This window comes from Devosia sp. P2_G7 (assembly GCF_056403495.1).
The window spans coordinates 1-109578 of the sequence record NZ_JBFUFI010000014.1 but is presented as its reverse complement, the minus strand read 5'-3'; the positions used below and the strand labels follow the sequence as shown (position 1 = coordinate 109578).

118 protein-coding genes, 2 tRNA genes and 1 pseudogene (1 of these 121 only partly in view) are annotated in these 109578 nt (G+C 65.7%); 56 read left to right on the top strand and 65 right to left on the bottom strand.

Annotated features, from left to right (window positions below; translation table 11 throughout):
- The 4 genes and pseudogenes from AC1DWU_RS20440 to AC1DWU_RS20425 all read right to left on the bottom strand — a co-directional run.
- Positions 1–382, bottom strand: a pseudogene (locus AC1DWU_RS20440) (carbon-nitrogen hydrolase family protein) (it extends 382 nt beyond the left edge of the window).
- A 125-nt stretch (positions 383–507) separates the two neighbouring features.
- Positions 508–1191 carry a response regulator transcription factor gene (locus AC1DWU_RS20435; RefSeq protein WP_477151851.1) on the bottom strand — a complete coding sequence of 228 codons (684 nt, stop codon included), beginning with the start codon at positions 1189–1191 and terminating at the stop codon, positions 508–510.
- A 252-nt stretch (positions 1192–1443) separates the two neighbouring features.
- A complete protein-coding gene (gene chrA / locus AC1DWU_RS20430; RefSeq protein ID WP_477151850.1) occupies positions 1444–2811 on the bottom strand; it encodes a chromate efflux transporter in 1368 nt (455 codons plus the stop codon).
- 57 nt (positions 2812–2868) lie between these two features.
- Positions 2869–3546, bottom strand: coding sequence for a YggS family pyridoxal phosphate-dependent enzyme (locus AC1DWU_RS20425; protein ID WP_477151849.1), 678 nt, complete (start codon positions 3544–3546; stop codon positions 2869–2871).
- A gap of 99 nt (positions 3547–3645) precedes the next feature.
- On the opposite strand from AC1DWU_RS20425, the gene leuS reads away from it, so the two are divergent.
- Genes leuS through holA form a run of 3 tightly spaced genes read left to right on the top strand, consistent with a single transcriptional unit; the run spans position 3646 to position 7800 of the window.
- Positions 3646–6282: a leucine--tRNA ligase gene (gene leuS, locus AC1DWU_RS20420; RefSeq protein ID WP_477151848.1), complete on the top strand. Its 2637-nt coding sequence runs from the start codon at positions 3646–3648 to the stop codon at positions 6280–6282.
- Positions 6269–6781, top strand: coding sequence for an LPS assembly lipoprotein LptE (lptE, locus tag AC1DWU_RS20415; protein ID WP_477151847.1), 513 nt, complete (start codon positions 6269–6271; stop codon positions 6779–6781). Before leuS ends, lptE begins: the two co-directional genes overlap by 14 nt.
- Positions 6781–7800: a DNA polymerase III subunit delta gene (gene holA / locus AC1DWU_RS20410; protein ID WP_477151846.1), complete on the top strand. Its 1020-nt coding sequence runs from the start codon at positions 6781–6783 to the stop codon at positions 7798–7800. Before lptE ends, holA begins: the two co-directional genes overlap by 1 nt.
- Before the next feature lie 181 nt (positions 7801–7981).
- On the opposite strand, the gene AC1DWU_RS20405 is transcribed toward holA, so the two are convergent.
- The 8 genes from AC1DWU_RS20405 to hemE all read right to left on the bottom strand — a co-directional run bounded on the left by AC1DWU_RS20405 (position 7982) and on the right by hemE (position 16688).
- Positions 7982–8851 carry a ParB/RepB/Spo0J family partition protein gene (locus tag AC1DWU_RS20405; protein ID WP_477151845.1) on the bottom strand — a complete coding sequence of 290 codons (870 nt, stop codon included), beginning with the start codon at positions 8849–8851 and terminating at the stop codon, positions 7982–7984.
- A 10-nt stretch (positions 8852–8861) separates the two neighbouring features.
- Positions 8862–9662, bottom strand: coding sequence for a ParA family protein (locus AC1DWU_RS20400; RefSeq protein WP_477151844.1), 801 nt, complete (start codon positions 9660–9662; stop codon positions 8862–8864).
- A gap of 27 nt (positions 9663–9689) precedes the next feature.
- Positions 9690–10322: a 16S rRNA (guanine(527)-N(7))-methyltransferase RsmG gene (gene rsmG / locus AC1DWU_RS20395; RefSeq protein WP_477151843.1), complete on the bottom strand. Its 633-nt coding sequence runs from the start codon at positions 10320–10322 to the stop codon at positions 9690–9692.
- On the bottom strand, positions 10322–12184 hold the full coding sequence (gene mnmG / locus AC1DWU_RS20390) for a tRNA uridine-5-carboxymethylaminomethyl(34) synthesis enzyme MnmG (protein WP_477151842.1): 1863 nt from the start codon (positions 12182–12184) through the stop codon (positions 10322–10324). The genes rsmG and mnmG overlap by 1 nt, the downstream gene beginning before the upstream one ends.
- Positions 12185–12269: 85 nt before the next feature.
- Positions 12270–13595: a tRNA uridine-5-carboxymethylaminomethyl(34) synthesis GTPase MnmE gene (mnmE, locus tag AC1DWU_RS20385; protein WP_477151841.1), complete on the bottom strand. Its 1326-nt coding sequence runs from the start codon at positions 13593–13595 to the stop codon at positions 12270–12272.
- 177 nt (positions 13596–13772) lie between these two features.
- Complete coding sequence (gene rho, locus AC1DWU_RS20380) at positions 13773–15038, bottom strand: transcription termination factor Rho (RefSeq protein ID WP_055047046.1); 1266 nt, start codon at positions 15036–15038, stop codon at positions 13773–13775.
- Between the two features lie 177 nt (positions 15039–15215).
- On the bottom strand, positions 15216–15650 hold the full coding sequence (gene hemJ, locus AC1DWU_RS20375) for a protoporphyrinogen oxidase HemJ (protein WP_477151840.1): 435 nt from the start codon (positions 15648–15650) through the stop codon (positions 15216–15218).
- A gap of 3 nt (positions 15651–15653) precedes the next feature.
- Positions 15654–16688: a uroporphyrinogen decarboxylase gene (gene hemE, locus AC1DWU_RS20370; RefSeq protein WP_477151839.1), complete on the bottom strand. Its 1035-nt coding sequence runs from the start codon at positions 16686–16688 to the stop codon at positions 15654–15656.
- Between the two features lie 421 nt (positions 16689–17109).
- Here hemE and AC1DWU_RS20365 point away from each other — a divergent pair, with 421 nt between their 5' ends.
- From AC1DWU_RS20365 to dnaQ, 4 genes are read left to right on the top strand one after another with little or no spacing between them, the layout of a single operon-like run.
- Positions 17110–17706, top strand: coding sequence for a Maf family protein (locus AC1DWU_RS20365; protein ID WP_477151838.1), 597 nt, complete (start codon positions 17110–17112; stop codon positions 17704–17706).
- Positions 17707–17711: 5 nt separating this feature from the next.
- Positions 17712–18533, top strand: a complete 822-nt coding sequence (locus tag AC1DWU_RS20360; protein WP_477151837.1) for a shikimate dehydrogenase — start codon at positions 17712–17714, stop codon at positions 18531–18533.
- Entirely contained in the window at positions 18533–19132 is a 600-nt protein-coding gene (coaE, locus tag AC1DWU_RS20355; RefSeq protein WP_477151836.1) for a dephospho-CoA kinase, read from the top strand. The genes AC1DWU_RS20360 and coaE overlap by 1 nt, the downstream gene beginning before the upstream one ends.
- On the top strand, positions 19129–19839 hold the full coding sequence (dnaQ, locus tag AC1DWU_RS20350) for a DNA polymerase III subunit epsilon (RefSeq protein ID WP_477151835.1): 711 nt from the start codon (positions 19129–19131) through the stop codon (positions 19837–19839). Before coaE ends, dnaQ begins: the two co-directional genes overlap by 4 nt.
- 6 nt (positions 19840–19845) lie before the next feature.
- Here dnaQ and secB read toward each other — a convergent pair whose 3' ends face one another.
- Together secB and AC1DWU_RS20340 are read right to left on the bottom strand one after the other, a co-directional pair.
- Entirely contained in the window at positions 19846–20352 is a 507-nt protein-coding gene (secB, locus tag AC1DWU_RS20345; protein WP_477151834.1) for a protein-export chaperone SecB, read from the bottom strand.
- A 74-nt stretch (positions 20353–20426) separates the two neighbouring features.
- Positions 20427–20876 carry an FxsA family protein gene (locus tag AC1DWU_RS20340; protein WP_477151833.1) on the bottom strand — a complete coding sequence of 150 codons (450 nt, stop codon included), beginning with the start codon at positions 20874–20876 and terminating at the stop codon, positions 20427–20429.
- A 158-nt stretch (positions 20877–21034) separates the two neighbouring features.
- Here AC1DWU_RS20340 and AC1DWU_RS20335 point away from each other — a divergent pair, with 158 nt between their 5' ends.
- From AC1DWU_RS20335 to AC1DWU_RS20310, 6 genes are all read left to right on the top strand, one after another.
- Complete coding sequence (locus AC1DWU_RS20335) at positions 21035–21751, top strand: Tim44/TimA family putative adaptor protein (RefSeq protein WP_477151832.1); 717 nt, start codon at positions 21035–21037, stop codon at positions 21749–21751.
- Positions 21752–21775: 24 nt separating this feature from the next.
- A complete protein-coding gene (locus AC1DWU_RS20330) occupies positions 21776–22354 on the top strand; it encodes a Smr/MutS family protein (RefSeq protein WP_477151831.1) in 579 nt (192 codons plus the stop codon).
- On the top strand, positions 22351–22710 hold the full coding sequence (locus AC1DWU_RS20325; RefSeq protein WP_477151830.1) for a helix-turn-helix domain-containing protein: 360 nt from the start codon (positions 22351–22353) through the stop codon (positions 22708–22710). The genes AC1DWU_RS20330 and AC1DWU_RS20325 overlap by 4 nt, the downstream gene beginning before the upstream one ends.
- Before the next feature lie 201 nt (positions 22711–22911).
- Positions 22912–24063 carry an FIST signal transduction protein gene (locus AC1DWU_RS20320; RefSeq protein ID WP_477151829.1) on the top strand — a complete coding sequence of 384 codons (1152 nt, stop codon included), beginning with the start codon at positions 22912–22914 and terminating at the stop codon, positions 24061–24063.
- A gap of 1 nt (position 24064) precedes the next feature.
- Complete coding sequence (locus AC1DWU_RS20315; protein WP_477151828.1) at positions 24065–26029, top strand: putative bifunctional diguanylate cyclase/phosphodiesterase; 1965 nt, start codon at positions 24065–24067, stop codon at positions 26027–26029.
- Between the two features lie 109 nt (positions 26030–26138).
- Entirely contained in the window at positions 26139–27881 is a 1743-nt protein-coding gene (locus AC1DWU_RS20310; protein WP_477151827.1) for an ABC transporter ATP-binding protein, read from the top strand.
- Positions 27882–27929: 48 nt separating this feature from the next.
- Here the strand turns inward: AC1DWU_RS20310 and hslU are convergent, their stop codons facing one another.
- Genes hslU through hslV form a run of 4 tightly spaced genes read right to left on the bottom strand, consistent with a single transcriptional unit; the run spans position 27930 to position 30818 of the window.
- Positions 27930–29240, bottom strand: coding sequence for an ATP-dependent protease ATPase subunit HslU (gene hslU, locus AC1DWU_RS20305; protein ID WP_477151826.1), 1311 nt, complete (start codon positions 29238–29240; stop codon positions 27930–27932).
- A 6-nt stretch (positions 29241–29246) separates the two neighbouring features.
- A complete protein-coding gene (locus AC1DWU_RS20300) occupies positions 29247–29756 on the bottom strand; it encodes an N-acetyltransferase family protein (RefSeq protein ID WP_477151825.1) in 510 nt (169 codons plus the stop codon).
- Entirely contained in the window at positions 29753–30271 is a 519-nt protein-coding gene (locus AC1DWU_RS20295) for a GNAT family N-acetyltransferase (protein WP_477151824.1), read from the bottom strand. Before AC1DWU_RS20295 ends, AC1DWU_RS20300 begins: the two co-directional genes overlap by 4 nt.
- Positions 30258–30818: an ATP-dependent protease subunit HslV gene (gene hslV / locus AC1DWU_RS20290; protein ID WP_477151823.1), complete on the bottom strand. Its 561-nt coding sequence runs from the start codon at positions 30816–30818 to the stop codon at positions 30258–30260. Before hslV ends, AC1DWU_RS20295 begins: the two co-directional genes overlap by 14 nt.
- A 193-nt stretch (positions 30819–31011) precedes the next feature.
- Here hslV and hisB point away from each other — a divergent pair, with 193 nt between their 5' ends.
- Complete coding sequence (hisB, locus tag AC1DWU_RS20285; RefSeq protein ID WP_477151822.1) at positions 31012–31599, top strand: imidazoleglycerol-phosphate dehydratase HisB; 588 nt, start codon at positions 31012–31014, stop codon at positions 31597–31599.
- A gap of 3 nt (positions 31600–31602) precedes the next feature.
- On the opposite strand, the gene AC1DWU_RS20280 is transcribed toward hisB, so the two are convergent.
- Positions 31603–31986: a YciI family protein gene (locus AC1DWU_RS20280; RefSeq protein WP_477151821.1), complete on the bottom strand. Its 384-nt coding sequence runs from the start codon at positions 31984–31986 to the stop codon at positions 31603–31605.
- 19 nt (positions 31987–32005) lie between these two features.
- Positions 32006–32164: a hypothetical protein gene (locus tag AC1DWU_RS20275; RefSeq protein WP_477151820.1), complete on the bottom strand. Its 159-nt coding sequence runs from the start codon at positions 32162–32164 to the stop codon at positions 32006–32008.
- Positions 32165–32286: 122 nt separating this feature from the next.
- Here AC1DWU_RS20275 and AC1DWU_RS20270 point away from each other — a divergent pair, with 122 nt between their 5' ends.
- The 7 genes from AC1DWU_RS20270 to coaA are packed head-to-tail and all read left to right on the top strand — an operon-like array spanning position 32287 to position 36318.
- Positions 32287–32637, top strand: coding sequence for a DUF2628 domain-containing protein (locus AC1DWU_RS20270; RefSeq protein WP_477151819.1), 351 nt, complete (start codon positions 32287–32289; stop codon positions 32635–32637).
- Positions 32634–33284 (top strand): imidazole glycerol phosphate synthase subunit HisH, encoded by a 651-nt coding sequence (gene hisH, locus AC1DWU_RS20265; RefSeq protein ID WP_477151818.1) that lies wholly within the window; start codon positions 32634–32636, stop codon positions 33282–33284. The genes AC1DWU_RS20270 and hisH overlap by 4 nt, the downstream gene beginning before the upstream one ends.
- On the top strand, positions 33281–34015 hold the full coding sequence (gene hisA, locus AC1DWU_RS20260; RefSeq protein ID WP_477151817.1) for a 1-(5-phosphoribosyl)-5-[(5-phosphoribosylamino)methylideneamino]imidazole-4-carboxamide isomerase: 735 nt from the start codon (positions 33281–33283) through the stop codon (positions 34013–34015). The genes hisH and hisA overlap by 4 nt, the downstream gene beginning before the upstream one ends.
- Positions 34015–34239: a hypothetical protein gene (locus AC1DWU_RS20255; RefSeq protein WP_477151816.1), complete on the top strand. Its 225-nt coding sequence runs from the start codon at positions 34015–34017 to the stop codon at positions 34237–34239. Before hisA ends, AC1DWU_RS20255 begins: the two co-directional genes overlap by 1 nt.
- Positions 34236–35045, top strand: a complete 810-nt coding sequence (hisF, locus tag AC1DWU_RS20250; protein WP_477151815.1) for an imidazole glycerol phosphate synthase subunit HisF — start codon at positions 34236–34238, stop codon at positions 35043–35045. Before AC1DWU_RS20255 ends, hisF begins: the two co-directional genes overlap by 4 nt.
- Positions 35042–35368 (top strand): phosphoribosyl-ATP diphosphatase, encoded by a 327-nt coding sequence (locus tag AC1DWU_RS20245; protein WP_477151814.1) that lies wholly within the window; start codon positions 35042–35044, stop codon positions 35366–35368. Before hisF ends, AC1DWU_RS20245 begins: the two co-directional genes overlap by 4 nt.
- The gene (gene coaA, locus AC1DWU_RS20240; RefSeq protein ID WP_477151813.1) at positions 35368–36318 is read left to right on the top strand and encodes a type I pantothenate kinase; all 951 of its coding nucleotides are present in this window, start codon (positions 35368–35370) and stop codon (positions 36316–36318) included. The genes AC1DWU_RS20245 and coaA overlap by 1 nt, the downstream gene beginning before the upstream one ends.
- Before the next feature lie 129 nt (positions 36319–36447).
- Here coaA and AC1DWU_RS20235 read toward each other — a convergent pair whose 3' ends face one another.
- On the bottom strand, positions 36448–37449 hold the full coding sequence (locus AC1DWU_RS20235) for an adenosine kinase (RefSeq protein ID WP_477151812.1): 1002 nt from the start codon (positions 37447–37449) through the stop codon (positions 36448–36450).
- A gap of 77 nt (positions 37450–37526) precedes the next feature.
- Positions 37527–38126, bottom strand: coding sequence for a TetR/AcrR family transcriptional regulator (locus AC1DWU_RS20230; protein ID WP_477151811.1), 600 nt, complete (start codon positions 38124–38126; stop codon positions 37527–37529).
- Positions 38127–38217: 91 nt separating this feature from the next.
- Between AC1DWU_RS20230 and AC1DWU_RS20225 the strand changes: the two genes are divergently transcribed.
- On the top strand, positions 38218–38667 hold the full coding sequence (locus tag AC1DWU_RS20225; protein WP_477151810.1) for a DUF2214 family protein: 450 nt from the start codon (positions 38218–38220) through the stop codon (positions 38665–38667).
- 24 nt (positions 38668–38691) lie between these two features.
- Here the strand turns inward: AC1DWU_RS20225 and nth are convergent, their stop codons facing one another.
- The gene (gene nth, locus AC1DWU_RS20220; RefSeq protein ID WP_477151809.1) at positions 38692–39375 is read right to left on the bottom strand and encodes an endonuclease III; all 684 of its coding nucleotides are present in this window, start codon (positions 39373–39375) and stop codon (positions 38692–38694) included.
- 30 nt (positions 39376–39405) lie between these two features.
- On the opposite strand from nth, the gene AC1DWU_RS20215 reads away from it, so the two are divergent.
- Together AC1DWU_RS20215 and AC1DWU_RS20210 are read left to right on the top strand one after the other, a co-directional pair.
- Positions 39406–39894: a DUF2244 domain-containing protein gene (locus tag AC1DWU_RS20215; protein ID WP_477151808.1), complete on the top strand. Its 489-nt coding sequence runs from the start codon at positions 39406–39408 to the stop codon at positions 39892–39894.
- A gap of 57 nt (positions 39895–39951) precedes the next feature.
- A complete protein-coding gene (locus AC1DWU_RS20210) occupies positions 39952–40815 on the top strand; it encodes a methylated-DNA--[protein]-cysteine S-methyltransferase (protein ID WP_477151807.1) in 864 nt (287 codons plus the stop codon).
- A 141-nt stretch (positions 40816–40956) separates the two neighbouring features.
- Here the strand turns inward: AC1DWU_RS20210 and AC1DWU_RS20205 are convergent, their stop codons facing one another.
- Genes AC1DWU_RS20205 through pyrF form a run of 3 tightly spaced genes read right to left on the bottom strand, consistent with a single transcriptional unit; the run spans position 40957 to position 43140 of the window.
- Positions 40957–41571 (bottom strand): 2,3-bisphosphoglycerate-dependent phosphoglycerate mutase, encoded by a 615-nt coding sequence (locus AC1DWU_RS20205; protein ID WP_477151806.1) that lies wholly within the window; start codon positions 41569–41571, stop codon positions 40957–40959.
- Between the two features lie 14 nt (positions 41572–41585).
- A complete protein-coding gene (dapB, locus tag AC1DWU_RS20200; RefSeq protein WP_477151805.1) occupies positions 41586–42392 on the bottom strand; it encodes a 4-hydroxy-tetrahydrodipicolinate reductase in 807 nt (268 codons plus the stop codon).
- A 49-nt stretch (positions 42393–42441) separates the two neighbouring features.
- Positions 42442–43140 carry an orotidine-5'-phosphate decarboxylase gene (gene pyrF / locus AC1DWU_RS20195; protein WP_477151804.1) on the bottom strand — a complete coding sequence of 233 codons (699 nt, stop codon included), beginning with the start codon at positions 43138–43140 and terminating at the stop codon, positions 42442–42444.
- 126 nt (positions 43141–43266) lie between these two features.
- On the opposite strand from pyrF, the gene AC1DWU_RS20190 reads away from it, so the two are divergent.
- Positions 43267–43719, top strand: coding sequence for a MarR family transcriptional regulator (locus tag AC1DWU_RS20190; protein ID WP_477151803.1), 453 nt, complete (start codon positions 43267–43269; stop codon positions 43717–43719).
- A gap of 166 nt (positions 43720–43885) precedes the next feature.
- On the opposite strand, the gene AC1DWU_RS20185 is transcribed toward AC1DWU_RS20190, so the two are convergent.
- The 8 genes from AC1DWU_RS20185 to AC1DWU_RS20150 form a co-directional block, all read right to left on the bottom strand.
- On the bottom strand, positions 43886–44461 hold the full coding sequence (locus AC1DWU_RS20185; RefSeq protein ID WP_477151802.1) for a histidine phosphatase family protein: 576 nt from the start codon (positions 44459–44461) through the stop codon (positions 43886–43888).
- 36 nt (positions 44462–44497) lie between these two features.
- Positions 44498–45070 (bottom strand): NADPH-dependent FMN reductase, encoded by a 573-nt coding sequence (locus AC1DWU_RS20180; protein WP_477151801.1) that lies wholly within the window; start codon positions 45068–45070, stop codon positions 44498–44500.
- 60 nt (positions 45071–45130) lie between these two features.
- Positions 45131–45502, bottom strand: a complete 372-nt coding sequence (locus AC1DWU_RS20175; RefSeq protein WP_477151800.1) for a VOC family protein — start codon at positions 45500–45502, stop codon at positions 45131–45133.
- 102 nt (positions 45503–45604) lie between these two features.
- A complete protein-coding gene (dnaJ, locus tag AC1DWU_RS20170; RefSeq protein ID WP_477151799.1) occupies positions 45605–46726 on the bottom strand; it encodes a molecular chaperone DnaJ in 1122 nt (373 codons plus the stop codon).
- 146 nt (positions 46727–46872) lie between these two features.
- Complete coding sequence (locus AC1DWU_RS20165; protein WP_477151798.1) at positions 46873–47904, bottom strand: alpha/beta hydrolase; 1032 nt, start codon at positions 47902–47904, stop codon at positions 46873–46875.
- A 266-nt stretch (positions 47905–48170) separates the two neighbouring features.
- Positions 48171–48623, bottom strand: a complete 453-nt coding sequence (locus tag AC1DWU_RS20160) for a hypothetical protein (protein WP_477151797.1) — start codon at positions 48621–48623, stop codon at positions 48171–48173.
- 74 nt (positions 48624–48697) lie between these two features.
- Positions 48698–50605: a molecular chaperone DnaK gene (gene dnaK / locus AC1DWU_RS20155; RefSeq protein ID WP_477151796.1), complete on the bottom strand. Its 1908-nt coding sequence runs from the start codon at positions 50603–50605 to the stop codon at positions 48698–48700.
- Positions 50606–50875: 270 nt separating this feature from the next.
- Complete coding sequence (locus AC1DWU_RS20150; RefSeq protein WP_477151795.1) at positions 50876–51208, bottom strand: hypothetical protein; 333 nt, start codon at positions 51206–51208, stop codon at positions 50876–50878.
- A 215-nt stretch (positions 51209–51423) separates the two neighbouring features.
- On the opposite strand from AC1DWU_RS20150, the gene AC1DWU_RS20145 reads away from it, so the two are divergent.
- The 3 genes from AC1DWU_RS20145 to AC1DWU_RS20135 are packed head-to-tail and all read left to right on the top strand — an operon-like array spanning position 51424 to position 52809.
- Positions 51424–51798 (top strand): hypothetical protein, encoded by a 375-nt coding sequence (locus AC1DWU_RS20145; protein ID WP_477151794.1) that lies wholly within the window; start codon positions 51424–51426, stop codon positions 51796–51798.
- 16 nt (positions 51799–51814) lie between these two features.
- Positions 51815–52447: a nicotinamidase gene (locus AC1DWU_RS20140; RefSeq protein ID WP_477151793.1), complete on the top strand. Its 633-nt coding sequence runs from the start codon at positions 51815–51817 to the stop codon at positions 52445–52447.
- 8 nt (positions 52448–52455) lie between these two features.
- Entirely contained in the window at positions 52456–52809 is a 354-nt protein-coding gene (locus tag AC1DWU_RS20135; protein ID WP_477151792.1) for a hypothetical protein, read from the top strand.
- A 78-nt stretch (positions 52810–52887) separates the two neighbouring features.
- Here the strand turns inward: AC1DWU_RS20135 and AC1DWU_RS20130 are convergent, their stop codons facing one another.
- The 3 genes from AC1DWU_RS20130 to hrcA all read right to left on the bottom strand — a co-directional run bounded on the left by AC1DWU_RS20130 (position 52888) and on the right by hrcA (position 55517).
- Complete coding sequence (locus AC1DWU_RS20130; RefSeq protein ID WP_477151791.1) at positions 52888–53631, bottom strand: class I SAM-dependent DNA methyltransferase; 744 nt, start codon at positions 53629–53631, stop codon at positions 52888–52890.
- A 75-nt stretch (positions 53632–53706) separates the two neighbouring features.
- Positions 53707–54330: a nucleotide exchange factor GrpE gene (grpE, locus tag AC1DWU_RS20125; RefSeq protein WP_477151790.1), complete on the bottom strand. Its 624-nt coding sequence runs from the start codon at positions 54328–54330 to the stop codon at positions 53707–53709.
- Between the two features lie 92 nt (positions 54331–54422).
- Positions 54423–55517 carry a heat-inducible transcriptional repressor HrcA gene (hrcA, locus tag AC1DWU_RS20120; RefSeq protein ID WP_477151789.1) on the bottom strand — a complete coding sequence of 365 codons (1095 nt, stop codon included), beginning with the start codon at positions 55515–55517 and terminating at the stop codon, positions 54423–54425.
- A 105-nt stretch (positions 55518–55622) separates the two neighbouring features.
- On the opposite strand from hrcA, the gene rph reads away from it, so the two are divergent.
- Genes rph through hemW form a run of 3 tightly spaced genes read left to right on the top strand, consistent with a single transcriptional unit; the run spans position 55623 to position 58181 of the window.
- Positions 55623–56336 carry a ribonuclease PH gene (rph, locus tag AC1DWU_RS20115; RefSeq protein WP_477151788.1) on the top strand — a complete coding sequence of 238 codons (714 nt, stop codon included), beginning with the start codon at positions 55623–55625 and terminating at the stop codon, positions 56334–56336.
- Positions 56336–57004 carry a non-canonical purine NTP pyrophosphatase gene (locus AC1DWU_RS20110; protein WP_477151787.1) on the top strand — a complete coding sequence of 223 codons (669 nt, stop codon included), beginning with the start codon at positions 56336–56338 and terminating at the stop codon, positions 57002–57004. The genes rph and AC1DWU_RS20110 overlap by 1 nt, the downstream gene beginning before the upstream one ends.
- Positions 56994–58181: a radical SAM family heme chaperone HemW gene (gene hemW, locus AC1DWU_RS20105; protein WP_477151786.1), complete on the top strand. Its 1188-nt coding sequence runs from the start codon at positions 56994–56996 to the stop codon at positions 58179–58181. The genes AC1DWU_RS20110 and hemW overlap by 11 nt, the downstream gene beginning before the upstream one ends.
- Here the strand turns inward: hemW and AC1DWU_RS20100 are convergent.
- The 3 genes from AC1DWU_RS20100 to AC1DWU_RS20090 form a co-directional block, all read right to left on the bottom strand.
- Entirely contained in the window at positions 58170–58652 is a 483-nt protein-coding gene (locus AC1DWU_RS20100) for an RrF2 family transcriptional regulator (RefSeq protein ID WP_477151785.1), read from the bottom strand. The two genes, hemW and AC1DWU_RS20100, sit on opposite strands and share 12 nt — an antisense overlap.
- Complete coding sequence (locus AC1DWU_RS20095) at positions 58652–59410, bottom strand: SDR family oxidoreductase (protein ID WP_477151784.1); 759 nt, start codon at positions 59408–59410, stop codon at positions 58652–58654. Before AC1DWU_RS20095 ends, AC1DWU_RS20100 begins: the two co-directional genes overlap by 1 nt.
- 106 nt (positions 59411–59516) lie before the next feature.
- Complete coding sequence (locus AC1DWU_RS20090) at positions 59517–60491, bottom strand: ribose-phosphate diphosphokinase (protein WP_477151783.1); 975 nt, start codon at positions 60489–60491, stop codon at positions 59517–59519.
- A gap of 219 nt (positions 60492–60710) precedes the next feature.
- Here AC1DWU_RS20090 and AC1DWU_RS20085 point away from each other — a divergent pair, with 219 nt between their 5' ends.
- Genes AC1DWU_RS20085 through AC1DWU_RS20075 form a run of 3 tightly spaced genes read left to right on the top strand, consistent with a single transcriptional unit; the run spans position 60711 to position 64517 of the window.
- Positions 60711–62570, top strand: a complete 1860-nt coding sequence (locus AC1DWU_RS20085; RefSeq protein ID WP_477151782.1) for an adenine deaminase — start codon at positions 60711–60713, stop codon at positions 62568–62570.
- Positions 62567–63907, top strand: a complete 1341-nt coding sequence (gene guaD, locus AC1DWU_RS20080; protein WP_477151781.1) for a guanine deaminase — start codon at positions 62567–62569, stop codon at positions 63905–63907. The genes AC1DWU_RS20085 and guaD overlap by 4 nt, the downstream gene beginning before the upstream one ends.
- Positions 63908–63944: 37 nt before the next feature.
- Positions 63945–64517: a nucleoside 2-deoxyribosyltransferase gene (locus tag AC1DWU_RS20075; RefSeq protein WP_477151780.1), complete on the top strand. Its 573-nt coding sequence runs from the start codon at positions 63945–63947 to the stop codon at positions 64515–64517.
- A 139-nt stretch (positions 64518–64656) separates the two neighbouring features.
- Here AC1DWU_RS20075 and AC1DWU_RS20070 read toward each other — a convergent pair whose 3' ends face one another.
- From AC1DWU_RS20070 to AC1DWU_RS20045, 6 genes are read right to left on the bottom strand one after another with little or no spacing between them, the layout of a single operon-like run.
- On the bottom strand, positions 64657–65601 hold the full coding sequence (locus AC1DWU_RS20070; protein ID WP_477151779.1) for an ABC transporter permease: 945 nt from the start codon (positions 65599–65601) through the stop codon (positions 64657–64659).
- Positions 65598–66725: an ABC transporter permease gene (locus AC1DWU_RS20065; protein ID WP_477151778.1), complete on the bottom strand. Its 1128-nt coding sequence runs from the start codon at positions 66723–66725 to the stop codon at positions 65598–65600. Before AC1DWU_RS20065 ends, AC1DWU_RS20070 begins: the two co-directional genes overlap by 4 nt.
- Positions 66722–68266, bottom strand: coding sequence for an ABC transporter ATP-binding protein (locus AC1DWU_RS20060; protein ID WP_477151777.1), 1545 nt, complete (start codon positions 68264–68266; stop codon positions 66722–66724). Before AC1DWU_RS20060 ends, AC1DWU_RS20065 begins: the two co-directional genes overlap by 4 nt.
- 57 nt (positions 68267–68323) lie before the next feature.
- A complete protein-coding gene (locus AC1DWU_RS20055; protein ID WP_477151776.1) occupies positions 68324–69373 on the bottom strand; it encodes a BMP family lipoprotein in 1050 nt (349 codons plus the stop codon).
- A 23-nt stretch (positions 69374–69396) separates the two neighbouring features.
- Positions 69397–70350, bottom strand: coding sequence for a nucleoside hydrolase (locus AC1DWU_RS20050; RefSeq protein ID WP_477151775.1), 954 nt, complete (start codon positions 70348–70350; stop codon positions 69397–69399).
- Positions 70347–71669 (bottom strand): amidohydrolase family protein, encoded by a 1323-nt coding sequence (locus AC1DWU_RS20045; RefSeq protein ID WP_477151774.1) that lies wholly within the window; start codon positions 71667–71669, stop codon positions 70347–70349. Before AC1DWU_RS20045 ends, AC1DWU_RS20050 begins: the two co-directional genes overlap by 4 nt.
- A 134-nt stretch (positions 71670–71803) precedes the next feature.
- Here AC1DWU_RS20045 and AC1DWU_RS20040 point away from each other — a divergent pair, with 134 nt between their 5' ends.
- The 8 genes from AC1DWU_RS20040 (at position 71804) to AC1DWU_RS20005 (ending at position 80245) form a co-directional block, all read left to right on the top strand.
- Entirely contained in the window at positions 71804–72760 is a 957-nt protein-coding gene (locus tag AC1DWU_RS20040) for a hypothetical protein (protein WP_477151773.1), read from the top strand.
- Positions 72760–73491 carry a creatininase family protein gene (locus tag AC1DWU_RS20035; RefSeq protein WP_477151772.1) on the top strand — a complete coding sequence of 244 codons (732 nt, stop codon included), beginning with the start codon at positions 72760–72762 and terminating at the stop codon, positions 73489–73491. Before AC1DWU_RS20040 ends, AC1DWU_RS20035 begins: the two co-directional genes overlap by 1 nt.
- A 136-nt stretch (positions 73492–73627) precedes the next feature.
- Positions 73628–75496: an adenine deaminase gene (locus tag AC1DWU_RS20030; protein ID WP_477151771.1), complete on the top strand. Its 1869-nt coding sequence runs from the start codon at positions 73628–73630 to the stop codon at positions 75494–75496.
- A gap of 80 nt (positions 75497–75576) precedes the next feature.
- Positions 75577–76593 (top strand): LacI family DNA-binding transcriptional regulator, encoded by a 1017-nt coding sequence (locus AC1DWU_RS20025; RefSeq protein WP_477151770.1) that lies wholly within the window; start codon positions 75577–75579, stop codon positions 76591–76593.
- A complete protein-coding gene (locus AC1DWU_RS20020) occupies positions 76590–77339 on the top strand; it encodes a glutamine amidotransferase (protein WP_477151769.1) in 750 nt (249 codons plus the stop codon). The genes AC1DWU_RS20025 and AC1DWU_RS20020 overlap by 4 nt, the downstream gene beginning before the upstream one ends.
- A complete protein-coding gene (locus AC1DWU_RS20015; protein WP_477151768.1) occupies positions 77336–77929 on the top strand; it encodes an AAA family ATPase in 594 nt (197 codons plus the stop codon). The genes AC1DWU_RS20020 and AC1DWU_RS20015 overlap by 4 nt, the downstream gene beginning before the upstream one ends.
- Before the next feature lie 28 nt (positions 77930–77957).
- Positions 77958–78887 (top strand): ribokinase, encoded by a 930-nt coding sequence (rbsK, locus tag AC1DWU_RS20010; protein WP_477151767.1) that lies wholly within the window; start codon positions 77958–77960, stop codon positions 78885–78887.
- A gap of 113 nt (positions 78888–79000) precedes the next feature.
- A complete protein-coding gene (locus tag AC1DWU_RS20005) occupies positions 79001–80245 on the top strand; it encodes a glycoside hydrolase family 27 protein (protein ID WP_477151766.1) in 1245 nt (414 codons plus the stop codon).
- Between the two features lie 70 nt (positions 80246–80315).
- Here AC1DWU_RS20005 and AC1DWU_RS20000 read toward each other — a convergent pair whose 3' ends face one another.
- Positions 80316–80507 carry a hypothetical protein gene (locus tag AC1DWU_RS20000; RefSeq protein WP_477151765.1) on the bottom strand — a complete coding sequence of 64 codons (192 nt, stop codon included), beginning with the start codon at positions 80505–80507 and terminating at the stop codon, positions 80316–80318.
- A 195-nt stretch (positions 80508–80702) separates the two neighbouring features.
- Here AC1DWU_RS20000 and kdpF point away from each other — a divergent pair, with 195 nt between their 5' ends.
- From kdpF to AC1DWU_RS19970, 6 genes are read left to right on the top strand one after another with little or no spacing between them, the layout of a single operon-like run.
- On the top strand, positions 80703–80789 hold the full coding sequence (kdpF, locus tag AC1DWU_RS19995; RefSeq protein ID WP_477151859.1) for a K(+)-transporting ATPase subunit F: 87 nt from the start codon (positions 80703–80705) through the stop codon (positions 80787–80789).
- A gap of 12 nt (positions 80790–80801) precedes the next feature.
- Positions 80802–82511 (top strand): potassium-transporting ATPase subunit KdpA, encoded by a 1710-nt coding sequence (kdpA, locus tag AC1DWU_RS19990; RefSeq protein WP_477151764.1) that lies wholly within the window; start codon positions 80802–80804, stop codon positions 82509–82511.
- Positions 82512–82521: 10 nt separating this feature from the next.
- Complete coding sequence (gene kdpB, locus AC1DWU_RS19985) at positions 82522–84570, top strand: potassium-transporting ATPase subunit KdpB (RefSeq protein ID WP_477151763.1); 2049 nt, start codon at positions 82522–82524, stop codon at positions 84568–84570.
- 8 nt (positions 84571–84578) lie between these two features.
- Complete coding sequence (gene kdpC / locus AC1DWU_RS19980; protein ID WP_477151762.1) at positions 84579–85157, top strand: potassium-transporting ATPase subunit KdpC; 579 nt, start codon at positions 84579–84581, stop codon at positions 85155–85157.
- The gene (locus AC1DWU_RS19975) at positions 85157–87844 is read left to right on the top strand and encodes an ATP-binding protein (RefSeq protein ID WP_477151761.1); all 2688 of its coding nucleotides are present in this window, start codon (positions 85157–85159) and stop codon (positions 87842–87844) included. The genes kdpC and AC1DWU_RS19975 overlap by 1 nt, the downstream gene beginning before the upstream one ends.
- On the top strand, positions 87841–88536 hold the full coding sequence (locus AC1DWU_RS19970) for a response regulator (RefSeq protein ID WP_477151760.1): 696 nt from the start codon (positions 87841–87843) through the stop codon (positions 88534–88536). The genes AC1DWU_RS19975 and AC1DWU_RS19970 overlap by 4 nt, the downstream gene beginning before the upstream one ends.
- A 51-nt stretch (positions 88537–88587) precedes the next feature.
- Here the strand turns inward: AC1DWU_RS19970 and AC1DWU_RS19965 are convergent.
- A tRNA-Pro gene (locus AC1DWU_RS19965) sits at positions 88588–88664 on the bottom strand.
- Positions 88665–88829: 165 nt separating this feature from the next.
- Between AC1DWU_RS19965 and AC1DWU_RS19960 the strand changes: the two genes are divergently transcribed.
- Positions 88830–88904 (top strand) — tRNA-Gln (locus AC1DWU_RS19960).
- Positions 88905–88946: 42 nt separating this feature from the next.
- Here AC1DWU_RS19960 and arsC read toward each other — a convergent pair.
- Genes arsC through AC1DWU_RS19940 form a run of 4 tightly spaced genes read right to left on the bottom strand, consistent with a single transcriptional unit; the run spans position 88947 to position 90892 of the window.
- A complete protein-coding gene (arsC, locus tag AC1DWU_RS19955; RefSeq protein WP_477151759.1) occupies positions 88947–89351 on the bottom strand; it encodes an arsenate reductase (glutaredoxin) in 405 nt (134 codons plus the stop codon).
- Complete coding sequence (locus AC1DWU_RS19950; protein ID WP_477151758.1) at positions 89348–90016, bottom strand: aquaporin; 669 nt, start codon at positions 90014–90016, stop codon at positions 89348–89350. Before AC1DWU_RS19950 ends, arsC begins: the two co-directional genes overlap by 4 nt.
- Positions 90013–90543 (bottom strand): arsenate reductase ArsC, encoded by a 531-nt coding sequence (locus tag AC1DWU_RS19945; protein ID WP_477151757.1) that lies wholly within the window; start codon positions 90541–90543, stop codon positions 90013–90015. Before AC1DWU_RS19945 ends, AC1DWU_RS19950 begins: the two co-directional genes overlap by 4 nt.
- On the bottom strand, positions 90533–90892 hold the full coding sequence (locus tag AC1DWU_RS19940) for an ArsR/SmtB family transcription factor (protein WP_477151756.1): 360 nt from the start codon (positions 90890–90892) through the stop codon (positions 90533–90535). The genes AC1DWU_RS19945 and AC1DWU_RS19940 overlap by 11 nt, the downstream gene beginning before the upstream one ends.
- Before the next feature lie 113 nt (positions 90893–91005).
- Here AC1DWU_RS19940 and AC1DWU_RS19935 point away from each other — a divergent pair, with 113 nt between their 5' ends.
- The 3 genes from AC1DWU_RS19935 to arsK are packed head-to-tail and all read left to right on the top strand — an operon-like array spanning position 91006 to position 94018.
- Positions 91006–91329 (top strand): ArsR/SmtB family transcription factor, encoded by a 324-nt coding sequence (locus AC1DWU_RS19935; RefSeq protein WP_477151755.1) that lies wholly within the window; start codon positions 91006–91008, stop codon positions 91327–91329.
- Between the two features lie 47 nt (positions 91330–91376).
- A complete protein-coding gene (locus tag AC1DWU_RS19930; RefSeq protein WP_477151754.1) occupies positions 91377–92786 on the top strand; it encodes an NAD(P)-binding domain-containing protein in 1410 nt (469 codons plus the stop codon).
- Positions 92787–92812: 26 nt separating this feature from the next.
- Positions 92813–94018, top strand: a complete 1206-nt coding sequence (gene arsK, locus AC1DWU_RS19925; RefSeq protein ID WP_477151753.1) for an arsenite efflux MFS transporter ArsK — start codon at positions 92813–92815, stop codon at positions 94016–94018.
- 144 nt (positions 94019–94162) lie between these two features.
- Here arsK and AC1DWU_RS19920 read toward each other — a convergent pair whose 3' ends face one another.
- A complete protein-coding gene (locus AC1DWU_RS19920) occupies positions 94163–95512 on the bottom strand; it encodes an MFS transporter (protein WP_477151752.1) in 1350 nt (449 codons plus the stop codon).
- 257 nt (positions 95513–95769) lie between these two features.
- Between AC1DWU_RS19920 and AC1DWU_RS19915 the strand changes: the two genes are divergently transcribed.
- Positions 95770–96249, top strand: coding sequence for a tetratricopeptide repeat protein (locus AC1DWU_RS19915; RefSeq protein ID WP_477151751.1), 480 nt, complete (start codon positions 95770–95772; stop codon positions 96247–96249).
- Positions 96250–96317: 68 nt separating this feature from the next.
- On the opposite strand, the gene AC1DWU_RS19910 is transcribed toward AC1DWU_RS19915, so the two are convergent.
- The 6 genes from AC1DWU_RS19910 to AC1DWU_RS19885 all read right to left on the bottom strand — a co-directional run bounded on the left by AC1DWU_RS19910 (position 96318) and on the right by AC1DWU_RS19885 (position 101798).
- Positions 96318–96551 carry a hypothetical protein gene (locus tag AC1DWU_RS19910; RefSeq protein WP_477151750.1) on the bottom strand — a complete coding sequence of 78 codons (234 nt, stop codon included), beginning with the start codon at positions 96549–96551 and terminating at the stop codon, positions 96318–96320.
- A complete protein-coding gene (locus AC1DWU_RS19905; protein WP_477151749.1) occupies positions 96548–97963 on the bottom strand; it encodes a type II and III secretion system protein family protein in 1416 nt (471 codons plus the stop codon). The genes AC1DWU_RS19910 and AC1DWU_RS19905 overlap by 4 nt, the downstream gene beginning before the upstream one ends.
- A gap of 103 nt (positions 97964–98066) precedes the next feature.
- Positions 98067–99149, bottom strand: a complete 1083-nt coding sequence (gene cpaB / locus AC1DWU_RS19900) for a Flp pilus assembly protein CpaB (protein ID WP_477151748.1) — start codon at positions 99147–99149, stop codon at positions 98067–98069.
- 123 nt (positions 99150–99272) lie between these two features.
- Positions 99273–100643 carry a sensor histidine kinase gene (locus AC1DWU_RS19895; RefSeq protein WP_477151747.1) on the bottom strand — a complete coding sequence of 457 codons (1371 nt, stop codon included), beginning with the start codon at positions 100641–100643 and terminating at the stop codon, positions 99273–99275.
- Positions 100640–101305, bottom strand: a complete 666-nt coding sequence (locus AC1DWU_RS19890; protein WP_477151746.1) for a response regulator transcription factor — start codon at positions 101303–101305, stop codon at positions 100640–100642. The genes AC1DWU_RS19895 and AC1DWU_RS19890 overlap by 4 nt, the downstream gene beginning before the upstream one ends.
- 7 nt (positions 101306–101312) lie before the next feature.
- The gene (locus AC1DWU_RS19885) at positions 101313–101798 is read right to left on the bottom strand and encodes a PepSY domain-containing protein (protein ID WP_477151745.1); all 486 of its coding nucleotides are present in this window, start codon (positions 101796–101798) and stop codon (positions 101313–101315) included.
- 112 nt (positions 101799–101910) lie between these two features.
- Between AC1DWU_RS19885 and AC1DWU_RS19880 the strand changes: the two genes are divergently transcribed.
- Positions 101911–102453, top strand: coding sequence for a hypothetical protein (locus AC1DWU_RS19880; protein WP_477151744.1), 543 nt, complete (start codon positions 101911–101913; stop codon positions 102451–102453).
- A gap of 117 nt (positions 102454–102570) precedes the next feature.
- On the opposite strand, the gene AC1DWU_RS19875 is transcribed toward AC1DWU_RS19880, so the two are convergent.
- Positions 102571–103209, bottom strand: coding sequence for a biotin transporter BioY (locus tag AC1DWU_RS19875; protein ID WP_477151743.1), 639 nt, complete (start codon positions 103207–103209; stop codon positions 102571–102573).
- A gap of 65 nt (positions 103210–103274) precedes the next feature.
- Between AC1DWU_RS19875 and AC1DWU_RS19870 the strand changes: the two genes are divergently transcribed.
- On the top strand, positions 103275–104198 hold the full coding sequence (locus tag AC1DWU_RS19870; protein WP_477151742.1) for an MBL fold metallo-hydrolase: 924 nt from the start codon (positions 103275–103277) through the stop codon (positions 104196–104198).
- Between the two features lie 6 nt (positions 104199–104204).
- On the opposite strand, the gene AC1DWU_RS19865 is transcribed toward AC1DWU_RS19870, so the two are convergent.
- The 4 genes from AC1DWU_RS19865 to pdxH all read right to left on the bottom strand — a co-directional run bounded on the left by AC1DWU_RS19865 (position 104205) and on the right by pdxH (position 108140).
- Complete coding sequence (locus tag AC1DWU_RS19865) at positions 104205–105020, bottom strand: DUF1499 domain-containing protein (protein ID WP_477151741.1); 816 nt, start codon at positions 105018–105020, stop codon at positions 104205–104207.
- Between the two features lie 79 nt (positions 105021–105099).
- A complete protein-coding gene (locus tag AC1DWU_RS19860) occupies positions 105100–106227 on the bottom strand; it encodes a M48 family metallopeptidase (protein WP_477151740.1) in 1128 nt (375 codons plus the stop codon).
- Positions 106227–107429, bottom strand: coding sequence for a DUF898 family protein (locus AC1DWU_RS19855; protein ID WP_477151739.1), 1203 nt, complete (start codon positions 107427–107429; stop codon positions 106227–106229). The genes AC1DWU_RS19860 and AC1DWU_RS19855 overlap by 1 nt, the downstream gene beginning before the upstream one ends.
- A 75-nt stretch (positions 107430–107504) precedes the next feature.
- Positions 107505–108140 carry a pyridoxamine 5'-phosphate oxidase gene (gene pdxH, locus AC1DWU_RS19850; protein ID WP_477151738.1) on the bottom strand — a complete coding sequence of 212 codons (636 nt, stop codon included), beginning with the start codon at positions 108138–108140 and terminating at the stop codon, positions 107505–107507.
- Positions 108141–108249: 109 nt separating this feature from the next.
- Between pdxH and AC1DWU_RS19845 the strand changes: the two genes are divergently transcribed.
- Positions 108250–109203, top strand: a complete 954-nt coding sequence (locus tag AC1DWU_RS19845) for a DnaJ C-terminal domain-containing protein (protein ID WP_477151737.1) — start codon at positions 108250–108252, stop codon at positions 109201–109203.
- Between the two features lie 184 nt (positions 109204–109387).
- On the opposite strand, the gene AC1DWU_RS19840 is transcribed toward AC1DWU_RS19845, so the two are convergent.
- On the bottom strand, positions 109388–109578 hold a 191-nt coding region (locus AC1DWU_RS19840; protein ID WP_477151736.1), incomplete at its 5' end, for a hypothetical protein.

The following is a 109578-nucleotide window of genomic DNA, read 5'->3' as shown; positions in this document are numbered from 1 at the left end:
TCGGTTCCGGCCTCGAAGGCGGCCTCGCCAGCGAGCAGATGCACCTTCCGGTACTGCCCGACCAAGCGGCCTCGGTCGATCACCACGGCCGTATTGAACAGCCGCCCCTCATCGACCTCGATCAGGCCGAGAACGATCATCGGCCCAGTCTTGGGCAGACGGTCGACGACAGCCCCGAACTCTGGCGAACGAAGGTCCAGCGCAACGCGTCGCGCCGCTGACTCGTCGGGAGATACCCCTGCAGGAAGGCCTCCGGAAGGCACAGCAACCGCGCCCCCTCGGCCTCCGCCCGCACGGCGAAGTCGACCATCGACGCCACTGCAGCATCGATGTCTTCCCGATACTCCAGTGTCTGGGCGGCGGCGATTCGCACAGTCTTGATCATGCCATTGCTAATGCACACGATTCCGCATCATTCGCCAGTTCGGCGGCGAGTGAACGGAATCGAGCACAAAAGCACGAGGCCGATCCAACGGCCCGTTCTGGTGGGATTTGTGGCCGGTGCCCCTACGGCACCAGCCGATAGCCGCCGTCTTCCGTCACCAGTAGCCGCGCATTTGACGGATCGCGCTCGATCTTTTGGCGCAGTCGGTAGATATGCGTCTCCAGCGTGTGCGTGGTGACCCGGTTGTTGTAGCCCCACACTTCCTTGAGCAGGATCTCGCGGGTGATGGTCTTCGGGCCCTGCCGGTAGAGGTACTTGAGGATCGAGGTTTCCTTGTCGGTCAGCCTCACCTTGGCCCCATCCGGCGCCTCGAGCAGCTTCGCCGCCGGCTGGAAGCTGTAGGGCCCGATGGTGAACACCACGTCCTCGCTCTGGTCGTGCTGGCGCAGCGAGGCGCGGATACGCGCCAGCAGCACCGAGAACCGGAACGGCTTCGTCACATAGTCGTTGGCGCCCGATTCCAGCCCCAGGATCTCATCGGAATCGCTGTCCTGCGCGGTGAGCATGATGATCGGGCTCTTGAAGCCCTCGCGGCGCATGATCTTGACCGCCTCGCGGCCATCCATGTCCGGCAGCCCCACATCGAGCAGCATCAGGTCGACATGCGCGCCGCGGACCTTGCCGAGCGCCTCGGACGCTGATTCCGCCTCCACCAGATCGAACTCGCGATAGTGCGTCAGTTGCTCGATCAGAGTCTTCCGAAGGTCGGCATCGTCGTCGACAATCAGGATGCGCCGTCTATTCATGATGTTACCCCAAGCCATAGGCTTTGAATTCCTGAGTTATTCTGGGGCCTTGTGACCGGCCAATCAAAACGGCGTGACACCGTCGTGAGGGGAGAAACGTGATTTGACATGACTAGGTTTCACCCCTTGCGCGCCTATGGTGAAATAATCTCTAGCCACGTCATCCTGACGGGAAGCTGACAATTCGCTGACAATGCGAGGCTCGTGGACCGGTTTCCCGTCGCAAGAGCATGGCCCCGATCGGCCCGGGAGCTAGACGGGCAGCAACAGCACCAGCAGCCCTAGTCCGCCGCAGATGGCGAGCGTCCTCAGGGTGCCAAGCCGGAGCCGGAACAGGCAAGCGACAGCAACGAGGCAAAGCCCTACCGCGATCCAGTTGATCGATCCCCAGTCAGGGCTCGCTATCGTCACCGGGCCGGCGTGTAACACCCCTACGTCGCGGAAAATCACGTGTAGCCCGAACCAGATAGCGAGGTTCAGGATCACGCCAACCACGGCTGCGGTGATCGCGCTTAGCGCTCCCGACAGCGCCTTGTTCGAGCGCAGCCCTTCGACATAGGGCGCCCCGAGGAAGATCCAGAGAAAGCAAGGAACGAACGTCACCCAGGTGGTGAGCGCGCCGCCGAGCAGCCCGGCGAGCATCGGGCTGAGCCCACCGGGATCGCGGTAGGCGGCGAGAAACCCGACAAAGCTCAGCACCATCACCAGCGGCCCCGGCGTGGTTTCCGCCAGCGCCAGGCCATCGACCATCTCGCCCGGCTGCAGCCAGCCGAAATTCTGCACCGCCTCCTGCGCCACATAGGCCAGAACGGCATAAGCACCGCCAAACGTCACCACCGCCATCTGCGAAAAGAACGTCAACAGCACCGCAAAGGTGCTGCCCCAGCCAAGTGCAGGGACAATCAGCACCAAGGGCGCAATCCACAGCGCCAGCCAGGCTGCAACAGTGCCAATCATCCTCACCGACGACGGATGGCCGGCAACGAAGCCGGCCCCTATGACCGAGGGGTGGTCCATCGCGGCCGCCCTATGCCCGGCGGGGGCGAAGATCGCCGGATTGGCGCGTGTCCCCACATATCCGACCAGCCCGGCGAGCAGGACCACGACCGGGAACGGCACGTTGAACGCAAACAGCGCCAGGAAGGCAACGATCGCGATGGCGAGCATCACCTGGTTCCTGATCGCCCGGCGGCCGACGCGGATGACCGCCTCGATGACGATCGCCAGCACTGCGGCTTTCAGCCCGAAGAACAGGCTCGCCAGCCAGCTCGTCTCGTGAAAAGCCGCATAGAGCGCCGATAGCGCCATGATGACGATGAAGCCCGGCAGCACGAACAGGACGCCAGCGATCACCCCACCCTTCGTGCCGTGCAGCAACCAGCCGATATAGGTCGCAAGCTGCTGCGCCTCGGGTCCGGGCAGCAACATGCAGAAGTTGAGCGCATGGAGAAACCGGCCCTCCGCGATCCAGCGGCGCTCCTCCACCAGTTCCTTGTGCATCAGCGCGATCTGCCCCGCCGGCCCACCGAAACTCAACAGGCCGATCCTGGCCCAGACGGCCGTAGCCTCGCCCAGCGTCGGGTGGCTCGGCGCGAGTTCGAGTTCGGTCGCGATGGTCATTTTGCGATCTTCCCGCTCTGGTGCGTTTCGTCACCGAACGCCTGTACTGCTAGGATATTACGGCGCCATAACATCCCGCGCCCCGAACAGAGCGCTACCCACTCGCACATGCGTCGCTCCCATGGCGATCGCCGTCTCGAAGTCGCCGCTCATCCCCATCGACAGCTTCTCAACCCCGGCATCTCGCGCCAGTGAGGCTAGGTGGGCAAAGTACGGGCCCGGCGGATCGGCCTCCGGCGGAATGCACATCAGCCCCACCACATCGAGGCCATGCAGGTCCCGGCAGCGCCCCACGAACGCCGCCGCGTCCGCCGGCGCGATGCCCGCCTTCTGCTCCTCCTGCCCGATATTGACCTGCACAAATACCGGCAGGCGCCTCCCGGCCCGCTTCATCTCCTCGGCCAGGATGCCCGCCAGCTTGTCGCGGTCAACCGTCTGGATCACGTCGAACAGCGCCACCGCCTCTCGCGCCTTGTTGGTCTGCAGCGGCCCGATCAGGTGCAACTCTATGCCGTCATAGGAAGCCCGGAGCTCTGGCCACTTTTCCTTGGCCTCCTGCACACGGTTTTCCCCGAATACCCGCTGCCCCGCGTCAAGAAACGGCCGGATTGCTGCGGCATCGAAGGTCTTGGAGACGGCGACGAGCTCCACGCTATCCGGCGGCGGACCGAACCGCTGGTGCGCGCGCTCGATCCTGGACCTGATGTATTCGAGGCTTTCAGCGGCGTTCTGCATAGCGCTTCTGTTGACCGGTTAACGGAATTCTGATGAAGGTCCGGTAGCCAAAAAACCCCACGAACGCAACGCAATCTGCGGCTTAAGGACTGTCCCGAAGTGACTGGTAGAACGACCGAACGCTACAATCCGCGTGTCGAAGAGCCACGCTGGCAGAAGGCCTGGGAGGACAACAAGTCCTTCGAGGTCAAGCACGACGACAGCCGCAAGCCCTACTACGTGCTCGAGATGTTCCCCTATCCGTCCGGGCGCATCCATATGGGTCACGTCCGCAACTATACCATGGGCGACGTCCTCGCGCGCTACATGCGTGCCATGGGCCGCAACGTGCTGCACCCGATGGGCTGGGACGCCTTCGGCCTGCCGGCCGAAAACGCCGCCATGCAGAACAAGGTTCATCCCAAGAGCTGGACCTACGCCAATATCGCCGCCATGCGGAAGCAGCTGAAGTCGATCGGCCTCGGCATCGACTGGAGTCGCGAGTTCGCCACCTGCGACGTCGAGTACTACTCCAAGCAGCAGAAGCTGTTCCTCGATTTCCTGCGCGAGGGCCTCGTCACCCGCAAGAAATCCAAGGTCAATTGGGATCCCGTCGACATGACCGTGCTCGCCAACGAGCAGGTGGTTGATGGGCGCGGCTGGCGCTCTGGCGCCGTCGTCGAGCAGCGCGAGTTGAACCAGTGGGCCTTCAAAGTCTCCGATTTCGCCGAGGACCTGCTAGAAGCACTCGACACCCTCGACCACTGGCCCGAGAAGGTGCGCGTCATGCAGCGCAACTGGATCGGCAAGTCCGAGGGCTTGCGCCTGCTGTTCGAGCTGACGGCAGAGTTCCGGCAGCAGTTCACGTCCATCGAGGTGTTCACGACCCGGCCGGACACGATCTTCGGCGCCTCTTTCATCGCCATTTCGGCCGATCATCCTCTGGCCGCCGCCCTCTCGGATAGCCCCGAGATCGCGGCTTTCATCGCCGAAACCCGGCGCCACGGCACTGCCACCGAGACCATCGACAAGGCCGAAAAGCTGGGCATTTTCACCGGGTTGCACGTGAAGCACCCGACCAAGCCCGGTGCCACCCTGCCGGTCTATATCGCCAACTTCGTGCTGATGGACTACGGCACCGGCGCCATCTTCGGCTGCCCTGCCCACGACCAGCGCGACCTGGACTTCGCCCGCCGCTACGACCTGCCGGTGATCCCCGTGGTCCTGCCCGACGGCGCCGACGCCGATAATTTCGAAGTCGAATCAGAGGCTTACAACGGACCCGGCCGCATCTTCCATTCGGGCTTCCTCGATGGCCTCGAGATCGAAGCCGCCAAGAAAGCGATCGCCGAGCACTTCGCCGCCCGCGTCGTCGACAACCGCCCGCAGGGCACCGTCGAGGTGAATTACCGCCTGCGCGACTGGGGCGTCTCGCGCCAGCGCTACTGGGGCTGCCCGATCCCGGTGATCCATTGCGAGAACTGCGGCGCCGTCCCGGTGCCGGACAAGGACCTGCCCGTCGTCCTCCCCGAGGACGTGAGCTTTGATCGCCCCGGCAATCCGCTCGATCACCACCCGACGTGGAAGCATGTCGCCTGCCCGCAATGCGCCGGCCCGGCGCAGCGCGAAACCGACACCATGGACACCTTCGTCGATAGCTCCTGGTATTTCGCCCGCTTCACCGATCCGCACGCCGCCACCCCGACGGTTCCGGGCATCGCCAACACCTGGCTGCCGGTCGACCAGTATATCGGCGGTGTCGAGCACGCGATCCTCCACCTGCTCTATTCGCGCTTCTTCACCCGCGCCATGAAGCAGACCGGCCACCTCAACATCGAGGAGCCGTTCAAGGGCCTGTTTACCCAGGGCATGGTGGTGCACGAGACCTATCAACTCGGTTCCGGTCCGAATGGCGAATGGGTTTCCCCCGCCGACATCCGGATCGAGCAGGTCGACGGCGAGCGCCGCGCCAGCATGCTGCAGACCGGCGAGACCGTTGTCATTGGCTCCATCGAAAAGATGAGCAAATCCAAGAAGAACGTCGTCGATCCCGACGAGATCGTCTCGACCTACGGCGCCGATACCGCCCGCTGGTTCATGCTGTCCGACTCCCCGCCGGAGCGCGATGTGCAGTGGACGGAGGCCGGCATCGAAGGCGCCAGCCGCTTCCTGCAGCGCGTCTGGAAGCTGGTCGGCGACTTCCTTGACCTCGAGGACGACATTGCGGCCCGCCTCACCGGCACCGGCGACGCTGGCGTGCTGGAGCTCCGCAAGGTGGTGCATCGCGCCGTCAACAATGTCGGCGGCGAGATCGAGGGTCTGCGCTTCAACCGCGCCGTGGCCCAGATCTACGAGCTCTCCAACGCCATCGCCAAGTTCTCGCAATCGGTCGCCAGCAGCGTGTCGCCGGCACAGCGCGACGCCCTACGCGAGGCGGTGGAGCGCCTGGTACAGCTCGTCGCCCCGATGATGCCGCACCTCGCCGAGACCTGCTGGGCCGCGCTAGGCAAGACCGGCCTGGTCGTCGACGCCGGCTGGCCGGTGGCGGATCCGACGCTGTTGGTCGAGTCCACCGTCGTCCTCCCCGTCCAGGTCAACGGCAAGCGCCGCGGCGAGATCACTGTCCCCGTCGGCGCCGCCAAGGAACTGGTCGAGAAAGAGGTCTTGTCACTCGAGGCAGTTGCCCGCATGCTGGAAGGCAAGCCGCCCAAGAAGCTGGTGATCGTCCCCGACAGGATCGTCAATGTGGTCGTCTAAGTCGCTGCTGCGTCACGCGTTTGTCGCGCTGAGCCTGCTCGGCGCGACCGCGCTTGCCGGCTGCACCGGGCTGACCCCGGTCTATGGCGAGCGTGGCATCGGCACCGAACGGCATGCGCTGAACTATTCGAAACCCAATAGCCGCGCCGAGCAGATCATCTACCAGGAACTGGCCCTGCGTTTCGGCCGCGCCACGGATCCGGCAAGCCCCACCGTCCGCATCACTACCTCGGATACGACGCGCAAGCTGACGCGGTCCGGCGTCACGCGCCCCGCCGAGCAACGCGAGGCGACGGTCACTGCCAAGATCGAGCTGGTCGCCGCTGACGGCTCCATCGTCCTGTCCACCACCCGCTCTGCCGCCGCGCTCTACACCACCGACAGCCAGGCGCTCGCCGCCTCCGAAGCCGAGCGCCTGGCCATCGAGCGCGCCGCGCGCGAGCTGGCGGAGACCGTGCGCCTCACCCTCCTCGGCGCGCTCGCCCAGTCGGCCACCTGATGGGGGCGCTGAAGGCGCACGAAGTCAGCCGCTTCGTCGACCGGCCGGACCTCGAGGCTGGGATAATCCTCGCCTACGGCCCCGATGCCGGCCTCGTCCGTGAAACCGGCCAGCGCCTCGCGCGACGCTATGCCGGCAACGATGCCGACAGCATGAACCTCGTCATCCTCGACGGCGCCGAGCTCGATGCCGACCCGTCGCGCCTCGCCGTCGAGGCCAAGACGACCTCGCTGTTCGGCGATCGCCGCGTCATTCGCGTCCGCAGCGCCGGCAAGTCGCTGGTCATGCCGCTCACCGAACTGCGCGACAATCCGGGCTCTATCATCATCCTCGAGGCGGGCAACCTCACCCCCAAGGATCCGCTCCGCGCCCTGGTGGAGACTGCGAAACTCGGCCGGGCGCTGCCCTGCTACCCCGACAATGACGAATCGCTCGGCCGCCTGATCTCCGAGACCTTCTCCAAGGCCGGCATCCGCGCTGACCAGGACACCGTCGCCGCTCTCCGCGACACGCTTGGCAACGACCGCGAGATCACTCGCCGCGAGCTCGAGAAGGTCGTTCTATTCGCCGCCGACTCCAAGCTATTGACACGCAACGACATTCTGACGCTCTGCGCCGACAATGCCGCCCTCGTCCTCGACGAAGTCGTCGACGCCACCGGCACCGGCCATGCCGCTGATCTGGACACCGCGCTCGAGCGCGCCATCGCCCAGAGCGTCAACTCGCAGCAGATCCTCGCCAGCGCGCTGAGCCATTTCACCACGCTCCGCCGCTGGCGCGTCGAGGTCGACAGTGGCAAGTCCCCCGGCGCTGTGCTCGACAACGCCCGCCCTAAGCCGCACTTCTCGCGCCGCTCGTCGATCGAGCGCCAGTTGCGCCTCTGGACCGACGACGCGCTGAGCGCTGCGCTGGATCGCCTGCAGCTCGCCGTCGCCGACAGCCGCAAGCGCTACGGGCTCGCCGACACCGTCAGCCGCCGCGCGCTTCTGGCAATTTGTACAATGGCTGCAGAGCGTTAGCTCAATGTTTCACGTGGATCAGCGGTGCCAACGTCAGTGTAGCTGACGTATTCCGTCATCCCGGATAGGCAGGAATGAACGACGTCTGAACGACGGAATCCGCTGGAAATCGATGGCTTCGACGCGCGAAGTTCCAACGATGGACCAGCGTTAGGCCATGAACTTCTGCCAGTCGACGGTGCTAAACCCCGTAGCCGGTCAGCTTCATGCAGATGCCGTCGAGCTGCTCCAGGGTCCGGTAGCGGATCTCCAGCCGCCCGCCCTGGTCCTTGTGGTCGATCGCGACGTGCAGCCCCAGCACATCGGACAGCCGCTTCTCGAGCGCCGCGGTGTCTGCGTCCTTCTGCTCGGCCGGTGCCGGCTTCTTCTTCGGCGCGTTGATCTCGCGCTGCGTCATGGCTTCCGCCTCGCGCACCGAAAGCCCGCCACCGACGATGCGCTTCGCCAGCGCCACCGGATCTTCCGCCGTGATCAGCGTACGGGCATGGCCGGCCGTGAGTTCGCCGCTCGCCAGCATGCCGCGCACGTCGTCTGGCAGCTTCATCAGGCGCAACGTGTTGGCGACGTGCGAGCGGGACTTGCCGATCACCTGCGCCAGGTCGTTCTGGGTGTAATCGAACTGCTCGATCAGCTGGGCGTAACCCATTGCTTCTTCGAGCGGATTTAAGTCGACGCGCTGCACGTTCTCGATGATCGCGAGCTCGAGCGCTTCCTTGTCGTCGACGTCGCGGATGATCACCGGCACGTCGTTGAGCCCGGCCCGCTGCGACGCGCGCCAGCGGCGCTCGCCGGCGATGATCTCGAACTGATTCGGATCGGTGGTCGGCCGCACCAGCAGCGGCTGCATCACGCCCTTCTCGCGGATCGAGCTGGTCAGCTCTTCCAGCTGGTCCGGATCGAAATCCCGCCGCGGGTTGGCGCGGTTGGCGATCAGGAAGTCGACCGGCAGGCGCTTGCTGCCGCTATCGGCGAGCCGCGCGCCTTCCATGGTCGCCATATCGCCGATCAGCGCCGCAAGGCCTCGCCCGAGCCGTGAAGGTTTCTCGTTCATTCCAACTTCCTCATGCGGCCATGAGCTGGCGCTCACGCCGGATAACTTCGGTAGCAAGGCGCAGATAGGCCTGGCTACCGGCACATTTCAGGTCATAGAGCAGGGCCGGCTTGCCATAGGACGGCGCCTCGGAAAGACGGACATTGCGCGGTATGACGGTGTCATAGACCAGCGACCCCATCTCGGAACGCACATCGGCCAGCACCTGCTCACTGAGGTTGTTGCGACGGTCGAACATCGTCATCACAACACCCTGTATCGACAGGCGCGGGTTCAGCGTGGTGCGAATTTGCTCAATGGTTTGAAGCAGTTGGCTCAGGCCTTCGAGCGCGAAGAACTCGCACTGCAGCGGCACCAGCACGGCATCCGCGGCCACCAGGGCGTTGATGGTCAAGAGGTTTAGCGACGGCGGGCAATCGATCAGCACGTAGCTCACCGACTGGCCGTTGATCGTCAGGTCGCTCATTGCCCTGAAGGCGTCGCGGAGCCGGAACGCCCGGTCCGCCTGCTGCGCGATGGTCAGCTCGACGCCGAGCAGGTCCAGCGTCGAGGGCACGATGGCCACGTTGGGTACGCTGGTCATCACGGCCGCGGCCGCCACCTTGGCGTCGCCCATCAGCAGATCGTAGCTGGACACATCGCGGCCGGAACGCGAGATTCCGAGTCCCGTCGAGGCATTGCCCTGCGGATCGAGGTCGACGATCAGCACCCGCTCGCCGATCGCAGCGAGCGCGGTTGCCAGGTTGATCGCGGTAGTGGTCTTGCCGACCCCACCCTTCTGGTTGGCGAGGGTCAGGATTCGAGGAGCCAAGGCACGGCCTCCGAGCGTTTCCGCTAACTATATGGTTTTCCGTCGCAAATTGCTGATTTCCAGCAATACGCCGGCCTCGTCGGTGGCGCTCTTGGTTATTACCACGTCGAACTCCCACGCCAAACGACTTTCCGCGAGCTCCACAGCATGATCCCGCCCCTTGTGCAGGATCGCGCGGGTTTCGGGCCCAAAGAAGGGGTGGATAAGTTCCAGCAGCGTCGGCAACGCCGCGAGCGCGCGTGAGGTGATGACGTCGAAAGATGTTTCACGTGAATCAAAACTGTCGGTCCGCCCGGCGTGCACGTCGGCGGAAAGCCCCAGTTCGCGGGCAACTTGGCGCAGGAAGGCGACCTTCTTGCCGATCGGCTCGACCATGGTGATGTGGGCCTGCCCGCCCTTCAAGGCGATGGCCAGTGGCAGGGCGGGCAGGCCTCCGCCTGATCCCACGTCGAGGAAACGCTCATCCGTCGGCCGCAGGAGGGGCAGAACCTGCAGCGAATCCAGGATGTGGCGCGACCACAGGGCATTCTCTGTTTCACGTGAAACAAGATTCTGCACCGCGTTCCATTTCTTCAGCAGCGCAGCAAACGATTCCAGATCCTTGCGCACCACGGCTTCCGGCCTGACGAAGCCGCCGGAATAGGCGGTCAGATCGCCCATCAGCCGGCCTGGCGTAGGCTACCCCGGCGAACCACCGACAGGATGAGCGTGATGGCGGCGGGCGTGACACCCTCGATGGCCTGGGCCTGCGCAATGGTCGCCGGCCGCCTTTGCTCCAGCTTCTGCCGCATCTCCATCGACAGGCCCGGCAGGGCGGCATAGTCGAGCCAGTCAGGGATCTCCCGGCTTTCGTCGCGCTTAACTGCCGCAATGTCGGCCTGCTGACGCTGCAGGTAGACGGCGTATTGCGCATCGACCGTCAGCTGCTCCACGATGGACGGCGACAGGTCGGCAATCTCCGGCCAGAGCGGCACAAGGTTGGCTGCTTCGACGTCCGGATAGGACAACAGCTCGAATGCGCTGCGCTCGTGCCCGTCAGCATTCACCGCCAGGCCAGCCTTGCGGGCGGCTGTCGGCGTCGTCCGCAGCCGATCCAGCGTTGCACGGCCGGCGGTCAAGGCTGCCGAGCGCGTCTCAAAGTGCTGCTGACGTTCTTCGCCGACCAACCCCGCCTCGGTCGCGATCCGTGTGAGGCGCTGGTCGGCGTTGTCGCTGCGGAGGTGCAGGCGGAACTCGGCGCGTGAGGTGAACATTCGGTAGGGCTCACTTACCCCCCGCGTCACCAGGTCGTCGACCATCACGCCGAGATAGCTTTCGGTCCGCGACAAGTGGAATGCGTCATCGCCGTTGCTGGCAAGGCCCGCGTTGGCGCCGGCGTACAGCCCTTGTGCTGCCGCCTCTTCATAGCCGGTGGTCCCGTTAATCTGTCCCGCGAGGAACAGACCCGGCAGACGCTTCAGCTCGAGAGTCGGGCGAAGTTCGCGGGGATCAACATAGTCATACTCGATCGCATAGCCGGGCCGGATGATCCGGACATTCTCCAAGCCCGGCATCGACTTGAGGAAAGCTTCCTGGACCTCAGCGGGAAGGGAGGTCGACAACCCGTTGGGATAGATCGTGTTGTCGTCTAGGCCTTCGGGCTCGAGGAAGATCTGGTGGCTGTCGCGATCGGCGAAGCGGACAACCTTGTCTTCGATCGACGGGCAGTAGCGCGGACCGCGGCTCTGGATCCGGCCGGAGTACATCGCCGAACGATGCAGATTTTCTGAGATGATCCGATGCGTATCGGACGTCGTGCGGGTGATATAGCAGCTGATCTGCGGCGTGGTGATCGCCGTGGTCAGCGAGGAGAACGGCTCCGGCGGATCGTCGCCGCGCTGCTCTTCAAGCCCGGAGAAGTCGATCGATGTCGCATCTAGACGCGCCGGGGTGCCGGTCTTCAGCCGCCCGAGGGTGAGGCCAAGCGCCTCGAGCCGGGTCGAAAGGCCGAGCACCGGCTTCTCGCCGACGCGGCCGGCAGGCGTGGCTTCTTCGCCTCGGTGGATAAGGCCACGGAGGAAGGTCCCGGTGGTGAGAACGACAGCCCTGGCGCCAAAGCGCCGGCCATCGAGCAGCACCGCACCGGCGATACGGCCGTCCGTAACAACGAGGTCGTCGACCTCACCTTCGATGACGGTCAGGTTGGGCTGCGACAGGATCGCCGCCTGCATCGCCTGCCGGTAAAGCTTGCGATCGGCCTGGGCCCTGGGGCCGCGGACAGCGGCACCCTTGCGGCGATTGAGGACGCGGAACTGGATGCCGGCAACGTCGGCCACCCGGCCCATCAGCCCGTCCATCGCGTCGATCTCGCGGACCAGATGGCCCTTGCCGAGGCCGCCGATCGCCGGATTGCAGCTCATTTCGCCGATGGTGGCGAACTTGTGGGTGATCAACGCAGTAGGAACGCCGAGACGAGCCGAAGCCGCCGCGGCTTCGCAGCCGGCGTGCCCGCCTCCAACAACAATGACGCCGAAGTCGCTCATCTCGCAGATCCCTGGAAGGCGGCGGTCTAGTCCAATGTTTCACGTGAATCAACAGCGCCGGGTGCAGGGCCGCGTTTCACGTGAATCATTTACCGATGCAGAAGGCCGCAAACAGATGGTCGAGGACGGACTCTGCGTCCATTCGGCCGAGCAATCGCTCCATGGCGGTGGAGGCTCGCCTCAGATCCTCCGCCGCCAGTTCAGGATCCTTAAGGCGCTCAGCGGCCTCAGCTAGGGCCATCACGGCCGCGAGCAGCGCCTCGCGATCCCGCTCGTGGCTGACTATTAGTTCCGACGGCTGAACTGAACCGGCGCCTGAGGCCTCATAGAGCTTCTCCAGAAGAGTTTCGATGCCCTCGCCGGAGGCAACTGAGACGCTGAGCTCGGCGCCTTCGACTGTCCCCAGATCACTCTTGGTCCCAACGACCGCGATCGGAGGTCGCCGCCATGGCTGCTCTTCGAACTCCGGAAAGTCCGGGGGGTGGACGATCGCAACGTCCGGCGCCTGCAGCCATAGCACCTGGTCAGCCCCGATCAGTGCCTGCTTCGCGCGCTCGACCCCGATAGCTTCTGCCTTCGACGTCGTATCGCGAAGGCCAGCGCTATCGATGAGGATGATGAGCTGACCTTTGACGTCGAGCGGCACTTCCTTGAGGTCTCGCGTCGTGCCGGGCTCGTCTGATACGATAGCCACATCGGAGCGGGAGAGGGCGTTGAGAAGGCTCGACTTGCCGGCGTTTGGTGGGCCGGCGAGTACAACGCGAAAGCCGCTGCGGAGGATTCGACCCTGACCGCGAGTGGCGAGCACGCCGCCGATTTCACGGCCCAGGGCCTCAACATTGGAGCTGAAGCCTTCGGGAAGCGTTCCGACATCGCCTTCGTCGGAGAAGTCCAGTTGAGCCTCGATCTCGGCCCGAAGGTCGAGCAGGCGCTCTCGCCAGCCCTCCACTTGCCGCGTCAGACCGCCTTCCATGCGGGCGTAAGCGAGGGACCGCTGGTTCTCGGTCTCGGCCTGGATCAGATCGCCAAGCCCTTGAGCTTCAACGAGATCGAGCTTGCCGTTCTCGAAGGCTCGCCGGGTGAACTCGCCAGCGTCCGCGAGCCTGATACCGGGTTGTGAGGTCAGTCCCCGAAGGGTTGCCCGCACCACGGCGGGCGAGCCGTGTAGCTGGAGTTCGGCGCAGTCCTCCCCGGTGAAGCTGTGCGGGCCGGGCATCCAGGCGACAAGCCCTCGATCCAGCGTCTCTTCGCCGATCCGAATGTCAGCAAGCTTCAGGTGTCGCGGAGCGGGAAGGGCGCCGAGCATGTCGATCAGGACGCTGCCGGCCAGTGGGCCGGAGAGACGGATGACCGCTACCCCGGACGGCAGGGCGCCGGAGGAGAGTGCGACGATGGTGTCATCGGTACGCATGACAACCACAGCGCATCGGGCGATGGGAGAGATGGATCCCGGCCTTCGCCGGGATGACGCCGGTGGGGAGGGGATACTCGGGTGAGATGGCTGGCATCCAAACGGACATCCCCGCCTTCGCGGGGATGACATCGTGGATGTGGATCGTCCGGTGCGTGAACACCCGGCCCAGCTGTCTTAGGTGTTCATCGAGTCGAAGAAGTCGGAGTTCGTCTTCGTCTGACGGATCTTGTCCATCAGGAACTCCATCGCATCGACCGTGCCCATCGGGTTGAGGATACGGCGCAGGACGTACATCTTCCTGAGGATATCCGGCTCGACCAACAGCTCTTCCTTGCGGGTGCCGGACTTGGTGACGTCCATCGCCGGGAACACGCGCTTGTCGGAGACCTTGCGGTCGAGGACGATTTCCGAGTTACCAGTGCCCTTGAACTCTTCGAAGATCACTTCGTCCATGCGCGACCCGGTATCGATCAGCGCGGTCGAGATGATGGTCAGCGAGCCGCCGTCTTCGATGTTTCGAGCGGCCCCGAAAAAGCGCTTGGGGCGCTGCAGCGCGTTGGCATCCACGCCACCGGTCAGCACCTTGCCGGACGACGGCACCACGGTGTTGTAGGCGCGGCCGAGGCGAGTGATCGAATCGAGCAGAATCACCACGTCGCGCTTGTGTTCGACGAGGCGTTTCGCTTTCTCGATCACCATCTCAGCGACCTGGACGTGGCGGCTGGCCGGCTCGTCGAAGGTCGAGGAGATTACCTCGCCCTTCACCGAGCGCTGCATGTCGGTGACTTCCTCGGGGCGCTCGTCGATGAGCAGCACGATGAGGTAGCACTCGGGGTGATTGATGGCGATCGACTGTGCAATATTCTGCAACAGTACCGTCTTACCGGTACGCGGTGGTGCAACGATCAGGGCGCGCTGGCCTTTGCCGAGCGGCGCCACCAGATCCATGATCCGGGCGCTCTTGTCCTTGACCGTCGGGTCGGGGAGCTCGAGGCGCAGCCGCTCATCGGGATAGAGCGGCGTCAGGTTGTCGAAGTTGATCTTGTGACGGACCTTCTCGGGGTCCTCGAAATTGATGGTGTTGACCTTGAGCAGCGCAAAGTAGCGCTCGCCTTCCTTGGGAGACCGGATCTGGCCTTCAACCGTGTCGCCGGTGCGCAGCGAGAAGCGGCGGATCTGCGAGGGGGAGACGTAGATATCGTCCGGGCCCGGGAGGTAGTTCGCGTCCGGCGAGCGGAGGAACCCAAAGCCGTCGGGAAGGACTTCCACCACGCCTTCGCCGGTGATGTCCACTTCACGTGCCGCCAGTTCCTTGAGGATGGCGAACATCAGTTCCTGCTTACGCATCGTCGAGGCGTTCTCGACCTCGTAAGTCTCGGCGAATTCAAGCAATTCGGCAGGCGTCTTGGCCTTGAGCTCGCTGAGCTTCATATTTTCCATTGCGCGGAAGACCCTTGGGCAAACGTAAGTGGCGGGATGTACGGAGAGGGGGGTTCGCCCGGAAAGCGCCGGGGAGGCGCCCATCGATCAGGCAGTGCGCTTCAGATAGCTAAAACCTTCGCCACATTCAAGCGGAATGCGGATTCACGTGGAACAATGGCTGCTAAGCGGAGCGCATCAGAATGGCTTCACCACCACCGAAATGACGATGACGATGGCGATGACGAAAGGGATTTCGTTGATGGCGCGGAAGAACTTTGCCGGTCGGGTGTTGCGGTCATTGGTGAAGTCGCGCAGCAGCCGGCCGTAGAAACCGTGGATGCCGCTCAGCAGGATCACCATCACGGCCTTCAGCCACATCCAGCCCTGGCTGAAATCGACGATGCCGAAGCCAAAGGCCAGCCACAGGCCGAACACCCAGGCCGCAATCATCGCCGGCGTGGTGATGCCGCGATAGAGCCGCCGCTCCATCACCTTGAAGGTCTCGGACTGGACCGAGCCCTGCTCGGCGTCGGCGTGATAGACGAACAGCCGCGGCAGGTAGAGCATCCCGGCCATCCAGGCGATCACCGAGAGGATGTGCAGCGCCTTGACCCATGGATAGAAATCCATCGCCTATGCTCCCCGCGCCACTGCGATCAGCCGCTCGACATGCGCGATCGGCGTTTCCGGCACGATCCCGTGCCCGAGGTTGAAGATGTGCGGGCGATCGCGGAAGCCGGCGACGATTTCGCGGATGCGATTGTCCATCTGCTCACCGCCGGCGAGTAGGCGCAGCGGATCGAGATTGCCCTGCACGCCGAGACCGGCCGGGAGTTCAGCGGCAAAGCCGAGCGGCGTCGCATAGTCGAGGCCGAGCACGTTGACGCCGGTCGCCTTGGCATAGGCCGGCAGGTTACCCGCAGCGCCGCGCGGAAAACCGATCACCGGTGCTCCCGGGATGAGTTTCCGCAGCCCTTCGACGATCCGGCGGTTCGGCTCGATTACCCAGTTGCGGAACGCTATCTCGTCGAGGTTCAGCGCCCAGCTCTCGAACAGCTGCACCACATCGGCACCGGCCTGCAGTTGCGCCGCGAGATAGGCGATGCTGGCCTCGACTAGGATGTCGATCAGTTGCGCGAATGCCGCCGGTTGGGTCAGCGCGAATACCCGCGCCGCCGCCTGGTCGGGCGAGCCACGTCCGCCGATCATGTAGGTGGCAACCGTCCAGGGCGAGCCACAGAAGCCGATCAGGGTCTTGTCGGGGGTGAGGCCAGCTCGAACCCTCCTGACCGTCTCGATGATAGGGCTCAGCTTCTCCAAAGCCCCTTTGGGATCGAGCCGTGGGATCGAGTCTGCCGTCACGGGCTCAAGCAGGGGGCCTTCGCCAGCTTCGAAGCGGACATATTGGCCCAGGGCATCCGGGATCACCAGGATATCGGAGAAGAGGATTGCTGCGTCGAGATCGAAGCGCCGCAAGGGCTGCAGCGTCACCTCCGAAGCCAGTTCCGGGTTGTAGCAGAGGTCGAGAAAGCTGCCGGCTTTGGCGCGGAGCTCGCGATACTCCGGCAGATAGCGTCCAGCCTGGCGCATGATCCAGATCGGCAGCCGCTGCTGGCGCCGTCCGAGCACCGTCTCAAGCAGTGGTTTGAGCACCGGTGTCTGGGTCATCGCCCAACCAATCCTAAAGACTCTAGATTCTTAATCATCATTATCATGGCGGTGTTTTGCAGGAATTCACGGCTGCCCACAACGAGATACGCGGCGACAGAAGCGCGCGGCGGTGACGCTGCCGGAGCCTGTGAATCATCGGCGGTGAAGAGAAGAGGGGTGCCTCGGGAGTCGCGCCGTTTACTAAGTCTTAACCATGTCACAATGGTTGACGATCCGTTAACGGGGCTGTGGATGGACCCGTGCTTCACGCAGCCGGTTATCCCCACAACTCACCTTAACCCTTTGTTAACTCTCCCGCGGGGTCGGCCTGTTGAGCGATCTCGTCCCAGCGGGGAGAACTCGGGCGTTGCGCCGCGGCGGCCGGTTGTCCACCGCGGCCGCACTTGAGCGAATGAGGACAGTGTGGAAAACCGAGGTCATGCTGATCCTTGCTTCCCAGAGTTCCGCGCGAAAAGCCCTGCTGGCGGGCACTGGGCTCCGATTCGAAACGAGTCCAGCGCAAATCGACGAACGGGCGCTCGAAGCGGGTGTGCTGGGGAAAGGCGGTGACGCTCGATCCGTGGCGTGTCACCTCGCAGAGGCGAAGGCCATCGCGGTCTCAACGGCCCGGCAGGGGGCAGTCGTCATCGGTGCGGACCAGGTGCTGGCGCTTGATGGGGACCTTCTGCACAAGCCCGAGACCCTTGCCGTCGCGGCGAACCAGCTAGATCGGCTGGCAGGGCACACGCATTTCCTCCATGCCGGTGTCGCCCTGGCCCGCGGAGGCCGCCTGCTCTGGTCCACGACGGACACGGCATCGCTCACCATGCGCCGCTTCGATGCGGTGGAACGCGACGCGGTCCTCGCGCTTGAAGGGCCCGGAGTGCTCGGTTCGGTCGGTGGCTATCGGCTCGAGGGCCCGTCGATCCGGCTGTTCGAGCGGATCGAGGGTGACTATTTCACCATTCTGGGGCTGCCGCTGTTGCCCTTGCTGGCCGCGCTGCGTCAGCATGCCCCTGAAACCCTCGCTCAGTGATTCACGTGAAAAAAGCCTTCGTCATCGGCCACCCGATCAAGCACTCCCGCTCGCCGCTGATCCACGGCAGCTGGATCGCTGAGCATGGTATCGATGGCAGCTACGAGGCGATCGACGTCGCCCCCGAGGAGTTGCCGGCTTTCGTCGAGCGCCTGCGCCAGGGCGAGTTCGCCGGCGGCAATGTGACCATACCCCACAAGGAGGCGGTGTTTGCCCTCTGCGACAGCGTCGACCCACTGGCGACCACCATCGCGGCGGTGAACACGCTCGTCGCCCGCGACGGCAAGGTGCATGGCTTCAACACCGACTTCATGGGTTTTCTCGGCAATCTCGACCAGAACGCTCCGGGCTGGGCGGAGGGGCTGAACCGCGCCATCGTGCTCGGCGCCGGCGGTGCGGCCCGCGCTATTCTCGTCGCGCTGCGCGAACGCGGGGTTCCCGAGATCGTGCTGCTCAATCGCACGCCGGAGAAGGCTGAAGCCTTGGCGAGGGAGATTGCCGGCCCGTTCCTTCCCGGCAGCCTCGCGGACTACGCCCAATACGCACCCGGGGCCGGCCTCGTGGTGAACACCAGTTCCGTCGGCATGCACGACACCCGTTTCGACGATCTCGACCTCCGGCTGCTGCCCAAGACAGCGCTGGTCACCGACATCGTCTATGTCCCGCTCGTGACGCCGCTGCTGACCGACGCCCGCGCGCTCGGTCTCCGCACCGTCGACGGGCTCGGGATGCTGCTGCATCAGGCGGTCCCCGGCTTTGAGGCCTGGTTCGGCGTCCGCCCCGAGGTGACCCCGGCGCTGCGCGCCAGAATCGAGGCGACGCTCTGATGCTGAAGCTCGGGCTCACCGGATCGATCGCGACGGGCAAATCGACGATGCTCAAGGCCTTCGCCGATCTCGGCATCCCGACCTTTTCGTCCGACGAGGCGGTGCATGACCTTTACCGCGGCGCGGCTGTCGCGCCGGTCGAGGCAGCTTTTCCCGGGGTCACGGTGGACGGTGTCATCGATCGCGAAAAGCTCAGTCGGCATCTGGTTGGCCATCCCGGGCGGTTGCAGCAGCTCGAGGCCATCGTGCATCCGCTGGTGCGGGCGAGGATAAGGTCGTTCCTCGCCGAGGCCGAAGCTCGTGGTGAAGCGATTGCGGTGGTCGATATTCCGCTGCTGTTCGAGAACGGCGTCGATTGGGGGCTCGATGCCGTCATCGTCACCATCGTCGATGCGGCCGAGCAACGCCGGCGTGCCCTGGCTCGTCCCGGGATGACGGTGGAAAAGCTTGAGGCCATCCTTGCCCGTCAGCTAACACAGGCTGAAAAGGTGAAACGCGCCACCTACATAATCGACACCGCCGACACCATCGAAGCGACCCGCCAATCGGTTGCCGACCTGGTGCAGAGGCTGCGTCAGGAAGCCAAAGCCCGCCAATGAGCCGCGAAATCGTCCTCGATACCGAAACCACCGGCCTATCGCCGGTGACGGGCGACCGCATCGTCGAGATCGGCTGCGTCGAGCTGATCAACCACATCCCGACCGGCCGGCATTTCCACGTCTATCTCAATCCCGAGCGTGACGTGCCGGATGAAGCATTCCGGGTGCATGGGCTGTCGACCGAGTTCCTGCGCGACAAGCCGCTGTTCAGCGCCGAGGCCGACGCCTTCCTCGAGTTCATCGGCGATGGCACGCTGGTGATCCACAACGCCCCGTTCGACATGGGCTTTCTCAACTTCGAGCTCGAAAAGCTCGGCAAGCCCAGCCTCACCAATGAGGTGATCGACACCGTGATGGTGGCGCGCGAGCGCCATCCGGGCGCGCGCGTCAGCCTCGATGCGCTCTGCAAGCACTATGGCATCGACAATTCGAAGCGCGTGTTGCACGGCGCGCTGCTCGACAGCGAGATCCTCGCCGATGTCTATCTGGAGCTGATCGGTGGCCGGCAGGTGGCGCTGGCGCTGGTGGCCGAGACGCATATCGAGAGCGGCATCACCGTGACGATGGCGCCTGCACGCCAGCGACCGGTGCCGCTGCCGTCACGGCTGACCGACATCGAATTCGCCGCCCACCTGAAGCTCGTCGGCACGCTCGGCGCCGACGCCTTGTGGAGCAATTATCCCACCGAGCTCGCGGCGGCCGAGTAGGCCCGCTTAGTTGGGCGGCGTGCCCGGAGCGGCCTGCTGCGCCTGCAGGTTGCGGACGTTCTGGATGTAGAGCGCGTTGAAATCCACCGGCTCCATCATCAGCGGCGGGAAGCCGCCGAGCTGAACGATGGTGGCGAGCACATGGCGGGCGAACGGGAAGATCATTCGCGGGCACTCGACCATCAGTAGGGCCGGCAGCTGCGGCTCGGGCACGTTCCTCACCCGGAACACGCCGCCATAGACCAGTTCGACGTTGAACAGCACGGTCTTGTCGCGCTCGGCCTTGGCGTTGAGGTTGATCTCAACGGCGTAGAGATCGTCGGCCTGCTTCTTCACCCCGACATTGATGCCCACGGTGAAGTTGGGGTTCGGACCGCCCAACAGCACCGAACCGGGCGCGCCCGGGTTCTCGAAGCTCAGGTCGCGGGTGTACTGCCCGACGAGGCTGTAGCTGGGCGCCGTGCTGGCGTTCGCGGGTGCCGGCGCGGCCTCGGGCGGGGTCTGGTCAGCCATAGTCGAAAATCCTCGAGCTTTCGGTCGGCCGGGTGGCTAGCACCTTTGGCACTCAGCCACAAGCGCGGTGGCTTTCAGCGCGGCCGCCACTCGTCCGAATCGAGGTCGATCGTGCCATCGTCGACACGCCGTTGCGCAAAGCCGGGACCGGCCCCGGTGGTCGACGTGACGACCGTCACCCGGGACTTGAGAAAGGCGTAGATTGCCGAGCGCACCGGCGGGATCAGCAGCAGGATGCCGATGAGGTCGGAGAAATAGCCCGGCAACAGCAGCAGCAGTCCCGCGACCCCGACCATCATCGCGTCGGCCAATGCTCGCGCCGGCAACTGCCCGCGCCCCACCGTCGAGCGGATCTCGTTGAGCAGCGACAGTCCCTGCATGCGGATCACCAGCGAACCGATGATCGCCGTCACCACTACGCCCGCCAGCGTCGGCCACAAGCCGATGGCGTTGCCGATCACCACGAAGAACGCGATCTCGACCAGCGGCACCAGCAGAAAGATCAGGAACAATAGGCGGCCCAATGGGTAACCCTTTCGAAAGCGCTGCGTCATAAAGGCCCCGCCGGGCTCCTCAGCCAAACGTGAACTGGTTTCCGGCTGAGCGTTTCCCTATATATAGGTCACATTTTTGGCTCCGCGAGCCGGACGCCCCCTTTCCCCTGGCGCGAGTAGCACGTCCGATGGATGAATTCTTCGATATCCCCACGCTCATCGTCATTGGTCTGGCGATCGTTGTGCTGTTCCGGCTGCGTCAGGTCCTCGGCACCCGTACCGGTCGTGAGCGTTCCCCGCTGGAGCGCCAGCGTGAGGCGGCGCCGGTGAAGGCCGGCGACGACACGGTGGTGCAGATGCGCCCGCGTCCGGTTCCAGAGACCGACGAGAATCAGGCCCGCGCGGCGCGCAAGCTCGAGACCGAGATCACCCAGTTCTCGCATGGCGACGACAAGGTTGCGGCGGGCCTCAATGCAATCGCTGACGCCGACCCGAACTTCGGGCCCAAGAGCTTCATGGAAGGCGCCAAGTCCGCCTACGAGATGATCGTCACCGCGTTCGCCGCCGGGGACCGCCAGACCCTGAAGAACCTGCTCGAAAAGGACGTCTATGACGGCTTCGAGCGCGTCATCAAAGATCGCGAGGCCGCCGGCCACAAGATCGACTTCACCTTTGTCGGGCTGCCCAAGGTCGAGATTTCGGAAGCCGAAGTAGACAAGCGGGCCGCCAGCGTCACCATCCGCTTCCACGCTGAAGTGGTCTCGGCCACCCGCGACAAGGACGGCAACCTGCTCGAAGGCAATGCCGACCAGGTCACCAACATCGCCGACGAATGGACTTTTGCGCGCAACCCCAAGGCGCGCGATCCCAACTGGAAGCTCGTCGCCACCAGTCAGCTCGAATAAGAGGCCACGCTCGGGGGCGATGCGATGGCCAAGCGCCGGTCGGATGGAAAGGGCCAGCTCCCCGACTGGCACCTTTGGCTCGAGGTGTCGCAGACGGTTTCGCCGCTGCGGCCGCCGCGGCAGATCGTGAACCTCGACACCGAACCGCTGCCCATACCTACGCCGCCGCCGCCCAAGCGCCACCGCCTGCTGCCGGCCATGCCGGCATATCAATCCGACGGCCGGCCGGCCAAGCAACCGCGCGCCGGGATCGAACCCAACCTGAAGCAGCGGCTGCAGCGGGGGCGCGAAGAGATCGATGGGACGATCGACCTGCATGGCATGCGCCAGGTTGAGGCGCACGGAGCGCTCACCCGCTTCATCCAGGCTCGGGCAGCGCGCGGCGATCGAACCTTGCTGGTGATCACCGGCAAGGGGCTGAAGAAGCTCGGCGACGACGCAGCGGTGATCGTCGAACGCGGGGTGCTTCGCGCCATGCTGCCGGTATGGCTCAGTGCGCCAAACCTCGCGCCGCTGGTCGCGGGCTGGGATACGGCGGCGCAAGGCCATGGCGGCGATGGCGCCTTCTACGTGCGGTTACGACGGGAGCGGGATTATCGATGACTCCACTCGGGCTGAAGCTTCGCCAGATGCGTGACGAACGCGGCGTGACGCTGAAGGACATGGCCAAGGCGCTGCGCGTTTCCAGCGCCTATCTCAGCGCCCTCGAACATGGCCGCCGCGGCAAGCCAACCTTCGCGCTGATGCAAAGGATCATCGCCTATTTCAACGTCATCTGGGACGACGCCGAGGAACTGCAGCGCCTTGCGGAGATGAGCGACCCCAGGATCACCATCGACACTGCCGGAATGCCCCCCGAGGCCACCGAACTCTCCAACCGCCTCGCCCGCGATATTGCCAAGTTGGCGCCGGAAGATCTGGCTTATCTCAGCACCGAAGTCGCCCGTCGGGTGAAGTAGGCGAGGCTCGCCAGGGTGCTTTGGGCCATGGCGACAGTTGCGCCGTGAAAGGTGCAATGCGCTATAGTTTACGGCTTGCTGATTGACACTAAGTAGTTGGAGTAGCAGCCTTGGAGACAAACTAACGCAGGTCTTGCGGCGAAACGTTAAGGTTTGGTCCACACAATCGTCACCATCCGCTGGATGTTGGAAGAGGGTGGCATGCGCGCCTCGCAACTGTTCTGGGACAAGCAGTCCCAATGGTCGGAGGCAGACGTGTCTCTCGACCGGGCTGGTCTGGTCTTCTATTTCGGCACCCGCCAGATGCTCGCCGATGGCGGGCTTTACGACAGTCTTCGGTCGCGCTTTCCCGACGCGCACCTGCTGGGGTGCTCGACCGGCGGGCAACTCGCCGGGCTCGACGTCAGCGACGATACGGCCTGCGCCCTGGCACTGGACTTCGCGGCGACCGACCTGCGCGTCGCCCGCGCCGAGATAAAGGGCTCCGCCGACTCGCGTGCGACCGGCGCCGCCATCGGCGCTGCGCTCAAGGGCGACCGCCTGGCCGGCGTGTTCATCCTGTCGGACGGACTGCGCGTCAATGGCAGCGCGCTGGTTGAAGGCGTCGTCAGCGAAGTCGGGCGCGACGTGCCGGTCAGCGGCGGCCTTGCCGGTGACGGCGCTGATTTTGCCCAGACCCTCGTGGGTTGTGACAGTCCCCCGGCGCCCAACACCATTGCAGCGGTTGGCTTTTATGGCGATGCCATCCGCATCGGTCACGGCAGCGCCGGCGGCTGGGATGTGTTCGGGCCGATGCGCCAGATCACTCGCTCCGATGGCAATGTGCTGTACGAGGTCGACGGCAAGCCGGCGCTCGATCTCTACAAGCTCTATCTCGGACCGGAGGAGAGCCAGAACCTGCCCGGCTCGGCGCTGCTGTTCCCGCTGCGCATCTTCGATCCCAAACACCCCGAACGCAGCGTCGTTCGCACCATCCTTGCCGTCGATCACGAGTCGGGCTCGATGACATTTGCCGGAGATATGCCCCAGGGCTGGTCGGCTCAGCTGATGCGCGGCAGCTTCAACCGGCTCTGCGCCGGCGCGGCGGAGGCGACGCAGCGCGCCGTGCTCAATGCGCATCCGCAGCCCGATGCACAAAGCGCCGCTATCTTCGTCAGCTGCATTGGGCGGCGCTTGCTCATGGGTCAACGCATCGACGAGGAGATCGAGGCGGCAACCGCTGAGCTGGCGGAGAGCTGTGTGCCGGTCGGCTTCTATTCCTACGGTGAGATATCGCCGCACGAGGTCTCCGGCTTCTGCCAGTTGCACAACCAGACGATGACCGTGACAGTACTGGCAGAGCAGGCGGCCTGATTTGCGTAAGCTGTTTGATCGGCAGCTGGAAAAATCGACGGACGCCGCCGGGCGTGTCGACCTGGCGGCGCTCGAACGGCTGGTGACGGCTGCCTACGAAGACGCCGAGCTGGACCGCACGCGCACCGATCGATCGATCGAGCTGATGGTGGGCGAGCTGACGGCGTTCCAGGTCGGGCTCGAGGCAGAGATCGAGAACCGGACCGCGCAGCTGCGCCAGAGCCAGAAGAAGCTACGCACCCAGAACACCCGCTTCCTCACGGCGCTCGAGAACATGGCGCAAGGCCTCGCGATGTTCGACAGGCAGCGCCGACTGGTGGTCTGCAACCGACAATATCTCGACATCTACAATCTGCCGCGCCGGTTCGGCCGCGTCGGCACGTCGCTCGTTTCGATCCTCAGGGCCCGCATCGCCGCCGGAACTTCCGCTGGCAGCGATCCGGCCGCCTATCTGCGCGAGCGGCTGGTGACGGCGGCGGACGGCGTAAGTTCGACGACGACGCACCATCTCAACAATGGGCGGGTGCTGTCGGTCACCCACCGCGCCATGGGCGATGGCGGCTGGGTGACCATGCACCGTGACATCACCGAGCTGCACAACATGCAGGCCGAGCTCACGCACCAGGCCTATCACGACTCGCTCACCGAGCTGCCGAACCGCAACCTGCTCTACCAGCTGCTCGGGCAGGCCATCGATACACTGCCGACAGGCGGCAGCTTTGCGGTGCTCTGTCTCGATCTCGATGGCTTCAAGGCGATCAACGACTCGATGGGTCACGCCGCCGGCGACAAGCTGCTGAAACAGGTGGCGGCTCGCCTGCGCGAGTGTGTCGGAGACGCCGGAACCGTCGGCCGCATGGGTGGCGACGAATTCGCCGTGCTGCACCCCGACGGCACCCCCGAAAGCGCGCTGGTGCTGGCCAAGTCGATTCTCGAGGCGATCCGCCGGCCGTTCGATATCGACGATCACGCCGTGCTGGTCGGCGTGAGCATCGGCGTCGCCATGGCGCCGCGCGATGGCCAGAGCGCCGACAAATTGCTGAGGAACGGCGACCTGGCGCTCTACTCGATCAAGCGCGGACGACGCGGCGGATACCGCTTCTTCGAGCCGGACCTGCAGCGGACGCTCAGTGAGAGCAGCCGCATCGAGCGCGACCTCCGCCGTGCGCTGGCCAACGGGGAGTTCGAACTGTTCTACCAACCCATCCTCAACCTCGACTCGCAGACCATCGCCGGCTTCGAGGCATTGCTGCGCTGGCGCCACCCGATCGAGGGCATCATCCCGCCGGCCGAGTTCATTCCGCTGGCTGAGGAACTCGGGCTGATCGTGCCGATCGGGGAATGGGTCATCCGCCAGGCCTTCGCCGAGGCGGCCAGCTGGCCGGCAAGGATGCACGTTGCCGTCAATGTGTCGTCGGTGCAGTTCGGCCGTGGCGACCTGGTCGGCGTCGTGATGGATGCGCTGCGTGCCAGCGGCCTCGCCGCCGATCGGGTGGAGATCGAGATCACCGAGACGCTGTTCCTCGAGAACAGCCAGCAGAACCTCGATACCCTGCACCGGCTGCACGCCCTCGGGCTCAAAGTGGCGCTCGATGACTTCGGCACGGGCTACTCGGCGCTTAGCTATCTGCTGGCTTTCCCATTCGACAAGATCAAGCTCGACGGCTCGTTCGTCGGCGCGCTGGACAACCGGCAGGGCGCCCAGATCATCATGCGATCGGTCGCCGATATCGGCCAGCGCATGGGCATGGTCACCACCGCCGAAGGGGTCGAGACCCCCGAACAGCTGAAGGATGTCCAGCTCCTCGGCTACACCGAAGCGCAGGGTTTCCTGATCTCGGAGCCGATGAGCCGCCAGGCGGTGCGCCAGCTGCTGCACCTTGCCGTCGACACCATGGCGGAATCGGCCGTGCAGCAGGAGCCCTCGCTCGCGGCCAAGACTGCGAGCAATGCGCGCCGGCCCTGACCGACGCCGCCACTTCGCGGATTCACGTGGAACACATCGGCGAGTGGACAGCCTCCGGCAACCGGACTATGCGCTAGCCGATATTTGCTGACCTGTTCGGACGAGTTTCATGCTGCGCCGGTTCTTTGCCTATTACGCACCCTATAGGCACCTGTTCTTTCTCGATTTCGGCTGCGCCGTACTGGCCGGCGTTCTTGAGCTGGGCTTCCCGCTGGCGGTGAAGCTGTTCGTCGACGACTTGTTGCCGGGCCAGAACTGGGGGCTGATCGCCGGCACGGCTGCGCTGCTGCTGGCGGTGTACGCGCTCAACACCGCGCTCATCGCTATCGTCAACTATTGGGGCCATGCGCTCGGCATCTCGATCGAGACCGACATGCGCCGGCAGGCCTTCGATCACATCCAGAAGCTCAGCTTCCGCTATTTCGACAACAACAAGACCGGCCAGCTGATCACCCACGTCACCAAAGATCTCGAGGAGGTGGGCGAGGTTGCCCACCATGGTCCGGAAGACCTGTTCATCGCGGTGATGACCTTCATCGGGGCGTTCATCCTGATGTTCACGGTGCACTGGCAGCTGGCGCTGATGACCACCATCATCGTGCCGCTGATGACCTGGCTGGTGAGCCGCTACGGCTCTCGCATGACCCGCACCTGGCAGCAGCTGTTCCGCCAGGTCGGCGACTTCAACACCCGCGTGCAGGAGAGCGTCGGCGGCATCCGCGTGGTCAAGGCTTTCGCCAACGAGGACTATGAGCGCGGCCTGTTCGCCAAGAACAACGAGGGCTATCGCGCCACCAAGCTCAGCGCCTACGCCATCATGACGGCGTCGATTACGCTCAGCTATTTCAGCACCCGCTTCGTGCAGCTGGTGGTGATGGTCGCCGGCACCTGGTTCGTCATCAAGGGCGACCTGAGCTATGGCGGCTTCATCGGCTTCCTGCTGCTGGTCAACGTCTTCTTCCGCCCGATCGACAAGATTACCTCGGTGCTGGAGAGCTATCCCAAGGGCATCGCGGGGTTCCGCAGGTTCACCACGCTGATCGACACGGAGCCTGATACTGCAGATCGGCCTGGGGCGAAGCCGGTCGAGAGCCTCAAGGGTGACATCGTCTACAAGGATGTGAGCTTTGCCTATTCGGGCGATCCGGCGTCCAAGGACAAGGTGTTGGACGGGCTGAACCTCACGATCGCCGCGGGCGAAACCGTGGCCTTTGTCGGCCCGTCCGGCGCCGGCAAGACCACCATCTGCTCGCTGCTGCCGCGTTTCTATGATGTCACCGCCGGCGCCATCAGCATCGACGGCGTCGACATCCGCGACATGACCCAGGCCTCGTTGCGTGGCCAGATCGGCATCGTGCAGCAGGATGTATTTCTGTTCGGCTCGACCATTCGAGAGAACGTCGCCTATGGCCGCCTCGGCGCCAGCGACGAGGAGGTCATGGACGCGCTGCGCCGCGCGGCGCTGGACGAGTTCGTGCTGTCACTGCCGGACGGGCTCGATACGCCGACCGGCGAGCGTGGCGTAAAGCTGTCGGGTGGCCAGAAGCAGCGGCTCGCCATCGCGCGCATCTTCTTGAAGAACCCGCCGATCCTCATTCTCGACGAAGCGACCTCGGCGCTGGACACCGCGACCGAGTACGCCATTCAGCAGGCGCTCGCCGCACTGTCGGAGGGGCGCACGACGCTCGTCGTGGCGCACCGGCTCGCCACCATCCGCAATGCCGATCGTATCGTGGTGGTGAGCAGCGAGGGTATCGTAGAGCAGGGGACGCATGCCGAGCTGATCGGCAGGGCGGGCGCCTATGCGCGGCTGCACGGCGCACAGTTCGGCGGCACCACCGCAGCAGAATAGCAAAGGCCGGGATCGCTCCCGGCCTTCTCAATTCGTCGTTCTGTTGCCTTACAGCACGAAGCGGCTGAGGTCGGTGTCGGCGGCCATCTTGCCGATGCGGTCCTGCACATAGGCGGCGTCGATGCGGATCGTCTCGCCAGCCTTGTCCGGGGCGTCGAACGAGATGTCCTCGACCAGCCGCTCGAGGATGGTGGCGAGCCGGCGGGCGCCGATATTTTCGACCGTCGAGTTCACCTGCACTGCCGCGTCGGCGATCGCTTCGATCGCGTCCGGGGTGAAGTCGAGGGTCAGGCCCTCGGTCTTCATCAGCGCCACGTACTGCTTGATGAGGCTGGCATCGGTGTCGTTGAGGATGCCGATCAGGTCCTGCCGGGTCAACGCCTTGAGCTCGACGCGGATCGGCAGGCGGCCCTGCAGCTCGGGCAGCAGGTCCGAGGGTTTTGCGACGTGGAACGCGCCCGAGGCGATGAACAGGATGTGGTCGGTTTTCACCGGTCCGTACTTGGTGGAGACCGTGGTGCCTTCGATCAACGGCAGCAGGTCGCGCTGTACGCCCTCGCGGGAGACGCCACCACCGTAGCCGCCTTCGCGGTTCACGATCTTGTCGATCTCGTCGATGAAGGCGATGCCGTGGTTCTCGACCAGGTCGACGGCTTCCTTGTTCAGCTGGTCCTGGTCGAGCAGCTTGTCGGCTTCCTCGGCGAGGAGGGGCTGATGCGCGTCCTTGACCTTGACCTTGCGCTTCACGCCGCGGCCGCCAAAAGCCTTGCCGAGCATGTCCTGGATGTTGATCACGCCGATATTGGCGCCCGGCATGCCGGGGATGTCGAAGCCGCCCGGATTGCCCGTCGGCTGCATCTCGATCTCGATTTCCTTGTCGTCGAGCTCGTTGGTCCTGAGCTTCTGCCGGAAGCTCTCGCGGGTCGACGGCGAGGCGGACGAGCCGACCAGTGCGTCGAGCACCCGCTCTTCGGCATTGTGGTGAGCCTGCGCCTGCACCTCGCCGCGCTTCTTGTCGCGCAGCAGCGAAATGCCGGCCTCGACCAGGTCGCGGATGATCTGCTCGACGTCGCGGCCGACATAGCCGACTTCGGTGAACTTGGTGGCCTCGACCTTGATGAACGGCGCCTGGGCAAGCTTCGCCAGCCGCCGGCTGATCTCGGTCTTGCCGACGCCGGTGGGCCCGATCATCAGGATGTTCTTGGGCGTCACCTCGGCGCGCAGGTCATCCGGCAGCTGCTGCCGGCGCCAGCGGTTGCGCAGCGCCACGGCGACGGCGCGCTTCGCGTCATGCTGGCCGACAATGTAGCGATCGAGCTCGGAGACGATCTCGCGCGGGGAGAAATTGGTGTCACTCATAATCCGTCACTTTCCGCTGCCCTCATCGAGGCGCAGCACCATGAGATAGTCATCGTAGAAGACGCCATCGACCTTCAGGCCGCGCGGGTCTTCGCCGTATGTCACAAAGCCGTGCCGCTCGTAGAGCCGGCGGGCCGTTGGGTTGTCCTGCGTCACCGCGAGGTGCAGCTGCAGGACGTGGTTGCGGGCTTCCGCGATCACCGCGGCGATCAACAGGTCCGCGCCGCCTTTGCCCCGTGAGCCGGGGCTGAGATAGACGCCAACCAGGTGGCCGCGATGCGCCGACTTCAGCATCGCCTCGCGATAGAAGCCGGCAGTGCCGACCAGCGCCTCCGCATCGAACAGGCCGAACACGAAGCCCTTGTCGAGGCGGTCGACCCAGGCCGAAGCCGGCTTGTCGATCTCCTCCGCGAGGCTCGAGCCGAACGAGGCGGGCGAGTTCTGCAGCCCTTCGATCCGGAGCGACCGGTAGGCTTCGGCGTCTGCAGCGGCGAGCCGGCGGGTGGTCCAGCTCACGCGAAATCTCCGTCGGCGTTCCGCGCCATCATCAGCGCCGGGCCATATTCCGAGTGCCGCGTATCGAAGCTCTCGAACCCGGCTTTCTCGTATGCCCGGATCGCCGCCGCATTGGCCGGATCGGGATCGATGATCACCCGGATGGCGCCTTCCTCGAACAGTAGCTCGACGAACGCCTCGATCAGCCGCGGGCCGTGGCCTTTGCCGATCAGCTCGGGCACCCCAATGAACTGGTCGATCCCCAGCGTTCCGGTCGGCTGGTCCTGGTACGGGTGGCCATCTTCGAGATGCGGATCGTAGCTCTGGATGTAGCCGATCGGCTTGCCATTGAGCTCGACGATGAACGGCTCCACCGAGATGCTATCGATGTGGCCTTCGATCGACTTCAGCGCTTTGCCCAGGTCGTTGTCCCACCATTTCGCCACGTGCGGCTCCGCCAGCCAGCGCGCCAGGAGCGGCTTGTCGGCTTGCGTCACGGGCCGGAAGCCGTAGCGGTGGGCGTCAGACGGTTTCAATCGTTTCGACCGTCACGTTCTCGTTGGTGTAGATGCAGACCTCGGCCGCGATCTTCATCGCCTTGCGGGCGATCTCCTCGGCATCGAGCTCGGTGTTCTCGCTGAGCGCCAGGGCCGCGGAATAGGCGTAGTTGCCGCCTGAGCCGATGGCGATGGTGTTGTGGTCGGGGGTCAGCACGTCGCCGGTGCCGGTGAGCACCAGGGTGACGTCCTTGTCGGCGACGATCATCATCGCTTCGAGCCGGCGCAGGTAGCGGTCGGTGCGCCAGTCCTTGGCGAGCTCGACCGAGGCGCGCATCAGCTGGTCGGGGTACTGCACCAGCTTGGCTTCCAGCCGCTCGAACAGCGTGAACGCGTCGGCGGTGGCACCGGCAAAGCCGCCGATTACCTTGCCGTCGGCGAGGCGCCGGACCTTCTTGGCGGAATGCTTCATCACGGTGTTGCCGACCGAGACCTGTCCGTCACCGGCCACTACCACCTTGTTGCCCTTGCGGACGGCGACGATCGTCGTGCCGTGCCAGCCGGGGAACTCGTTGTCCTTCGACATGTTGGGAAAAACTCCAGAACTGTTGGACCCTATTTAGGCACGGGTCGAGGGAATGCAAACCTGGCTAGCCGGTTGGGTAGTTTCCCGGAGGTTACCTGGGTCGCGCCGCTCACGACGTGCGGCCCTCTTTCACCGCATCTTCACCCCTCAGGCGCTATCTGCTACAGCCGCCGCGCCAACAGGGACTGCCGCCATGCGCACCGCCGAGATCATCAGGAAGACCAATGAGACCGACATCAACGTGTCGGTGAACCTCGATGGGACCGGCAAGCACGACATGCAGACCGGCATCGGCTTCCTCGACCACATGCTGGATCAACTGTCGAAGCACTCGCTGATCGACATGAGCGTCGTCGCCAAGGGCGACCTGCACATCGATTTCCACCACACCGCCGAGGACGTCGGCATTGCACTGGGTGAAGCGATCAAGCAGGCGCTGGGCAGCAAGCGCGGCATCCGTCGCTATGCCTCGTCCGACCTGCCGATGGATGGGACGCTGACCCGCGTCGCGCTCGACGTCTCGGGCCGGCCGTTCCTCGTCTGGAAGGTCGAGTTCACCCGCGACAAGGTGGGCGAGATGGACACCGAGCTGTTCCGCGAGTGGTTCCAGGCCTTCGCCATGAATGCCGGCATCACGCTCCACGTCGAGACCTTCTACGGCGACAACAACCACCATATCGCCGAGAGCGCCTTCAAGGCGCTGGCCCGGGCATTGCGCTCGGCCGTCGAGATCGACCCGCGCGCTGCGGATGCGATCCCTTCGACCAAGGGTACGCTCTAGGGCTTAGCCTTTCGGCCGACCCTCGTCGTCCGTCTCCATCCCGAGCAGCGGCATCACCTCCACCGCGTGGCAGGGAAAGATCGACATGTGCGGGTGGCCCTCGAACATTTGCGCCGCCGCCTCCAGCGACGGCGCCCGAACCACCACAAACACCGTTAGCTGGTTGACAGCGTCGGCCACGCCGTCGTCGGAGACGCGCTTGGTTTTGCCCAGCGGTCCGCCCTGGTAGACGATCGAATCCTTGTGCTTTTCGTCCCAGGCTTCGAGCGCCGGCAGGCCGATCGCGTCCTTGGCTCGCCGTTCCTCCTCGGATAGCGCGTACCAGGCCTGCCATTTCGGCCCGGCCTTGTCGCTGTAGAACACCGCGAGATACTTGCCATCGGCCATTTCGCGCCTCCCGGCGAGATCAGCTGAAGCCGTGCGTGGCGCCCGCGCCGATGAGGACCGCGGTGAAGACCGCCATCAGCACGAGCAGCCCGACGGCGAGCCAGCCGATGAAGATGCCCTGGCTGGGCTTGGAACCCATGGTTCCGTCGCCATGCGGGTCGGGTGAATCGTGCGTCATGGAGCTCTCCTCGAAGCCTGTTGAACGAACGGCATGGCAGGCGGTCGGTTCCCTCATCTTCCAACCGTGCGGGTTTTGCTCTAAGGCGAACCCGCAACCACGCCGATCCAACGAGGATAACCGTGACCCTCTATTCCGTCTACGAGCGCCCGAACGATGCGCCCACTGCGGTGGCCGATCGCTTCTCCTGGTCCGCAGCCCTGCTGCCGCCGGTGCATGCGCTCGTCCACGGGCTCTGGCTGCTGCTCGCCGTGTGGGTGGTCGGCACCGTGGCGATCATCGCTTCGAGCGTGGTGATCGGTGGTGAAGCGGCATTCTGGATCTACGCGCTGTTCGCCACCCTGATCGGTTTTGAGGCTTCGAGCTTCCGCCGGGTGAAGACCGGCAAACGTGGCGGCCTCTATCGCACCGAGATCGTCGCCGCCGGTGAAGACCTGGCACTGGTCGACTACCTGAAGCGGCAGACCCGATGAGCACGGTCACCATTATCGATTACGGCTCGGGCAACCTCCGCTCGGCCGCCAAGGCCTTCGAGCGCGCCGCGCGTGAGACAGGGACCGCCGACGAGATCCTCGTCACCGACGACGTCGAAGTCGTCCGCCGCGCCGATCGTATCGTCTTGCCCGGGGTCGGCGCCTTCGCCGATTGCCGCGCCGGGCTCGATGCCGTCACCGGCATGGTCGACGTGTTGGAAGAGCGGGTGATCAAGGGCGGCGTGCCGTTCCTCGGCATCTGCGTCGGCATGCAGCTGATGGCCACGGAAGGCCGCGAGAAGGCGATCACCAAGGGCCTCGGCTGGATCCCCGGCGCTGTCGTGCGGCTCGAGCCGAAAGGCGACCTCAAGGTGCCGCACATGGGGTGGAACACGCTGACCATCCGGCAGCCCCACCCGCTGCTATCGGGCATCCCCGACGGACCGGATGGGCTGCACGCCTATTTCGTCCACTCGTACCATCTGGCGGTGGACCGCCCCGAGACGTTGATCGCCACGGCTGACTACGGCCAGGAGGTCACCGCCATCGTCGGGCGCGACAACATGCTGGGCACCCAGTTCCACCCCGAAAAGAGCCAGAGCCTCGGCCTGACCCTGATCGGCAACTTCCTGAGGTGGAAGCCATGATCCTTTTCCCGGCCATCGACCTGAAGGACGGCCAGTGCGTGCGCCTGAAGCTCGGCGATATGGACCAGGCCACGGTGTTCAACGACAACCCTGCAGCGCAGGCGAAGTCATTCGAGGACCAGGGTTTTGAGTACCTGCACGTCGTCGACCTCGACGGCGCGTTCGCCGGCAAGAGCGTCAACGGCGATGCGGTGCAGGCTATCCTCGATACCGTGAGCTTTCCGGTGCAGCTCGGCGGTGGCATCCGCTCGATTGCACATATCGAGGAGTGGCTCGACCGCGGGCTTGCCCGGGTCATCCTCGGCACCATCGCGGTGCGCGATCCGGCGCTGGTGCGCGAAGCAGCGCGGTTGTTCCCCGGCCAGGTAGCGGTCGGCATCGATGCGCGCGGCGGCAAGGTGGCGGTGGAGGGTTGGGCCGAGACGTCCGAGCTGACCGCGATTGAACTGGGGCAGCGCTTCGAGGGCGCTGGGGTCGCCGCGATCATTTACACCGACATCGACCGCGACGGCATTCTGAAGGGCATCAATTGGCCTTCGACGCTGGAGCTGGCGGAAGCCGTGTCGATCCCGGTGATCGCCTCAGGCGGGCTCGCCTCGATGAACGACATCCGCACTATGACAGAGCCGCGCTACCAGATCCTCGAAGGCGCCATTTCCGGCCGCGCGCTATATGACGGGCGTATTGATTCACGTGAAGCAATAGCGCTGCTGAAGCAGCGGGCCGCCTGATGGCTGAGCTCAAGAACAAGCCGGTACTGGTCGAGCGGGTGCGGCTCTGGTGGTATCCAGTGGCGCTGGTGCCCATATTGGCGCTGTTCTACGCCGGCTTCTCTGGCATCCTGCCTACCCTGTTCGGCCTTGCCGGGCTGTTCGCCTTCTTTTTCTGGGTGTTCTCCTTCGGCTTTGCGATCTACGCCCGGCTGAAGCGCCCGCCTTCGGATCCGCGCCAATGAGCCTCAAGACCCGCATCATTCCCTGCCTCGACGTGAAGGACGGCCGCGTCGTGAAAGGCGTGCAGTTCGTCGACCTGGTGGACGCCGGCGACCCGGTGGAAGCCGCCATCGCCTATGACGCCGCCGGCGCCGATGAACTCTGCTTTCTCGATATCACTGCCAGCTCCGACAACCGCGAGACCATCTTCGACGTGGTGGCGCGTACCGCCGAGCACTGCTTCATGCCCGTCACCGTTGGCGGTGGCGTCAGGAAGATCGAGGATATCCGGAGGCTCCTCCTGGCAGGCGCCGACAAGGTGGCGATCAACACCTCGGCGGTGAACGATCCCGACTTCGTCGCCCGGGCCGCCGACAAGTTCGGCGACCAGTGCATCGTCGTCTCGGTCGATGCCCGCCAGCGCCAGGTTCGCGCCCCCGGCCAGCACAACATGGACGAGTGGGAAGTCTTCACCCACGGCGGCCGTAACCCGACCGGCCTCGATGCAGTCGAGTTCGCCGCGCGGATGGTCGAGCGTGGCGCCGGGGAACTGCTGGTCACCTCGATGGATCGCGACGGCACCAAGTCCGGGTTCGACCTGAAACTCACCCGCGCCATCGCGGACGCTGTGCATGTGCCGGTGATTGCCTCGGGCGGCGTCGGCTCGCTCGATGACCTGGTGGATGGGGTGAAGGAGGGGCACGCGTCGGCGGTGCTCGCCGCCTCGATCTTCCACTTCGGCACCTACACGGTGGGCGAAGCCAAGGACTACATGGAGCGCCACGGCATCGCCATGCGTCACGACCTCAATCCGGGAGCCACGAAATGAGCTTCACCCTCGAAGCGCTGGACCAGCGCATCGCCGCCCGCGCCGGCGCCTCGCCGGAGGAGAGCTACACCGCAAAACTCCTCGCTGGCGGCATCGAGCGCTGCGCCAAGAAGTTCGGCGAGGAAGCGGCCGAAATCATCATAGCCTCTGTCACCAAGGACAAGAAGGGCACCGAGGGCGAAGCGTCCGACGTGATCTATCACCTCCTGGTGCTGCTCCGCGCCGCCGGGGTACCGCTGGCCGACGTGATGGCGCAGCTCGAGCGCCGCACGGCGCAATCGGGCCTCGAGGAGAAGGCGTCGCGCGGGAAGGCCCAAAGCTAATGGGGGTCAAGAAGCTCGAGCTCGCCCCCTACCACTATTTCACCAAGGCCGAGTGGAGCGGCTTCCGCGCCGACGAGCCGATGACGCTCGACGCCGCTGACGTGAAGCGGCTGCGTGCTCTCACCGACCCGATCTCGTTCACCGAGGCCGAGGATATCTACCTGCCGCTGAGCCGGCTGATCTCACTCTATGTGGAAGCGACCCAGGAACTACACCGGGCGTCGACCAAGTTCCTCGGCGCTGATGGCCGGAAGGTGCCCTACATCATCGGTGTTGCGGGTTCGGTAGCGGTGGGCAAGTCCACGACCTCGCGTATTTTGAAGGCGCTGCTCAGCCGCTGGCCGAGCTCCCCCAAGGTCGACCTCGTCACCACGGATGGGTTCTTGTATTCGAACAAGCAGCTGGACGAGCTGAAGCTCGCCGAGCGCAAGGGGTTTCCGGAGAGCTACGATCGCGGCGCGCTGATCCGGTTCCTCTCGGACATCAAGTCGGGCAAGCCCGACGTAAAGGTGCCGGTCTACTCGCACCTCGTCTACGACGTCATCGATGGCGAGTTCATCACCATCGACCGGCCCGACATCCTGATCGTCGAGGGGCTCAACATCCTGCAGCCGGGCGAAATGCCGAAATCCGGCAAGCCGATCCTTTTCGCCTCCGACTTCCTCGATTTCTCGATCTTTATCGATGCCGACGAGAACGACCTGACCACCTGGTTCATGGAGCGCTTCCGGCGCCTGCGCGAAACCGCGTTCGCCGACCCCAAGAGCTTCTTTCACCGCTTCACCAAGATGAGCACGGAGGAAGCCGAAGCCTTTGGCATGTGGGCGTGGAAAGAGATCAACCTCCCGAACCTACGCGACAACATTCAGCCGACGCGGAGCCGGGCGGATTTGGTGCTGACCAAAGGGCCGAGCCACGCGATTGAGCGGGTGGCGCTGCGGAAGGTTTAGTGTGCTTGGCTGCCCCTCACCCCGGCCCTCTCCCCAGAGGGGCGAGGGGGCGGTGTGGCACGGGCGGTGCAAAGTGCGTCCCCTCGCCCCTTTGGGGAGAGGGTTAGGGTGAGGGGCGCCCCCGCGCGCCTAAATCCCAATCCCCTTCTCGGCCGCCAGCGCTTGCAGGTCCGCTACCGGCCGGGCGCCTATATGCGAAATCACTTCGCTGGCCGCGAGGCATCCGGCCTGCAGCGCAGTGCGGTAGTCGCGCTCGCGGGCGATGGCCAGGAGGAACCCTGAGGCGAACAGGTCGCCGGCGCCGGTGACGTCGACCACTTCCTTCACGGCATAAGCCGGCACTGTGATGATCTCGCCCTCGTGCACCACCATCGCGCCGTCGGCGCCCATGGTGATCGCCGCGAGTTCAGCGTCCTTAGCGATCGCCTGGACGGCGCCATGCAGGTCCGTCTGGTACAGCGACTTCAGCTCTTCGATATTGCCGAAGACGATGTCCATGGTCTTGGACCGGATCAGGTCGAGGAACTCGTCGCGGTAGCGGTTGACGCAGAACGGATCGCTGAGCGTGAACGACGCAGCGCGCTCATGCTTGTGGGCGTAGTGCGCGGCCATGACGAACGCCTTCTTGGCCTCGGTCGGGTCCCAGAGGAACCCTTCCATGTAGGTGACCGTGGCGCCGCCGATCTCGTCTTCCTTGATGTCGGCGGTGGTGAGCTGGTGGCAGGCGCCGAGATAGGTGTTCATGGTCCGCTCGCCGTCCGACGAGAGGAGGATCATCGAGCGGGCCGTCGCAGGACCATCCGACAGCCGCGACACGCCGTAATGGACGCCGATCCGCTTCAGGTCGTCGGCGAACACGTCGCCGAGGTCGTCGTCCGCCACCTTGCCGACGAACGAGGCTTTGCCGCCCAGCGAGGCGACGCCGGCTGCCGTATTGGCGGAGCTGCCGCCCGAGATCTGCCGCTTGTTGTCTGGCATCCGGTCGTAGAGGTAGGCCGAACGGTCGGCATCGACCAGGTGCATGATGCCTTCCGACAAGCCCTCGCGTTCGAGGAAGCCGGGATCGATGGGCGCAATGACGTCGACGATGGCGTTGCCGATGGTGAGAACGTCGAACCGGGTCTCGGCCATCGGCGATCCTTCAATGAATGGTGCGAAAAGAACCGCGCCGGAAATAGAGGAGATTGCGCTCTGGCGCAACGCCAACCTCAGGCCGGGCGCGGCTTTCCGAAGCGCTGCGCGTGCCGGCGGGTCAGCGCCTTGACCAGCGGCTCGGCATTGGCAGCGGAGACGCCGAGCAATTGCTCATCGAGCAGCAGCATCGAGAGCCCATGGACAAAGGCCCAGGCGCTGATCGCTGCCTCTCCCGGGGCCTCCGGATCTTCCTTCGCCGCGGCAACTGCGAGGCTTTCGTAGGCCGCGTCGGCTGCGCGCCGCAGATCCTTGTCCTCGAACTTGCCCAGTTCTGACGAGAACATCAGCTTGTAGAGCCGCGGGTAACGCAGCGCGAACTGCACGTAGGCTTCGGCCATCGCCCCAAACTGCTCGTCTTGCGGCAGGCCGGCCTTTGCCGCCTCCACGGATTCGAGGAACAGTGCGAACCCTGCGGCGGCGACTGCCTGGATCAATGCCTGCTTGTCGCGGAAATGCCGGTACGGCGCTGCCGCCGAGACGCCGACCCGCCGCGCCAGCTCGCGCATGCCCAAGGCTTCCGTGCCGCCTTCCAGCAGTAGTTCCAGTGCCGCCTCGACCAGCGCCCGGCGCAGGTCGCCATGATGATAGCGGTCGGAACTCTCAGATGTTGACATTGCTCACATGCAGGCCTATCTCGATGCGAACAGTGTTAACATGCTGCCTCGCACAGGTCGAGGCGCGTTTGTCGGAACCGGGAGCGACATGATGACCGACCTGATCCTCGCCATTGCCCACCACCTCGCCGTCTTCACCCTGGTGGCGATCTTTGCCGCCGAGTTTGCGCTATTGCGGCCCGGGATCGAGGGCAAGCGCCTCGGCCAGCTCGGCGCACTCGATGGCGCCTATGGCGCGACGGCCGGTCTCGTCATTATCGTCGGCATCATCCGGGTGATCTTCGGGCCGGCGGGGTGGGAGTACTATGTCGGCAACTGGGTGTTCTGGGCCAAGATGATCGCCTTCGCCGGCGTCGGCCTGGCGTCGATACCGCCGACTAAGGCGATTGCACGGTGGCGGAAGGCGGCGAAGGCGGATGTGCGGTTCGCGCCGGTTGCGGCCGAGATATCGGCGGCACGCCGGTTCCTGTTCCTGCAGGCGGGGTTGCTGGTGTTCATCCCGAGTTTCGCCGCCGCCATGGCGCGGGGGTATGGGGTTTAGCGGGAACTCGACAGACTGGCTGTATCAATTGCCCTTCGGCGCGGGCGTCTTCGGCTCGAATCGGCACCACTCGCGAATGATGCAGCGCCAGCAATCGGGTTTGCGCGCCTTGCAGATGTAGCGGCCGTGGAGGATCAGCCAGTGGTGGGCGAGCAGCAGATACTGGTCCGGCACCACCTTCAGCAACCCGGTCTCCACCGCCAGCGGGTTGTCGCCCGGCGCCAGCCCGGTGCGGTTGGCGACGCGGAACAGGTGCGTGTCCACCGCGATCGTGGGTTGCCGGAACGCGATGTTGAGCACCACGTTCGCGGTCTTCCGCCCGACGCCGGGCAGGGTTTCCAGCGCCTCGCGATCCTCGGGCACTTTTGAGTCGAACTTCTCGATCAGCTGCTGGCTCAGCGCGAAGACATTCTTTGCCTTGTTGCGAAAGAGGCCAATCGTCTTGATCTTGTCCTCGATCTCGGCGACGCCGAGCTCCACCATCTTCTCGGGCGTATCGGCCAGCTGGAACAACAGCTTGGTCGCCTTGTTCACGCCGGCGTCGGTCGCCTGGGCGGAAAGCACCACCGCCACCAGCAGCGTGAAGGGGTTCACGTAGTCCAGTTCGCCCTTCGGTTCGGGCTCCGCCGCCGCAAAAGCGCCGAAAATGGCTTCGACATCTGACGTTGGTAGGCCCTTTGGCAGTCGCTTCACTTTTTGCTGCGCCATTTCCGTCATCCCGATTCTGAGGCTATACTGATGCCCAAGATGACGACCCAAACGCAAGCGAGGCCGCTATTCGCGGCAAAGCTGACGCCCCATCGATCGCTGGGACGCAAGGGTGTTCGCGTCGTCGTGGTGCTCTTTGCGGTGCTGGCCACCATTCCCGGCATGGTCTTCTTTTCGATGGGCGCCTGGCCGATCGTCGGCTTTCTCGGCCTCGACATTGCGTTGATCTGGTGGGCGCTCAGCGCCTCGCAGCGCGATGGCAAGCGCTACGAGGAAGTGACGCTGTGGCCTGATCAGCTTGAGCTGAAGCAGGTCGACGGCACCGGCAAGGAAACCCTCAGCCGGTTCAACCCCTATTTCGTCAAGCTGGTGGTCGACCGCGATTTCAACGAGCGCACCGTAGCGCTGCATCTGAGGACCCGCGACCGCGACGTCGCGCTCGGCCAGTTCCTCAACCAGGACGAAAAGTCGAGCTTCGCCAAGGCTTTCGGCACCGCGCTGAAGCGCGCGCGGGTTTAGGCACAAGAGCGTCAAAACCGGGTCGCAACCGGCGGCGGGCGCGCCTATGTTCCGGCCATGAGCAAGCACCAGACCATCATCGCCAACTCGGACTACGAGACCGTCCAGGCCGCGATCGCTTATCTCAGCGAGACGCTGCCCGACGAAACCGATCTGCCGCGTTTTGCCCGCGCCCTCGGGCTGACCGAGCGGCAGCTCACCGACCTGTTCCGCCGCTGGTGCGGGCTGAGCCCCAAGAGCTTCGCCCAGGCCGTGGCGCTCAATCACGCGAAAAAGTTGCTGGCCGACCAGCAGAGCGTTCTCGACACCACTTACGAGGTGGGCCTGTCGTCGACCTCGCGCCTGCACGATCTGTTCGTCACCCACGAGGCCATGCCGCCCGGCGCCTTCCGGGCAAAGGGCGAGGGCCTCGAGATGACCTGGGGCGCCGCCCCCTCGCCGTTCGGCACCGCGGTGCTGACCATGACGGAGTACGGTCTCTCAGGCATCGGCTTTGCCGACGAGAACATGTCGATCGAGGAAGCCTTCGAGGATCTGGCCAACCGCTGGCCCAACGCCCGGTATCGCCGCGACGACAAAGCGGTGGCGCCGGTTGCGGCGCGGGTGTTCGACCCGAGCCGCTGGGACCCCGAACAGCCGGTCCGCGTCGTGCTGATCGGCACCGATTTCGAGGTGCAGGTGTGGGAGACGCTGCTGCGCATCCCGGTGGGCAAGGCCACGACCTATCAGCGGGTCGCCAACCACATCGGCCGGCCGACTGCGGCACGTGCGGTCGGTGCGGCGGTGGGGAAGAACCCGATCAGCTTCGTGGTGCCGTGCCATCGCGTCGTGGGGACCAGCGGCGCGCTGACCGGCTACCACTGGGGCGTGCCGCGCAAGCGGGCGATTCTTGGCTGGGAGTCGGGGGTTGTGGGGGCGTAGGGCGAGCCTGCCCCTCACCCGGCCGCTACGCGGCCACCCTCTCCCTCAAGGGGAGAGGGGTAGTTGTGGCACGATCTCGCCCTTCTTCCCTCCCCCTTGAGGGAGAGGGTGCCGAGCAGAGCTCGGCGGGTGAGGGGCAGTTCAGACCGCCACCTTCTCCGCCAGTTTCCCGTCCGCGCCGATCCGATAGACCACCGGCTCGCCCGTCGCCAGTTCCCGCTTCAGGATCTGCTCGGGCGTCAGCTCCTCGATCGCCATGACGATCGAGCGCAGCGAATTGCCGTGGGCGGCGACCAGCACGGTCTTGCCGGCCTTCAGCAGCGGCGCGATGCGGGCGTCGTAATAGGGCAGGGTGCGGGCCGCGGTGTCCTTGAGGCTTTCGCCGCCGGGCGGGGGGACGTCGTACGAGCGGCGCCAGATGTGCACCTGCTCCTCGCCCCACTTGGCCCGCGCGTCGTCCTTGTTCAGCCCGTTCAGGTCGCCGTAGTCACGCTCGTTGAGGAGCTTCGAGCGGTTGATCGTCACCTCGGTGACGCCGGTCTCCTCGAGGATCAGGTCGAGCGTGTGTTGGGCGCGCTTCAGCGCCGAGGTGAAGTAGCTGTCCGGCACGTAACCGGCGGCCTTCAGGCGCTTTCCGGCGCTGCGGGCTTCCTCGATCCCCTTCTCGGTGAGATCAGGGTTGCGCCAGCCGGTGAACAGGTTCTTCAGGTTCCATTCGCTCTGGCCGTGGCGAACGAGGATCAGCGTTCCAGTCATCGTCAAAACCCTTGTCAGTTGAAGCCGAGCACGTCGGCCATGTTGTAAAAGCCCGGCTTCTGGCTGCGGGCCCAGAGCGCGGCGCGCACTGCGCCGTCGGCGAACAGCGCCCGGTTGTCGGCGATGTGGTTGAGTTCGATCCGCTCGCTGGGACCAGCTAGGATCACGCGGTGCTCGCCGATGACATTGCCGCCGCGCAGGGTGGCAAAGCCGATGCTGCCTTCCTCGCGTGGGCCGGTATGGCCGTCGCGGACGCGAACCGAGTGCGTCTTCAGGTCGAGGTTCCGCCCACGCGCCGCGGCCTCGCCGAGCATCAGGGCGGTGCCCGATGGCGCGTCGACCTTCTTGTTGTGGTGCATCTCGAGGATTTCGATATCGAAGCCCGGCAGCGCCGCCGCCGCCTGCTTCACCAGACCCATCAGCAGGTTCACCCCGAGCGAGAAGTTGCCGGCCTTGACGATGCGCGCGCCCGATGCTGCCTCGTGGATCGCCGCGTCGTCCGCCTCGCTGCAGCCGGTGGTGCCGATGACGTGCACCAACCCGCGCTTCGCCGCTTCCTTCGCCAGCGCCACGGAGTTGGCCGGCGCAGTGAAATCGACGATGGCATCGGCGCCGTAGAGCGCCGCCGCAATGTCGTCGACGACTGTGACGCCCAGCGCCTCGATGCCGGCCAGCTCGCCCGCATCCTTGCCGATCACCAGCGCCCCGGCGCGATCGAAGGCCGAGACTACGGTAATCCCGGGCGTTGCGGCGATGGCGCGGATATTGGCTGCGCCCATCTTGCCGCCTGCGCCGGCGATGGCGACCTTGAGGTCAGACATGCTTGCTCCTACGGAACTCGTGCCGACGCCTATAGCCCAGCCGCCGCGCTCATGCCAGCCGGGTGCCACCCGCCATCTCGGCGAGGATGGCCTGTGCGGCACTCAATGGATGGGCCGCGGCGGTGATCGGGCGCCCGACCACGAGGTGGCTTGCCCCGGCGGCCAACGCTTCTGCCGGGCCAGTGACCCGCTTCTGGTCGCCGTGCGCGCTCCCAGCCGGCCGGATGCCGGGGGTGACGATGGCCATCTTCGGCCCGACGATCGAGCGCACCATCTCGGCCTCATGCGACGAGCTGACCAGCCCGCCAATACCGGCGTCACGCGCTTGTTGTGCTCGCAGCGCGACGAGCCCGGCCGTGTCGCGGGCAAAGCCGGCCTCGGCGAGGTCCGCGTCGTCCATCGAGGTCAGCACCGAAACGCCCAGCACGCAGAGGTCCGATCCGGCCGCGCCGCGCACGGCCGCGCGCATACATTGCGGATAGGCGTGGACGGTGACCATCGTCGCGCCGGTTTTCGCGATCGCCGCGACGCCCTTTTCGACCGTGTTGTCGATGTCGAGCATCTTGAGATCGAAGAACACGCGCTTGCCTGCGGCGAGCAGGGCCTTGCCGAGGTTGAGGCCGTCGCCGCCGTAGAACAGCTGGTATCCGATCTTGTAGAAATCGACGGAGTCGCCGAGTTGCGTGATCAAGCGTTCCGCCTCGTCTCGGGTGTCGAGATCGAGTGCGACGATCAGTGTGCCTGCCATCAGATGCCTCCGGATTTTCCGGTCAGTGCCACAGCCGGCCGAATCGGGCAAGTAGAAATGCCCGCTTGCGCGCGATGTTATGGCGCCATAGCGTCCGCCCAACTCAATGGAATCATTAGACCAATCATGCAGCAGCAGGCGTTTTCCGCCGTCGTCGCCTGGGTGCGGCTCGAGCGTGCCACCGAGGCCTTCCACGCCGACCTGAAGAAGCGGTTCGGCATCACCGGGCTGCAGCTTTCGGTGCTCCGCATCTGCGCCGAGCGCCCGCAGCTGCCGCTCGCCGCGCTGCGCAAGGCGCTGGTGATGCATCCGGCGACACTCGGCCAATCGATCGACGAGCTGCGCCGCATGGACCTGGTGACGGTGAAGACCGACCCGCGCGATCGCCGCGCCCGGTTGGTGGGGCTGACCGAGGCAGGGACCGAGTTGCTGTCGAAGGCGCCGCTCGCCGGTCCGACCCGGCTGCGCGAGGTCGATCACGACGTGGCCCGGCTCGATCGGCTGAAGCTGGCGCTGGAGGATGCGGTGGAGCTGTTCGGGTTGGGCGAGTGGACGCCGGGGCGGAAGGATGGCCCGTAGGGAGGTAATCGTCGGGCACTGAACTCTCGGTGATCCTCCCCCGCGTGGCGGGGGAGGGGCCCAGCAAAGCTGGTGGAGGGGGCGGCCATAAACACCGGCGCTTCCCGTCGCCCCCTCCACCCGTTCCACGGGGGAGGATCACCGAGGTCCTGTGCGTGCGCGGAGTTCAGAGCCCGTCGATCGTCGCCGGCAGGTCTTCCATCGGGATCCAGTCGGTTAGCAGCTTCCGGTCGCTGAGCCGCACGACGAACACATTGCCGCCGCCCGGATTGCCGATCCGGCGCTGGTCTTCCGACCGTGCGATGGTGAGGTTGCCGAGGTGGCACTTCAGCAGCGTGCCGACGGCGCCATGTCCGGTTAAGGCGATTGGCAGCCGCGGATCGTGGCCGGCCAGCACCTCGTTGAACGCGCCGACCACACGCTTCTGTGCGGCCCGCGCGGTCTCCCAGCCCTCGACCGACTCATCGGGGCGCGCGAACAACGCGTCGGCCAGTTGCTCGAACCGGGCCGCGGGAACAAAACCAGTACTGCTGCGATCGTTCTCGCCGAACTTATCCCCGCTATCCACAAGCGCGCCACAGCCGGTGGCGAGAATCGCCGCCAGCTCGAGAGCCTTGGTTTCCGTGCTCGAGACGATCCGGGTCAGGTCATTCACCAGTGGATGGTTCGCAAAACGTTCTGCCCGCGACCGTCCCAGCGCCGAGAGCCCCCAGTGTGGCGTCGGCACCTTGGGGTCGATCACCACCTCGGGGTGAGTAACGTATAGTGCGTACACCGGTCAGATGCCGCCGCGCGAGAAGTGGGTGAGTTCGCGCACCATCTGTCCGACCTTCCACTTGATGTTGGCCTCGTTCGGCTCGCCGTTCTCGTCGAACACGGCGGGATACGGCCCGAGCCCGAGCAGCGTCGGCACCACCAGTGCGCCGATCTTGCTGAGGGAGTCGCGGAGGTGCGAGAGCGCGAAGATGGTGGCGTACTTGCCGTCGCTCATCCCGCCAATGCCGAACACCGCGTGCTTGAACGGGTTCGGCTTCTCCCGGCTCACCCAGGACACCACATTGGCGATCAGCGGGGTGATCCCGCCATTGTATTCGGGGCTGATGATGAGGACGATGTCGTGGCTGCGGAACATCTCCGCAAGGCGCTTCGCCGCCTCCGGCGTTTCGCCGGCATCCTCGATGTCCTGGTTGAAGATCGGCATCTCGAAATCACGGAGATCGAGATCGGTGACGATCACGCCGGCTTCGCGGAGCTTTGCCGACATGTGCCGGCGTAGCGGCTCGTTGATGGCGTTCTTGCGGAGCGAGCCGCAGATGGTGATGGCGGTCTTGGGGGGAGGGGTATCGGTCATGGCGGCCGGACGCTAGCGGGCGTTTGGCGTTGGTGGCAAGCGCGACCGACAGCTTGAGCGTCAATTCTTAGGACGGGAGAAGATGTTGATGATGGCTCCGTCAGGATCGCGAAGCAGCATCGAGCGGTTGCCCCAGGGCATGGTGGTTGGCTGCTGAACGATCTCTGCCAGCGCCGCCGCCCGCGCCAGCAGGCCGTCCACGTCATCGACCTGCAGTTCGATCATCAGCGACCTGTTGGCCTTGGGAACGATCGCCCCGCCATTCACTCTTTCGATTATCTCGCGCGACGAGATGGCCAGCGTACAGCCATCAAGCCGGATTTCGGCGAAGCCGGGAGCGAGCCTAGTCGGCTGCACACCGGTCAGCGCGGCATAAAAATCGACGAGCACATCGAACTGATCGGTGACGACCCGCACGGAGGCAAACTTCATCTGGAGCACCTTGGGCTGAGGAGAACGGCACCAGCCCTAGACCGGGCGGATGCCAGTTTCTGTCAGCAGCCGACGCGCGAAGCGTTACCAGCGGTCCAGGTGTTAGTTCTCGAACAGGCTTTTCAGCTTGGCGAAGAACCCCTCGCTCGTCGGCGAGTTTTCGCGGGTCGATTCGCGTTCGAACTCTTCCAAGAGCTCGCGCTGGCGCTTCGACAGGCTCTGCGGCGTCTCGACGTCTAGCTGCACGTAGAGATCGCCAAAATCCTTGGAGCGGAGGATCGGCATGCCCTTGCCCTTGAGGCGGACACGCTGGCCGGGCTGGGTGCCGGTCGAGACTTTCACCCGGGCCCGTGCCGCATCGAGCGTCGGCACTTCGAACTCACCACCGAGCGCCGCGGTGGTCATGGCGATGGGCACGCGGGCGTAGAGGTCGGCGCCGTCGCGCTGGAACAGGTCGTGCGGCTTGATCGAGATGAAGATGTAGAGATCGCCCGGCGGTCCGCCGCGCAAGCCGGCCTCCCCTTCGTTGGCGAGCCGGATGCGGGTGCCGTCCTCGATGCCCTTGGGGATATCGACGCTGAGCGTCCGGTTCTGCTGGCGGCGGCCCTGGCCACCGCAATCGGTGCAGGGCTGCTCGAGGATCTGGCCGCGGCCGTTGCAGATCGGGCAGGTCCGCTCGATGGTGAAGAAGCCCTGCGCCGCGCGCACCTTGCCCTGGCCGTTGCAGTGGCGGCAGGTCGACATGCCGGTGCCGGGTTTGGCGCCGGAGCCGTCACAGGTCTCGCAGGCGGCGAGCGTCGGCACGTCGATATCGACGGTGCGGCCGGCAAATGCCTCCTCGAGGCTGATTTCGAGATTGTAGCGCAGGTCCGAGCCGCGCAGGCGGGACTGGCCGCCACGGCCGCGGCCGCCCATGAAGTCGCCGAAGATGTCCTCGAAGATATCGGACATCGACGAGGTGAACTCGGGCCCGAACCCGGCCGGGCCGCGCCCGCCATTCTCGAACGCCGCATGCCCGAAGCGGTCGTAGGCGGCGCGCTTCTGCGGGTCCTTCAGCGTGTCGTAGGCTTCGCTGATTTCCTTAAACTTGTGTTCGGCGTCGGCGTTGCCCGGATTCCGGTCGGGGTGGAACTGCATCGCAAGCTTGCGGTAGGCGCCCTTGAGCACCGCTTCGTCGGCGCCTTTCGGGACCCCGAGCACTTCATAAAAATCGCGTTTCGCCAATCGGCCTTGTCCTTGGTTGCCTGCGCCCCGCATCAGGCATCCGGCCTAGATAAGTACTCTGGTGCGAGACGGCAACACTATCGAGGCCTGCGGGCTCGACGTACGTGCCCGCTGTGGCTTTTCCACCAGTCGATGTAGGTGAATTGCTAGCCGCCGAACGCCGCGACGAGGTTCCGGCTGAGCTGCCCCTGCGCGAACATCGCCTTGTTGACGATGCGATAGAGCCCGAAGAAGCCGTGCGTCACCCCTTCGTAGAGCGTCATGTCCACCCAGACGCCGGAGCGGCGCAGCGCATCGGCCAGCGCCTCGCCTTCCGAGCGCAACGGATCGACTTCGGCGAGGATGATCGTCGCGGGCGGCAGACCGGCAAGGTCGACCCGCCCGGCAATGTTCATCCGCGCGTCATGCGCGTCGTCCTTCTTGCGGAACAGCTTTCGCGCTGCCCATTCGAGCGTCGCGGTGGAAAAGGGGAAGCTCTCGGCGTTCTGGAGGTGCGAGGGCAGGTCGAACAGCATAGCCGCCATCGGCGTCACGAGACCGAGGTGGATCGGCAGCGGCTTCTCCTCTGCCCGCGCCCTGAGCGCCACGTTGACCGCCAGGTTCCCGCCCGAGCCCTCGCCGACGATCGCCGCGCGCTTCGGATCGCCGCCCAGTGATTCGGCATGCTCGAGGAGCCAGCTCCAGGCCGCATAGGCATCTTCGTGCGCCGCCGGAAAGCGGTGTTCCGGGGCCTGCCGGTAATGCGCCGAGACCACGACCGCGCCGGTGCGGGCCGCGAGGGATCGCGGGGTCGGATCGTAGTTGTCCACATCGCCCAGGACGAACCCGCCGCCATGGAGGAACAGGATCATCGGCCTCGGGCCCATGACGATGTCGTTCTGCGGCACGTAGATACGGGCGCGGATGTCGTCCGTAGGACCGGGAATCAGCCGCATCTCCATACCGACGCCCATGTCGTCTACCTGATCACGCAGGATCCGGCGCAGCGCCATGTCCAGCGTCGGGAGGGCCCGCGCTTCGGGCGAACGGCACTCATCGATGCGCTTGCCGCCCATCGATTGCAGGACCGTGAGCACATGCCGCATGTCGGCATCAAGCCGCTCGGCCGGCTCCATATCGGTCGCCGCCGCGTGAAGTCCGCCGTTCTCGGCGAACCTCCTCACCTCTACCGATGACATACAAAATCCTCTCGAGAGTCGCCGCCCAAACCTCGGAATCCCCGGCCCTGGGTAATCCTTGGTCCCTTACGGGCGCCCCGCTGCTGACGGTCGCGGCGCCCACTTTCGAACGGCCGCGAGTCTAGTTGCCGATGTGAAGACATTTAGGCGGGGGTGCGGCAGGATTTAGAAAAAGCCGGAATGGGGCGATGCCGGTCCAATAAAACAAAGACCCCGGATCGCTCCAGGGCCTTAAAAGATAAGCTGATTCACGTGAAACGCGAGGCCTATGCCACCTGTTCGCGGGTGATGCCGTGCGCGGCGAGCTTGGCGGCAGCGTTGGCCACCGCTTCCACCGAGAACTTGTCGGCATGGCGCACGACGATCGCTTCCCCGCTGAGTTCGGCCCGCTGGTGCTCGACGAGGCTGTCGAGGCCTTCGGTCGGGTTGGGGTCCATCGCCCAATCGCCGAGGCAGCGGATCGCGCCGTACTTCTTGTGCTTGGTGCGGGTACCGGCGAGCCGTGTGGTCTTGCCGCTGGCTTCGGTCTTCACCTCTTCGGCGTAACTGACCGCGGTCCAGAACTCGCGCTCGAGCGGGTCACGGAACGGCAGGCCGGCGAGTTCGGCGATCCGCATGCGGATCTGGAACGCGTAGTCGTCGTGCCCGAGCCGGCGGGCGTTGGCCATCAATTTCCGGAGCTTTTCCGGTTCGGAGAATTTGCTGAGATCTGGGAACATTCATATCCCTATCACATCGGCAAACAAAAAGGGCCCGGCAATCGCCGAGCCCTCGAATCAATCTTGCGGGGTCGTTAGGCCGACTTCTTGTCGTCCTTGACCTCTTCGAACTCGGCGTCGACGACATCGTCGTCGGCCGGGTTGTCGCCGCCTTCGGCCTTGGCCTCGGCTTCCGCCTGGCTCTGCTTGTACATCGCCTCGCCCAGCTTCATCGAAGCTTCGGCCAGCGTCGCGGATTTCTCCTTGATCGCATCGGCGTCGTCGCCCTCGAGCACGGCCCTCAGATCGGTGATCGCCGTCTCGATGGCAGTCTTTTCTTCGGCGGTGACCTTGTCGCCATAGTCCTTCAGCGACTTCTCGGTCGAGTGGATCAGCGACTCGCCCTGATTCTTGGCCTCGACCGCCTCACGCTTCTTCTTGTCGGCGTCGGCGTTCTGCTCGGCTTCCTTGACCATGCGCTCGATATCGGCGTCCGAAAGGCCACCCGAGGCCTGGATGCGGATCTGCTGCTCCTTGCCGGTGCCCTTGTCCTTGGCCGAAACGTTGACGATGCCGTTGGCGTCGATGTCGAACGTGACTTCGATCTGCGGCACGCCGCGCGGCGCCGGGGGAATGCCGGCGAGGTCGAAATTGCCGAGCAGCTTGTTGTTGGCGGCCATCTCGCGCTCGCCCTGGAACACGCGGATGGTCACCGCGTTCTGGTTGTCCTCGGCGGTCGAGAAGGTCTGGCTCTTCTTGGTCGGGATCGTGGTGTTGCGGTCGATCAGGCGGGTGAACACGCCACCCAGCGTCTCGATGCCGAGGCTGAGCGGGGTCACGTCGAGCAGCAGCACGTCCTTGACGTCGCCCTGCAGCACGCCGGCCTGGATGGCGGCACCCATGGCAACGACCTCGTCAGGGTTCACACCCTTGTGCGGCTCCTTGCCGAAGAACTGCTTCACCGTCTCGATGACCTTGGGCATACGGGTCATGCCGCCGACCAGCACCACTTCGTCGATCTGCGCAGCCGAAACGCCCGCATCCTTCAGCGCCTGCCGACAGGGGTCGACGGTCTTCTGGATCAGGTCGTCGACCAGGCTCTCGAGCTTGGCGCGCGTCAGCTTCAGCGTCAGGTGCTTCGGGCCCGATGCGTCGGCGGTGATGAAGGGCAGGTTGATTTCGGTCTGGGTCGAGCTGGAGAGCTCGATCTTCGCCTTCTCGGCCGCTTCCTTCAGGCGCTGCAGCGCGAGCTTGTCGCTCCTGAGGTCGATGCCCTGGTCCTTCTTGAACTCGGCCGCCAGGTAATCGACGAGGCGCATGTCGAAGTCTTCGCCGCCGAGGAAGGTGTCGCCGTTCGTCGACTTCACCTCGAACACGCCGTCGCCGATTTCGAGCACGGAAATATCGAAGGTACCGCCGCCCAGGTCATAGACCGCGATGGTGCCGGTGTTCTTCTTGTCGAGACCGTAGGCGAGCGCTGCCGCCGTCGGCTCGTTGATGATGCGGAGCACTTCCAGGCCGGCGATCTTGCCGGCGTCCTTGGTGGCCTGCCGCTGCGAATCGTTGAAGTACGCCGGAACGGTGATCACCGCCTGTGTGACGTTCTCGCCGAGATACGACTCGGCGGTTTCCTTCATCTTGGTGAGGATCATCGCCGAGACTTCCGAGGGAGAGTACTTCTTGCCCTCGACCTCGACCCAGGCATCGCCGTTGTCGGCGTTGACGATCTTGAAGGGCACGAGGCCCTTGTCCTTTTCCACCATCGGGTCGTTGTAGCGCCGGCCGATCAGGCGCTTTACCGCGAACAGCGTGCCTTCCGGGTTGGTGACCGCCTGGCGCTTGGCCGGCTGGCCGACGAGCCGCTCGCCGTCCTTGGTGAACGCAACCATGGAGGGCGTAGTGCGTGCGCCTTCCGCATTCTCGATGACCTTGGGGGTCGCGCCGTCCATGACTGCGACGCAGCTGTTGGTCGTACCCAGGTCGATTCCGATGACTTTACCCATTACCTACTGCCTCTTTCCTGGCGAACCCGGATGAAACCCCATCCGGCAGTTCCTGATCCCTCGTCGGGTGTCCGGGTTCCCGCGTTGAAACTGACCCGTCGCCGGGCCTTGAGCGCTATATAGGAGGGGGTTTTTGGGGGTGCAAGCGCAGTCCGGGCACAAAGTCCCGGCTTTCGGGTGGAACACACCACGTAGGAGGCGCTTCAGCGGCCCCGATTGTACAGAAACCAACGGTGGAGAGCGCAGCTACGCTGCGCCCTCCGGCAGGCCTTACGTCGCGTCGCCCAGCGTGTATTCGCCCAGCTCGCAGAGGTCGACGCCCGGCTCGATGAACTCGGAATCGTCCTCCAGCACGAATTTCATGTCGTAGACGCACTGCTCGCGGCCATCGCCGATGGTGACGTCGACGAAGTTGCCGGCCGGCAGGTACTTGTCGGCGAACACGTCTTCTTCCCAGCTGTCGACATCGGCCGGCGAGGTGAAGAGGCTCTTCACCGCATAGGACGAGTTGTTGGTCAGCTTGAAGGTCAGGTCTTCGGCCAGCGCCGCGCCAGGCAGCGCGACCAGCAGCGCCACGGCGCCGCCCAGGATCGACAGTTTCAATTTAGCCCCCAGTTCTGGCGCGCGGGGAGTCGCGGCGCCGGACTTTCGCTTAGCATTTTAGTCCGATAAGCCTCAAAGGCCTGATATTGCCGTGGTTAGAGAAATCTCACCATCGGCGGCGCGGTGGTGCGCCGACGCGGCTTGTCGTTGCGGCCCCGGTTATGGTCTAAGAAGCGCTCGTTGCCGCCTCTCGTTGCCGCCTTGGGAACACGACCATGCTGAGGTTCCTTGTCATTGCCCCGCTCCTCGCGGCCCCGTTGCTCCCCCTCGCCGCGATGGCGCAGGAGGTGCCGTCCGAGGCGCAGATGGACATGTGGTGCGGCACCGCATTCGAGTTGATGACCCGCGACGCACCGGCCGACGCCACGCCCGAGAAGCTGGCCTCGGCTAAGGTCTATGCCGATGGCGGCCAGTTGCTGCTGCAGCGCGCCATCCCGATCTACCTCGAAGCCGGCTATACCGATGAGGCACTGGCCCACTATCGCCAGGACCTCGAAAATTCCATCGGCCGCGTGGTCAACGGCTCGGCTCGCGCCAATGACGACGCTGCTTTTTCATTTCAGGATTGTTCGGCCCTGATCGGCCAATGAGATAGACAAGACCCGCATGGCCTTTACCCCGCGCTCCGACGACCTCTTCCTCGTGGTCGACCTGCAGTATGATTTCCTCCCGGGCGGCAAGCTTGCCGTTGCCGGCGGCGACGAGATCATCATCCCCATCAACCGGCTCGGCCGTCGCTTCGAAAACGTCGCGATGACCCAGGACTGGCACCCGCGCGGCCACATCTCGTTCGCCTCGACCCACCCCGGCGCCACGCCGTTCGAGGTGATGGAGCTGCCCTACGGCCCACAGGTGCTTTGGCCCGACCATTGCGTCTGGGACACCCACGGTGCCGAATTCTCCGCCGATGTCGATCTGCCCCACACCCAGCTGGTGATCCGCAAGGGCTACCACGAGGTGGTCGATTCCTATTCCGGCTTCCAGGAGGCCGACAGGAAGACCAAGACCGGCCTCGAGGGCTACCTGCGCGAGCGAAAATTCAAGCGGCTGTTCATTGCCGGTCTGGCCACCGATTTCTGCGTAAACTGGACGGCGGTCGATTCGGCCCATGCCGGGTTTGAGACCTATGTGATCGAGGATGCCTGCCGCGCCATCGATACCGGCGGCTCGCTGGCCCAGGACTGGGCCGACATGACCGCCGCGGGGGTCAAGCGGATCGTCGCCGGGGACATCGCCTGAGGGTTGAGATGCGAAGGGTCGTTCTGGGGTTGCTGCTGATCGGACTGTGGAGCCTGCCGGCCATCGCCGCCGAGCCGTCACCCGCCGCCGACCGGCTGCTCTGGTGCGGCAGCGCCTTCTTCTGGCTCGCCACCGACGCCTACGATTCGGGCGAGGACGCCGAAGCCCAGCAATACGAGGCCTGGTCCGACGACCTCGCCGGCCGCGCCGACATGATGCTGGAAGCGGAAGGCAACGACGACAACGCCATCACCGCGCTGCGCGACGCCTATGACAGCCGCGTCGTCGACGAGATGGGCAAGCCCGGCGCGAAGTATGATGTGACGACGTGCCCGGATCTGGTGACGGCCTCAGCGAATTAACAGAAGTCTATCCGCAGCTGTTTCAGTCGGGCACCTTCTCCCTCAACAGGAGAAGGCACTCACCTCGGCTAATGTGCCCTACGCGATCACGCAAACGCACACCTGCCGCCGGCTCCCCGCCGCCAGTGGATTGCGGTCAAAGTCCCCGTATCGATCCACGAGCCTCAGCCCTCCCAGTTCCACCAGCAGCGGCAGCTCCTGCGGAAAGATCTGCCGTAGTTCGAGCGGGGTGTGGCGGAAATCCTTGCGGTCGGCGGTGGACCAGTACCAGTCGGCGCGGCTCACCTGGGTGATCGGATCGTAGGCAATCGTCTCCTCGATGGTGACGTCACCTAGACGCGGGTGCGCGAACGTGCCCAGCAGCTCACGCCGCCCAGCCGGCAGGCTGAGCAGGCGCTGGCTCGGCACGAACACGTCGAATACCAGCCGCCCGCCCGGCGCAAGATGCTGGCGGATGGCCGAGAAGGCTCGGGCGAAGTCGGCGCGCGAGTGGAGGTGCATCAGCGAGTTGGCGGCAATAACGATCGCGTCGAAGCGCCGGCCGAGCACGAAGTCGCGCATGTCCAGCTGGATTAATTCGGCCGACACGCCGCGCTGGGCAACCGCAACGCGGGCATGCGACAGCATGGTCTCGGACACATCGCCGCCGGTCACGAGCGCTCCGCTTGCCGCCAGCGGCACCGTGAAGCGGCCGGAACCGCAAGCAAGTTCGAGTACGCGCTGGCCCGGTCCACCTGCCGCCTCGACATAGAAGCGCTCCATCGCGGCGTCCGGGGGCGCCACGAGGTCGTAGAGATCGGCATCGTCGTAAAGGCTGTCCATCGCGCTCCTCCTTCCGCAACCGGGCAACAAAAAGGGCGCCGGAGCGCCCTTCTCGACATCACCAGAAAGGTGAGATCAAACGCTCTTGTCCACTGCGCCTTCGGCCGGGGCGCCGGTTGCGCCGCCGCCCTTGGCGACGCCGACCATGGCTGGGCGCAGCACGCGGTCGCCGATGGCGAAGCCGGCCTGCACCACCTGCACCACGGTGCCTTCGGGGCGCGACGGATCGGGGACCTCGAACATCGCCTGGTGCTTGTGCGGGTCGAACTTCTGCCCTTCCGCCTCGATCGGCTTGACGCCGTGCTTGGCGAGCAACCGCTGCATCTCGCGCTCGGTCATCTCGATGCCTTCGATCAGCGAGCGGACCGTCGGGTCGGCGCTGTCGCGGGCCTCGGCCGGTAGCACCATCAGGGCGCGGCTCAGCGAATCGGTGGCCGTCAGCATATCGCGGGCGAACCCGGCGATGGCATAGGACCGCGTATCGCCGATCTCGCGCTCGGTGCGTTTGCGCAGGTTTTCCATCTCGGCGATGGTGCGCAGCAGCTTGTCGCGCATATCCTGGTTCTCGGCCTTGAGGGCCTCGATCGGATCGGGCGTCGCTGCCGTCTCGGCGGTCTTTTCGTCTGGCGTGTTGCCCTGGGTTTCGGTCGCGGTGGAAGCGGCCTTGTCGTCCTCGGGCTTGCTCGTATCGTCGTTCATTGGGACCTTGGATTTTGTCGCTGATCGCGTTTGCCCCGCATATCGGCCAATGAGCGATAAGATTCAAGCCTAGGAAAGGTTCCGGTACGGTCTCAGCCCTTCCGGGCCATCATGGCGGAGACGACATTGGCGGTATAATCCACCACCGGCACGATGCGCGCATAATTGAGCCGCGTCGGCCCGATGACGCCCAGGACGCCCACGACCTTCTGGTTTGCATCCTTGTACGGGCTGAGGATCACCGACGAGCCGGAGAGCGAGAACAGCTTGTTCTCCGAGCCGATGAAGATCTTCACCCCCTGCGCCGTCTCGGTATCGCCGAGCAGCTCGATCAGTCCATCGCGGCTTTCGAGTTCGTCGAACAGCTGGCGCACCCGGCTCAGTTCCTCGGACGCCATGGTGTCGTTGATGAGGTTGGCCCGGCCGCGCACGATCACCGTCGGTGGCGAAGCGCTGCCCGAGCCCGAGAGCGTCGCGAGCCCGGCATCCACCAGCTTGTGCGTCAGCTCGTCCAGCTCATGCACAGTGGCTTCGCGCTGCGCCTGCAGCGCCTTGCGGGTCTCGTTCAGCGTCTTGCCCACTGCGAAATGCGCCAGGTAGTTCGAGGCCTGCGTCAGCGCGCTTGCCGTCAGCCCCGGCGGCAGCGGCAGCACGCGGTTTTCCACCGAGCCATCCTCGCCCACCAGAACCACCATGGCGCGCTCGGCATCGAGCCGGATGAACTCGATGTGCTTCAGCACCAGGTCGGACTTTTGCGCGATCACCACGCCGGCGCCATGACTTAAGCCGCTGAGCAGCTGGCTCGCCTCGGTGAGCAGGTCCTCGACCTGCCCATGTACGGCCGGCCCCTGGAACTGCTTGGCGATCGCCGCCTTCTCGTCCTCGTTGACCGCGCCGACTTCCAGCATCGCGTCGACGAAGAACCGCAAGCCCTGCTGCGTCGGCAGCCGGCCGGCCGAGGTGTGCGGTGAGGCGATCAGCCCCAAATCCTCGAGATCGGCCATCACGTTGCGCACGGAAGCCGGGCTCAACCCGACGCTCAGCATCCGCGCCAGGTCGCGCGACGCCACCGGCGTGCCGGTGTCGAGATAGCGCTCCACCAACTTGCGGAAGATGTCCTGGCTGCGGGCGTTGAGCACTGCGAGCACGTCTTCGGGAGCTTTTGCGCGATCTGCCATGTTCACCATTTAGGCGGAAAGGCCTGTGTCGCCAAGCGACCGCTGCTTGTTCGGGGGGGCGGTCAGGGTTAAGAGGCGGTTAACAGCATTTCCAAGAACGAGTGATTTGATCATATGCGCCCTTCCGGACGCCAGCCAGACCAGATGCGGGCCGTAACGCTCGAACGTAATGTCGCCCCCAAGGCCGAAGGCAGCTGCCTCGTCAGCTTCGGCTCGACCAAGGTGTTCGTCACCGCCTCGGTCGAAACCACGCTTCCCTCCTGGCGCCGAAGCTCCGGCATGGGCTGGGTCACCGCCGAGTACGGCATGCTGCCGCGCGCCACCGGCTCGCGCACCAAGCGCGAAGCCGCGCAGGGCAAGCAATCCGGCCGCACCCAGGAAATCCAGCGGCTGATCGGCCGCAGCCTCCGCGCCGTCGTCGACATGCAGGCACTGGGCGAGAACCAGATCACGCTGGACTGCGACGTGCTGGAGGCCGATGGCGGCACCCGCACCGCCTCGATCACCGGCGCCTATATCGCACTGGCCGACGCCATCAAGTGGCTCGAGGCCCGCGGTCTCACCAAGGGCCCGGTGCTGCGCGATTCGGTCGCCGCCATCTCCTGCGGCATCTATCGCGGCAGCCCGGTGCTCGATCTCGATTATCTCGAGGACGTCGAGGCCCACACCGACGCCAATTTCGTCATGACCGGCACCGGCAAGTTCGTCGAGATCCAGGGCACCGCCGAGCAGGCGCCGTTTAGCCGCGACGAGCTCAACAGCCTGATGGCGCTGGCCGAGCAGGGAATCGGCGAACTCACGGCCCTGCAGAAGGCGGCCCTTTCCTGATGGTGGCGAAGCTCACATTGCGGCGCGGCGACCGGCTGGTGCTGGCGACCCACAATGCGGGCAAGCTCGCCGAGTTCAAGGAACTGCTGGCGCCGTTCGGGCTCGACCTCGTGTCGGCCGGTGAACTCGGCCTGCCGGAACCGGAAGAGACTGGCACCACCTTCATCGAAAACGCCCGCATCAAGGCACATGCCGCCGCGGCGGCCGCCAACAACATCGCACTGGCCGATGATTCCGGCCTCTCGGTCGATGCCATTGGCGGCAAGCCGGGCGTCTACACCGCCGACTGGGCCGGCTCTTCGGCGCACGGTGGCCGCGATTACATGGTCGGCATGCGCCGGGTCGAAGACGCGCTGCAAGGCGTCGGCGCCAGCACGCCGGGCGAACGCCGCGGCAGTTTCAACGCCACGCTCTGCCTCGCCCACCCGGATGGCCGCGAGGTAATCTACGAGGGAAAGGCCGAGGGCACGCTGGTCTGGCCCCCGCGCGGCGACAAGGGCTTTGGGTTCGATCCCGTCTTCATGCCCGACGGCTACGACATCACGTTCGGCGAGATGCCGTCGGAAGCCAAGCACTCCTGGTCGCCGGGCAAGGTTGGCCTCAGCCACCGCGCCCGCGCCTTCGCCAAGTTCGTCGACGATGCACTGGGAGGCGGCGTTGAGCACTGAAACCTTCGGCCACAACTCCGTCGATCCGCGCTCCAACGGCCTGTTCGGTGTGTACGTGCATTGGCCCTTCTGCGCCGCCAAGTGCCCCTACTGCGATTTCAACTCGCACGTGCACCGTGGTGAGTTCGACGAGCGGACCTACGTCGAGTCCTACGCGGCCGAACTGGCGCATTTCGCCAAGCAGACGCCCGGCCGTACGGTGCAGTCGATCTTCTTCGGTGGCGGCACGCCGTCGCTGATGGATCCGCGCTCGGTCGAGGGCATCCTCAATGCCATCTCCAAGCATTGGGTCATCGACCCGCGCGCCGAGATCACGCTCGAGGCCAACCCGACCTCGGTCGAGGCCGACCGCTTCCGCGGCTATCGCTCCGCCGGCGTCAACCGCGTCTCGCTCGGCGTGCAGTCGTTGCGTGAGGGTCCGCTGGCCGAACTGGGCCGCCGCCACACTGTCGACGAGGCCATCGCCGCCGTACGGCTGGCGCAGTCGATCTTCCCGCGCACCAGCTTCGACCTGATCTATTCGCGCCCGCGCCAGACCCTCGATGAGTGGCAGGACGAGCTGACCGAAGCGTTGTGGCTGGCGCAGGGACACCTGTCGCTCTACCAGCTCACCATCGAGATGGGCACGCGCTACTACGACCTGTTCCGCGCCGGCAAGCTGAAGATGCCGAGCGAGGATCTGAGCGCAGATTTCTACGAGATGACGCAGGAATTGACCCACAATGCGGGCCTGCCAGCATATGAAATCTCAAACCATGCGCGCCCCGGCCAGGAGAGCCGCCACAACCTGATCTACTGGCGCTACGGCGAGTATGTCGGCGTCGGCCCCGGCGCCCATGGCCGGCTGTTGATCAACAACCAGCGCCATGCCACGGCGACCGAAAAGATGCCGTTCGACTGGCAGAAGCGGGTGCAGTCGCGCGGCCACGGCATGGTCACCGACGACATCCTGACCTGGGAAGAAGAGGGCGACGAGCTGCTCGTCATGGGCCTCCGCCTCCGTGAGGGCATCGACCCGCGTCGCTTCCAGAAGATCTCCGGCCGCGCCATTTCCGAGCGCCAGATCAACGAGTTGAAGTCGATCGGCTTCGTCGAGACGCTGCCCAACGGCTTCATCCGCGTCACCGACAAGGGCTGGCCGGTGCTCGACGCGGTGGTCGCCGACCTAGCGGCCTAGCACCCACTCAAAACTCTTCGTCCAGAGTTCGGGCGGGATCTCGGCTTCCAGCGTCTTCACCAGCTTCGAGATCGGCACGGCGCGGAGCGTGTCCCGCCACGCCTGGTCGGCTTCCCACATCACCCGCGAGACGGCGCAGGGCTTTGACTCGCAATAACCCTCCGGCCGGCACGGGTTGTTCTGGCGGATCTGGGTGCACACGAAGGTGGAGCCCGGTCCCTCCACCGCCTCAACCACTTCGAGGAAAGAGATATCGGCCGGCGCTTTCGCCAGTCGGTAGCCACCCGATGGTCCCAGCGTGCTCTCGACGATGCCGGCATTCGACATCGCCTGCAGGGCCTTCGAGAGATATTCCTTCGGCACGCCGTGGAACTCCGCCAGCACCTTGGTCGCGAGGTACCGGTTCGCCGGAAGACCGGCGAGGATGGCGCAACAGTGGAGCGCCCACTCGACCTGGCTCTTGAGCTGCATCAGGTTCGCGGCGCGAAAGCTGTCTTCAACCAGGTTTCGAACCCGGTCGGCGTCTTCTGGTAGGCACCCTGTGGCACCAGCGACTTCTCGCTGAGTTCGGTGCCGAAGTACTTGGCGTGCGGGTCGCCAACCACAGTGCGCTTGTCGCCGGCTGCCGCGAGGTAGCGCTGCACCAGCGTGCTCAGCGGAAATGCCTCCGGCCCGCCGATCTCGCTGGTGCCGTTGAGCGGCGCCTTGAGCGCGATCTCGGCCACTGCGGCCGACAGGTCGATTGCCGCCACCGGCTGCACCAGAGCCGAGGAGAGTGTGATGCTGTCGCCCTCGCCGGCCGAGTTGGCAATTCCCTTGAGGAACTCGAAGAATTGCGTCGAGCGGAGGATTGTGTACGGAACCCCGCCCGCTTTGATCACCGCTTCCTGCGCCACCTTGGCGCGCATGTAGCCGCTGTCCGGGAGCCGGTCGGTGCCGACGATCGACAGCGCCACATGATGCTTCACGCCGGCGGCCAGTTCGGCAGCGACGAGGTTGCGGCCGGAGGTGGTGAAGAAATCCAGCACCGCCTGGTCCTCGAACGAGGGCGAGTTGGAGAGGTCGACCAGCACGTCGGCGCCCTTGAGCACTTCCGCCAGGCCCTCGCCGGTCAGCGTGTTCACCCCCGACGCCGGCGAAGCGGCGATCGCCTCGTGCCCCTTGGCAGCCAGCCCGCTCACCACCCGTGAGCCGATAAGCCCGGTTCCGCCGATCGCCACAACCTTCATCGCCATCTCCTAATTGAGGACATTACGCATCCTTAAGGACAATAGATATCCGTAATGTGAGACGCTGTAAACCCATGATCCTGCGGCCGGTGTCAGTCTGGTCTTGCTAAGCCCTGAGGCGGGTCACCGGCGCGGGCTGTTCCGCATGGAACAGCGTGCTCACCGATTCGCCGCTGTTGATCCGCCGCATCGCCTCGGCCAATGCCGGGGCAATCGACAGCACGGTGAGCTTGGGCACCCGACGCGTTTCGGCGATCGGTAGGGTGTCGGTGCAGACGATCTCCAGCACATCCGGCTCCGCCGCCAGCCGGGCGATCGCAGAACCAGCGAAGATGCCGTGCGTGCAGGCGATGCGCACCGAGCGAGCGCCGTGCGCCCTGAGGTGCTTGAGCAGCTCGATCATCGAGCCGCCATTGGCGATCTCGTCGTCGAGGACGATCACGTCGCGGCCCGCGACGTCCCCGATCAGCGCGGTGATCCGCACCTCGGTGTCGCTGATCCGCTCCTTGGCGCCCGCTGCAACCGGCACGCCGAGGCGTTTGGCGAAGGCGGCGGCGTTCTTGGCGTTGCCGAGATCGGGCGACACCACCACCGCATTGCTGATGTCGTAGCGCTGGAAATACTCGGCCAGCTCGCTCCGCGCATGCAGGTGATCGACCGGCACGCTGAAGAAGCCGTGCACCTGCGGGGAATGCAGCGTCATCGTCAGTACCCGATTGGCGCCGGCGGTCTGCAGCAGGTCGGCGACCAGCCGGCCGCCGATCGAGATGCGCGGCGCGTCCTTCTTGTCGGAGCGGGCATAGGCGTAGTGCGGTATCACCGCCGTGATGCGGGCCGCCGAAGCGCCGCGGGCGGCATCGAGCATCAGCAGCAGTTCGACCAGGTGGTCCTGCACTGGGGCGCTCAGCGTCTGGATCAGGAACACGTCCTGCTCGCGGCAATTGGCCTGCAGCTGCACTTCGATGCAGTCGTTCGAGAACCGCTTCACCCGGGTCGGCAGCAGTGGCACGCCGAGTTGCGCGCAAATCTCGGCCGCAAGTTCGGGATGAGAACTACCACTGAAAATGGCAATCTGGCTCATCGCGGCACTCCTCGCAGGGTGGGGATCGAGGCCGGCAACTTATGGCAAAACGGCGTGCCGGCGGCAAGCGATGATGGTCGGGCCTTCTTCGGCAAGCGGCCAGGCCGTTCAGGAAGCATTAAGCACCCGCGGGCTTGCCGCATCGCCCCCATTTCGGCACATTGCGCCCGACTTCGTAAACCGCTTTACTAAGGTGCTGCACCCCCGGATGACCCATTGATGCGCCAGCCTGATGACCTGATCCTCAATGCCGAGGACGAAGTCGCCATTCGCCAGCATTTGACCCTCGTGGCGCTGGCCAAGAGGCCGGCGGACCTGGTGATCGAGGTTGGCCGGCTGCTCTCGGTGCACTCGCGCCAGTGGCTGACGGATCAGGAAATCGTGGTGTCCGGTCGACGCATCGCCTTCATCGGACCGCGCGGCAGCTACAAGGGCGAGGTGGCGGCGCGGGTGAGCTATCCGAACCTCAGCGCCGTGCCCGGCTTCGGCGAGGTGCACAAGCATATCGAATCGACCCACATCACTCCGGAGTTCGAGGCGGCGCTGGTGCTGCCGCGCGGCAATACCTGGACCTGCGAGGCGAGCCACGAGTTCGCTAACGTCAACGGCCCGAAGAACCAGGAGTTCTGGCAGAAATCCCGCGTTGCCGGCTCGCCGCTGAAGATCTTCATCCAGCCCGGCTCGGCCGTGCCGCCCAGTGCCTGGGAAGAGTCGGGCGGCTATTACGGCTACGAGGAGCAGCGCGAATTCCTCGCCCACGACATGGGCACGGTCAGCCTCGACGAGGTGATGGACTGGCCCTCGGTGTGGAACCCCGAGAACCCCGGCTATATCCGCATGTGGGGGATGATCGGCGCCACCATGGAGATGCGCGGCGTGGTCGAGGGGCACGGTTCCGGGCTGATCGACCCGCACGATCTCTCGGCTTTCGCCGCTGCCGGCATCTCGTCCGACCATGAGGTCTGGGCGCTGGAGGAGGCGTGGGAGCGGCTGAGCCACGGCATCTTCACCGAGCTCCGCCCGTTCTCCTATGACGTCATATTGCCCGGCCTGATCGAGCGGCTGGAGGACTGGTCGAACATCGCCTTCACCACCGACGACCGCTCCGCGTCCGAGACGCTCGAGCTCGGCGCCGCCGACTACAATGTCCGGCACGCCATTTCGTATGGCCTTGCGCCAGAGATCGCCATTCAGTGCGCCACCATCAATCCGGCGCGGCATATGCGGATCGACCAATGGGTCGGCTCGATCTCGCCGGGGCGCTATGCCGACATAGTATTGCTCGACGACGTGCAGACGCTGTCGATAAAGCACGTCTACGCCGATGGCCGGCTGGTGTCGGACGGCAAGTCGTTCCTTGGCGAGGCGGCCCCGATCGAATGGCCCGACTGGGCGCGGAAGACCATGAATATCGGGCGCACGCTGCACGCCCACGACTTTGCCATCAAGGCCGAGCCGGGCCGCCACACGATGCAGGCGGCGATCCTTCGCCCGTTCCACTGGAACGAGGACTTTCTGGTCGAGACCCTGCCGGTGGCCGATGGCCTGGTGCAGCGCGACACTGAGCGGATGATCACCAAGTGGGCGCTGGTCGATCGCTATCGCGGCGATGGCGCGGTGGCGAAGATGTTCTGGACCGGCTGCGGACCGGCCGACCCGGATACGGCGCTGGCCTCGTCGGTGGCGCATGACAGCCACAACGTCTGGTGCATCGGCTCGTCCGACGAGGCGATGGCCAAGGCGGTGAACCGGCTGCAGGAGATCGATGGCGGCTGGGTGCTGGTGCACAAGGGTGAGATCGTCGCCGAGATGCGCTTCGAGATCGGCGGGCTGATGACGGCGCGTTCGGCCGAGGCCTTCGACAAGGACATGCAGGCGTTCTATCGCGCTGCCGAGGCGGTGGAGTGGATGTATAAGCCATCGGCTCTGAACCTCTGGAAACCGGGTTTCCCGGAGTTCCTGAAGTTTGCGACGCTCACCTGCTCGCCCTGGCGCTGGGTGCTGGTGGCGCCGAGCGAGCTGGCGCCGGAGGGGTTTGTGAACGTGCGGAACGGCGAGCAACACAAGGTGGTCTGGTGACGGGTCTGCGAGGCCGCTCGATCCGCGGGACGTTTGTCCATGCGCCGGTCCGTGGGCAGCTGGAAGTGCTTGAGGATGCGGTGATTTCCGTCGGTGCGGATGGGAAGATCGTTGCCATCGCGAGCGCCGAGGACGGCGTTCCGGAGGGCACGATCGAGGTTCCGGAGGGGCAGTTGACCCTCCCCGGCTTCGTCGATCTCCACATCCACGCGCCGCAATATCCGCAGCTCGGGCTGGCGCTGGATGAGCCGCTTGAGGTGTGGCTGGGCAAGTACACGTTTCCGCTGGAGGCGAAGTACGCGGACCTCGATTTCGCCCGCGAGCGCTATGAGACGCTGGTCGCCGACCTGCTTGCGAGCGGCACCACCACGGCGCTGTACTTTGCCACGGTGCACCGGCAAGCCACTGAATTGCTTGCGGAAATCTGCCTCAATCGGGGTCAGCGGGCGCTGGTTGGCAAGGTGGTGATGGACGATCCGGCGAGCAGCCCGGACTATTATCGGGATGCCTCGGCCGAGCAGGCTATCGACGAAACACGCAGCGTTATCAATTACATACGGGCTATGCCCGACAACGATCGGGTGCTGCCGGTGGTGACGCCGCGCTTCATTCCGTCATGCACCGACGTGGCGCTGGCTGGGCTCGGCGCGCTAGCGGCAGAGTGCGATTGTCACGTCCAGACCCATTGCTCGGAAAGCGACTGGGCCCACAACTATGCGCTTGATCGCTATGGCAGAACCGACACCGACGCACTCTCCCACTTCGGCCTGCTGACCCGCAAGACCGTGCTCGCCCACTCCGTGTTCCTGACCGACATGGACATGGAGGCGGTGCGCGCTGCCGGGGCAGGGGTGGCGCATTGCGCGTTGTCCAACATGTATTTCGGCAACGCTGTGTTCCCGCTGCGCCGGGCGCTGGAGAAGGGCCTGCATGTCGGGCTCGGCACCGACATTTCCGGCGGGCCCTCGGGCTCGATGCTGGAAGCCTGCCGCGCCACGGCGCAGGCGTCGCGGATGCTCGAGGACGGGGTGGACGCGAAGGATTCACGTGAAACGCGCGGCGTGCCCAACTCGCGCGTGGACATGCTCACAGCCTTCCATCTCGCCACCGCCGGTGGCGGTGTTGCGCTGGATCTGCCCATTGGTATTTTCCGTCCCGGCTATCACTTCGACGCGCTGATTATGGACCCGGCGGCCGAGGCGGGGACTATTCGGCTGTTTGGCGCTGAACCTGTTGAGCGGGTTGAGCAAATTCTCTACACCGCGAGCCGGCCGAACATCGCCGCGACCTTCGTCGGCGGCGATCTGGTCAGCGGAGCTGACATATATGGCCGCTAGTTTGCCCCAGACTTGAACGCATCCTGAACGAGAAATCATGCCGAAATCCGTCTATCTGGCCGGCCCTGAAGTGTTCCTGCCGAATGCCCGCGAGATCCTTGATCTGAAGATCGCGCTGACCCGCGAGGCGGGACTGGTTCCGGTGTCGCCCGGCGACCTCGAATTCCCCCCGACCAACAGCAAGTGGGAGCTCGGGCTGGCGATCAGCGCCATCGACGAGAAGCTGATGCACTCGGCCGATGCGATCATCGCCAACCTGACGCCGTTCCGGGGGATTGCCGCTGATACCGGGACGTGCTTCGAGCTCGGATTCATGTGCGCGCAGGGGAAGCCGGCGTTTGCCTATACCAACGTGAAGGCGGACCACGGCGAGCGGACGCGGGCGCATTTCAATGGCGATTGGTACGCCGATGCCGATGGCAAGCCGCGGGGGCCGGATCACATCCTGATCGAAGACTTGGGGTTCATCGACAACCTGATGCTGCATGGCGGGGTGTTGAGCCGCGGCGGGGCGGTGGTGGTGGGCGACGCGCCGGTTGGGGCGGAGCTGACGGATATGACGGCGTTCAAGCGCGTGTTGGCTATTGCGGCGGAGCGGTTGGGCCGCTGACCTTCGAGCGTGTGGCCACCCCCACTCTTGATCCCTCCCCACAAGGGGGAGGGAGACGACTGAGATATCGCTGCTTGCGCTCCCTCCCCCTTGTGGGGAGGGACTGAGGGTGGGGGTGCCCCCACGCGCCGATCGAGCGCTACTTCAATCCCCGCAATGCCAGCGCCCGCTGGGCCCGCACCGAGAACAGCACCAGGGCTGCGATCGTCACGACGAACGGGATCATGCGGATCAGTTCGGCCGGGATGTCGTTGAACAAGCCGGGCATCACCACCGCTAGCGCTTCGAAGGCGCCGAACAGCAGCGCGGCGAGTAGCGCGCCGACCGGGTGGCGGGCGCCGAGGAGGACGGCGCCCAGGGCGATGAAGCCGCGGCCGGCGGTCATGTCGCGGGTGAAGCCGACATAGTTGAACATCGCGAGCTGCGCGCCGCCGATGCCGGCGAGGGCGCCGGAGACGACGAGGCTCAGGGTGCGCACCTTGTTGACCGGGATGCCGGCGGCCTCGGGCGCGGCCGGGTATTCGCCGACGCCGCGTAGCCACAGGCCCCAGGGCGTGCGGTAGAGGAAGTACCAGACCGCGAAGACCAGGAACGCCGCGAGCCAGCTCAGCACCGAGTGGCCAGAGAGGAACGATTTGAGGATCGGGCCGATACCGGGGATGGCGCTGAGGAAGCTGAGATCGACCGCCGGGACGGCCTTGCTCTGCAGGTTGATCGAGGTGCCCTTGTCGCCGCCCGTGGCGATGGCGAGAGCGAACACCGTGCCGCCCGCCGCGAGGATGTTGATGGCAAAGCCGACGAGGATGATGTCGGCCTTCAGCCGGTAGGCGAAGAACGCCATGACCAGCCCGAGCACGGCGCCAGCGCCGAGGCCGGCGGCGACCGCCACGTACCACGGGGCATAGACCGAGACGATCACCGCGGTTAGGCAGCCGATCAGCATCATGCCCTCGAGCGCCACGTTGAGCGCGCCCGAGAGATCGGCGATCAGCCCGCCTAGCGTCGCCAGCAGCAGCGGCGTGGTGGTGCGGATGACGGTGACGAAGAAGGTGGCCGAAAAGACCGTGATGATGAGTTCCATCATTTGGCGGCACCTCCGGCAGCGGCAGGCGCAACTGATGGCGACGGACTGCGCTTGAACAGCCGCGTGATGAAGTTGAGCGAGAAGGACGAGCTGACGAGGAGGATGATGATCGCGGTGACGACGCCGATCACCTCGGCCGGAACGTCGGTACGGATGTTCATCAGCTGCGCGCCTTGTCTCAGATAGCCGTAGAACAGTGCCACGATCGGCACGGCCAGCGGCCGGCTGCGGGCGACGATGGCGACGAGAATGCCCTCGAAGGCGAGGCCGCCCTCGAACAGCACGGTCAGCTTGCCGTAGCCCTGCCCCTGGACGAACATCGAGCCGAGCAGGCCACCCAGCGCGCCGGAGGCGGTCATCGCCGAGACCATGATGAAGGTCGCCTTGATGCCGGAATACTCGGCGAAGCGGGCGTTGTGCCCGACGAGCCGCAGCTTCAGGCCCCAGCTGGTGCGGTAGAGCGCGAACCACACCACGAACACCGCGACGAGCGCGAAGACCAGCCCGAGGTCGAGCCGGGTGACGTTGAGCCCGTCGAACTTGATCAGCTGCGGGAACACCGCGCTGTCGGGGAAGTCGTTGGTGGTCAGGACGCCAGGCTGCGGCTTGGGCAGGCTGACACGGACGAGGAAGTTGCAGAGCTCGACCGCGATGTAGTTGAGCATCAACGACGAGACGATCTCGTTGGCACCGAGCTTGGCCTTGGCGATGCCGGGGAGGAACCCGTAGATCGCGCCGGCCAGCATGGCGGCGGCGATGCCGAGCGGGATGCCGGCCCAGCTGGCGCCGAGCGGCGACAGCGCCACATAGCTGGCGGCGAGCGCGCCGATATAGACCTGGCCCTGCACGCCCATGGCGAACTGCCGGGCCTGGAACACTAGGCTGAACGCAAGGCCGGTGACGGTGAGCTTGGCGACATCGTCCAGCCACAGCCCGATAGTGCGGGGCTTCGATGCCGGGGCCGTGAGCAACTGGGTGATCGCGTCGATCGGCGCCTTGGAGGTGAGTAGCACGACGATGAAGGTGACGACGAGCGCGATGACCAGCGCGCCGACGGCGCGACCGACTTCGCGTCGTATCGTCTTCCAGCGCGACCGGCGATCGACGGCGGGGATATTGCTCATTTGAGGGCCGCCTTCATTTCGTCTGCGGTCTGGGTCGAGAGCCCGAGCATGTATGTGCCGAGCGTTTCCGGGGTCAGGTCGGGCGTGTTGAGGAAGGCCGCAACGATCTTGCCGCGATACAGCACCACCAGCCGGTCGCTGAGCGCCAGCAACTCGGAGAGATCGGCCGAACTCAACAGCACCGCAGCGCCCTTGTCGCGGGCGTCGGTAATGGTGCGCCAGATGAACTGCGTAGCCCCGAGATCGACGCCGCGGGTGGGCTGGTTGACCAGGAGGAGTTTCGGCTGCTCGCTGAGTTCGCGCGCCACCACCACCTTCTGCATGTTGCCGCCCGACAGCGTGCCGACGGCATAGCCGGGCCCGCCCACGCGGATCGAGAACTGCTCGATCAGCCGCTGCGCGTTGGCCTTGATCGCCCTGAGGTCGAGCAGGCCGTTGCGCACATAGCGCTTATCGTTGAGCCGCGTCGCGACGAGGTTCTCCGCCACCGTCGATCCGGTGGCGAGGCCTTCGGCGATGCGGTCTTCGGGGATCGAGGCGAGGCCGAGGCCGCGCCGTTCGAGCACGGTCAGCGGGTTGGCATTCTGGTTGGCGACGACGATGTCGCCGGCCGCCACGTGGCGGAGCCCGGAAATCGCCTCCAGCGTTTCGGCCTGCCCGTTGCCTTCGACGCCCACTAGCCCGACGATCTCGCCGGCATAGACGTTGAGATCGAGCCCGGCCACCACTTCGGTGCCGCGCGCGTTGACGACGCGGAGGCCACTGACCGAGGCGACGCGTTCGGTCTGGTCGGTGGGCTTGCGATCGACCCGGAGGCTCACTTCGCGGCCCACCATCAGGGCGGCGAGGCTCTTCTCGGTGACCTCTTTCGTCTTCACCTGGCCGACCGTCTTGCCCTGCCGCATCACGGTGATGGAGTTCGAAATCTCCAGCACTTCTGGCAGCTTGTGGGCGATGAAGATCACCGTCTTGCCCTGCGCCACCAGCGAGCGGATGGCGACAAACAGCTCCTGCACTTCCTGCGGCGCCAACACGGCCGTCGGCTCGTCGAGGATCAGGATGCGGGCGTTGCGGTAGAGCGCCTTTAGGATCTCGACGCGCTGCTGCTGGCCGACCGGGAGCGAACCCACCGAAGGCAGCGGATCGACCTTGAGGCGGAACTTGTCGCTGAGCGCCTGCACCTCGGCGATCGCCTTGGCGCGATCGAGCCGGATGCCGGCCTTGGGCTCGGAACCGAGCACCACGTTCTCGTAGACTGAAAAACTCGGGACCAGCGAGAAGTGCTGGAACACCATGCCGATGCCCGCATCGATCGCCTCGCGCGGGTTGGCGAAATGCACCTGCTTGTTGTCGAGTAGGAGCGTGCCGGCATTGGGCTGTTCGATGCCGAACAGGATCTTCATCAGGGTGGATTTGCCCGCGCCGTTCTCGCCGACCACGGCATGAACTTCGCCCGGCTCGATAACGAGGTTCACCCCGTCATTGGCCACTACACCGCCGGGATAGGTCTTGCCGATCCCGATTGCTTCCAGAAGCGCCATGCTGCCCCGCTTTGCGCCAGAAAAACTGGGCCCCGCGTTGCCGCGGGGCCCGTTGCATCACTTCATGTCGGTGGCGACTTCGATCTCGCCGGCGACGATCTTGGCCTCGAGCGCATCGACTTCGGCGCGCACATCGGCCGGCACGAGCTTCTCGTACCAGGCGTTCTTGGCGATCCCCACAGCGCCGTCCTTGATGCCGAGCAGCTCACGCGAGCCGTACGGCGCAGTGCCGTCGAGCGTGCCCTGCAGCGCCAGGAACAGCGAGTGGCCGACCTTCTTGAGGACGGAGGTGAAGATCACATCGGCCTGAGCCGGATCGGAGGTCGAGAAGATCGTCGCCTGGTCGCTGTCGACGCCGACGGCGAGCTTGCCCGAGTCCTTGACCGCCTGCAGCGAGCCGATGCCGGTACCGCCGGCGATCGGGAACACCACGTCGGCGCCCTGGTTGATCTGGGCGAGCGCGATTTCCTTGCCCTTGGCGGGGTCGTTGAAGGCACCGGCCACGGCATTGAGGATGTTGATCGAGGGGTTGGCGGCCTTGGCGCCCTGGTCGAAACCGGTCTTGAAGTCGGTGACGGTCGGGAATTCCATGCCGATGATGGTGCCCAGGATCGCGGACTTCGAGAGCTTGGCGGCGGCGTAGCCGGCGAGATAGCCGGCGGCGGCAGTGGTGTACTGCACGCCGAGGACGTTCTTGCACTCGCACTTGGTGTAATCGGGCGAGTCGTCGAAATCGATGAACTTCACGTCCGGATATTCCGGCGACAGCTCGGCGATATAGCCGGTCATGTCGAAGGTGCCGGCGATGATGACGTCGTAGCCCGAGTCAGCGGCATCGGCCAGACCGGCCTGCCACTTGCTGCGATCGTAGCCGAGCTCGATGATCTTGACGGTGACCGGCAGCTCGGCCTCGGCCGTCTTCATGCCTTCGGCGGCGTCATCGAAGAAGCTCTTGTCGCCGAGCGTGCCGTGCAAGACGAGCGCGACCTTGAGCGGGTTGTCCTTGGTGTATTCTGCGGCGGCGACGGGCATTGCCGTCGACGCCATCATCGAGGCCGAAAGCAGGATACCTGCTGCGGCTTTACCGAAAGTCGAGATCAGAGACATGCGCACTCCTGTTTGCGTTTGTTCTAATTCTTGGGGGAATAGGCGGCGGATACGGCGTAGAGAGCGTCGACTTTAGCGATATCGACCTCCTCGACGAACGTAATCTTGGGGGTGCCGAGGCGCCCGGAAGGATCGACCAGCGTCATGCCGCGGGTGATCCCCGGCGCGAGCGCGACGCTCGACGAAGCGACGGTCGACTTGGTGACCATCGAGGGGTCGAGCACCACGGCGGCGGCCAGCGGATCGACATAGAGGAAGCGGTCGGGCAGGCCCCGGCGGATGCCGTTCTCGCGGGCGTGCTTCTGCAGCGCTTCGTTGAAGGTCTTGAGCGGCGAGGCCGGGATGCCGGCGAACAGCGCGTCGATCTTTTCGCCCACCATGAAGTGGGTGAGGCAGGGCTCCCACGGGATCACCACCGTCTCGATGCCGGCGGTCAGCACCACATGCGCGCCCTCGGGGTCGGCATAGATGTTGAACTCGGCGGCCGGCGTGGTGTTGCCGCGGCCATAGACGTTGCCGCCCATGATGGTGAGGGTGCCGATGCCGGCGAGGATTGACGGATCGAGGCGGAGCGCCAGCGCCAGGTTGGTGAGCGGCCCGATCATCAGGATATCGACCTTCTCGCCCTTGGCCGCGGCGGCGCGGAAGGTGCTGATGAGCACGGCGACGCCGTCGTCGGAGGTGTGGATGTCCTGCTTGGCGGGACGCGGCGCGCCTCCGAGGCCGTCGTCGCCGTGGACGTATTTGGCATCGATGATCGGCTGGGTCAGCGGCCGGTCGGCGCCGCGATGCACCGGGATCGAGACACCCAGCTGCGCGCAGACGGCGAGGAGATTGGTGGTCGCCTGGTCGCGGCCGACATTGCCGAACACCGTGGTGATCAGGTCCGGCACCTTGCCGTTGGCAACGAGGAGGATCAGCGCCTGGGCGTCATCGACGCCGCCGTCGCTATCGAAAATGAACTTACGCTTGGTCAAGCCACTACTTTCTTGTTCTTGCTATCGCGGGCCGCTTCGACGCGGCCCCAGAAATCGGCATAGGTCGCCGAGTAGGTCTGTCGGATGTCGGCAAAGGGCCGGCGCGTCAAGCTCTTGTCGCCGACCAGCTGTTCCCCGGCTACCCACAGGTGGCGCAGATCGCGCCCGCTGCCGGAATAGATCAGCAGCGTTTCCGGATCGGGCGTTTCCGAGTAGCCGGCTCCGCTGAAGTCGAACGCTGCGATATCGGCGGCCTTGCCGACCTCGAGGCTGCCGATTTCGTGCTCGAGCCCAAGCGCCTTGGCGCCCTCGATCGTTGCCATGCGCACGAGGTCGCGGCTCGACAGCGGCTGCGCCACGCCTTCGCGGTGACTGGCGACGAGCCCCGCGACGCGCATTTCGGAGACCATGTCGTAGGAATTGTTGGCGGCGACGTTGTCGGTGCCCAGCGCAACGGTGACGCCGGCCGCACGCAACTCCACCGCCGGGCAGATGCCCTCACGGCCCGAGCGCAGGCCGGCCGAGGCATTGTAGGAGACCGACGCATGCGGGGCGCGGGCGAACACCGCGATGTCCTCGGGGCTGAGGTCGAGGCAGTGGGCAGCGTGGATGCGGCCGTTGAAGAAGCCGATCTTTTCGAGCGCCACGGCGGCGGTGGTGCCGTAGCGGCGTTCGGTTTCCTCGTTATCCTCCGGACCGCAGGCCATGTGCAGGTGGAGGCCGACGCCATATGCGTTGGCGACTTCCACCTCGGCCAGCAGCAGATCCTCGGAGTTGTCGACATAGGGCGCGTGCGGGCCGAACCACGGGATGATCCGGCCATCGGCCGAGCGCTGCTGCTCGAGGAAGGCGGTGGCCTTGGCGAGTTCGGCTTCACCGCGCGCCTTGTCGCCCAGTTGCACGATGCCGTAGGCGATGACCGAGCGGAGGCCGGCGGCCTTCACTGCGTCGGCAATCTCCTCGGCGAAGAAATACTGGTCGCAGAAGGTGGTGGTGCCCGAGAGCGCCATCTCGGCGCAGCTCAGCGCCACGGCCGGGCCAATGTCGGACGACACCAGGGACAGTTCGGGCTCGCGGATCGAATTGTACCAGCCCTCCATGGTGAGGAGGCTCTGGCCTTCCGAGCGGCCGCGGAACAGCACCATCACCGAGTGGGTATGAGCGTTGACGAGGCCCGGCATGACGAGGTGCCCGGTCAGGTCGAACACCTCGTCGAAGCCGGACGGGTTGGGAGTGCCGTCGCGAGGCCCTACACCGCTGATCCGACCGTCGCGGATGGCGACGAAGCCACCCTCGAACACCCGATTTTCAGCGTCCACGGAAAGAACTGTCGCTCCGTGGATAAGCGTTGAACCCATTTGACCCCCGTCCGGTAAACCGGTTTACATGACGATCTAACGACACCTAAATCCCGCTTGTCAAATGCATTCGCGGGAGGAGCTATGCGCCAGAAGTGAGCCTCAATCCGTTCCAGGCCGACCCCGCCATTGCCGCCCGATTTGCCCTAGAGAGCGCCGAGATCGGCGACCGGCTCGCCGCAGAAGTCGCGGCGCTGGTCGCAGCAAAGGCGCGCCGGCCGGAAGATAACCTGGGCGGCATACTGCTCGCCTCCGAGGTGGCGATACTGCGCCAAAGCTTCGGGCTCGAAAGCGTCGAGGAACTGATGCTTCTGGCGCTTGCTCCGGCACGCGGCATCGCCCGGCCGCCGATTTCAAATTTCTTCGTCGGCGCGGTCGGCCTCGAGCGCGAAACCGGCAACCTGGTGCTCGGCGGCAATGTGGAATTCCCCGGCACGCATCTGGGCTTCACCATCCATGGCGAAGGGTTCGTCTTCACCCGCGCCGCCTCGCGCGGCACGACGATCGAGACCATCGCCATCGGCGAGGCGCACCCCTGCGCCCACTGCCGGCAATACATCTCGGAATTCGCGGGCAGCCGTGAGCTGACGTTGATCGACCCGCTCGGGCACCGGCTGACCATGGCCGAGCTTTATCCGTGGCCCTTCGATCCGGACTATCTCGGCGAGAGCGGTGCTGTTGCTGGAGCCTTCGACGGTACGCTCAACCTTGCCGCCAACGACTGGCCGGCGACCATCGCCGACCGGCTGCTTGATGCCGGCCGCCGCGCCCATGCGCCCTACAGCAAATGCCCCGGCGCGGTGGTGCTGGCGCTGCGGGACGGCCAGATGGTCTCCGGCTCTTCGATCGAAAGCGTCGCGTTCAACCCGACCATGGGGCCGCTGCAGGCGGCGATGATCAACCTCATCGCGCATGGCTATGAGACGACCGATATCGCCGAAGCGGCTTTGGGTACGCGGCTCGGCGGCAATGTCGACTACAGCCTCAGCGTCACTGAACTGCTGGGGAAGATCGCACCGCATGCCCCGCTCAACATTCTCGGATGGGCGTGATGCTCGATGCCGCAAGTGCCAGTTGGGAAGACGTTGCGGCGGCGATTGCCGAGGGGCTGATCGCCGTGCTGCCGGTGGGTGCGGTGGAGCAGCATGGCGCGCATCTGCCGCTGCTGACGGATACGGTGCTGGCATCGGGCGTGGCACGCCGGATCGCCGAGGGTTGCGATGCGCTGCTGCTGCCGGCCATTGCCTATGGGGATGCGTGGACTGCGGAGGATTGGGCTGGGACGCTGTCGCTATCGCCGGAAACGCTGCGGGCCACCGTTACCGATATTGGTCGCGGACTGCAGCGGATGGGCGTCAAAGGGCTGATCACGGTCAACGGCCACTTCGGCAATCGCGAGCCGATCAACCTTGCTGCGCGGGGGCTGAGCGAGGCTGGTTTTCCGGTGCTGCATCTCGATTACCCCAGGCTCGAGGCATTGGCTGCCGAGCTGATGGAGAGCGAGCCGGCCGGGCCCGGCTTCTACCACGCCGACGAGGTCGAGACCTCGATGATGCTGGCGCTGGCGCCGGAGACGGTGCGAATGGAGCGGGCGGCGCCTGAGTACCCGGCATTCCCGGAACTGTTCGGCTCCGAGCCAATGAAACTCTCGGCCTTCAATAAATCGGGCGTCTTCGGCGACCCGCGGCCGGCAACGGCGGAGAAGGGCGAGGCGATGATCGATGGGATCGCGGCGGAGTCGCTACGGCTGATTGGGATTTGGAAGAAGAAGTACGGAATTTGATGCTCTTGCGCGTGTTGACCCCGACCCTTGGTCCCTCCCCCTCGAAAGGGGGAGGGAGACGCTTGCCGCGGCGCTGGTGTGTGGGTCTCCCTCCCCCTTCTGAGGGGGAGGGGACAGGGGTGGGGGGCGGCACGCCATGACCGTGCAATTGCCCCCCGACCTCCTCGTCACCGCCGCCGACGAAGTCAAAATCCGGCAGGATCTGCTGCTGGTGGCGCTGGGGAAGCGCCCGGCCGACCGGTCTCTGCGGGTAGGCAAGCTCCTCGACGTGCATTCGCGGACCTGGATGCACGACCAGGAGATCGTGATGCGCGGCAAGCGCATCGCCTGGGTCGGGCCGGCGGGCGAGTATCAGGGGCAGGTCAAGGAGCGCTTCCACGAGCCCAAACTGGCCGCCGTCCCAGGCTTCGGTGAGGTGCACAAGCATATCGAGAGTTCGCACCTGACGCCGGAATGGGAGGCGGCGCTGGTGATGCCGCGCGGCAATACCTGGACCTGCGAGGCGAGCCACGAATTCTCCAATGTCGATGGCCCGCACAATCTCGAATTCTGGCTCAAGGCGCGGCTAGCGGGGTCGCCGCTGAAGATCTTCCCGCAGCCTGGTTCCGCCGTGCCGCCCACCGCCTACGAGTGGGGCGGCGGCTATTTCGACCATGACGAGCAGCAAAAGTTCATGGCGGCGAGCCCCATGGTCACCGGGCTCGACGAGGTGATGGACTGGCCGGCGGTGTGGAACCCCGAGAACCCATCGCATGAGCGGCTCTGGGGGATGATCGAGGCGACGTTTGCGGCGCGCGGCGTGGTGGAGGGCCATGGCGCTGGGCTGCGGACGCTGGGCGAGATCAACGCCTTCGCCGCGGCGGGGCTGGCCTCCGACCACGAGATGATGTCGGCCGATGAGGCGTGGGACAAGCTGCGGCACGGGCTGTTCATCGAGATCCGCATCCACTCGATGACCGAGATCGTCACCGGGTTGCTGCAGCGAGGGCTGGTCGACTGGAGCCAGGTGGCGTTCGCCACCGACGATCGCAGCGCCACGCTGACGCTGGAGACCGGCGCTACCGACCACAATATCCGCACCGCCATCGCCGCCGGCCTGCCGGCCGAGATCGCCATCCAGTGCGCGACGATCAACCCGGCCCGCCACATGCGGCTGACGCCCTGGGTGGGCTCGATCTCGCCCGGCCGCTTTGCCGATATGGTGCTGCTGGAGGACGTGACCGCGCTGAAGATCGCCAAGGTCTGGGCCGATGGGGCGCAGATCTCCGAGGGCACGAAGTTCATCGGCAAGGTGCCGGATATGGCCTGGCCGGAATGGGCGACCAGGACCATCAACATCAAGCGCGAAATCCAGCCGGATGACTTCGCCATCAAGGCGGCGCCGGGGCGGCAGACCATGCAGTCGGCGGTGATCCGGCCGTTCCACTGGCATCCGGATTTCTACACCATGGAACTGCCGGTGGTGGACGGCGAGGTGCAGCGGCTGGAGAGCGAGAACCTCACCAAGTTCGCCATCGTCGACCGCTTCTCCGGCGAGGGGAAGGTGGCAAAGATGTTTTGGCGCGGCTGCGGCCCGCGCGATCCGGACACCGCCGTCGCCTGCTCGGTGGCGCACGACAAGCACAACATCTGGACTTGCGGTTCGTCCGACGCGGCCATGGCGCTGGCGGTGAACACGCTCAGGCAGACGCAGGGCGGTTGGGCGCTGGTGCATAAGGGCGAGGTGACGGCGACGGTGCGGTTCGAGATCGGCGGGCTGATGAGTAAGCGGCCCGCGGTCGAGCTCGATGCCGAGATGCAGGCGCTCTACCGCGCGGCCGAAGCGGTCGACTGGATGTACGAGCCGACGTTCCGGCCGCGCTGGAACCCCGGCTTCCCTGAACGGCTGATGTTTGCGACGCTCACCTGTGCGCCGTGGACCTGGGTGCTGGTGGCGCCGTCGCCGCTGGCGCCCGAGGGATTTGTGAATGTCTCGACCGGAGAGGTGCATCCGATTGTATGGTGAAAACCGCAGAAAACGGGTTACGAAACCGCTTTACTAAAGCGCTTGCGCCGATCTAGCTTAAACGGGCGAGTGGGGGTGCAATGGCGACTATCCATGATGTAGCGCAGGATGCCGGGGTATCGCCGACGACGGTGTCCCGCTACCTCAACAACCGTATCGAGCTGCCGCCGTCGACCGCCGGTCGCATCGACGCGGCCATCGCCAAGCTCGACTATCGCCCGAACCTCCTCGCCAAGCGCCTCTCCACCGGCAAGACCGAAGCGGTGGGGCTGGTGACGCCGGAGATCCGCGAGCCGTTCTTCGCCGAGCTGGCCTCGGCCTTCGAGGACGAGGCCGACCGGCACGGCTACACCGTGTTCATGAGCTCGACCCGCTCCGACCGCGAGCGCGAGATCGCTTCGCTCGAGCGGCTGCACGACCGGCATGTCGATGGCCTGCTGATGATGACCAACACCGCCGATGACGGCACGCTCGCCGCGCTGATCGGCAAGCGCAAGAACGTGGTGATCGTCGACGAGGATATCCCCGGGGTCAGCGTGCCCCGGCTGTTCGTCGAGAACACCGAGGGCGCCTATGCGGCGACCCGTCACCTGATCGAAGCCGGCCATCGCCGCATCGCCTATCTCGGCGGCCCTCATGGGTTGCTGACGGTGACCGAGCGGCGCGAGGGCTTCATGCTGGCGATGAACGAGGCTGGGATCGCGGTGCGGCCCGAATATGTCGCCATCGGCAGTTTTGCGCCGGAGCTGGCGCGTGCCGCGACGCAGAAATTCCTCGAGCTGCCAATGCCGCCGACGGCGATCTTCGCCTCCTCCGACTACCTCGCCATCGGCGCGGTGATGGGGCTGAAGGAGGGCGGCGTCAGCGTGCCCGACCAGGTGTCGCTGATCGGCTTCGACGACATGGCGTTCGGCGCGCTGCTGACGCCCCCGCTGACCGCCATCCGCCAACCGGTGGAGCAGCTCGGCCGCCAGGGCTTTTTGACGCTACTGGCGCTGCTTAACGGCGAAGCGCCGCCGATGCTGACGCGGCTGCCGGTCGAACTCATCCGGCGCCAATCTGTCGCCGCACCAAGCACGAAGGACTTCATAGCGTGAGCAAGCGCGTACTGATCGCCGGGGAGTCATGGGTCACCCACTCGATCCACACCAAGGGCTTCGACAGCTTTACCACCACCGAATACAACGAGGGCGTCCGCTGGCTGAAGGCGGCGCTGGAGGGTGGCGGTTGGGAGGTGACGTTCCTCCCCAACCACCTCGCCGCCCGTGACTTCCCGCAGACCGCAGAGACGCTGGCCGCCTATGACGTGGTGATGCTCTCCGATATCGGCGCCAACACGCTGCTGCTGCACCCCGATACGTTCGTCCGCTCGGTGCCGCTGCCCAACCGGCTGACCTCGATCAAGGACTACGTGCTGAACGGCGGCGGGCTGGTGATGATCGGCGGCTACCTGACCTTCCAGGGCATCGACGCGAAGGGACAATACGCCGGCTCGGCGGTCGAGGACGTACTGCCCGTGACGATGTACCGCCACGACGACCGCAAGGAGAACCCGCAGGGCGTCGTCGCGCATGTCGGCGATGCCGGGCACCCGATCACTAAGGGGATCACCGGGGAATGGCCGGCGTTGCTCGGCTACAACGAGGTGGTGGCGAAGCCCGATGCCGAGGTGCTGGTGCGGGTCGGTGGCGACCCGCTGATCGCAGTGGGCGAGTTCGGCAAGGGCCGTTCCGCGGTGTTCACTTCGGATTGCGGGCCGCACTGGGCGCCGCCGCCCTTTGTCGATTGGGCCGGCTATGCGCCGCTGTGGAACAACATCGCGAACTGGGTGTCGGGCAAATGACGCAAGGGGGCATCAAGGTCAAGCAGGCGCCCGATCCCTGGCAGCGCACCACCACCGAGAACGGTTTTCCGGCCGATGAGGTGATCTCGGCGCTGCAAAAATCCATCCGCCGCGGGCTCACCGAGAACGCGCTGCTGCTCGGCTGGGAGATGTATCTCACCTCGCCCGAACTCGAGCAGAAGCTGTGGGACCGGCTGGCCGTGATTTCGGTGGAGGATGTGGGGTTCGGCAATCTCGATGCGCCAGTGCTGGTCGATACGCTCTACCGCACGCACCAGCGCTTCGACCGGCCAACGCATGACCGGTTCCTGTTCGCCGCGCACGCCATCCGCGTGCTCGCCTCAGGCAAGAAGGACCGCACCACGGACGACATGGCCAACTGGGCCAAGCACGCCATGGCCTTCGGCGAGCGGATGCCGGAGATCCCGGATTTCGCCGTCGACATGCATACCGGCCGCGGCGAACAAATGGGCCGCGACTACCTTTACTTCATGACCGAAGCCAGCAAGGTTTCCCCCGAGATCGAGAACAAGGACCAGACCTACCGGGACTGGATCCTTGCGGCATTGAAGGCGGGCAAGCTCAGCTAAAGGGCGCGCGCTACTGGGAGGGGATGTCATGGCGCGTGCGGCTGTCGCAGTGCTCGGGATTTTCGTGGCGGATCTGGCGTTCCGGGCGCCGCGCCTGCCGTTGATGGGCGAGACCATCCTGGGCCAGGGCTTCAAGGACGGGCCGGGCGGCAAGGGCTCGAACCAGGCGATTGCCGCGGCGCGCGCCGGCGGCGACGCCCGGATGATCACCCGCATCGGCCGCGATACCTTTGGCGAGATGGCGCAGAAGGCCTGGGCGGCGGATGGGATCGACACCTCGGCGGTAGCGATCGATGATGAGTTGCCCACCGGCGCGGCGTTCATTTTCGTTTCCACCGAAACCGGCAACAACGCCATCATCGTCGAAAGCGGCGCAGCGGCGAAGCTGTCGCCCGCGGACGTGGCGGCAGCGGAGCCGGTGATTGTGGGCAGCAAAGTGCTGATGACGCAGTTCGAGCAGCCGATCGAGACCGCGATCGCTGGGCTGACATTGGCGCGAAAGCATGGGGTGATCACCATCCTCAACCCGGCGCCGGCGGTGCAGGTCGACGACGCCATCTATGCGCTTTGCGACTACGTCACGCCGAACGAAACGGAAGCGGCAACGCTCACCGGGCTGAAGGTGGAGACCGAGGCCGATGCGCTGGCGGCGGCCAAGGAGTTTGTCCGTCGCGGGGCGAAGAATGCCCTCATCACGCTGGGCGAGAAAGGTGCGCTGCTGCACGGCGCCGATGGCACGCACATGGTGCCGGCGTTCAAGGTGGCGAAGGTAGTGGAGACCACCGGGGCCGGCGATGCGTTCAACGGCGGCTTCGCCGTGGCGCTGGCCGAGGGTATGTCGCCGGTAGATGCGGTGCGTTTCGGCTGCGCCACGGCTGGGCTGTCGGTACAGAAGCCGGGCACGGCGCCGTCGATGCCGACGCGGGCAGAGATCGAGGCGATGCTGAAGGGCGGCTGAGGCTCCTGAATCCAGCCGAATGCTTTCGGGTTCGTCTGGTCGAGCCCGGCGACGCTTGACGTCGGGGCCGATGCGGAGTTGGCGTCGGGCTCCTGCAAACCGGACTGCCGATCATGACCCTACTCGCCCCGACCCCGCCGATGGGCTGGAACAGCTGGAACAGCTTTGCCACCACCATCACCGAAGCGCAGGCGCTCGAGACGGCCAAGATCATGGCCGAACAGCTGCTGCCCTTCGGCTACGACGTCTTCACCGTCGACATCCAGTGGTACGAGCCGGAAGCGCAGAGCTACAACTACAACACCAAGCCGGTGCCGACGATGGACGGCCACGGACGGGTGACGCCCGCACTGAACCGCTTCCCCTCGGCGGCGCACGGTGTCGGTTTCGCTGAGCTGGCGCGGCAGGTGCACGCACTCGGGCTGAAGTTCGGCATCCACATCATGCGCGGCATCCCGCGCCTCGCGGTCGAGCAGAACCTGCCGGTGCTGGGCACCTCGGTGCGCGCCGCGGACATCGCCGATACCGACAGCATCTGCAGCTGGAACCCCGACATGTACGGGGTGGATATGACCAAGCCCGGCGCGCAGGCTTACTATGACAGCATATTTGCGCTCTATGCGTCCTGGGGGGTCGACTTCATCAAGATGGACGACATGAGCCGCCCCTACGATGCGCATGCCGCCGAGATCGAGGCGGCGCACCACGCCATCGCGCGAACGGGCCGGCCGATGGTGCTGTCGCTGTCGCCCGGCGAGACGCCGGTGTTGCGCGCCGAGCACGTGCGGCAGTACGCGCAGATGTGGCGGATCAGCGATGATTTCTGGGACGAGTGGGCGATGGTCGAGGCGCAGTTCGTCCGGCTCGAGAACTGGAACCCGTGGCGCCGGCCGGGCGCCTGGCCGGATGCCGACATGCTGCCGCTCGGGCGGCTGGCGCTGGGTGATCGCGACACCAACTTCACCCCGGCCGAGCAGAAGACGGTAATGACGCTCTGGGCCATCGCCCGTTCGCCGCTGATCATGGGCGGCGACCTGCGCCATCTCGATGCCCCGACCCTGGCGCTGCTCACCAACCGCGACGTACTGGCGGTGAACCAGCACAGCACCGACAACCAGCCGCATTTCGTCATGGACGGCACCCGCGTCTGGACCGCTCGCGCCGAGAACGGCGATGCCTACCTGGCGCTGTTCAACACCGGCAAGGCGGAGCGGGAGATCGGCTTCAAGCTGGCGCCGCTGGGGATCAAGAGTGCTGCCGTGACGGACCTGTGGACGGGCAAGCAGCTCGGCCAACACATGGGCAGCTTTGCCGCGACCCTGCCGAGCCACGGCGCCGGCCTCTACCGCTTGGCCTAGGGCTGCCCGGCGAGCGGGGGCTCGCAGGCAACAACGGGAAGCGGGTATGCCACGCCGCAACCAGAGAGCGTCAGGCGCCCAGCTTCTCCAGCAATCCCAGCATCACGTCGGCCGCCGGCAGCGGCAGCACCGCGTCGATCTCGGTGGGGAGCAGGCCTGCCAGCGCGCTGTGCGCCTCGCCTGTCGGGCTGCTGGCAACCAGCTGAACGGTAGGTCCGCTCGCAAACGAAACCCGGCCTCCTGCGAGGCCGGGGTCCGGCACCCCTCCCTTACGAAATCCTTACGCCCCACCCCAGCCTTCCCAATCGAACCCTGACGCGCTGAAGGTCCATACGGAACTCCCGTTTCAATCGTCGGAGTTCGACATGCTCGACCTTGTTTACCTGGCGCTCGGCGCCGGGGTCCTCGCGGCTCTCGGGTTTTATGCCCGCGCCATCGGCAAGCTTTGAGGCGGCCGATGTTCGAGCTTGTTCTCGGTCTCGCCGTGGTCGTGGGGCTCGCGATCTATCTGGTCGTGACGCTCGTCGCCCCTGAGCGGTTCTAGCGGAGTTTGGTGATGACCCTGATGGGATGGCTGCAGATCGGCTTGATGGTCACTGCGGTCGCGCTGGTGGTGAAGCCGTTGGGCCTCTACATGGCGCGTGTGTTTTCCGGCGAGCGGACTTTCCTCTCGCCCGTGCTCGGGCCGGTGGAGCGCCTGTTCTATGGCGTTTCCGGTGTCGATCCTAAGAAGGAGCAGGGCTGGCTCGGCTACACCCTCGCCATGCTCGCCTTCTCGATTGCCGGCTTCGTTTCGCTCTACCTGATCCTCCGGTTCCAGGACCTGTTGCCGCTCAACCCGCAGGGTTTTGCGGGCGTCGGGCCGGACTTGGCCTTCAACACGGCCGTGAGCTTCGTCACCAACACCAACTGGCAGTCCTATATCGGCGAGGCGACGATGAGCAATTTCAGCCAGATGGCTGGGCTTGCCGTGCATAACTTCGTCTCCGCCGCCACCGGCATGGCCCTCGCCATGGCGCTGACGCGGGCCTTCATGCGCTCTGGCGCCACGACGGTGGGCAATTTCTGGGTCGATCTGACCCGGGCGACGCTCTACGTGCTGATGCCGATCGCCATCCCCATCACCATTGCATTCATGGCGCTCGGCCTGCCGCAGACGCTCGACGGCTCGGTGGTCGCGACCACCCTCGAGGGCGCGCAGCAGACCATCGCGCTGGGGCCGGTGGCGAGCCAGGAGGCGATCAAGCAGCTCGGCACCAACGGCGGCGGCTTCTTCAACGCCAATGCCGCGCACCCGTTCGAGAACCCCAACGCCATCGCGAACTTCATCAACATCTTCGCGATGCTGATGGTCACCTCGGCGCTGGTCTACACGTTCGGCGAGATGGTGAAGAGCCGCCGCCAAGGCTGGGCCATCCTTTCCACCATCGCCATCCTGCTCATCGTCGGCGTCGGCCTCGTCTACTGGGCCGAAACGTTCGGCAACCCGATCCTACAGACGCTCGGCATCGATCCCGCCATGGGCAATATGGAGGGCAAGGAAGTCCGCTTCGGCCAGGCGCTGAGCGCCCTCTATGCCGCGGTCACCACCGGCATCTCCAATGGCGGCGTCAACGGTATGCTCGGCTCGTTCACCGCCCTCGGCGGGCTGGTGCCGCTGTTCCTGATCCAGTTGGGCGAAATCCTCCCCGGCGGCGTCGGCTCGGGTCTCTACGGCATGCTGGTGTTCTGCGTGCTGGCGGTGTTCGTCGCCGGCCTGATGGTCGGGCGCACGCCCGAGTTCCTCGGCAAGAAGATCGAGGCGCGCGAGATGAAATACGCCATGCTGGCGGTACTGATCCTGCCGCTCTCGATCCTCGGCTTCACCGCCATTGCGGCGATCCTGCCCTTTGCTCTGTCCTCGGTCGGCACCGGCGGTCCGCACGGGCTGAGCGAGATCCTCTATGCCTACTCCTCGGCCACCGGCAACAACGGCTCGGCCTTCGGCGGGCTTTCGGCCAACACGCCATGGTTCAACACCACCCTTGGCATCGCCATGCTGCTTGGCCGCTTCGCCTACGTCGTGCCGGTGATGGCGATTGCCGGTTCGCTGGTCACCAAGACCCGCGTGCCGGCATCCTCCGGCACATTCCCCACCGACAGGCCGCTCTTCGTCGGGCTGCTCATCGGCATCATCCTCATCATGGGCGGGCTGCAGTTCTTCCCCGCGCTCGCCCTCGGCCCCATCGTCGAGCATTTCCTGATGCTCGCCGGCCAGTCCTTCTGAGGCGCCTCAAATGGCCACCAAAGCAAAAACGCTTTCAATCCTCGATCCGGCGCTGCTCGGCCCCGCCGCCATCGGCGCGGTCAGAAAGCTCGATCCGCGGCTACTGGTCCACAACCCGGTGATTTTTGTCACCGAGATCGTGGCGCTCGTCGTCACCATCATGTTCGTCCGCGACCTGTTCGCGTCGCCCGGCGAAGCCCTGTTCTCCGGCCAGATCGCCGCCTGGTTGTGGTTCACCGTGCTGTTCGCGACCTTCGCCGAGGCCGTCGCCGAGGGCCGCGGCAAGGCCCAGGCCGATAGCCTCCGCCGCACCAAGTCGCAGCTCGTGGCGAAGCGCCTCAAGTCCGGCGACTCGATGGCCTACGACACGGTGCCGGCAAGCGACCTGCGCGTCGGCCATGTCGTTCTCGTCGAGGCCGGGGACATGATCCCCGGCGACGGCGAAGTGATCGAGGGCGTCGCCTCGGTCAACGAAAGCGCAATCACCGGCGAGTCCGCGCCGGTGATCCGCGAGTCGGGCGGCGATCGTTCGGCAGTGACCGGCGGCACCACGGTGCTATCCGACTGGATCAAGGTGCGCGTCTCGACCATGCCGGGCGAGACCTTTGTCGACCGGATGATCGCGCTGATCGAAGGCGCCAAGCGCCAGAAAACGCCCAACGAGATCGCGCTCTCGATCTTGCTGTCCGGGCTGACGCTGATCTTCCTCATCGCCGTGGCGACGCTCTCGGGGCTTGCCGCCTATTCGGGCACCATCGTCGGCATCACCGTGCTCGCGGCCCTGCTGGTGACGCTGATCCCCACCACAATTGGCGGCCTGCTCTCGGCCATCGGCATTGCCGGCATGGATCGGCTCATCCGCTTCAACGTCATCGCCACCTCGGGCCGTGCAGTAGAGGCGGCGGGCGATGTCGATACGCTGCTGCTCGACAAGACGGGCACCATCACCTTCGGCAACCGCATGGCCACCGAGTTCCTGCCGGTGCCCGGCGTCACCGAGCAGGCGCTGGCCGAGGCGGCTCAGCTCGCCAGCCTTGCCGACGAGACGCCCGAAGGCCGTTCCATCGTCGCGCTCGCCAAATCCGATTTCGGTCTCGCCGACAAGGACATCGTCGCCATGGGCGGCACGCCGATCCGGTTCACCGCCGAGACCCGCATCTCGGGCGTCGATCTCGGCGACCGCACCATCCGCAAGGGCGCGGTGGATGCGATCCTGCGCTTTGCCAACCTCGCCGCCGCCTCGGCACCGCCGGCTTTCACCGCCGCCGTCGAGGCCATCGCTCGCACTGGCGGTACGCCTCTTGCTGTCGCCAACGGTCATCAGTTGCTCGGCGTTGTGCATCTGAAGGACGTGGTGAAGCCCGGCATCAAGGAGCGCTTCGCGGCCTTGCGCGCCATGGGCATCAAGACGGTGATGGTCACCGGCGACAATCCGATCACGGCGGCGGCGATCGCCTCGGAGGCGGGTGTCGACACCTTCCTCGCCGAGGCGACGCCGGAGCAGAAGCTCGACTACATCCGCAACGAACAGAAGGGTGGCCGGCTGATCGCCATGTGCGGCGATGGCACTAACGACGCCCCGGCGCTCGCCCAGGCCGATGTCGGCGTCGCCATGCAGACTGGCACGCAGGCGGCCCGCGAGGCGGGCAACATGGTCGATCTCGACAGCAGTCCAACCAAGCTCATCGAGATCGTCGAGATCGGCAAGCAGATCCTGATGACGCGTGGCTCCCTCACCACCTTCTCGATCGCCAACGATGTGGCGAAGTACTTCGCCATCATCCCGGCACTGTTCGTCGTGACCTACCCGCAGCTGAACGCGCTCAACGTCATGGGCCTGAGCTCGCCCAAATCGGCGATCCTCTCGGCCATCATCTTCAACGCCCTGATCATCGTCGCGCTGATCCCGCTGGCGCTGCGTGGCGTCTCCTACAAGCCGGTCGGTGCCGCGGCGCTGCTGCGCCGGAACCTGCTGGTCTACGGGCTTGGCGGGCTGATCGTGCCGTTCCTCGGCATCAAACTGGTCGACATTCTCGTGTCGGCACTCCATCTGGTGTGAGGCAGAAAATGCTGCAGTTCATTCGTCCCGCAATCGTCATGACCGTGCTGTTTACGCTCCTTTGCGGCATCGCCTATCCGCTGGCGATGACCGGCATCGGCCAGGCCGTCTTCCCCGCCGCAGCCAATGGCAGCCTCATCACCCGCGACGGCGCCGTGGTCGGCTCGGTGCTGATAGGGCAGGGGTTCAGCGATCCGAAGTACTTCTGGCCACGCCCATCCGCGGCAGGCGCCGGCTATGACGGGCTGAGTTCCTCGGGCTCGAACCTCGGCCCCACCAGCCAGAAGCTGAAGGACCGGATCACCGAGACTGTCGCCACGATCGAGGGCACCGGCGTTGCCGGCCCGCTCCCCGGTGATGCGGCGACTGCCTCGGGTTCGGGACTCGATCCCGATATCTCTCCCGCCTATGCTCGGCTCCAGGTCGCGCGCGTCGCCGCGGCGCGTTCGCTCCCGGCGGACACCGTGGCCCAGTTGGTCGAGCAGCAGGTCGAAGCCCCTATGTTCGGCCTCGTGGGCGAGGAAAGGGTCAACGTGCTGAAGCTCAACCTGGCGCTCGACGCGTTGGCCGCAGCCCCGGCGAGCTGATGTCTACCCCCGAGACCGAGCGGCGTCCGAACCCCGATGCGTTGCTGGCCCTTACGGCCGACAGCGAGCGCGGCAAGCTGACCGTCTTCCTTGGTGCCGCGCCCGGTGTCGGCAAGACTTACTCCATGCTCAATCGTGCCCGGCGGCTGAAGACCGCCGGGATCGACATCGTGATTGGCCTAGTCGAAACGCACGGCCGTGCCGAGACGGCTGCGCTGCTCGAGGGCCTCGAAGTCCTGCCCCGCCGCAAGGTCGAGTATCGCGGGCACGTGCTCGAAGAGTTCGACATCGATGCCGGTCTCGCCCGCAAGCCGCAGATTCTCGTCGTCGACGAGATGGCGCACACCAATGCCGAGGGTAGTCGCCACCCCAAGCGCTACCAGGATATCGCGGAGCTGCTGCAGGCAGGCATCGATGTCTGGACCGCCCTCAACATCCAGCACCTCGAGAGCCTCTCCGATCTTGTCACGCGTATCACCGGCATCGAAGTGCGCGAGATCGTGCCCGACGTTGCACTGAAGAAGGCGGACGAAGTGATCCTCGTCGACCTGCCGCCGGCAGAGCTGATCGAACGGCTGAAGGAAGGCAAGGTCTACCTGCCTGAAAACGCCCAGCGCGCTATCGAAGGTTTCTTCCGGCCGGCCAACCTCACCGCCCTGCGCGAGCTGGCGCTGCGCCGCACGGCCGACCGGGTCGACGACCAGATGGTCGATTTCCTGCGCCAGAATGCCATCGAGGGGCCATGGGCCACCGCCGAGCGGCTGCTGGTGCTGGTCGGCGGCGACGCGCTGTCGGAGCGTGTCGTCCGCACCGCAAGCCGGCTCGCCTCCGGCCTTAACGCGCGCTGGAGCGCGATCTCTCTGAAGAGGCCCGATGCAGCACTCGATCTTGCCCAAGCCCAGCGTCTCGATGACACGATGCAGCTCGCCGAACGGCTGGGCGCCACGCTCTTGCGGGTTACGGCCGACGATTTCGTCACCGAGATCTTGCGCGTCGCGCGACGCGAGAACATCACCCAGATCGTCGTCGGCCGGCCGCGCCGCTCGCTGTTCCAGCGGCTGACGCGGCGCGCCCTGCCGGACGAACTGTTGCGCCGTTCCGGCGACATCAACGTCCACATTGTCTCGGGCGAAGAAGAGGATGAGGCAGCCGGCGATCTCGGCGGGTTCTCGTTCCGCAATCGCTCCAGCCGCCGCTGGGCCGAGACGCTGGCGTTGGCCGGTCTTGCCGTGATCGTCGCGACGCTGGTCGGCAAATCGCTCACCGCTTTCGTTCCGCTGCAGAACGTCTCGCTTCTCTACCTCGTGGCAGTGATCATTTGCGGCGTGCTGAACGGCCGCGTCTCGGCCATCGCTGCCGCCGCACTCTCCTCGCTTGCCTACAACTTCTTCTTCATCGAGCCGCTCTACACCTTCACCATCGCCCAGCCGCATGAGCTGTTCGGCCTCGTCGTGTTCCTTGCGGCCGCGATCCTCGCCGGCGAACTTGCCGGATGGATGCGCGAACAGACCGAGCGGGCGCGCCGCCAGGAGCGGGCCACGCAGGCACTCAACGACTTCAGCCGCAAGCTATCCGGCTCCGCCCGGCTCGATACGGTCCTGGAAGCCACCGCTGCGCACCTCTACACCACCACCGGCATGGGCGCGGCGCTGCTGGTGCCGGAGGACGGCGAGCTGAGCCTCGGCAGCATCTGGCCCCCGGACCTGGCGCTCGATCCCACCGACATGACCGCGGTCCGCTGGGCCTTCGACAAGCGCGAACCGGCCGGGCATTCGACCGGCACGCTGCCGCAGCTCGCCTGGCAGTTCCGCCCCGTCCTGCAGGGCCGCCTCGCCATCGGTGTGCTGGGCCTGTTGCGGGCCGATGCCAAGGGAGCGCTGCTGCCCCACGAGGAGCAGTTGGTGCGCGGCGTGCTGGAACAGACTGCGGTTGCCATCGATCGCGCCCGCCTCGCCCGGGAGAACGTCCGTACCGCCGCGCTCGAGGAAAGCGAAAGACTCAATACGGCGCTGTTCTCATCGCTGTCGCACGATCTCAAGACCCCGCTCGCGACGATTTCTGGTGCGGCCAGCAGCCTGCGCGAGCTCGGCGACAGGATGGAGCCCGCGACGCGGCAGGATTTGCTCGGCTCGATCGAGGAAGAAGCCTCGCGCCTCGGCCGCTTCGTCGCCAACCTCTTCGACATGACCCGCATCGAGGCCGGCACGCTGAAGCCCCGGCGCGACAGCATCGACGTCCCCGACGCGGTGAACACGGCGGTCGATCGCGCGCGAAAACTCCATCCCGGCCACGATTTCGAGCTGAGCCTTGCATCCGACCTGCCGCCGGCACGTGGCGATGCCAATCTCCTCAGCCAGGTGCTCTTCAATCTCATCGACAATGCCTGCAAATATGGCGGAGAAGCACCAGTGGCGGTGTTCGCGCGAGGGGAAGGCGACGAGGTGACGATCTCGGTTACCGATCAGGGCAAGGGCATCCCGGCGGGTGAGCTCGAGCGCATCTTCGACAAGTTCTACCGCCGCACCAAGACCGACGGCCGCGCCGCCGGCACCGGCCTCGGGCTCTCGATCGCCCGTGGCTTCGTCGAAGCCATGGGAGGTACGCTCAAGGCCGAGAGCCCGGCGGCCAAGAAGCGCGGCACGCGCTTCACCATCCGGATTCCCGCCGACCGGGGAGCGCGCGCGTGAGCGAAGGCCGCATCCTCATTGTCGACGACGAGCCGCAGATCCACCGGTTCCTCATGCCTGCGTTGACGGCTGCTGGCTATGACCCGATCGAGGCATTCACCGCAGCCGAGGCGGAACGGCTCACGGCGACCGCGGCGCCAGACCTGATGATCCTCGACCTGGGCCTGCCCGACAAGGACGGCAAGGACGTGATCCGGTCGTTGCGCGGCTGGTCGAAACTCCCCATCGTCGTGCTCTCCGCCCGCGACCGCGAGGCCGAAAAGATCGAGGCGCTCGATTTGGGTGCTGACGACTACGTCGAAAAGCCCTTCAGCATCGGCGAACTCCTCGCCCGCATCCGCACCGCCCTCCGCCGCCGCTCGCCTGGCACCGTGGCAGCAAGCCGCTACGACGGCGACGGCCTCAGCGTCGACTTCGCCCGTCGCCTGGTATCGCGCGATGGCGAGACGGTGCACCTGACACCCAAGGAATACGACCTCCTCACCCACATGGCCCGTCACGCCGGCCTGGTCCTGACCCACCGGCAGCTCCTCGCTACGGTCTGGGGTCCGGCGCATGTGGAAGACGTGCACTACCTGCGCGTCTTCATCGGCCAGTTGCGCACCAAGATCGAGCGCGACCCGACGCAACCCCGGCTGATCCGAACCGAGCCCGGCGTCGGCTATCGCTTTGCGGAAACGCCGGCGGCCTAAGTTGGCCATCGCAACGAAAAACCCCGGCCTCTCGCGAGACCGGGGTTTGATTGGTCGGAGTAGAGTGATTCGAACACTCGACCCCCTGCTCCCGAAGCAGGTGCGCTACCAGGCTGCGCTATACTCCGTCAGATTGCCGTGGGGCCCATGCTGCCGAGACGCGGGAGTTTCGGCGGGCGGCCATCGGCTGCGGGCGCTTTATAGACTCGGTGCCTTGCGGGTTCAAGCGGCTAAACTGGGGGCTTGTTCGATTGGTTGCACCCCAATTGTGAACCGTGTAGGAACGCGCCCGTTGGGGCGTCGCCAAGTGGTAAGGCAGCGGTTTTTGGTACCGCCATTCCTAGGTTCGAATCCTAGCGCCCCAGCCAGACCCTCGTGCGCAAGAAACCAACCGCGTCTGCGGACCCCATTCAGCGACCTCTAACGACCTCGCCATCCTCCTTGGTGAACGGCCCGATATCGGGGTTCGGCAGGATGTCGAGGACGACCTCAGACGGACGGCAGAGCCGGACGCCCTTCGGGGTGACCACGAACGGCCGGTTGATGAGGATCGGGTGCGCCATCATGGCGTCCACCAACTGCTCGTCGGTCAGCGCCGCGTCAGCCAACCCAAGGGCATCGTAGGGCGTATCTCTCTGCCGAAGCGCCTGGCGTACTGACAAGCCCGCCTCCCGGATAAGCCAGATCAACTGCTCGCGGGTCGGCGGGGTGCGCAGGTACTCGATGATCTCGGGCTCCTCGCCGCTCTGCCGGATCATCTGAAGAGTGTTCCGGGACGTCCCGCAGTCGGGGTTGTGGTAGATGGTGACGGTCATGCTGTTGCCTCGGGTACGGGTTGAAGCCATCTGGCGAGACCGACGCCCAGCGCTGCGCCGGCGAGTTGCGCCACGACGAACGCCGGTACGTCCGCGAGGGCTATGCCGGAGAAGGTGTCGGTGAATGCCCTCGCGAGCGTCACCGCCGGATTGGCGAAAGACGTCGACGAGGTGAACCAGTAGGCCGCACCGATGTAGAGCCCGACCAACGCGGGCACCGACGCCGGCTGTCGTTTCCCGGACAGGCAGATGACGAGCAGCAGCCCCGCCGTGGCGACAACCTCGCTGAGCCACTGGCCTCCGCCCGTTCGCACATGCTGGGACAGCTGGGCTACGGGGAGGTCGAACATGAGGTGCGCCAGCGCAGTGCCGACCAGCGCCCCGGCGATCTGGGCGACGACATAGGCGGCGGCTACGGTCGGCTGGAGGTCGCGCTGCAGCGCCGCCGCGAGCGTGACGACGGGATTGAAATGCGCTCCGGAGATCGGGCGCAACACGCTGATCAACACCACCAGCGCCGCCGCTGTCGCCAGCGCGTTGGCGAGAAGGGCGAGGGCCGGGATGTCGGTCAGGCGCTCGGCCATGATGCCGGAGCCGACTACGGTGGCGAGGAGGATCGCGGATCCCAGGGTCTCGGCGGCGAAGCGCCGGGGAAGGTCAGTCATGCGGCCCCGGATGCCTTCGAGGTGCTACCGTCCATCGCTCCGATTCCCCGGAGTTTGCTTCCCAGCGCCATGCGGTCGATGCTTGCCAACGGCAGGTTGACGAAGGCCGCAACGCGGTTGCGCATGAAGCGGAGCGCGTCCTCGAAAGCACCTCGCTTGGCGAACTCCGGCCCGTCGACATCGGCGGGGTCTTCGATGCCCCAGTGGGCAGTCATTGGCTGGCCCGGCCAAACGGGACACGCCTCGCCGGCTGCGTTGTCGCAGACGGTGAACACGAAATCCATCTTCGGTGCGCCGGGTACCGCAAACTCGTCCCAGGCCTTGGAGCGAAGGCCCGCTGTCGAGATGCCGGCCTCGGTCAGAACCGAAAGGGTCATTGGGTGGACCTGGCCCTTGGGTGTGCTGCCAGCCGAGTAGGCGTGAAAGCGGTCACCGGCCACGTGGTTGAGCACGGCCTCGCCAAGGATGGACCTCGCGGAGTTGCCGGTGCAGAGGAAGAGGACGTTGTAGACGCGATCAGCAGGCATTCTTTCCAGCTCCGGGTGTGCAGCAGGGGGTGAACTCGGCGACGAGCGGTTCGCAAAGCTCGGGACGCCCGCCGCAGCAATCACTGACAAGGAAGCTCGCAACCTCCCTCACGCGGTCCATTTCAGCGCGGTAGATGATCGACCGGCTGTGTCGTTCCGCCGAGACAAGTCCGGCACGGGCAAGCACTGCGAGATGGGTGGACATTGTGTTCTGCGGGACATCGAGCAGCCGCGCCACCTCTCCGGCGGGGAGGCCGTGTGGCTCGTGGCCAACGATCAGGCGAAAGGCGTCAAGCCGGGTTGCCTGGGCGAGCGCGGCGAAGACGTCGACGGCGTGGGTATTTTCCATGCATCGAGGATTATCGATATGACGATTGCCCGGCAAGTGAACCTTTTATGACGGTATTTCGGCAATCGTCGAAATAGACTTGACACATCGGGCACGCCGCATATGCTATTTCCATGAACATCGAAACAGCAGCATCGCAGCTTGAGGCGCTCGGCAACGCCACGCGGCTGAACATCTACCGGACTTTGGTGCGAGCCGGGGGCAACGGGTTGCCGGTTGGCAAGCTCCAGCTCAAGCTCGATATCGCCGCCTCCACGCTCTCGCACCACGTCAAGAAACTGGTCGAGGTGAACCTGGTCAGCCAAGAGCGTCAGGCAACGACGCTGATCTGCCGGGCCAACTACACGAGCATGAATGGCCTGATCGGCTACCTGTCGGACGAGTGCTGCGCAGACGAGGCCAGCTGCGCTTCGACCGCCGAACAGACGGCGGCATAGCGTCCTCTTTTTACTCCATTGTTCCAACCTTCTGGAAGGATCGAAATATGGTCAACTCACATCTCCCCATCGCTGTCATCGGCGCCGGACCGGTCGGACTGGCAGCTGCGTCGCAAATCATCAGCCGCGGCCTCAAGCCCATCATCTTCGAGCGTGGCTCGTCGGTAGGCGCATCGCTGCTGGAGTGGTCTCACGTGCGGGTGTTTTCTCCGTGGGAGTACAATATGGACGCGGCCGCCAAAGCCCTCCTCTCGGAGACGCATTGGGATGAGCCGGAGGCCACCGAATTGCCGACGGGAGGCGAGATCGTGGAGAGGTACCTGCGGCCGCTATCTGAACTGCCGTCCGTCGGAACGGCCTTGCGGTTGGGCGCGACCGTCACCGCGATCACGCGACAGGGTCTGGACAAGCTCTCCAACCTTCGTCGCGAGACCACGCCATTCGAGATCCGATGGATCGATGCCGACGGCTGCGAAAGGTCCACGCTGGCGCGAGCGGTGATCGATGCGTCGGGTACGTGGACCAAGCCAAACCCCATGGGCGTCGATGGACTGCCTGTTCCCGGCGAGAGGGCGCTCTCCGACCTCGTGTCCTACGGCATCCCCGACGTTGCCGGATCGGACCAGGGGCCTTACGCCGACCGCACGACCCTTGTCGTCGGCAGCGGTCACTCGGCGATCAACGCGGCCCTCGCGCTTCTCGCCCTGCAGGAGCAGTTCCCGGATACCAAAATCCTCTGGGCGCTTCGTCGCGACAACCGGCTCGACAAGCTCCTGGGGGGCGGCCTGAACGATCAGTTGCCGGAGCGCGGGGCTCTCGGCCTCGCGGCCAAGAAGGCCATCGACGCCCGGCGGCTCCAAATTCTTGCGCCCTTCGCCGCGACCGGCCTCCAGCGGTCCGACAAGGGCGTCACAGTCACCGGCACTCTCGGGCACGCGCCGATCACGCTCGAGGTGAACCGCGTCGTTGTCGCGACAGGGTTCAGGCCCGACCTGCAGATGCTGGCAGAGCTCCGTGTCGGCATTGATCCAGCCACGGAAGCGCCACCGGCCCTGTCGCCCCTCATCGACCCAAACTTCCACTCGTGCGGGACGGTACCGCCTCACGGGGTGGAAGAACTCAGCCATCCCGAAGCGGGGTTCTATATCGTGGGAGCCAAGTCCTACGGCCGCGCCCCGACCTTCCTGATGGCGACCGGCTACGAGCAGGCTCGCTCGGTGGTCGCCGAGATCGCCGGGGACCATGTCGCCGCGCGGCAGGTCCACCTGGTGCTGCCCGAGACGGGTGTGTGCAGTGTCACCCCGGCAGCGTCCGGCGGATCAAGCTGCTGCGGCGGGCCTGCCCTGGACGCCACCTCGTGTTGCGTCGCGGACGAGACGGCAAAGGCCGAAGGAGAAGCCGGTTGCGGGTGCGGTTCTTCGCCGGTCGCACGACCGGCGCTCGTCGAACTCGCGTAGGCATGATGAGCGCAGCCACCAACCGAATGGCATCGATCGTATGGGCACTCGGGCTCACCCAGATCATCGGCTACGGCACGCTCTACTACAGTTTCGGAACGCTGGCTCCGGCCATGGCGGCGGAATTCGGGTGGTCGGAGGAGTGGGTGTTCGGTCTGCTGTCGGCGTCGCTGCTGGTCGGCGGGCTCGTGGCGCCCCTGTCGGGTCGCCTCGCAGACAAGTATGGGGCAGCCCAGTTGATGACATCAGGCTCCGTGGCGGCCGCCCTGGCGCTTGCGCTCTGCGCCATGGCGCCCAACGGCATCGTGTTCGCTGCCGGGCTGGCGGCGATGGAGGTCGCCTCGGCCTTCGTCCTCTACGCGACGGCGTTCGCCGCCCTCGCGCAGGCCTCGCCTACCGCGGCGCGGCGCAGCATCACCCACCTGACCCTAATCGCGGGCTTTGCCTCGACGATCTTCTGGCCGATCACCGCGGCGCTGCATGAGGTGTTTTCGTGGCGGGAGGTCTATCTGATCTACGCCGCGGTGAACCTGCTGGTGTGTGTCCCCATCCACTTCTGGCTCGCCCGGGGGCATCGGCTGCGTTCGGCCGAGCGTCGGGACACACCTGCCACGGCTGCGCTGGTGCCGGCCGAAAAGCAGCGCCTGGCATTGGTGCTGATGCTCGCGGGGTTCGCGCTGGTCGGCTTCGTGTCGTCCGCAGTGACCGTCCACATGGTGCCCATGCTGTCGGACCTTGGGGCCGGGGAGGCGGCGGTGATCGCGACCATGCTGTTCGGTCCCTCGCAGGTGCTGAGCCGGTTGATCAACATGCAGTTCGGACGGGGGCTGTCGCAGCCGGTGCTGGCGATCATCGCCGCGCTGGTCCTCCCGGCGGGCCTCGCGGTCCTGCTGCTGACGACCCCGTGGGTGCCCGGCGCGGCGGCCTTCGCGGTGCTGTTCGGTCTGGGCAACGGGCTCTACAGCATTGTCTCGGGCACCCTGCCGCTCGTGCTGTTCGGCTCGGCGGGCTATGGGCGGCGGCTGGGCATGATCAGCTCGTCGAGGCTGCTCGCCTCGGCCGCAGCGCCGTTCGCGTTCTCGCTCGTCGCGAGCGCGGCCACGACCGCGGCAAGCGTCGCCTTCTCGGCTGCGATAGGCGTAATCGCCGTCGCCGTCTTCGTTGCTTTGCGACTCGCAGCCGGAGAGCCCTCGACGGAACAGCGGGAGCCGGTGCCGGCGGCTCCCCGCTAGGTCGTGCGGGTCAACAGCCGCAGCCCTGGCCGAGCGCGGTGGCCCCGAGCCTGACGCCGTCACGCTCGAGACGTTCGGCAGGGTCATTCCCCGAGGCGTGATCAGTAGCGAGGCGCACCCACGATGGACAGCGGCCCTCCGGCTTTAGGCCGGCCCGGCTTCCGGTAGGCCGCCGGCGGTGTCGTCGTCATCGGGGCCGGCGGCGTATGCGGCTGAGAGTTGGCGGTAGTATTTCGAGTTGAAGGCGATGATCGTCACCACGACGCCGAGGAGGCCGGCGAGGGTGAAGACGAGAGCGATGCCGCGTTCCGGCCCGGTGCCGAACCAGCTGCCGATCAGGTCGGCGCCGGCGCCATCGGTCATCAGCGGGATGAAGAAGAACTGCGTCAGCGGCCCGATCAGGAAGGCGGTGAGGGGCGATGCCGCGAGTTCGACCGACTGGGCGAAGCCGAACACCCGGCCCTGGCGCTCCACCGGCACGACCTTCTGCAGCGTCGTGTGCTCCGCCGCCTCGGCATAGGGGCTGAGCAGCATCCAGATGAACATGCCGGCGCCGAGCAGCCAGATCGAGGACTGGAGGGTGAACACACTGCACGCCGCCCAGGTGATGACGTTGACCGAGAGGAGCGTGCGCAGCGGCTGCTTGCCCAGACCGGTCCTCGCGATGACGATGCCGCTGATGATGAAGGCGGTGGAGAGCACGCCGAACAGCAGACCCCACGTCTCGACCGAGACCAGCGACAGCCCGTAGGCATCGAGCAGGGCCATGAAGATGCCAGCGAGGAAATTGTTGAAGCAGGCAAACAGGATCAGCGCGAACAGCCCTGGCACCGCGGCGATCACCCGGATGGTGCCGCGGATATCGACACGCTTGGGTTCGGCCGGCTCGCCGGCCACGGGCTCCACTCGTTTTTCGTCAATGCTGACGAAGGTCAGGTGGGCATAGGCCAGCACCGTGAGCGCCAGGGCGAGGACCAGCACTGCCAGCATGCCGCCCCAGGCGACGAGGAAGCCTGATATTACCGAGGTGGTGAGAAAGCCGATGCCGCTCACCATGCCGACGAGGCCGTTGGCCTTGTCACGCCGGTCCTCGGGGATGAGGATCGTCACCAGCGTTGGCAACGCGATACTGCGGATATTGCCGGCGATGACGCCCAACATGATCAGCGCTACGAATACCCATAGCTGCCAGCCGTAGGGGTCGGTGAACGCCTCCTGCGGTACCAACAGCAGCAGCACCAGCGACACTGCATAAAAGACCAGCGAGACGACGCTCGAGCCGAGCATCGCCAGCTTCTTGGGATTGTGGTCGACGATGCTGCCGAACCAGAAGCCGAACCCCGCCGTCAGCACCAGGTAGACGCCGGCGATCATGCCGGTGGCGAACACCGACTTGGTTTCGAGAAAGACCCAGAAGGTCAGCGCGAACCAGACGGTGAAGTTGGTGATGTTGGCAACGAGGTTGTTGCCGAGGATCTGGTGGAAGGCGTTCATCGTCGTAACCTGAGCGGTGAATCTGTCGACAGAGATGGAACCTCGGGCCCCATGATGCAACGTCGATCGGTTCGTAACGGCCGCCGGTAACCCGCCATTAAGGGTAACCGCACTGGTCCTGCGCATATTTACCAAGCGGTATCCAAGCGCGCCCTAGCGTTCTGTCACTTAGGTCAAGGCACGCGTGCGCGCGGGCCTCTCGATGGGGGCATTGAGGGATGGTTAGCTGCTTTGGCAGGCGTTTGCGGTATGGGCTGTTGGCCGCGGCGCTCGTGGCGCTGCCGCTGAGCGGCTGCAGTTCGGCCGGCCTCAGCACCTTCGGCAGCAACAAACTGGCGGTCGCCGAGATCTCCAATATCGAGACCTATACGGCCGATGGCGCGCTGCGCGAGGCCAAGGCCCATTTCCGCAACAGCAATTTCGGCTACTCGGCTGCCTTCTACAAACGGGCCGTGGAGCTGACGCCGAACAATGCCGAAGGCTATGTCGGGCTCAGCGCGTCGTATGACCGGCTCGGCCGCTTCGACCTGTCCGACCGGGTTTATGCCTCGCTCTACCAGATGTCGGGCGGCACGGCGCAGTACTTCAACAATGTGGGCTATTCCTACATGCTGCGCGGCAACCTCAGCGAGGCGATGAAGAACTTCCGCAAGGCGCAGAAGCTCGACCCGGACAATCTGGTGGTTGCCAACAACATCCAGATCCTGTCGCGGGCAGCGGCCGAGAGCCGCGCCTAAGGCGATCGAGCGTTTGAAACACTGACGGAGTGCCCTGCTTTCGCGGGAACAACGGCGGTGGAGGGCGTCTATTCCGCCGGCGCAGCGGGGGATGTGACGATCGCGCCGTCCTTGCCCAGCCCCCTGGTCGAGTACATCGAGCGCTTGCTGGGATTGGTGGTCTGCTGCGCGAGGTTCGCTTTCACCGCATCGCCGGCGCTGTAGCCCACCCGGTCGGTGCGCTGCATGTAATCATAGGTGCAGCCGCCCAGCGCGGCGAGGAGCGCAATCGCGGCGGCGGTGCGCATGGCGTGCCCGTTCAAGTGCCGCTCCCCAGGTCGATGATGTAGCCATAGGGGCCCGCGACGCCGTCGCCGGTCTGGAAGTTCTTCAGCATCTTGGGCGTCACTTCCATCTTCCCGAGGGCGAAGAACTCGAGGTCGTTGGCCGGCTGCGTCGCGTCGAGCGGGGTTGCAACGACCTGGCCGGGCGTAGTCGGCTGCACCAGGCGCGGCGTGACGATCACCACCATTTCGGTGTCGTGCTTCTGGAAGCTCGAGGACTTGAACAGCGAGCCGAGGATCGGCACGTCACCCAGCCACGGCAGCTGGTTCTGGTTGAGTTCGGTATTGGCCTGCAACAGGCCCGCGACCGAAAAGCTCTGGCCGTCGCGCAGCTCCACCGTTGCGTCGAGGTTGCGGGTGTTGAACACCGGGTCGCCGGACGAGGTAAAGCCGTTGATGCCGCTGACTTCAGGCGTCAGGTGGATCTGGATGCGGTCGTCATCGAGCACCGTGGGCTGGAACACCAGCCGCACACCGAAGTCGCGATAGCTGAGCGCGGCATTGCCGCTCTCGTCCACCACCCGGATCGGCACCTGGCCGCCGGCGAGGAAGCTGGCACTCACGCCCGAGAGGGTCGTCAGGTTCGGCTCTGCCAGCGTGCGCACCAGCGCCTTGCCCTCGAGCGCATTGATGGTCGCCGTCAGGTTGATGCCGCCCGAGGCAATGATGCTGGTGACGAAGGACGCGAAGGAACTGCTCACCGGGTTGGCCGGGCCGCCGCCGATGGTGGCGTCGACGCCCCCGACATTGCCGCCCCACTGGATGCCGAGTTCACGGCCGGCGTCGCGCTGCGCTTCGAGGATGCGGACCTCGAGATTGACCTGCTGGCCGCCGCTCAGCGTCATGGTGTTGATCACCGCCGGGCTGCCGTACTGCGCGACGATATCGAGCACCTTCTGCATGGTGACCGAGTCGGTAACCGTGCCGCCGAGACGCACGCGGCCATTGACGCTGCTGACCTTGACGTTGGAGTTCGGCAGCGCCGAGTGGATCGAGCGCGCGATGTCGGCGGTATCGACACCGACTTCCACCGCCAGCAGCCCGACCGGGGCGCCTTCGGCGGAGAACAGGTTCACCGTGGTGGTGCCAAAGCCCTTGCCGACCAGATAGAGCGACTTGTCGGTGATCGGCTGTGCGTCGGCGATCAGCGGGTCGGCCGAGACGATCTTGAACACCGGATCGGAGATGGTGACGGTCACCGCCTGCGACACCGGCAGCTTGATCCGCATCACCGATGTGGTCTTGAGATCGTAATTGACGGTCTGCGCCAGCGCCGGGGCCAAACCCCCGACCAACAGCGCGCCGACCAGCATCGCCAGTCGCAGCGCCCACCTAAGTCCCTGGGACAGCAGCGTTCTGCCATTGTCCCGGTTTCTGTTCAGTTCGTGCATCGTGCTAACGTTCTCAAGCAACCCGGCAAGTTCTAGCAAAGCCGGGTCAACGGCGATTTAACGGCGGTACGGTTTGGCACCTTCATAGGGGCGCCCAAACCGGTCATTTGGCCCAGAACGGGCTCGACATGCGGATCGCCTGGTTGGTGCTCCGCTCGGCGGCGGGAACCGCTTCGGCGGCATCGACGATCGGCCGCAACACCAGCGACAGCTTGCCCGCGCCGGTGGCATTGATGATCACCTCGGCCTGCGCGCTATCGAGCTGCAATGTCGCGGTTGCCTCGTTGGCGAAGATCTCGGCGCGCGGGTTCTCGGGATCGGCCGGAGCACCGGTGGTGCCCGTCTCGCCGAGTCGGGTGTTGATCGCCAGCACCCGCACGTTGCGCAGGATCGTGTCCGAGACCTGGCCGAGTTCGCTGCTGCGCGTCAGCACCACGTCGACCCGGTCATTGGGGACGATGAAGCCGCCCGAGGCGGACGAGGCGGAAATCACCACCGAGACGCCACGCGTACCGCTGTCGAGCACGGCGGAGAGATAGCCGTCGCCGGGCTGGGCCAGCTTGTCGGCGCGGATCGGCTCGCCGGGGAAGAACTCGAAACGCGCCACCGCGCCGTTCATCTCGGTCATCGCATCGGGCATCGCCGCCGCGGTGATGTACTCGGTACGGACCGCGCCCTCGGGCCAATCGATCCACTCGACCGATTCCGGCGTCAGCCGCTGGCCGAGCCCGATGCCAGTCTTGGCGGCGAGGACCTGCAGCCGCGGCTCCTGCACGACTTCGGTCACCGGCTGGACGACGGTCTGCGTCACCGGCTGGCTCGACTGCGTGGTGAGGTAGGCGGCCAGCCCGCCGGCAATCAGCGCCACGGCGAGCAGCGCAATGCGGGAGGGCGGAATCTTCCAGCGCCAGCCGAGATTCTGCGGCGGCGGGGCGGATTGGCGACGGTCACCACCCTTGCGGCGATCGGTATTGGTGACCACCGTCTGCAGCGCCTCGGAGCGCCAAGCATCGAGGTTGCGGCGTTCCGTCTGGGTCGGCGGCGGTGTCCAGGTAACTTCGGCCAGCACTTTGTCCAGCACCTGTGGGTCGGCCTTGAGTGCCGCGGTTCGCGGCAGTTCAGGGCGGAGGGCCTCTTTGACTTCGCTGTCATCCTTGAGAGCGACCGTTTGTGTACGCCGGAGCACGAATTCCTCGCTGTGCGGCCAGAAGAGCTGCCGGCATTCGGCCGACCCGTAGTTGTCTACGCGAAAAGGCTCACGGCTTCGTTCCAAAGACCGGCGACTTTGAACGACAGGGTTAAGCTTGGGCTAACCAAGAGCCGCCTGGGCCAGCGGCAGCCGTACTGTCGCCTGCAATCCGCCCTCTGCGGCGCGCGAAAACTGCACGGTGCCGGAGTTCAGTGCGACCACTTCGAGCGCGATGGCGAGGCCGAGGCCGGAGCCGCGCCGGCTCTCGTCATGGCGCTGGCCGCGCACGCCGAGTTGGGCGATCTGATCCTCGGGGAGGCCGGGCCCATCATCGGCAATCGTGAGGTCCGCGAACTCGCCATCGGACCGGGTTTCGACCCGCACCAGCGACTTGCCCCACTTGGCAGCGTTCTCGAGGATCACCCCGACCAGCTCGAGGAGGTCATGGCGGTCGATATCGACCTTGAGGTCCGGCGCCAGGGCCAGCTGCCAGTCCAGCACTTCGCCTTCATGCGTGCGGCCAAGCACGGCCACGGTGCGGGTCACGGCCTCGTTCAGCGAGGCGCTGAGCTGGTGTGCCCGGGTGCGCATTCTCAGCCGGGACAGCCGCAACTGGTACTCGACCCGGTCGTCCATCTCGCCGACGATCTCATCCACCTGCGCCCCTGCCTCAGCGTGACCGGTGCTTTGCATATCGGCGGCGAGATTGCGCAGCACCGACAGCGGCGTCTTCAATCCATGCGCCAGATCGGCGGCGCGGGCTCGGGCGAACTCCATCGATTTGCGCTGCTGCGCCAACAGTTCGTTGACCTCGCCGACCAGCGGCAGCACTTCGGCCGGGTAGCGGGGCGGCAGCGTCTGGGTCTCGCCGCGGCGCACCGCGCCGATGCCTTCGCGCAGACTCTCAAGCGGCTTCAAGCCGAGCTGAACCTGCAGCCACGCCGCGAGGATCAGCGCCACGCCGAGCACCGCCAGCGCCCGCATCAGGTCACCGCCGAAGCGGCGGATCGACTCGTCGAGCACCGCCCGGTCTTCGGCCAGCGTGACCCGGAACAGCTTGGGGCCGGCATCGGACGCAAAGCTGACCTCGCGCACCATGCCGGAAAGCGACTGGTCACTCGGTCCAGCCAGCGTGCCGAAGCGCTCGGCGCCACCCGGCGCGGTAGCTCCGCTGGTATCGAGCACGTGGTCCCACAGCGAGCGCGAGCGCCACGTCTCGCCCGAGGCAATCGCCTCGACCTGCCAGTAGACGCCCGAGAATGGTGTGCCGTAGCGTGGGTCGGGCAGCGCGTCGGCGGGGACCGGGTCCGCGGCAGCTGGGTCGATCTGTGCCACCAGCCGGTTGAGGCTGGCGGTGAGCCCGTCGCGCATCGAGCGCTCGACATTGGCGGTGAACATCCAGCCGATGCCCAGCCCGGCGATCACCAGCGCCAGGACGATCCACAATGCCGCGCCGCCGAGCAGCCTCAGGCGCAGCGAGCGGGGGTTCATTCCTCAAGCGCCCCCAGATAGTAGCCGAAGCCTCGTCGGGTCTTGATGATATCGCTGCCGAGCCGCCGCCGCACCCGGCCGACCAGCACTTCGATCGAGTTGGATTCGCGTTCGAAGTCCTGCGCGTAGAGATGCTCGGTGATCTCCATCTGCGACACCACGCGGCCGCGCTGGTGCGCCAGGTATGCGAACAGCCGGTATTCCTGCGGGCTGAGGCTGATCGGGATGCCGTCCCGGGTCACCTGCATGGTCCGGGTATCGAGCACCAGGTCCTCGATCTCGACGCGCGAGGAGGCAAAGCCGCCGGAGCGGCGGACGATGGCGCGGATGCGGGCCACCACCTCTTCGACGCGGAACGGTTTCACCACATAATCGTCGGCGCCGGCCTCGATGCCTTCCACCCGCTCTTCCCAGTGGCCGCGGGCGGTGAGGATCAGCACCGGTCCGGTACGGCCGGCCTTGCGCCAGCGCTTCAGGATGGTGAGGCCGTCGAGCGTCGGCAACCCGAGGTCGAGGACGATGGCGTCGAATTCTTCGGTATCGCCGCGGTACCAGATCTCTTCGCCGTCGGTTTCGATTTCGGCAACAAAACCGGCCGCCTGCAAGGCGGCAGCGAGAGCTTCGGCGATCCGTCGATCGTCTTCGGCGACCAGAACCCGCATGTGATGCTCAGTTCGTCTCCACGGGCAACCCGGAGCGAGCATAGAAGTAGAGTTCGCTCACGTCACCAGCCTTGCCCAGGACCTTGATCTCATAGAGCAGGATATCCTGCACCGAGACCAGCTGCGCGTCGATGATCTCGCCATCAGTCAACAGCCTCGCACGCAGCATGATGTCCTCGAGCGGCAGCGCCCGGTGGTTGCGGACCGCTTCGAGCGCCGAGTCCTGACCCAGCGGCGTCGCGCCGGATCCAAGCGACAGATCGAGCCCGCCCTCGCCGGAACCGCCGAGATCGAGGTCGAGGCCCAGCCCGCCTTCACCGCCCAGGTCCACATCGACATCGAGCCCGCTATCGCCGCCGACATCCACGTCGACACTCCCGAGGCCGCCCAGATCGAGGCCGAGCCCCTGCGCCATGGCGGCGGGGCTGAACAGCAGGCCGGCGGCACATACCAGTGCCAGCAGCAGCCGATGATTCGGTCGGATGGGGAGCATGGGCGACAGAATAGCTTCGCGACCCTGACCGTTGCCTGACAACGATCTCATCCGGGTGTCAGGCCGAATCCCCCAGACTCCGACTCGCACTAACGGCAAAGGAGCCATCATCGTGAAAACTCAAACCCTCGCCGCAGCGCTTGTCTGCCTCTGCATCCTCTCCACGCCCAGTCTGGCGCTCGATCTCAGCGTAGGCGCTTCGCTCGGCGGCGACGTTTCGGCCGGCGAAGGCACCGGCCTGTCGCTCGGCCTCGGCGCCGACGCCAATGTCGGCATCAATGCCGTCAATTCTACCGATAGCACGGCAGGGGGCCTCACCGCCAACGCCTCGGCGGCTGCGTCCTTAACATCCGATGACGAGCTCAGGGTGGTGATCGGACTGATCGAAACCAGCAACTGGACCGATCTCAGCCTCTCCGGCCTCACCGACGTCAACGCTACCGCCTATGACGTGAGCGGCTGGATCAACGCCGACAACGCGGCGGCGCTCGACCTGGCGCTGACCGACAACGCCGGCGAGATAGAAGATCTGCAGGCCGCCGTTTCGGGCAATGTCGCGCTCGATGCCTGGCTCGAGGCCAACAATGCCGAGGCCGAGGACGTCATCGCTATCGGCGTTGCGGCCGACGGTTCGCTGGCTGTGTTCACCAACTAGACCCTGTTCTTGCCCCGAATGGCGCGGTTCGAAAGGACCGCGTCATTCGTGCAGGCGACCAAACCAACGAAAAGGGCCGGTCCTTCGACCGGCCCTTCGCATTTCGTAGCAGGGCGATCAGGCCTGCTTGGGCAGCAGCTTCCAGATGCCGACGACGCTGAGCGCCGCAAAGGCCATCTTCAGCAGATCCCAGACGATGAACGGCGCCACGGCCCCGTTCCAGGCCGTGCCGATCAGGTTGGTCGCATCGAGCCAGGTCGGCAGCGCCGCACCGGACTGGACGATGACATTGGCGACTACCAGCAGCCAGGTGAAGCCGAAGGCGAACAGCACCGCGTCGCCAAGGACCATCGCGCCGAACAGCAGCACGATGCGGCCCGAAGCGCCGAGGTCTGCGGCGCGGCCGATGATGTAGGCCATCGGCAGGTAGCCGAGGATGAAGCCGAAGGACGGGCGCATGACGTAGTCGAGGCCGCCGCCGGTGGCAAAGACCGGCAGGCCCGAGAGGCCCTGGACGATGTAGAGGGCCACGGTGGCAACCCCGATGCGCCAGCCGAAACCGGCGGCAAGCGCCGCGACCGCGAGAGTCTGGAGCGTCACCGGGATCGGCATGACCGGCACGCTGATCTTGGCCGAGAGCGCCAGCACCAGCGATCCGAGCACCACGGTGACCAGATTTGCCGCGAGGCGGGCCGACTGCGACTTGGGCGAGAGCACGCCGAGAACGGTGTTCGGCGTGGTGAGCGTCAAGGCCATTGCCAATCCTTCATCCTGAGGAGCATTTCTAGCCCGATTTCTAGTCGCTCGCTTGGGAGAGCGCAATGGCTGCCCCACCCCCCGCACTGCAGTTCAACACCGCGTTAGACCCGGAAACCGGGCGTGCGGTGCCGGTGGCACCGGGTCTCGCTCGCATCACGGCACCCAATGCCGGGCCCTACACGTTCAAGGGCACCAACAGCTTCCTCGTCGGTACCGACAGCCTCGCGGTGATCGATCCCGGCCCCGACGACAAGGCGCATCTCGAGGCGCTGTTGCGAGCGATCGGCGAGCGCAAGGTCGAGGCGATCGTCCTCACGCACACCCATCGCGACCATTCGGCGCTGGTGCCCAAGCTCAAGGCGGCGACCGGCGCGCCGGTGTGGTTCGGCGGCAGGCACCGGCTGAGTCGCGCGCCGCGGCTGTTCGAGATCAACGCCGTGGATCGCGAAAGCGACTGGGCACTGGAGCCCGACCGGGTGCTGCGGGATGGCGACCAGCTCAATCTCGGCGGCGTCGCGCTCGAGGTGATCAAGACCCCCGGCCATTGCGCCAACCACCTGGCTTTCGGCCTCGTCGGCACGCCGTGGCTGCTGACCGGCGATCACATCATGGGCTGGAACTCGACGCTGGTCTCGGTGCCGGACGGCTCGATGGCCGATTACCTGCACGCGCTCGAACGGGTGATCGGGCTCGGCTATGCCCACTACGTGCCGGCGCATGGCGGGGTGATCGAGGACGGTCCGGCCTATGCCAGGGCATTGCTGGCACATCGGCAGGAGCGCAACCGGCAGGTGCTCGCCGCGGTCGAGGGCGGAGCGCGCAAGGTGAGCGAGTTGCTGGCCCCGATCTATCCCAAGCTGCCGCTGCCGCTGCGCGGAGCGGCGTTGATGACGCTGAAGGCGCATGTCGAATACCTGGCCGACCGCGGGCTGATCGGCGCGACGTACGGCGTATTCGGCACGTCGATCTTTCCGTCGCGGACCTGAGCGGTCTTACTCCGGTTCCCCGCCGGCGGGCGGCGGCGGGGAGGCTTCGACATCCGGCGCCGTCGCGGTCTGCGGGGCATCGCGCAGCGTCAGGGTGATCTTCTCGTCGAGCGCGAGCAAGAATTCCTCGATCCGCTTGCCGTTCTCGCCGAAATCGTGGAAGCCGCTGAGCGGCACCGAGCGCATGTCGATGGTCGAACCCTGCGCCGTGCCGGTCACCCGGATCGCCACCTCGTCGCGCCAGCCGAACAGCGTCACCGCGATAGCGTTGATCTGGCCGATGTCGAGCGCGGTCGGTGGCGCGCGCCGGGTCCGCACGTCCCAGCCACGCGCCTCGACGAGGTCGTCGACGATGCTGAACATCTCGGTGGCTTCGATCGGGTAGGTGCGGGTCTGCACGTTGGGGAAGGTCGCGGCGATCAGCTCGCGCAACGGTGCGCTAGTCGGCGCGACGCGCACGGGGGAAACCAGCGGCAACGGGTCGGTGACATCGGTGGTCACCTCGTTGACCATCGGAAAGCGCGTCGCCTCGTAGCCGAGATAGGCGAAGGGGAGGAGGCAGAGGATGCCGAAGAACAGGCCCCAGCCCCCCTTGCTCCAGCCCCGGTCGCCGGTGAGCCACAGCCGCCCGAACGCGCCGAGCGCGAGGAACACCGCCAGCGCCGCGACAGCAGCCGCCACCGCCTCGATGACGGCGAAGTCGGCACTACTGATCAGCTGCTCACGGTGCAGCAGTATCGGGATGATGGTGAGCGGCAACGCCAGGCTGCCGAAGCGCCGGGCCCAGATCGCCCATTTCGAGGTGCGGATGAGTATGCGCATCGTGCCGGCCGGAAATGCAGTTGAGCTAAGGGATAAGCACGGCAGGCCGCTTCATGCAAAGCCTCGCCGAATAAAGCTGTTAGGAGCCAGGCTGCGGCGGCCCGCACATCGCCTTGATGGCCGCCCATTCGTCGGGGCTGAACACCTGTCGTCCGGCCGGTGGTTGCGGCATCGCCTCCAGCGCCGCATGCCGTTCGGCCGTCAGCGGGTGCGAGCTGAAGACGCTCAGCATGCGGCCGGTATCGTCGTCGGCGGCCACCCGTTCGAGCAGTGTCGCCAGCGCCGTCGGGTCGAACCCCAGCCGCTCCCCGGTGGCCCCGGCAAAGGCATCGGCCTGCCGCTCCGCGTCACGGGAAAAACGCGTGTCGATCAGCGCCGCACCGAGACCGCCGGCGACCGAGAGCCCGGTCATGTCGCCGAGCACGAAGCCGACCAGCAGGCCGGTGGCGGAACTGGCGATCAGCCCTTCGAGGCCGTGCCGGTGGAGCACGTGGCCGAGCTCATGCGCCATTACCCCGGCGAACTCGTCGGGGCTTCGCGTCTCCGCCAGCAGCGCCGAGAAATAGTAGCTGTGCCCACCCGGTAGCGCGAAGGCGTTGGGGATTGCCGATCGCACCACCTTGATGTCGGGGGTGAACGGCGAGCCGGTGCCGGCCAGCACATCCCTCGCAAAGCTGTCGATGGCGCGGTTGGCGAGGCTGCCCGGATCGGCATCGCAGAGCTGCACCGAGCCGCTCTCGCTCACCAGCGAGTTGATCTGCTCGAGCGCCGTTTCGCCCAGTTGCGCCTCCCAGGCGGGCGGCACCAGCGGTACGATCCGGCTCGCCAGCAGCGGCACGCCGACCACATAGGCGACGATGACGGAGAGCAGCGCCCCGGTGGCGATGCCGATGATCTTCAGCTGTGCGCCGGTCTCGCCGCGCTGCTGCCGCTTCAGCGCCGGCAGCAATTGCCGCGTCGCGTCGATCCAGCCCTTGCCGGTGAGGCGCAGGCGCGCGCCATAGGGCCGCCCGGTGGCGCCAAGCCGCAGCTCGCCTTTGCGCGACGGCACTTCGAAGATGTCGTCGACCGGCCAGCGGTCGATCTCGTCGAGTGTATCGATGTCGGCGATGATCATTTCGGGCGGCTCGGGCGCCCGGGTTATGGCGAAGGTGACGACACGCGTCGCGGCGACCAGGCCATCGTGATAGGTGGCAATGGGCTCCATTAGAACGACCCCACATTGAGCGCATCGGCCAGGCCTTCGCCGACCAGCGCCTTGTCCTCGTCGATGGCGCGGATCGCGGCGAGGCTCTCGACATTGCTGAGCGTGGCGCGTGATGCCACGGCCTTCCAGTAGCCAAAATCGAGGATCGTCTCGGCGAGGAGGCTGAAGCTGGCAAAGCCCACGAGATAGCCGCCGATCACCAGCGTCGCCCCGGCCCAGCCCGACATTGCCAGCTGGCGGAAGTCGCCCACCGGATCGATCTGGTGGGTGAGGTAAAGCTGCATGAACAGCATCGTGCCAACCAGCATCAGCGCAACCAGCACGCCGAATAGCGCTAGGCCGAATACGGTATACTGCCCGACCAATGTGCGGGCCCGCACGTGGACGCTGACCGCGACGTCGCCGAGCCGGATGGCCGAGAGCATGCGGCTCGCCTCGCGCGACCGCCAGTACGGGAAGACGAGACCGGCGACCAGCAGGACGGCGAGCAGGCTGATCCCGATCCACCCGCCGCCGCCGCGTGCCGCGATATTGAGCACGATCGCCGCCGCCACGGTCACGGCCACTGCGCCGTAGGCGCGGTAGAACGGGCCGGCTATCGTCTTCCAGCTGCCTGCGAAAGTGACCTGCCGATTGCCGTACCAGGTGTTGTTGTAGCGGTAGCGCCAGAGGTTGCCGACCATCAGCGGGTAGGTCAGCCCAAGTGTGACCAGCACCAGCAGCGACCAGCCGAAGCGCCGCCAGGCATAGCCCCAGGCGCTGCCCTTCTGGTCGAAGCGGATGCCGCGCCACAGCGTGCGTGACAGCCGGAAATCGCGGCCGCGATATTGCGCATAGCCGGTGAGCAACCAGAGCAGCGCCGCAACGCATCCGTAGCCGACCAGTGCAAAGGTGCCCGACTGGGTCGAGAATACGAAGAAGGCGACGTAGATCGGGAGGAAGAAGGCGACGGCGAACAGGAAGCCGATCAGCAACTGCCGCGCATTGCCGGTATATTCGAGCGGCTCGCCGGCGACGACGGTGTTCTGCCAGTAGAAGCGGCGCTTCGTGGTGGTGACCCAAAACCGATAGACGCCGAGCGTCGGCAGCATCAGCAGGTAGCCGCGCAGCAGCCTGCCGAACAGTTCCGAGCGGGTGCCGGTGAAAGCCACGGCGTCGTGGCTGGGCTGGGCGTCCTCGCCCAGTGTCCCATCAGTCAGCATCCCCGTCCGCGCCTCCGAGCCCGCCGATTATCTTGCAGGCCACGGCAGAACTGGCAATCCGTTGGGAAACGATTGTTACGGATAGAGCCGCTGCCGGCTCCAGGCTCCGTCGGGCAGGGCGCGGGTAAAGCGCACCCGGTCGTGCAGCCGGTTGGCACCGTCCTTCCAGAACTCCATCACCTGCGGGATCACCCGGAAGCCGGACCAATGGGCAGGCCGGTTCACCGGCTCGTCCTCGCGAAAGCTCTTGTTCAGCGTTTCGACCCGTTCCAGCAGCGCGTAGCGGTTGGCCAGCGGCCGGGATTGCTTGGACGCGTGGGCGCCGATCTGGCTCACCCGAGCCCGGGTGGCGAAATAGGCGTCGGCCTCCTTGTCGGCCACCACCTCCACCGGTCCGCGCACCCGGATCTGCCGGCGCAGCGTCTTCCAGTGCATCACGAACGCGGCCTTCGGATGCGCCAGCAGTTCGCGGCCCTTGTCGCTTTCGAAATTGGTGAAGAAGCAGAAGCCCCGCGCGTCCCGTTGGTTGAGCAGCACCATGCGCACGTCCGGCATGCCATCCGCGTCGACGCTGGCCAGTGCCATGGCGTGCGGATCGTTCGGTTCGCTCTCCTGCGCCGCCGCGAACCATTCCTCGAACAGCGAGCAGGGGTCGATCGGCGCGGTATCGGAATCGTCGAACAGGCGCTCGGTAAGTGTCGTTGCAGGCATGGCTTTACCCTCGTCGCGCGCCAGTCTGGACAAGCCCGGAGCGCATGGCCATATAGGATGGCGCGGGGCGCGAAAGCAAATCCCCGACCCGCTCGAATTGAAAGAACCCATGCGCGACCCGTATACCGTGCTCGGGGTGCCCAAGTCCGTCACCGAGAAGGACCTCAAGGCGGCCTATCGCAAGCTCGCCAAGGCGCATCACCCCGATCAGAACCAGGATGACCCCAAGGCCCACGCGAAATTCGCCGAGGTCTCGTCCGCCTATGATTTCCTGTCCGACAAGGACAAGCGCGCCAGCTATGACCGCGGCGAGATCGACGCTGACGGCAACCCGCGCTTTGGCGGCTTTGGCCGCACCGGTGCCGGTGCCCGCCCCGGCGCCGGTGCTGGAGCGAGCGGGTTCTCAGCCGAGGACATCCTCAAGGAATTCATGTCGGGCTTCGGTGGCCAGCAGCGCGGGCCGACCCGTGGCGCCGGCGGCAGCCAGAGCTGGGACCCCTTCACCGGCGCCTCGAGCGGCGGCTTCAATACCGGCCGCACCACCGGCATGGGCGGCGAAGACATCAACGCCACCGCAACGGTGACGCTGGAGGAGGCCAATGCCGCAGGGAGCGTGCCGTTGCGCATGCCGACCGGCAAGGTGCTGAACGTCAAGCTCCCCGAAAAGGTCGAGGAAGGCCAGCAGATCCGGCTCAAGGGCCAGGGCCATCCCTCGCCGCTTGGCGGCCCGCCCGGCGACGCCATCGTCACGGTGAAGTTCGAGCGCCACAAGCAGTTCCGCCGCGATGGCGCGGACCTGCGCGTCGACGTGCCGATCACGCTCTACGAGGCGGTGCTCGGCGGCAAGGTCCGCGTCCCGACCCTCGACGGTTCAGCCGAACTGAACCTGCCGGCTTCGGTCAATACCGCCAAGGCGCTGCGGCTGAAGGGCAAGGGCCTCCACGGCGCGGGCGACCTGTACGTCACGCTGCGGATCGTCCTGCCCGAGCAGGGCGACCCCGACCTCGAAAGCCTGATGCGCTTCTGGCGCGACCAGAAACCGTACAAGGTGCGGGACAACTAGGCCTCGACGGCGTGGTGCCCATCCAGGGCACACCAACAGGTCCGACAGCCCGTGGGCTTCGGAGTTTTCAAAGAACTCTGCCCTCTCGGACAGAACGAAGCGGGACCGGCGAGGCGTTTGCCCCGACGCGGTAGTCCGCGAATGAAAGAGGCTCACGCCTCGCCGGCCGGCCGGGGTTTTGGGCCTATGCCACCAGTGCCGGGGCGCATCCCCTGCCGCATCGCGAGAACGATGGCAGCTCGGTCGGCGGCCGGAATGCCAGCACCGCCTTCGTTGCTCCCGCCCGGCTCATGCGTGCCAGGCTTCGTCCCTTGGGCCACTCCGCATCGAGCAACCCTCGCGTGATAGCGGCTTGACCGGCGAACCGGTCCTTGC

Bases quoted from the DNA above. Each gene is read 5' to 3' on its own strand.
- hrcA (WP_477151789.1), bottom strand. From the start codon at position 55,517: ATGGTGAACATGGCAGATCGCGCAAAAGCTCCCGAAGACGTGCTCGCA.
- dapB (WP_477151805.1), bottom strand. From the start codon at position 42,392: ATGTCTGACCTCAAGGTCGCCATCGCCGGCGCAGGCGGCAAGATGGGC.
- AC1DWU_RS20075 (WP_477151780.1), top strand. From the start codon at position 63,945: ATGCCGAAATCCGTCTATCTGGCCGGCCCTGAAGTGTTCCTGCCGAAT.
- AC1DWU_RS20145 (WP_477151794.1), top strand. From the start codon at position 51,424: ATGCTGAGGTTCCTTGTCATTGCCCCGCTCCTCGCGGCCCCGTTGCTC.
- AC1DWU_RS19935 (WP_477151755.1), top strand. From the start codon at position 91,006: ATGAACATCGAAACAGCAGCATCGCAGCTTGAGGCGCTCGGCAACGCC.
- coaA (WP_477151813.1), top strand. From the start codon at position 35,368: ATGGGGGTCAAGAAGCTCGAGCTCGCCCCCTACCACTATTTCACCAAG.
- kdpA (WP_477151764.1), top strand. From the start codon at position 80,802: ATGACCCTGATGGGATGGCTGCAGATCGGCTTGATGGTCACTGCGGTC.
- AC1DWU_RS20005 (WP_477151766.1), top strand. From the start codon at position 79,001: ATGACCCTACTCGCCCCGACCCCGCCGATGGGCTGGAACAGCTGGAAC.
- AC1DWU_RS20070 (WP_477151779.1), bottom strand. From the start codon at position 65,601: ATGATGGAACTCATCATCACGGTCTTTTCGGCCACCTTCTTCGTCACC.
- hslV (WP_477151823.1), bottom strand. From the start codon at position 30,818: ATGTCGAAGGACAACGAGTTCCCCGGCTGGCACGGCACGACGATCGTC.
- hisF (WP_477151815.1), top strand. From the start codon at position 34,236: ATGAGCCTCAAGACCCGCATCATTCCCTGCCTCGACGTGAAGGACGGC.
- AC1DWU_RS20255 (WP_477151816.1), top strand. From the start codon at position 34,015: ATGGCTGAGCTCAAGAACAAGCCGGTACTGGTCGAGCGGGTGCGGCTC.
- lptE (WP_477151847.1), top strand. From the start codon at position 6,269: ATGTGGTCGTCTAAGTCGCTGCTGCGTCACGCGTTTGTCGCGCTGAGC.
- AC1DWU_RS20230 (WP_477151811.1), bottom strand. From the start codon at position 38,126: ATGTCAACATCTGAGAGTTCCGACCGCTATCATCATGGCGACCTGCGC.
- AC1DWU_RS20180 (WP_477151801.1), bottom strand. From the start codon at position 45,070: ATGACCGATACCCCTCCCCCCAAGACCGCCATCACCATCTGCGGCTCG.
- rbsK (WP_477151767.1), top strand. From the start codon at position 77,958: ATGGCGCGTGCGGCTGTCGCAGTGCTCGGGATTTTCGTGGCGGATCTG.
- dnaQ (WP_477151835.1), top strand. From the start codon at position 19,129: ATGAGCCGCGAAATCGTCCTCGATACCGAAACCACCGGCCTATCGCCG.
- hemJ (WP_477151840.1), bottom strand. From the start codon at position 15,650: ATGGATTTCTATCCATGGGTCAAGGCGCTGCACATCCTCTCGGTGATC.
- AC1DWU_RS20175 (WP_477151800.1), bottom strand. From the start codon at position 45,502: ATGAAGTTTGCCTCCGTGCGGGTCGTCACCGATCAGTTCGATGTGCTC.
- dnaK (WP_477151796.1), bottom strand. From the start codon at position 50,605: ATGGGTAAAGTCATCGGAATCGACCTGGGTACGACCAACAGCTGCGTC.
- AC1DWU_RS20060 (WP_477151777.1), bottom strand. From the start codon at position 68,266: ATGGCGCTTCTGGAAGCAATCGGGATCGGCAAGACCTATCCCGGCGGT.
- AC1DWU_RS20210 (WP_477151807.1), top strand. From the start codon at position 39,952: ATGAGCAAGCACCAGACCATCATCGCCAACTCGGACTACGAGACCGTC.
- rsmG (WP_477151843.1), bottom strand. From the start codon at position 10,322: ATGGGCGATCTGACCGCCTATTCCGGCGGCTTCGTCAGGCCGGAAGCC.
- rho (WP_055047046.1), bottom strand. From the start codon at position 15,038: ATGGAAAATATGAAGCTCAGCGAGCTCAAGGCCAAGACGCCTGCCGAA.
- mnmG (WP_477151842.1), bottom strand. From the start codon at position 12,184: ATGAGCGACTTCGGCGTCATTGTTGTTGGAGGCGGGCACGCCGGCTGC.
- AC1DWU_RS20015 (WP_477151768.1), top strand. From the start codon at position 77,336: ATGACGCAAGGGGGCATCAAGGTCAAGCAGGCGCCCGATCCCTGGCAG.
- AC1DWU_RS19865 (WP_477151741.1), bottom strand. From the start codon at position 105,020: ATGCGCATACTCATCCGCACCTCGAAATGGGCGATCTGGGCCCGGCGC.
- AC1DWU_RS19860 (WP_477151740.1), bottom strand. From the start codon at position 106,227: ATGGAGCCCATTGCCACCTATCACGATGGCCTGGTCGCCGCGACGCGT.
- kdpF (WP_477151859.1), top strand. From the start codon at position 80,703: ATGTTCGAGCTTGTTCTCGGTCTCGCCGTGGTCGTGGGGCTCGCGATC.
- AC1DWU_RS20135 (WP_477151792.1), top strand. From the start codon at position 52,456: ATGCGAAGGGTCGTTCTGGGGTTGCTGCTGATCGGACTGTGGAGCCTG.
- AC1DWU_RS20055 (WP_477151776.1), bottom strand. From the start codon at position 69,373: ATGTCTCTGATCTCGACTTTCGGTAAAGCCGCAGCAGGTATCCTGCTT.
- pdxH (WP_477151738.1), bottom strand. From the start codon at position 108,140: ATGCCTGCAACGACACTTACCGAGCGCCTGTTCGACGATTCCGATACC.
- AC1DWU_RS20215 (WP_477151808.1), top strand. From the start codon at position 39,406: ATGCCCAAGATGACGACCCAAACGCAAGCGAGGCCGCTATTCGCGGCA.
- AC1DWU_RS20065 (WP_477151778.1), bottom strand. From the start codon at position 66,725: ATGAGCAATATCCCCGCCGTCGATCGCCGGTCGCGCTGGAAGACGATA.
- kdpB (WP_477151763.1), top strand. From the start codon at position 82,522: ATGGCCACCAAAGCAAAAACGCTTTCAATCCTCGATCCGGCGCTGCTC.
- mnmE (WP_477151841.1), bottom strand. From the start codon at position 13,595: ATGCGTACCGATGACACCATCGTCGCACTCTCCTCCGGCGCCCTGCCG.
- AC1DWU_RS20205 (WP_477151806.1), bottom strand. From the start codon at position 41,571: ATGACTGGAACGCTGATCCTCGTTCGCCACGGCCAGAGCGAATGGAAC.
- AC1DWU_RS19875 (WP_477151743.1), bottom strand. From the start codon at position 103,209: ATGGCCTTGACGCTCACCACGCCGAACACCGTTCTCGGCGTGCTCTCG.
- grpE (WP_477151790.1), bottom strand. From the start codon at position 54,330: ATGAACGACGATACGAGCAAGCCCGAGGACGACAAGGCCGCTTCCACC.
- AC1DWU_RS19950 (WP_477151758.1), bottom strand. From the start codon at position 90,016: ATGACTGACCTTCCCCGGCGCTTCGCCGCCGAGACCCTGGGATCCGCG.
- AC1DWU_RS19845 (WP_477151737.1), top strand. From the start codon at position 108,250: ATGCGCGACCCGTATACCGTGCTCGGGGTGCCCAAGTCCGTCACCGAG.
- AC1DWU_RS20435 (WP_477151851.1), bottom strand. From the start codon at position 1,191: ATGAATAGACGGCGCATCCTGATTGTCGACGACGATGCCGACCTTCGG.
- AC1DWU_RS20030 (WP_477151771.1), top strand. From the start codon at position 73,628: ATGACCGTGCAATTGCCCCCCGACCTCCTCGTCACCGCCGCCGACGAA.
- rph (WP_477151788.1), top strand. From the start codon at position 55,623: ATGCGCCCTTCCGGACGCCAGCCAGACCAGATGCGGGCCGTAACGCTC.
- AC1DWU_RS19920 (WP_477151752.1), bottom strand. From the start codon at position 95,512: ATGAACGCCTTCCACCAGATCCTCGGCAACAACCTCGTTGCCAACATC.
- AC1DWU_RS20245 (WP_477151814.1), top strand. From the start codon at position 35,042: ATGAGCTTCACCCTCGAAGCGCTGGACCAGCGCATCGCCGCCCGCGCC.
- arsK (WP_477151753.1), top strand. From the start codon at position 92,813: ATGGCATCGATCGTATGGGCACTCGGGCTCACCCAGATCATCGGCTAC.
- hisH (WP_477151818.1), top strand. From the start codon at position 32,634: ATGAGCACGGTCACCATTATCGATTACGGCTCGGGCAACCTCCGCTCG.
- nth (WP_477151809.1), bottom strand. From the start codon at position 39,375: ATGGCGCAGCAAAAAGTGAAGCGACTGCCAAAGGGCCTACCAACGTCA.
- AC1DWU_RS19895 (WP_477151747.1), bottom strand. From the start codon at position 100,643: ATGAACCCCCGCTCGCTGCGCCTGAGGCTGCTCGGCGGCGCGGCATTG.
- AC1DWU_RS20365 (WP_477151838.1), top strand. From the start codon at position 17,110: ATGCTGATCCTTGCTTCCCAGAGTTCCGCGCGAAAAGCCCTGCTGGCG.
- kdpC (WP_477151762.1), top strand. From the start codon at position 84,579: ATGCTGCAGTTCATTCGTCCCGCAATCGTCATGACCGTGCTGTTTACG.
- AC1DWU_RS20130 (WP_477151791.1), bottom strand. From the start codon at position 53,631: ATGGACAGCCTTTACGACGATGCCGATCTCTACGACCTCGTGGCGCCC.
- AC1DWU_RS19905 (WP_477151749.1), bottom strand. From the start codon at position 97,963: ATGCACGAACTGAACAGAAACCGGGACAATGGCAGAACGCTGCTGTCC.
- AC1DWU_RS20165 (WP_477151798.1), bottom strand. From the start codon at position 47,904: ATGTCATCGGTAGAGGTGAGGAGGTTCGCCGAGAACGGCGGACTTCAC.
- AC1DWU_RS20235 (WP_477151812.1), bottom strand. From the start codon at position 37,449: ATGGCCGAGACCCGGTTCGACGTTCTCACCATCGGCAACGCCATCGTC.
- secB (WP_477151834.1), bottom strand. From the start codon at position 20,352: ATGGCTGACCAGACCCCGCCCGAGGCCGCGCCGGCACCCGCGAACGCC.
- holA (WP_477151846.1), top strand. From the start codon at position 6,781: ATGGGGGCGCTGAAGGCGCACGAAGTCAGCCGCTTCGTCGACCGGCCG.
- hisB (WP_477151822.1), top strand. From the start codon at position 31,012: ATGCGCACCGCCGAGATCATCAGGAAGACCAATGAGACCGACATCAAC.
- AC1DWU_RS20325 (WP_477151830.1), top strand. From the start codon at position 22,351: ATGACTCCACTCGGGCTGAAGCTTCGCCAGATGCGTGACGAACGCGGC.
- coaE (WP_477151836.1), top strand. From the start codon at position 18,533: ATGCTGAAGCTCGGGCTCACCGGATCGATCGCGACGGGCAAATCGACG.
- arsC (WP_477151759.1), bottom strand. From the start codon at position 89,351: ATGACCGTCACCATCTACCACAACCCCGACTGCGGGACGTCCCGGAAC.
- hisA (WP_477151817.1), top strand. From the start codon at position 33,281: ATGATCCTTTTCCCGGCCATCGACCTGAAGGACGGCCAGTGCGTGCGC.
- pyrF (WP_477151804.1), bottom strand. From the start codon at position 43,140: ATGGCAGGCACACTGATCGTCGCACTCGATCTCGACACCCGAGACGAG.
- AC1DWU_RS19885 (WP_477151745.1), bottom strand. From the start codon at position 101,798: ATGCTCCCCATCCGACCGAATCATCGGCTGCTGCTGGCACTGGTATGT.
- AC1DWU_RS20330 (WP_477151831.1), top strand. From the start codon at position 21,776: ATGGCCAAGCGCCGGTCGGATGGAAAGGGCCAGCTCCCCGACTGGCAC.
- AC1DWU_RS19945 (WP_477151757.1), bottom strand. From the start codon at position 90,543: ATGCCTGCTGATCGCGTCTACAACGTCCTCTTCCTCTGCACCGGCAAC.
- AC1DWU_RS20095 (WP_477151784.1), bottom strand. From the start codon at position 59,410: ATGAAGGTTGTGGCGATCGGCGGAACCGGGCTTATCGGCTCACGGGTG.
- hslU (WP_477151826.1), bottom strand. From the start codon at position 29,240: ATGAGTGACACCAATTTCTCCCCGCGCGAGATCGTCTCCGAGCTCGAT.
- AC1DWU_RS20090 (WP_477151783.1), bottom strand. From the start codon at position 60,491: ATGAGCCAGATTGCCATTTTCAGTGGTAGTTCTCATCCCGAACTTGCG.
- AC1DWU_RS20425 (WP_477151849.1), bottom strand. From the start codon at position 3,546: ATGCAGAACGCCGCTGAAAGCCTCGAATACATCAGGTCCAGGATCGAG.
- AC1DWU_RS20335 (WP_477151832.1), top strand. From the start codon at position 21,035: ATGGATGAATTCTTCGATATCCCCACGCTCATCGTCATTGGTCTGGCG.
- AC1DWU_RS20280 (WP_477151821.1), bottom strand. From the start codon at position 31,986: ATGGCCGATGGCAAGTATCTCGCGGTGTTCTACAGCGACAAGGCCGGG.
- AC1DWU_RS20085 (WP_477151782.1), top strand. From the start codon at position 60,711: ATGCGCCAGCCTGATGACCTGATCCTCAATGCCGAGGACGAAGTCGCC.
- AC1DWU_RS19855 (WP_477151739.1), bottom strand. From the start codon at position 107,429: ATGCTGACTGATGGGACACTGGGCGAGGACGCCCAGCCCAGCCACGAC.
- AC1DWU_RS19940 (WP_477151756.1), bottom strand. From the start codon at position 90,892: ATGGAAAATACCCACGCCGTCGACGTCTTCGCCGCGCTCGCCCAGGCA.
- AC1DWU_RS20405 (WP_477151845.1), bottom strand. From the start codon at position 8,851: ATGAACGAGAAACCTTCACGGCTCGGGCGAGGCCTTGCGGCGCTGATC.
- AC1DWU_RS20035 (WP_477151772.1), top strand. From the start codon at position 72,760: ATGCTCGATGCCGCAAGTGCCAGTTGGGAAGACGTTGCGGCGGCGATT.
- AC1DWU_RS20100 (WP_477151785.1), bottom strand. From the start codon at position 58,652: ATGCAGCTCAAGAGCCAGGTCGAGTGGGCGCTCCACTGTTGCGCCATC.
- AC1DWU_RS20160 (WP_477151797.1), bottom strand. From the start codon at position 48,623: ATGTTCCCAGATCTCAGCAAATTCTCCGAACCGGAAAAGCTCCGGAAA.
- AC1DWU_RS20275 (WP_477151820.1), bottom strand. From the start codon at position 32,164: ATGACGCACGATTCACCCGACCCGCATGGCGACGGAACCATGGGTTCC.
- AC1DWU_RS19890 (WP_477151746.1), bottom strand. From the start codon at position 101,305: ATGCGGGTTCTGGTCGCCGAAGACGATCGACGGATCGCCGAAGCTCTC.
- AC1DWU_RS20310 (WP_477151827.1), top strand. From the start codon at position 26,139: ATGCTGCGCCGGTTCTTTGCCTATTACGCACCCTATAGGCACCTGTTC.
- AC1DWU_RS19870 (WP_477151742.1), top strand. From the start codon at position 103,275: ATGGCTGCCCCACCCCCCGCACTGCAGTTCAACACCGCGTTAGACCCG.
- AC1DWU_RS20025 (WP_477151770.1), top strand. From the start codon at position 75,577: ATGGCGACTATCCATGATGTAGCGCAGGATGCCGGGGTATCGCCGACG.
- AC1DWU_RS20110 (WP_477151787.1), top strand. From the start codon at position 56,336: ATGGTGGCGAAGCTCACATTGCGGCGCGGCGACCGGCTGGTGCTGGCG.
- AC1DWU_RS19975 (WP_477151761.1), top strand. From the start codon at position 85,157: ATGTCTACCCCCGAGACCGAGCGGCGTCCGAACCCCGATGCGTTGCTG.
- AC1DWU_RS20320 (WP_477151829.1), top strand. From the start codon at position 22,912: ATGCGCGCCTCGCAACTGTTCTGGGACAAGCAGTCCCAATGGTCGGAG.
- AC1DWU_RS20190 (WP_477151803.1), top strand. From the start codon at position 43,267: ATGCAGCAGCAGGCGTTTTCCGCCGTCGTCGCCTGGGTGCGGCTCGAG.
- chrA (WP_477151850.1), bottom strand. From the start codon at position 2,811: ATGACCATCGCGACCGAACTCGAACTCGCGCCGAGCCACCCGACGCTG.
- AC1DWU_RS20225 (WP_477151810.1), top strand. From the start codon at position 38,218: ATGACCGACCTGATCCTCGCCATTGCCCACCACCTCGCCGTCTTCACC.
- AC1DWU_RS20140 (WP_477151793.1), top strand. From the start codon at position 51,815: ATGGCCTTTACCCCGCGCTCCGACGACCTCTTCCTCGTGGTCGACCTG.
- AC1DWU_RS19930 (WP_477151754.1), top strand. From the start codon at position 91,377: ATGGTCAACTCACATCTCCCCATCGCTGTCATCGGCGCCGGACCGGTC.
- hemE (WP_477151839.1), bottom strand. From the start codon at position 16,688: ATGACCCAGACACCGGTGCTCAAACCACTGCTTGAGACGGTGCTCGGA.